Consider the following 113334-nt stretch of genomic DNA (forward strand, 5'->3'; position numbering starts at 1 on the left):
ATCGCTTTGCGCAAAGCCTCATAGACGATATCGGCGGCTGAGGCGGCTTGCCTGACATCGACGGCGTCGAGTTTCATCCTGTTCAAACCCTGCTGGCCAGGTCTTCGGGCCTGGTGGACTCGGTAACGCGCAAGCGCTGTTTTCTCAACGGTCATAGGTCCAATCAGGGTGTCGGGCAACAGCGTCTGTGTCTGAAGACGGCGCGCTCGGACGCGACCTCGCCCGAAGGGACGGTAAGTATTCGCTTCAAGGCGCTTGACCTTCGTCGCAGTGCCTATTCTTCTAGGCGCCTATCCCTAGGGTTGAAGCTTGCTTGGATGGTTTATGAGTGAGATCCAGAACAAGTCCGTGGCGCTTGTAACGCAGATTGAAGGCGCGCTTGCCGATGCGTCGCCGTCAGATCGGGCTCAGTCATTCCTCGAAAGATCGCTGGACCTCTATTTTGCGCTCGGTGGGTCCCCTGACGCGGCCGTCAAGCTGGTGACGCAGGCGCGCAGCGGCGCGCCGTTGCGGGTAGAATCGGCCGTGGCCAATGTGGTCATCGAACTCGCGGCTGCCAGCCATCTGAGCGACATCGACATGATCCAGGCGGCGTACAATCGTCTAGACGTTGAACTCAAGACGCAACGTTCAAAATAGGACACGCGGACCGGCTACCCTCGGTGTGGAGAACGATCCGGAGCGCTCCGTTTCCCTGATGTCCGAGGGTTTTCGTCGCGCCTGGCGCTCCGCGCGCGAATGCACGTCGACGGAACTTGCCCGCATGTGGATCGCAGTCGTGACGTCCGTGTGTGTAAGTTAGAATTCGACGGATCGCTCTCGGCGAGCGCCGACATCCTCATGCCGCGAGCGCCCTGCCAGGATGCGGTTGCAGCGCCGGCCGGCTTTCGAAGCCGAGCGCGGAATACAAAGTCGAACGCGCTTTAGGTGGGATAATCTCATGCAGGCGGCTCCGAAAGAATCTGGATTGTATATTGGATCCAATTTTTCTATGAGTCGGTTCAGCCGGGCTGGGCGCGATCGCGCTGCTGTCGCCGGCCAATATGGGAGCACCGCTGATGCACGACGCATCGGTGCCGCCCCGGTGGCGCCCGGCCACCACCATGGAAGGAGAAGGGCATGCGCAGCAACAAGGTCGTCCATATCGTTTCCTGTCACGCGGAGGGTGAAGTCGGCGATGTTATCGTCGGTGGCGTTGCGCCGCCGCCGGGCAACACACTCTGGGAACAGCGCCGCTTCATTGCCGAGGACCAGACGCTGCGCAACTTCGTGCTCAACGAGCCGCGCGGCGGCGTCTTCCGCCACATCAACTTGCTGGTGCCGCCGAAGGATCCGCGCGCGACGATGGGCTTCATCATCATGGAGCCCGAGGATACGCCGCCGATGTCCGGCTCGAACTCGATCTGCGTCTCGACAGTATTGCTCGACAGCGGCATCGTGCCGATGCAGGAGCCGGAAACACGCATGGTGCTGGAAGCGCCGGGCGGGCTGGTCAACGTCGTTGCCGAGTGCCGCAACGGCAAGGCCGAGCGCATCACAGTCACCAACGTGCCGTCCTTCGCCGACAAGCTCGATGCCAAGCTCGAGGTCGAAGGGCTGGGCACGCTGACCGTCGATACCGCCTATGGCGGCGACAGCTTCGTCATCATCGATGCCCGCGCCCTTGGTTTCTCGGTGACGCCGGACGAGGCGCGCGAGCTTGCCGAAACCGGCATCAAGATCACCCGCGCGGCCAACGAGCAGCTCGGTTTCACCCATCCGGAAAATCCGGAATGGGATCACATCTCCTTCTGCCAGTTGACGTTGCCGGTCGAGGAAAAGGACGGCGTTCTGCACGGCCGCAACACCGTCGTGATCCAGCCGGCCAAGCTCGATCGCTCGCCAACCGGGACCGGCTGCTCGGCGCGCATGGCGGTACTACATGCCCGCGGCGTGATGAAGGTCGGCCAGCGCTTCAGCGGTCATTCGATCATCGATTCGACGTTCGATTGCCGCATCGTCGGCGAAACGACGGTCGGCGGACGCCCGGCGATCGTGCCTGAGATTTCCGGCCGCGCCTGGATCACCGGTACGCACCAGGTGATGCTCGACCCGGCCGATCCGTGGCCGGCAGGCTATCGCCTTGCCGACACCTGGCCGCGCAAGCGGTAGAGTCCCTGCGTGCGGGCTGCATCTCGTGGCCCGCACGCCCCGCTCAGCGGTGCCGCTCAGTCTTCCTTGATAATGCGTGTGGTGCCGACCCAGAGCTCACGGGCCGGCCCCGCACCGACGTTCCGGGCGCGATGCGGCAGCGAGGCGGGGAAATGCAGCGTGTCGCCGGCCTTCAAGAGATATTCCTTGCCGTCGATCTCGTAGAGCATCTCGCCCTCGATCAGGTAGAGGAAGTCCTCGCCCTCGTGGCTCGTCAGTTCGGAGGCGTATCCCTCAGGCATATGGGTAATGCAGCCATTGAGTGCTGCGCCCGGAAAGCCGCGTTCGATCAGTTCGTAGACGCGCTCCTTGGTCTCGACGTTGTAGCCGGGGCGTTCGCCGGCATGGGAGACCATCGAATGGCCATGCTGCGGCGGCTGCGACAGGAAGGTATCGACGCTGGTGCCGAGCGCGTTGGCGACGTTGTAGAGCGAGATCAGCGAAGGCGTGGAAATCCCGCGTTCGATCTGGCTGATGAAGCCTTCCGTCAGCCCGGCCTCGCGTGCCACGTCCTTCATCGTCTTGCCGATTTCCTTGCGGCGGGCTCTCAGCATCTGCCCGAGCGAGGCGGGCGTCGAGGCTTCGGGGAGGGAGGCGCCTTCCTGTACTTCAGGCGCCTCTTCGATCTTCACGGGCATGATTTTCTTTCCGCTTGACTCACGTCTATCGATGTACTTTAGTCCAGCTAAAGTTGGTTCGGCAAGCCGATCAGATCGCATGCCAGCCAGCTTGAAAAGGGGAACTACAAGAACGTCTTCGCGGCAATCCGTCGGCGGCAAAAAACACGAAGAAAAATTGGATCCAATATCCAAAATGCGTGTTTGGTGCGCGATCGGTGACGGCTGCGGTCAAAAGGAGGAGTAAGATGAAACGTATATTGCCTATCATGCTCGGCGCGACGCTCGGGCTCCTGGCTGCCACCTCGGCATTCGCGATCGAGCGCGGCGGTGCGATGACATTTGCGCGCTATGACGACTCCACCGTCATCGATCCCGTCTACGCGGATCGCAACCCCGATCTCTGGATGGTGACCGGCCTTTACGAAACGCTGCTGCGCAACGGCCCCGATGGCTCGATCGTGCCGGGACTGGCGGAAGCCCATGAGGTTTCGGCCGATGGCAAGACCATCACGCTGACGCTGAGAGGCGGTCTCAAATTCTCCGACGGATCGGACCTCACCGGCGCCGACGTCGTCTTCTCGCTCGATCGCGCCCGCAACGCCGATCTCGGCCCATGGGCCGGCCTGCTCGGCGCCGTCGAGAAGGTTGCTGCCGACGGCAACAGAATCACCGTCTCGCTGAAGAACCCCGACCCTACCATCATCTCGATCCTTGCGACCTTCAATACCGGCATCATGCCGAAGGCGGCCTTCGAGAAAGCGGCCGGCGCGACGGACCAGGAAAAGGCGCGCGCCTTCTTTTCGGCAGGCCCGGTGACATCGGGCCCCTTCGTCATGAAGAGCCACGTGCAGGGCTCGAGCATGAGCTTCGAGCGCAATCCGAACTACTGGCGCCAGGGTGAAGACGGCAAGCCGCTGCCCTATCTCGACCGGGTTGAATTCCTCGTCATTCCCGATGACGCCACCCGTATCCTCAAGCTCCAGGCCGGCGAAGTCGACGCCGCCGAGTTCATTCCCTTCGCCCGCGTCGGCGAACTGGGCGCCGATCCGAACCTGAAGATGGAACTCTTCCCGTCGACCCGCATCGTCTACGCGCCGATCAACACGCGGGAGGCGAAGAAGGATGGCTCGAAGAACCCGCTTGCCGACGTCAAGGTTCGCCAGGCGCTGAACTATGCGACCGATAAGAGCGTGCTGATCAAGCTCGTGACCTTCGATACGGGCAAGCCGATGACCTCGCTGATGTCGGCGGCGACCCAGCTTCATTATGGTCCCGAGCCGCTCTACCCCTATGATCCGGAAAAGGCCAAGCAGCTGCTGTCGGAAGCCGGCCTCAGTGGCGGTTTCGAGGTGAAGCTCACCACGCTTGCTGGCAGCGCCGACGATGCGACGCTGTTTACCGCCCTTCAGCAGATGTGGGCGCCGCTCGGCGTCAACCTCAAGGTCGAGCAGGTCGACAACCCGACCCGTGGCGAGAAGAACCGCTCGGGCGATTTCGACATCCACAGCTATGGCTGGGCGAACGACGTCAACGATCCGGCGCAGGTGACCGGCTGGCTTGGCTACTACAAGCAGCGCCAGGCCGTCGGCACCGGCTGGAACAACCAGGAATTCAATACGCTGTTCGAGGCCTCCAACGTCGAGACCGATCCCGCCAAGCGCAAGGACGAATACAAGCGCATGCAGGAAATCTACGCGGCGGAAGCACCGCTGCTCTTCCTGTTCGAAACGCCGTTCGCGGTTGCCGTTTCGAAGTCGATCGAAGGCTACGTGCAGACGCCACTCGGCGCCAACGACTTCTCGGAAGCCTGGCGCGCCGACTGATAGCGGAACGATCTGAGAGAACCGGGCGGCAGGCCGTCCGGTTTTCCGTTGAAGGTTGGAATCATGCCCTCACTTTCCTATCTCGTGGCCCGGCTGTTGCAGATCATCCCGACGTTCCTGTTGGTGATGATCTTCATCTTCCTGCTCGTGCGCCTCCTGCCGGGCGATCCGGCGATCGCCATGGCCGAAGCCAAGGCGACCGATGCCCAGCTTGAACAGATCCGGCACAATCTCGGTCTCGACCAGCCGCTGCCGATGCAGTTCCTCGTCTTCGTCAAGAACACGCTGACGGGCGATCTCGGCCGTTCGATCATGCTGAAGGCGCCGGTGACGGAGGTCATTCTCAGTCGCCTGCCGACGACCATCTTCCTGGCGCTCTATTCGGTCTTGCTCGCGATCTTGCTCGCCGGGCCGCTTGCTTTCCTTGCGGCATCGCGCGTCAACAGCCCCGTCGATGTTGCCATCCGCGGTGTCTTTCAGGTCGGCCTCTCGATGCCCGTGTTCTATATCGGGTTGCTGCTCCTGACCGTACTTGCCGCGCAGCTGCGCTGGTTTCCGGTCGGCGGCTACGGCAAGAGCTTTCTCGCCAATCTCTACCACCTGATCCTGCCGGCCTTGAGCGTCGCGCTCTATACGTCGGCGATCATCCTGCGCAATCTGCGGGCGTCGCTCATTGAAGTGCTCGACGCCGACTACGTGCAGTTCGCCCGCGCCAAGGGCCTGTCGCCGCGCATCATCATGACCCGGCACGTGCTGCGCAATGCGCTCGTCTCGACGGTGACGCTGCTGGGCCTGTCGATCGGCAACCTGATGAGCGGCACGCTCGTCACCGAGACCGTCTTTGCCATTCCCGGCGTCGGCCGGCTGATGCTGGAGGCGATCTTTGCCCGCGATTATCCGCTGATCCAGGGGCTGACGCTCACCTTCGCCGTGCTCGTCTCCGTCGTCTTCCTCTTGACGGACGTCGTGCAATCCTGGCTCGATCCGAGGCTTCGCCAATCATGAACGCGATCACGCAATCTCATTCGCGGACGCGGGGACGGCTCGCCGCCTTTCTGGCGCGCGCCTTTGCTCGTCCGTCCTTCGTGATCGGCATCGCCATCCTCGGCCTGTCGCTGGCGTTCGCCCTCTTTCCTCAGCTCTTTGCGCCCTACGATCCGCTCGCCTTCGATCTCCAGGCGATTCAGCAGGGGCCGAGCCTGAAGCATCCCTTCGGCACCGACAATTTCGGCCGCGATGTGCTTTCGCGGGTGATCTGGGCCTATCGCGTCGACATGCAGATGGCCTTCTTCGCGACGATCTTCGCGCTCCTGATCGGGCTCACCGTCGGTGCCTTCGTCGGCTATTACGGCGGCATTGCCGACGTCATCTTCGGCCGCTGCGTCGATGCGATCATCACCTTTCCCTTCCTGGTGCTGGTGATTGCGATCGTCGCCGTGCTCGGCCCCGGCCTCGTCAACATGTATGTGGCGATCACCGCGGTGAACTGGGTCTATTACGCCCGGCTGACCCGGGCCGAAATCATGGCGCAGAAGGCCAACGACTATGCCGCCGCCGGCCGGGTGCTCGGTTACTCCGATCGCCGCATCATCTTCCGCCACCTGCTGCCGAATGCGATCTCGCCGATCCTCGTCTACTGGATGACCGACATGGCGCTCGCGATCCTGCTCGGCTCGTCGCTCGGTTATCTCGGCCTTGGCGCACAGCCGCCGGCTGCCGAATGGGGCGTTCTGATCGCCGAAGGCCGCAACTTCCTGATGACGGCCTGGTGGATGAGCCTGATGCCGGGCATCGCCATCGTCTTGACCGGGCTCGGCTTCAGCCTCGTCGGCGATGCGCTTGCCGACCTACTTCGACCGAAAGGGCGCTGAGATGGAAAGCACAGAAAAAGCGGTCGTGCTCGACGTCCGGCACCTTCGGACCGAGTTCGGCCCGCGCGAACGGCCGCTGGTCGCGGTCGACGACGTCTCGTTTCAGGTGGGGCAGGGTGAAATCCTTGGGCTCGTCGGCGAATCCGGCTCGGGCAAGAGCATCACGCTGCGTTCGATCCTCGGCATCATTAGGCCGCGCGGCCATGTCGCCGGCGAAATCCTCTGGAACGGCCAGGATCTCGTTTTGCTCGACGAGGCGCGGCTTCGCCGCATCCGCGGCCGCGAGATCGCGATGATCTTCCAGGAGCCGATGTCGTCGCTCAATCCGCTGCTCACGGTCGGCCTGCAAATCCAGGAAAATCTAGTGGCCCATACGGATCTCGATGCCAAAGCGCGGAAGGCTCGGGCAATCGAATTGCTCGATCTCGTCGGCATCCCCGGAGCGCGCAACCGTCTCGACGATTTCCCGCACGAGTTCTCCGGCGGTATGCGCCAGCGGGTGATGATCGCGATCGCGCTTGCGTCCAATCCGAAACTGCTTTTGGCGGACGAGCCGACGACCGCGCTCGACGTCACCATCCAGGACCAGATCCTCAGGCTCATCCAGGCGCTCAGCCGCGACCTCGGCATGGCGGTGATCCTCGTCACCCACGACATGGGCGTCGTTGCCGAAACCTGCGATCGCGTGGCCGTCATGTATGGTGGCAGGCTTTGCGAAGTCGGTACGACGACGGATGTGATCGCCGATGCGCGCCATCCCTATTCCCTGGGGTTGCTGCGCTCGATCCCGCGCGACGTCGCGCCGCGAACCCCGCTCTATTCGATCCCCGGCGCTCCGCCGGCGTTGAACGCGCTTCCGCCCGGCTGCGCCTTCAGCGCCCGCTGTCCGGTCGCAGGACGCGAATGTCCCGACGTGCGGCCTGCACTCGAAGCAATCGGTTCGTCGCGGCTGGTCGGCTGCCATCATCTTGAGGATGCCCTAGCGCATTTCGGACCGCGGGAGGCGGCGCAATGACCAGCACTCCGGTTCACGCAAGTACGACGCCCTTGCTCTCGCTGCGCGCCCTGTCGATCCAGTTCGAGAAGCGACGCTCGCTGTCCGACACGCTTGCGCGGCGCCCGCAACAGGTCGTCTCGGCGGTCAACGGCATCGACCTCGACGTGATGCCCGGCGAAACGCTCGGGATCGTCGGCGAATCCGGCTGCGGCAAGTCCACGCTCGCGCGCCTGATTGCCGGCCTGCACCGGCCGACATCAGGCGATATCCTCTTCGAGGGGGAAAGTGTCGTCGGTCTCAAGGGGGCGCGGCGACGGGCCTATAACCGGCGGGTCCAGATGATGTTCCAGGACCCCTATACCTCGCTCAATCCCCGCATGACCGTGCGCGATACCCTTCGGGAGGCGATCACGGTGCATCGCATGAGCGAGGGGGCTGAGGTCGACCGGAGGGTCGACGAGTTGCTGGATCTGGTGCGGTTGCCCGAAGGCGCCGCCGACAAGTATCCGCACGAATTCTCGGGCGGCCAGCGTCAGCGCATCGGCATTGCGCGGGCGCTGTCGCTGGAGCCGACCTGCCTCGTCGCCGACGAACTCGTCTCGGCGCTCGACGTTTCGGTCCAGGCCCAGGTCGTCAATCTCTTGATCGAGCTTCAGGACGAGCTGGGCCTGACGGTGCTGTTCGTCGCGCATGATCTTCGGCTCGTGCGCCACGTCTCACATCGCGTTGCGGTCATTTATCTCGGCGCCATTGTCGAGATCGGCCCGTCGGAGGCGCTGTTTTCAAAGCCGATGCATCCCTATTCCAAGGGCTTGTTGGCGGCAGCACCTTCGCTCGATCCGGGTGCCCGGCGTCGCGCCCCGGCGCTGTCGGGTGAACTGCCGAGCCCGCTCGCCATCCCGCCCGGCTGCCCCTTCCACGTGCGCTGCCCGCACGCGACCGAACGCTGCCGCCGCGAAAAGCCGGCGCTGCGCCCGGTCGGATCGGGCATGACCGCCTGCCATTTTGCCGAGACCATCGGCGACGCCTGAAACTCTACTCGATAGGAAAGACATCATGGATACGAGAGCAAGGCCGGACGTCTCCGGCCGCATCGGCGCGCTGCGGCGCAAGCTTGCGGAAACCGGGCTCGACGGCTACGTCGTGCCGCGCTTCGACGAACATCAGGGCGAGTATTGCGCGCCGCATGACCATCGCCTGGCTTTCGTCAGCGGGTTCACCGGCTCGGCCGGCGTGGCGATCGTCATGCGCGATCGTGCAGCGATCTTCGTTGATGGCCGCTACCAGGTGCAGGTGCGTGACGAAGTGGACCTTGGCACCTTCGCGATCGAACACTTCTATGATGCGCCGCTCAAGGATTGGCTGAAGAACAACCTGCGCAAGGGCGAACGTGTCGGTTTCAACGCCATGCTTTTGCCATCCACCTGGGATGCGGATTGCAGCCGTTCGGTCGAGCTGGCTGGCGGCCTCTGGTCGCCTGTCGACGAGGACCTCGTCGATGCGATCTGGACCGACCAGCCGGAAAAGCCGCTCGGCAAGATCATGGCCTTTCCGGTCGCCAATGCCGGCGAAAGCGTTGCCGAGAAGAAGCGTCGCATCGCCGCCATGCTGGCGGAGCAGGGGGCGGACCTGCTGATCGAGGCACAGCCGGACAACATCGCCTGGTTCCTCAATGTCCGGGGCCGTGACGTCGCCTTCAATCCGATGCCGCAATCCTTCCTGATCTTCGACCGCGCCGGGCAAACGGAATGGCTGGTCGATCATCGCAAGCTGCCGAACGACCTCTCCGACTTCGAACTGGACGATGTCACTATCGCCGAGCCCGGCCAGTTGCTCGACCGCGTCAAGGCGATGGCGGCGGGGCGCACGGCGCTGATCGATCCGGGCTTCGCCCCGTCGGCGACGGCCCATGCCACGCGGGCTGCCGCCGGTAGGGTGCAGCTTGCCAGAAGCCCGATTACTTTCGCCAAGATGCACAAGAACGAAACGGAGCTTGCCGGCTTCCGTGATTGCCATCGGCTCGATGGTGCGGCCTGGGTTCGCTTCTTCGCCTGGCTCGAACGGCACGCCGCCGAGCGGGACGCGAGCGGCAGACCCGTGACGGAACTGGAAGCGGAGGAGCGCATCCTCGGTTTCCGGCAGATGGCCGAGAGCTTCGTCGAGCCGAGCTTCCGTTCGATTTCGGCGGCCGACGGTCATGCCGCGATGTGCCACTATGCGGCCACCGAGGCGAGCAATGGGCTGATCCGTCACGGCGGCGTCTATCTGCTCGATTCCGGCGGGCAGTATCTGACCGGCACCACCGACGCGACGCGCACGACGGCGATCGGCCCGGTCAGCGAGGAGATCCGGCGCGCCTATACGGCAGTGCTCAAGGGGCTGATCTCCCTGGCGTCGCTGAAATTCCCGAGGGGAAGTTTCGGCCACCAGCTCGATGCCTTTGCCCGCCGCCCGCTCTGGGACCTCGGGCTGGATTACGACCACGGCACCGGCCACGGCGTTGGCCACTTCCTGTCGGTCCACGAACAGCCGCAGCGCTTCGATCGCCGCGTCAACGAGATCGAGCTGAAGCCGGGCATGGTGACGACGATCGAGCCGGGTTACTACAAGGCCGGCGCCTACGGCATCCGCATCGAGAACCAGGTGGAGGTGGTGGACGATGGCGACGGGTTCCTCAGCTTCCGCAGCCTGACCCTGGTGCCGATCGACTTGCGGCTGGCCGATCTCGATCTGCTGACGACCACGGAGCGGACATGGCTCGATGGCTACCATCGCCGCGTCGCGCAGGAGCTGGACGATCTGCTCGATGAGGAAGTCGTGGGTTGGTTGGCCGAGCGCACGGCGCCGATCGGAACCTGAGGTTCCCGGCAGCCCTTCTGCGCTTGTGAAGGACGGCAATGGAACGGCGGGCGATGGGTCCGCCGTTCTTCGTTCTGAGAATGCTGCGCGCCGGCAGTCGGCGTGCGCTGCCTTCTCATCCAATGTGACTCCTCTTGCTTGCACGATGCGGATTGTGATATTTCTCACAGAGATTGTTACGGGGGGCCTATGTGGCTCCGGAACGCTCCTGCACGGAAGAGACCATGGTCAGCCGCAAGACAGCCCGCATCATTCAACTGGCCGACGCGCTTTCCGGGCGCCGCGTCCTTCACCTGCGTGATGCCGCCGCCCTGCTTGGCGTTTCGGAAATGACGGTTCGGCGCGATGTCGCCGACAACCCCGGTCAGTTCGCCTTTCTCGGCGGACATATCGTGCCGGCCTCAGAGGTCGAAGGCGATGCGCCCTATGAGTTGGCACGCGAGGCCGACAGCCATGCGGCTGCCAAGCGCGACGCCTGCGTGCATGCGGCCCGCCACATTCGCCCGGACGAGACGATCTTCGTCGATTGCGGTACCACGCTCGAATATCTCGTCGATCTCATCCCAGAAAATTATTCAATAACGGCAGTCTGTTACTCGCTGAACGTGGCGCAGAAACTGACGCACAAGCCCAATGTCCGCATCGTCATGCTTGGCGGTGTCTATCATTCCTCATCGGCATCCTTTTCCGGCAATTCCGGCCTGGAGACGCTCGATTTGCTCGGCATCAATGTTGCTTTCCTGTCGGCCGCAGGCGTCGATCCGGCCCGTGGCGCAACCTGTGTCCATTTCCACGAAGTGTCGGTGAAGCAGAAGGTCATTTCGCTGGCGCGTGAGAGCCATCTGGTTGTCGATCTCAGCAAGATCGGCAAGCTGAAGCCGGCTTTTTTCGCGCCAATCGGCGTTTTTCGCTCTATCATTACCGAAGAGGGCGAAACACAGCTTCCCGGCCCGTGATGTCGGTCGTTGCGGACGTGTTAAGAAATCATCAAAAGCTGTAGGTCTTGCTTGACTCTGCTGATTGTTGATGGAATAGTCACAAAAATTCGATAGAAAAATAACAAAATGAAATCTCGGCGGCCAGCCCGAGTGAGGTTGGGTCGTGACGGGAGTTCAAGGAGTCATCGCTTGGAAGACCTTGCTGTGAAAACTGGCGCGCCGAAGGCCGCGCATTCGCCGCCGGCGGGCCACAACTGGCCGCGCAACAACGGCATCGATCTCGATCTCGGCTGGGTGCTGGATCAGCGCGTCAACCTGTCGGCCGCCGAGCGCCGCGTCGCGACGCTGCCGGGCCGCCGCACGGTGAAGAAGGACGCACAGGCGGCCTGGCTCTTGAAGGCCGTCACCTGCATCGACCTCACGACGCTCAATGGCGACGACACGACCGAGCGCGTCAAGCGCCTCTGCGCCAAGGCACGCCAACCGGTGCGCCAGGATATTCTCGATGCGCTCGGCATGGGCGGTCGCGGCATCACGACGGGTGCGGTCTGCGTCTATCATCGCTTCGTTTCGACCGCCGTCGAAGCCCTTGATGGCTCCGGCATCCCGGTTGCGGCCGTATCCACCGGATTTCCGGCCGGCCTCATTCCGCATGACGTCAAGCTGCGCGAGATCGAAGCTTCGGTCGCCGATGGCGCCAAGGAAATCGACATCGTCATCACCCGCGAGCATGTGCTCACCGGCAACTGGCAGGCGCTCTACGACGAGATGCGCGACTTCCGCGCGGCCTGCGGTGACGCCCATGTGAAGGCGATCCTGGCGACGGGCGACCTGAAGACGCTGCGCAATGTCGCGCGCGCCTCGCTCGTCTGCATGATGGCGGGTGCGGATTTCATCAAGACCTCGACCGGCAAGGAAGGCGTCAATGCCACCCTGCTGGTGACGCTCGTCATGCTGCGCATGATCCGCGCCTATCAGGAGCAAACCGGCCTCAAGGTCGGCTACAAGCCAGCCGGCGGTATCTCGGCGGCCAAGGACATCCTGAACTACCAGTTCCTGATGAAGGACGAGCTTGGTCGCGAATGGCTCGAACCGGATCTCTTCCGCATCGGCGCATCGAGCCTGCTCGCCGACATTGAGCGCCAGCTCGAGCATCACGTGACCGGCGCCTACTCGGCCCTCAACCGACACCCGATTGGATGATCCCGATGACTGTCGCAAGGTATTTTGACGAAATGTCCTATGGTCCAGCACCCGAAGCCGACACGGAAGCCCGCCAGTGGCTGGCCCGTCACAAGGGTGAATTCGGCCACTTCATCAACGGCGCCTTCGTTGCTTCCGCTTCGGGCAAGACCTTCGAGACGAACGAGCCGGCCACCGGCAAGCTGCTCGCAAAGGTCGCGCTCGGCGGCACCAAGGATGTCGACGATGCGGTGGCAGCCGCCCGCAAGGCGCAAGGCGCCTGGGCGAAGCTGCCGGGTCATGCGCGTGCGCGCCATCTCTATGCGCTCGCCCGTATGATCCAGCGCCATGCGCGCCTGATCGCCGTGGTCGAGGCGATCGACAACGGCAAGCCGATCCGCGAAACTCGCGACATCGACGTTCCGCTTGCCGCCCGCCATTTCTATCACCATGCCGGCTGGGCGCAGCTGCAGGAAGCCGAGTTTGCGGATCAGGTTCCGGTCGGTGTCGTCGGCCAGGTCATTCCCTGGAACTTCCCGTTCCTGATGCTTGCCTGGAAGGTGGCGCCCGCTCTGGCGCTCGGCAACACGGTCATCCTGAAGCCGGCCGAGTTCACGCCGCTGACGGCGCTGCTCTTTGCCGAGCTCGCGTCCGCCGCGGGGCTGCCTGCCGGCGTGCTCAACGTCGTGACCGGCGAAGGCGAGACCGGCGCGCTGATCGTCGAGCACGCGGATATCGACAAGATCGCCTTTACCGGCTCGACCGAAGTCGGGCGCCTGATCCGCGAGCGCACCGCCGGGACCGGCAAGTCGCTAACGCTGGAACTCGGCGGCAAGTCGCCCTTCATCGTCTTTGACGATGCCGACATCGACGGTGCCGTCGAAGGCGTGGTCGACGCGATCTGGTTCAATCAGGGCCAGGTCTGCTGCGCCGGCTCGCGCATCCTCGTGCAGGAAGGTGTTGCGCCGCTGTTCTACGAGCGGCTGAAGCGCCGCATGCAGACGCTGCGCGTCGGCCACCCGCTCGACAAGGCGATCGACATGGCGGCAATCGTCGCGCCGGTGCAGTTGCAGCGGATCGAAAACCTGGTCGCCAAGGGCGTTGCCGAAGGCGCGGCCCTGCATCAACCGCAGATCGAACTGCCGAAGGGCGGCAGCTTCTATCCGCCGACACTTTTGACCGGCGTGCAGCCGACCTCGATCGCCGCCACCGAGGAGATCTTCGGCCCGGTCGCCGTCTCGATGACCTTCCGCACCCCGGACGAGGCGATCCAGCTTGCCAATCACACGCGCTATGGCCTTGCCGCCAGCGTCTGGAGCGAGACGATCGGCCTGGCGTTGCATGTCGCGGCGAAGCTCGCCGCCGGCGTCGTCTGGGTCAATGCCACCAACCTCTTCGATGCGTCGGCCGGCTTCGGCGGCAAGCGCGAGTCCGGCTTCGGCCGCGAGGGCGGCCGCGAAGGCTGCTACGAATATCTGAAGCCGAAGGCTTGGCTCGGCCGCAAGCCGCGTCCCGCCGTTGCCGAGCCGGCACTGAAACCCGTTGCCGGCGATTTCGCCATGCCTGATGTCGACCGCACCGCCAAGCTGTTCATCGGCGGCAAGCAGGCGCGGCCGGACGGCAACTATAACCGCAACGTGCTTTCGCCCAAGGGCAAGGTGCTCGGCGAGGTCGGCGAGGGTAACCGCAAGGACATCCGCAACGCCGTCGTCGCGGCGCAAGCGGCCTCCGCCTGGTCTGCGGCAACGACCCATAACCGCGCGCAGATTCTCTACTACATCGCCGAGAACTTGAGCGGCCGCGCCGACGAGTTCGCCGATCGCATCGTCGACATGACGGGTGCGTCTGCGGCCACCGCCAAGGCCGAAGTGGAGGCTTCGATCGGGCGCCTCTTCACCTATGGCGCCTGGGTGGACAAGTACGAAGGCGCGATCCACCAGCCGCCGCTTCGCGGCGTCGCACTCGCGATACCCGAGGCGATCGGTGTCGTCGGCGTGGTCTGCCCGCCGGAAGCGCCGCTGCTCGGCATGATCAGCCTGGTCGCGCCGCTGATTGCCACCGGCAACCGCGTCGTCGTCGTGCCGAGCGAGCCGCATCCGCTGGCGGCGACGGATTTCTACACGGTGCTGGAAACGTCCGACGTTCCGGCCGGCGTCGTCAACATCGTCACCGGTTCGGCGATCGAACTGGCAAAGACGCTGGCAAGCCACAATGATGTTGACGCGCTCTGGGCATTCGGCTCGCCGGAGCTTTCGACCCTGGTCGAAAAACTCTCGGTCGGCAACCTGAAGCGCACTTTTGTCGATTATGGCAAGGCGACGAACTGGCTGGACCGCGAGGCGGCAGAGGGCCCCGCCTATCTGCGTCGCGCGACGGATGTCAAGAATATCTGGATCCCCTACGGCGAGTAGAGGATCCTCCTCGCGGGCCGGAGGGAGCCGGCTCGCGGGCACCTGTGCGGCGTGGGAAGGCGGCTTCCCCTTGCGCACGAGAGGAAGATTTGCGCCGGGCATGGCCGCCGGCGCCGGAGGAGGAATGCATGCTCAAGAATATCGATCCCGCCCTCAATGCCGACGTGCTGCATGCACTTCGCGCGATGGGGCATGGCGACACGCTGGCGATCGTCGATACGAACTTTCCAGCCGATGCCGTCGCGCGTAAATCCGTGATCGGCAAGCTGCTGCGGATCGACAATGTGTCCGCGGCTCGGGCGATGGAGGCGGTTCTCTCCGTTCTGCCGCTCGATACCCCGCTGCAGCCTTCGGTCGGCCGGATGGAAGTGATGGGCGCGCCGGATGAACTTCCGGTCGTCCAGCGCGAGGTTCAGGCAGTGGTGGACAGGGCCGAGGGCAAGTCGGCGCCGCTTTACGGCATCGAGCGTTTTGCCTTTTACGAGGAAGCGAAAAAGACCTACTGCGTCATCGTTACCGGCGAAACCCGGTTTTATGGCTGCTTCCTTCTCACCAAGGGTGTCATTCCACCCGCAGCGTGACGCCTTCGGCGCGGCCGCGCCGAGCCTCTTTTCAACCAACGACATTCGGTTGCGTCCGTTGCGCGGCCGCAGATATTTCTTGAGGAAGTGCAGACGATGAAGGCTGGCGTTTCGATACTTGGGATCTTCGTTGCGGATACGGCCTATCTGGCACGCCGGATGCCTGCGGTCGGTGAAACAATCATCGGCAGCGGGTTCTCCGTCGGCCCCGGTGGCAAGGGGTCGAACCAGGCGGTGGCTGTCGCGCGCGCCGGCAGTCCGGTGACCTTCATCTCACGGCTCGGGCGAGACACATTCGGCGACATGGCGCTGCGCACCTCCGAGGACGCCGGTGTCACGACGAAAATCGTGATGATGGACGACCTTCCGACCGGTGCCGCCTTCATCTATGTCAACGACCAGAACGGCGAGAACGCCATCATCGTTTATCCGGGTGCCGCCGGTGCGATCGACGTCGGCGATGTCGAGGCGGCGCGCGAAACCATCGAGACGTCGCGCGTGTTCGTCACTCAGTTGGAGCAGCCGGCGGCAGCCGCCCAGCGCGCGCTTGAAATCGCCCGTGCTGCCGGTGTCGTGACGGTCTTCAATCCGGCGCCTGCGGAGCCGTTTCCGGATGCGATCTATCCGCTCACAGACTATATCGTGCCGAACGAGACCGAGGCTGCGGCCATCGTCGGCTTTGCGCTCAATTCGATCGACGATGCACGACGTGCCGGGGATGCGCTTCTTGCCAAGGGTGCAGGCGCCGCGCTGATCACGCTCGGCGCGCGCGGCGTGCTCTATCACAATCATGATCAGTCGGTGCTGGTGCCAGCAATGGCGCCGGGACCGGTGATCGATACGACCGGAGCGGGGGACGCCTTCGTCGGTGGCTTCTCCGCAGCACTGGCGCGGGGTCTTGTGCCGGTCGAGGCGGTGCGGTTTGGCTGCGCGACGGCGGGCATTGCGGTCACGCGCCGCGGCACGGCGCCTGCCATGCCGACGCTTGCGGAGATCGAGGCGTTCCTGGCAAGGGGCGAGGCCGCCCGCTGATCGCGGACGGCCCTGGAGAGTTTGGCTTACTTCTTCTCGGCGCGCGCGGCGGCGAGGAAGGCGAGCTTTGCCGGCATTTCCAGGTGCTTGGAAAGCGCGACGCGCTCCGGCGTGTAGTGATGCTCGACGTCAAGGCAGTTGACCGTGCCGAGCAGTTCGCCGCCGACGACAACCGGAATGTTGGCGACCGAGCCACAGCCGAGCGACCAGATGGTTTCGTGATCGCCGAAGACCTTGGAAATGTCGACGATGGTGTTGGCGACGAAGGTCTGGTGCGCCTTGTGCACGATGTCGAACCAGCTGTCGTAGCGGATCGGCTTGGTGCCGGAAGTCGGGTATTCCTCGGGATGCGAGGTATAGGCCCGGCGGGCGACTTCGTTGACCATGTCGACCGTCATGATGGTGAAGAGCTTGGCGCCGATCACCTGGCGGCAAAGGGTCTGCAATGCGGTCCATACCGCATCGGCATCGGTGGTCTTGGCAATTGCCGCGTCGAATTCCGCCAGCGCGGCAGCGATCTGTTCACTGTTCATGCTATGTCCTTGGAGTTGCTCGATATTTAGAGCGGGACGCGGACGAAATGTCGCCCGCGTTTTCCTAGTCCCGTTCTAGTTGGCATGCGCGGCGCTGATCTGCATCAGCTCACGCGAATAGGGATCCTTGAGGTCACCGCGCTTGAGGTCGGCGACATCGGCAATCTCGACGATCCGGCCCTGGCGCATGACGGCAAGGCGATCGCAGAGGAAGGAGACGACCGCCAGGTTGTGGGTGACCATCAGGAAGGTGAGGTTCTGTTCGCGTCGGAGGCGCTTCAACAAGTTGAGGATTTCGGCCTGGACCGAAACGTCGAGCGCGGATGTCGGCTCGTCGAGCAGCAGCACCTTCGGCTTCAGCATCAGTGCACGGGCAATCGCCACGCGCTGGCGCTGGCCGCCCGAGAGCTGGTGCGGAAAGCGGAAGCGGAACTTGCGGTCGAGGCCGACCGAGGTCATGACCTCTTCGATCCGGGCGTTGCGGTCGCCGATGCCGTGGATCGTTAAGGCTTCGCCGAGCGTGGCGTCGACGGTCTTGCGCGGGTGCAGCGAGCCATAGGGGTCCTGGAACACCATCTGGCACTGGCGTGAGAAGGCGCGGTCGATGCCGTGGCCACGGGACGAGCCGAGCACGGTGATCTCGCCGGACCATTCCGGCGCGAGACCTGCGATCGCCTTCAAGACGGTCGATTTGCCCGAGCCGCTTTCGCCGACAAGCGCAAAGCTCTCGCCGTCGGCGATATCGAGATTGACGTCGTGGGTGATCTGCACGTCGCCATAGGAGATGTCGAGGTTTTTCAGAGAAAGCGCGGTCATGCCTTGGCCCATGCGCTGCGGTCGAGCACCGGCAGCTCGTCCCGTGTTTCATCGAGGCGCGGAATGGAGGCGATCAGCCCGCGCGTATAGGGGTGCTTGGCCGCCATCAGCTCGCCCGCCTTGCATTCCTCGACCACCTCGCCGGTGTTCATCACGAGAATGCGGTCGCAATAGCTGGAGACGAGGTTGAGGTCGTGGCTGATGAAGATCAGCCCCATGCCCTTGCGCTTGACCAGCTCATCGATGATGTCGAGCACCTGGGCCTGGACGGAAACGTCGAGCGCCGAGGTCGGCTCGTCGGCGATCAGAAGGTCCGGCTCGGGGATCAACATCATCGCGATCATCACGCGCTGGCCCATGCCACCGGAGACTTCGTGCGGGTAGAGCTTGGCGACGCGTTCCGGATCTGCAATGCGCACCGATTCCAGCATCGTAAGCACGCGAGCGTTGACCTCGCGGCGCGGCAGCTTCTGGTGCGTCAGCAGCGCTTCGGCGATCTGCTCGCCGATGGTCATGACCGGGTTCAGCGAGAACTTCGGGTCCTGCATCACCATGGAGATGCGGGCGCCGCGGATGGCGCGCATCTGCCGCTCGGACTGCTTCAGGAGGTCGACGCCGTCAAAGACGAGCTTGTCGGCGGTGACCCGGCCTGGAGCCCGGATGAGTTGCAGGATCGAGCGGCCGGTCATCGACTTGCCCGAGCCGCTTTCGCCGACGATGCCGAGGCGTTCGCGGCCAAGCGTGAAGGAGATGCCGCGCACGACTTCGAGATCACCGCGGGGCGTCGGGAAGGTGACGCGCAGGTTTTCGACTTCGAGAAGATTGCTCATCAGCGTTGCTCCCCGCTCTTCGGATCGAGCACGTCACGCAGGCCGTCGCCGAGGAAGCAGAAGCCGAGGCTGACGAGGATGATGGCAAAGCCGGGCATGGTCGCGACCCACCACTGGTCGAGAATGAACGAGCGGCCGCGCGAGATCATCGCGCCCCATTCGGGAAGCGGCGGCTGGGCGCCGAGACCGATGAAGCCGAGGCCGGCAGCCGTCAGGATGATGCCGGCCATGTCGAGCGTGACGCGGACGATCATCGAGGATGTGCAGAGCGGCAGCACATGGCCGAGATTGACCCGGAGGCTCGATGCGCCAAGCAGGCGGACTGCCGAAATGAACTCGGAGTTCTTGAAGGTCAGCGTCTCCGCACGAGCGACACGGGCATAGCCGGGCCAGGAGGTGATTGCGATGGCGATGATCGCGTTCTCGATGCCGGGACCAAGGGCTGCGACGAACGCAAGCGCCAGGATGAGCTTCGGCAGCGACAGGAAGATGTCGGTGATGCCCATCAGGATGCGATCGACCCAGCCGCCGAAGTAGCCGGCGGCAACGCCGATCACCAGGCCGGCAGGGGCTGCGAGCACGGCAACCAGCGTGACGATGGCAAGCGTGATGCGTGAGCCGTAGACGACGCGGGACCAGATGTCGCGACCAAGCTCGTCTGTTCCCATCCAGTGGGCGGCACTTGGCGGCAGCAACCGTTCGCTGAGCGACTGGCGCAGCGGATCATGGGTGGCGAGCCACGGTGCAAAGAGTGCGGTCAGCACCAGAACGAGGATGATGACGGCGCCGACAACGGCGAGCGGATTGCGCATCAGCGCACCGAAGATGCGATAGAAGCGGCCGAGGCGGGCCTGCATCGGCGAGGCGGGGCTGTCGTCGATCAGCCAGTCGCGAAATGTGGTCATGGTCGCTCCTCCCTTAGCGTGCACGCGGATCGAGCACGCGGTAGAGCACGTCCGAAATCTTGTTGATGCCGATGAAGACCGCGCCGATCACGAGGGTCGAGCCGAGCACGGCCGACATGTCGGCATTGAGCAGAGCGACGGTCAGGTAGTTGCCGATGCCGGGCCAGGAGAAGATCGTCTCGATCATCACGGAGCCTTCGAGCAGGCCGGCATAGGAAAGCCCGATGACGGTGATCAGCGGCACGCGGATCGGCCGGAAGGCGTGGCGCCAGATGACCAGGCGCTCCGGCACGCCTTTGACCCGGGCGGTCGTCACATATTCCTGGCTCAACTGGTCGAGCATGAAGGACCGCGTCATGCGGGCGATATAGGCGAGCGAGAAGAAGCCGAGGCAGGAGGCCGGCAGGATCAGGTGCCAGACGGCGTTGCCGAAGATCTCCCATTCGCCGGCGATGATGCTGTCGACGAGGATCAGGCCCGTGACCGGCGACACCATGCCGTCATAGAAGATATCGACGCGGCCGGGACCGCCGACCCATTTCAGCCGTGCGTAGAAGATAGCGAGGCCGACAAGGCCGAGCCAGAAGGCGGGCACCGAATAGCCGAGCAGGCCGATGACGCGGATGCCCTGGTCGAGCCAGGAGCCGCGGCGGGCGGCGGCAAAAACACCGAGCGGAACGCCGATCAGCACGCCCAGGATAATGCCGAGCGTCGCCATTTCGAGCGTCGCCGGAAAGACGCGGGCGAGGTCCTCGATAACAGGCTTTCCCGTCGAAACCGAGGTGCCGAAGTTGCCGGTGACAACGTCGCCGACATAGCTGACGAACTGGGTGATCAGCGGCTGGTCGAGCCCCATCTCCTGACGCACGCGCTCATAGACGGCGACCGGAGCGCGGTCGCCGACGACGGCCAGGACCGGGTCGATCGGTACGATGCGACCGATGAAGAAGGTGATGGCGAGCAGGCCTAGGAAGGTCACTGCAAGCGTGATCAGGAAGCCTGCCAAGGACGTGAGACGCTGCCTGTTTCGGCTTGGTCGGGCGGCGCGGCGCGTGGGCGCTGCTGCTGTCGTGCTGTCGTTTGCCACGTGGCGATTCCATCCCTTCTCGCTTGCGGTCTGAATTGTCGATAGCGCAAAAATTCGCTTGGAGTATATAAATAAGTTTGCTTAAATCAAAAAAATTTTACTGGGGCGGAAACGGGAGGAGCAACCGCAGTGAGCGATCCGTCGCAGGATACGGAAGCCGCTTCGGCTAAGTCCGGGGCAGGGCAGCCGAAGGTGGGCGCGCTGGTGCGTGCGCGTCGACGGCAGATGCATATGACGCTTCAGGCCTTGAGCGACGCGGCAGGCGTTTCGGTCGGCTACCTGAGCCAGATCGAGCGCGATCTCGCCATGCCGTCGCTCGGCACGCTGGCGCAGATCGCTCAAGGCTTGGGCGCCGAGCTCAATCATTTCATCCTGGCGCCGGCGATCGACACAGGGCTGTCGCGCGCCGAGGGGCGCATGGTGTTTTCCGTCGGCGGTTCGCCGGTTTCCTATGAGCGGATCGGCGCGGATTTTGCCGGCAACCAGCTGTCGAGCTTCGTCATTACCATTCCACCGGGGCATCGCTCCGAGGTCTTCAGCCACGAGGGCGAAGAGCTTGTCTATATGCTCGAGGGCGAGATCCTGTTCGGGCTCGATGGCGACGACACCATGCTTTCGCCCGGCGACGGCCTGCATTTTCGCGGTATCCAGCCGCACTACTGGTGGAACAAGACAGACAAAGCCGTCCGGCTGATCTGGACCGGCACGCTGCCGCTCTTCCGCCTGCGCGCTTCCCAATCCAACGAGACCGGCGCGCCACAGGCGCTCCCGAAGCCGGCACCGACAAAAACCAAGCCTCATCGAAAATAGGAGAATGATGATGAGAATGTTCAAGGCCGCGGTCTTCGCGGCGTCCCTGATGTTGAGCGTGGCGCCGGCCGCACTCGCCGAAACGCCGGCCGACGTGCTGGTCGTCGCCCAGAATATCGACGACATCGTCAGCATCGATCCGGCCGAGGCCTACGAGTTCTCCTCGGGGGAATACGTCACCCAGACCTACGACCGTCTGGTGCAGTACGATGCGCCCGACGTGAAGAAGCTGGCGCCCGGGCTTGCCTCCGAATGGACCGCCGACGATGCAGCAAAGACGATCACCTTCACGCTGCGCGATGGCGTCACCTTCTCCTCCGGCAATCCGCTGCGCGGCGAAGACGTCGTCTATTCCTTCAAGCGCGTCGTCGTTCTCAACAAGGCGCCCGCCTTCATCCTGACTCAGCTCGGTTGGACCCCTGAAAACATCGACAAGATGGTGACCGCCGACGGCAACAAGGTCACGATCAAGTATGAAGGCGATTTCTCGTCGGCCTTCGTTCTCAACGTTCTCGCCGCCCGCCCGGCGTCCGTTGTCGATGCAGAAACCGTCAAGGGCAACGAAGCCGACGGCGACTTCGGCAACGCCTGGCTGAAAGCCAACTCGGCCGGTACCGGTCCGTTCGTGCTCAAGGCCTTCCGCGCCGGCGAACTGCTCAACCTTGCGAGCAACCCGAACTACTTCGGCGGCGCTCCGGCCATCAAGGGCGTCATCATCCGCCACGTGGCCGAAGCCGCCACCCAGCAGCTGATGCTGCAGACCGGCGACGTCGACATGGCCAAGAACCTGACGCCTGACCAGGTTTCGGGTCTTGAAGGCAAGGACGGCGTGAAGGTCGAATCCTACCCGCAGGCAGCCGTTCACTTCCTGTCGTTCAACCAGAAGGACGCCGCCCTGCAGCCGCCGGCCGTGTGGGAAGCCGCCCGCTACCTCGTCGACTACAAGGGCATGACGGACAGCTTCCTCAAGGGCCAGATGGACGTGCACCAGGCCTTCTGGCCGAAGGGCTTCCCGGGCTCGCTCGACGAGACGCCCTACAGCTACGACGTCGAAAAGGCGAAGAAGATCCTCGCCGACGCCGGTATCAAGACGCCGATCAAGGTGACCCTCGACGTTATCAACTCGACGCCCTTCACCGACATGGCGCAGTCGCTGCAGGCGTCCTTCGCCGAAGCCGGCATCAACTTCGAGATCATCCCGGGGACCGGCAGCCAGGTCATCACCAAGTATCGTGCTCGCACCCACGAAGCCATGCTGCTCTACTGGGGCCCTGATTTCATGGACCCGCATTCGAACGCCAAGGCCTTTGCCTATAACGAGGACAACGCCGACGACAAGTATCAGTCGACGACCACCTGGCGTAACGGCTGGGCTGTTCCTGCGGAACTCAACGAAGCGACCAAGGCGGCCCTCAAGGAAGCCGACCCGGCCAAGCGCGACGCGCTCTACGTCGACCTGCAGCGCAAGGTGCAGGAAAAGTCGCCGATCGTGATCATGTTCCAGGCCGCGACCCAGGTCGCGATGAAGGACAAGGTCGAAGGCTACGTCAACGGCGCGACCTCCGACTTCGTCTTCTACCGCCAGGTGAAGAAGAACTGATCGACCGGCGATCACCCTTGCGCCGATGAAAAAAGGCGCACATATCAAACGCCCTGGGCCTTTGCGGCCCGGGGCGACGTGTTTCTACCTGTTTGTTTTGGAAGTTCCGGGAAGGTTTACGATATGGCGGATGTGAAGGTGAGAACGCGGGAAACCGGTGCGACGGCCGTCGTCGGCAGGACGGGCTTTCCGCACGTGACCTCGGTGACCGGCGGGGAGCTCGATATCGTCACCGGTCCGTCTCAGGCCGGCTACGGCCCGCTCGATCTGCTCTATGCGTCGCTCGCAAGCTGCCTGGTGCTCAGCGCCCGCATCGCCGCCAGTCGTTACGGTGTGCTCGATAAGCTGACGGAAGTGAGCGCCAAGGTGACCGGCGAGAAGGCCCATGACGAGCCGTCGCGCGTGGCCAAGTTCAACATCGTCTTCGACATCAAGGGCGATTTCGACGACGCCGTCCGCCATGCGATTGCGGAAGCGGCCGAAAACGAGATCTGCACCGTCAGCAATACGATCCGCGGCAATCCCGAATTCGTGACCGAGTTCGCTCACTGATTCTCGGTGGTCTCTGGGTCCAAGACAAAAGGGCGGGCTGCCATTGGCAGCCCGCCCTTTTCGATACAACGGTCGAGATCGGCTCAGGCCGGCTGCGGCGCCAGGGATTCCGGCTGGCGCCGACCGACGGTCAGCACCAAGAGGGCCGCGACGATGCAGAGCATGCCGGCGGCGATCAACGCGGGCGTATAGGTTTCGAGCGACGTCCGGCTTGCGCCGGCGAGGAAGGTCGCACTGGCGGCGCCCAGTTGATGCCCGGTGAAAACCCAGCCGAAGACCAGCGCTGCCCGTTCCGGACCGAAGCGTTCGGCCGAGAGCTTCACGGTCGGCGGTACCGTTGCGACCCAATCCAGGCCATAGAAGATCGCGAAGATCGACAGTGTGTAGATGTTGAAGCCGCTGAACGGCAGGAACATCAACGAGAGGCCACGCAGGCCATAGAACCAGAAGAGCAGCCAGCGATTGTCGTAGCGGTCCGACAGCCAGCCGGACCCCACCGTTCCGATGAGATCGAACACGCCGATCAGCGCCAACAGGCTGGCGGCAGCGACGGGGGCAATGCCCACGTCCCCGCAGATCGAAACCCAGTGGGTCTGGATCAGGCCGTTGGTACTGAAGCCGCAGACGAAGAAGGTGGCGAACAGCACCCAGAAGGTGTTGGTCCTGGCCGCATCCGAAAGTGCCCGGATCGGTGCCATCAACAGGGCGCCGAAGCTCTTTGCCTTCGGCGGTGCCGGGACCATCTGCTTCGAGCCGAAGGGCGCAAGCCCGAGGTCGCCAGGGCGATCCTGCATGAAGAGCAGGACCAGCGTGAAGGCTGCCAGGAGGATGACGATGATCAGCGTCAGCGCCGAGCGCCAGCCGATCGTTTCGGTGAGGGAGGCGAGCAGCGGCAGGAAGACCAGCTGGCCGGTGGCGTTGCTGGCGGTCATCAGCCCGACGACGAGCCCGCGCCGCTTGTCGAACCAGCGTGTCGCGACCGTGGCGCCGAGCACCAGCGCCGTCATGCCGGTGCCGACGCCGAGCACCACGCCCCAGATTGCGACGAGATGCCAGAGCTCGGTCATATAGAAGGAGGCGGCGATACCGGCGACGATCAGCACGAGCGCTGTCGAAACGACCTGGCGCACGCCGAAGTGGTTCATGAACGAAGCCGCAAACGGGCCAAGCAACCCGAAGAGGCAGAGCCGGATCGCCAGTGCAACGGAGATCTCGGCGTTCGACCAGCCGAATTCGGTTTCAAGCGGCTTGATCAGCACGCCGGCCGAGCCCATGGCCCCGGCGGTCGACAGCATGACCAGGAAAGTGACGGCGGCGACAGCCCAGCCGTAATGGATGTTGCGTCTGGCAAGGTAACGCGCAAGCGCCGGACCGAGCATCGTCGATTTCCTTTCGTCCATGTTTTGGGTGTGCGAAAGCGCCGCGCGGGCTTGCAGAGCGCGTCTCGCGAGTTCAGATCGTTTTTGACAGGTGTTTCCTGGCAAGCAGCTTTGCTTGGAGCATTCGGCTTTCAGGTGACCTTACTGGAGGCGGAGTGATGCTCCAGATTCAGTGCGCTAAAGCGCCAGCAGCAGATCCTCCAGTTGGGCGGTGGCGTCGGTCCCCAAGCGCGCCTCGATCTTGTCTTGTGCGCCCTGCCAAAGCGGGGCGCCGTCGATGAGAATCCGATGGCCGTTTTCCGTAAGCCCGACGATTGCCTCCCTCTGATCCTTACCGCCGCCGACTGCCGCCAGCCCCATTCCCTCCAGCACCTTGACGTTGCGGCTGACCGTCGAGCGCTCGAGTTCGATCTTGCGGGCAAGCTCGGTCATCGAGATCGGTTCATCGCGCGCGATGTGGCGAAGCAAACTGAACTGGGCAAGGTTGAGGCCAATCGGCTGCAGCGCGTCGTCGTAGACCGACGTCACTCTCCGGGTGGCTTTGCGTAAGAGGGCACAGTAACAACGAGACATTTTGTGTGTATATACACGCAATTGCCGGACGTCAAGACCGTGGCCGTGAACGGTCGCTTCAGGCGGCTACCGCGCCTGGTCGATCGCCGAGCGATCCAGGCGAAGCCGAAGGACGTGGTTCAGGTATGCCTGGTCGCCGATCCTGAAATGGGTTTGCCCGACCGTTTCAAAGCCGTTTGCAAGGTAGAAGGCCGTGGCCCTTTCGTTCTCGGCGTTCACTGCCAGCCATGTGCTCGTCCGGCCGGTATCCCGGCAGAATTGAAGACCGGTTTCAAGCAGCCTCTTGCCGACGCCGCGGCCATGGTGGTGCGGTTGGACATAGAGAGTGGCAATCTCCAGATCCGAAGAAGGATCGGTCGGGGCCGGCGAATTCGAGGACATCCGCAGAAAGCCATCGATGCCGACCTTGTTTTCGGAAACCCAGATGCTTTCGGTGTCCCGAGCCAGAATGTCCCTGAAGCGTGCGGCGGTGAACTCGGCCAGCGCATAGTCGGCAAAGAACGCATTGACGCCGTCGCGGATGTAAGTGTTGAGCCAGACTTCCAGGCTGATCGCGGCGAGGCTGGATACGTCGTCTGGCGTTGCGGGTCTGATCAAGATCTTATCTTTCAGGTCTCGTGTTTCTGCGAACGCCCGAAGAGGCGGCGACCCACGTCAGTCACTCAGTCGACATAGGCTTCGAGTTCCTTGTCGAACTCGACCTCGACGACGTTGTTGAAGAGGGCGGTCGCCACCATGATGCCGGCGAAGGCGACGAGGTCGACCAGCGCCTTGGCGTCGTAGCGCGCCTTCAGGCCGGTCCAGATCTCGCCCGGAACGGCATTGCTGTCGGCGACGATCGCGCGGCCGAAGGCGATCAGACGCTGTTCGTCTTCCGTGGGCGCGACGGTATGGAAATCGATGCCGGCGTTGGCAAAGGCGCGGCGGAAGAAGCCCATGGCGATCGGCGACCGCATGGCCTCGGAGATCGCGTGCGACAGGAACCAGATCTCCCGGTCGTTGAGTGCCGGGCGCAGCTCCTCACGCAGCGTGAACCATTCCGCGTAGATCCTGTGGGCAACCGGCGAATGCAGAAGCGTGCGCTTCATGTTGGTCATGCGTCCGCGCACGCGCACCTCCTCGTCGTGGGCGGCACGGACTTCTTCTGATGCGGTGGCGTAGTCGATCTGGGGAATGTGGCTCACGGTCTTGCCTGTCTTTGCATGGTGCGCGACTGGCGCGCTTGTGATGGTGGGAAATCAGACGGTGCTGAGCAGGATGCTCGTTTCGCTGTTCGACACGCCGTCGACGTCGCGCACTTCGCGCAGGATGCGGTCGAAATCGCTCAGGCTGTTGGCGCGGATTTCGGCAACCAGGTCCCAGCCGCCGTTTGTCGTGTGCAGCGCGTAAAGCTCGGGCAGGCCACGCAGGTATTTGATCACCTTGGTGGTGTTGCGGCCGCTGACCTCGATCATCATAATCGCACGGATGGCGCGATCGTCATAATCCTGCCGCACGCGCAGCGTGAAGCCGAGCACAGCACCGCTTTCGAGCAGCCGGTCGATGCGTGTCTGAACTGTAGCCCTCGATATGCCGAGCACCGCCGCGATCTTGGAGTAGGGCGCGCGGCCGTCTTCTCGCAGGAGCGAGATGAGTTGGTGATCGAGGTCATCGAAGATATGCATGAAAGGTGTATATTACGATTGTGCAAATTGCTCAATATGTCTCGCAATTTTGCGCAAGTTTAAAATTTCAACTCACTTCTTGCTTGCCTAGGCTGACTTCATCGAATTTCTCCGATGGAGTATTAAACGTGGTTCAGTATGTCGGTGTCGGCAACGTAATTGAGCTGGTCAAATCGATCGGCATTGAGACGTTCCTTGTGGGTCTTGCGGAATATATCGAAGACGATTTCCGCCGGTGGAACGCATTCGAGAAAACCCCGCGGCTTGCGAGCCACTCAAAGACCGGTGTCATCGAGCTGATGCCGACCTCCGACGGCGAGCATTACGGCTTCAAATACGTCAACGGTCATCCGAAGAACCCGAATGTCGGCCTGCAGACGGTGACCGCCTTCGGCGTGCTCTCCGATGTCAGCACGGGCTATCCGTGCCTGGTTTCGGAAATGACGATCATGACGGGTCTGCGCACGGCCGCCACCTCGGCGCTTGCGGCAAAGTACCTGGCCCGCCCTGACGCCCGCTCGATGGCGATCATCGGTCTCGGCGCCCAGTCGGAATTCCAGGCGCTCGCCTTCCGCGCCCTTCTCGGCGTCAAGCGCCTGCAGGTCTTCGATATCGACGCGGAAGCTGCCGACAAGTTCTGCAACAACCTCGCCGACATGGATTTCGAGATCGTCGTCGCCGCGACGGCCGAAGAGGCCGTAGCCGGCGCTGACATCATCACGACCGTCACGGCCGACAAGCGCAATGCCACGATCCTCTCCGACAACATGGTCGGCGCCGGCGTTCACATCAACGCCGTCGGCGGCGATTGCCCCGGCAAGACCGAGCTGCAGGGCGATATCCTGCGTCGCGCCGACGTCTTCGTCGAATATCCGGAGCAGACCCGTATCGAGGGCGAGATCCAGCAGATGGCGCCGGACTTCCCGGTGACCGAACTCTGGCAGGTCATCGCCGGCGAGGCCGAAGGCCGTCGCAGCAATGGCCAGATCACCATCTTCGATTCCGTCGGGTTTGCGACCGAGGACTTCTCGGCGCTGCGCTTCCTGCGCGACAAGATCCAGGGCACCGCCTTCTACACCGAGCTGGATCTTACGACGCAGCCGGAGCATCCGCGCGATCTCTACGGCCTGTTCCGGCAGCAGCCGACGAGCCCCGTCGAGCGGAGCGCTGCATAACATGAAGAGACTGTCCGTACAGGCGCCGAAGGGCGTCGTGATGATCCGCCCGCACCATTTCGGCCCGAACCCGATGACGGCCGAGGACAACGCCTTCCAGGCAACAGACGCCGCACGCCAGCCGTCGGCGATCGCAAGAGCCGCCTACGACGAGGTCAGCCGCATGGCGGATGGCTTGGCTGATGCCGGGGTTGCCGTCCATCTCTTCGAGGACGAGACGACGACCCGTCCGGACTCGGTCTTCCCGAACAACTGGTTCTCGACCCATTCGGGCGGCCATGTCGCGATCTATCCGATGTATTCGGAAAGCCGCCAGAGCGAGCGTCGCTCCGACATCATCGAGATGCTGAAGGCCGAGTACCGCGTCCAGGACGTGATCGACTATTCCGGCCTCGAAAAGGACGGCGTCTATCTCGAAGGCACCGGCGCCATGGTGCTCGACCATATCGGCCGCGTCGCCTATGCCGCGCGTTCCAACCGCACCAACGAAGTGGCGCTCGAACGGTTCTGCACCCACTTCAACTTCGAGCCGATGATCTTCGGCGCCGTCGATCGCCAGGGCAATTCGATTTATCACACCAACGTCCTGATGTGCATCGGCACTGAGTTTGCGCTGATCGGCACGAGCATGATCCCGGATGAAGCCCGTCGCCGCGAAATCTGCGCGCGGCTGGAGGAGACCGGTCGCCAGGTGGTTGATCTGACCCTCGACCAGATCGAAAATTTCGCCGGCAATGCCATCGAGCTCGATGGTGCCGACGGCCGTGTCGTGGTCATGTCGGCCCGTGCGCTCGCCTCGCTCCGCCTGGACCAGATCAAGGCGCTCGAAACCTCCGCCCGCGTCCTCGCCTTCGACGTTCCGACCATTGAGCTTGCCGGCGGTTCCGTGCGCTGCATGCTCGCCGGGGTTCACTTGTCCCGTCGGGAAAACGTGAACAAGCAACCGCTTTACGCCGCCATGTCCGATCGATAGAAGCACCTCATCCAAGCCAAAGGTACTACAAATGTCGCAGTCACGCCCCGTCTACCAGTTCAACAACATCATCGTCCGCACGCCGTCGCAGTCGGTCGTCAACGGCCTTCGCGCTGATGACCGCGGCAACCCCACCTTCGAAGGTGTGAAGGCCGAACACGATGCCTATATCGCGGCGATGAAGGACGCGGGCGTGAAGGTGACGGTGCTGCCGGCGCTCGAAGCCTTCCCGGATTCGATCTTCGTCGAAGATCCGGCGCTGGTCTTTACCGAAGGCGCAATCCTTCTGCGTCCGGGTGCAGAGACCCGCGTCAAGGAAACGCCTGAGATCGAGCCGACGCTGCGCGCTATGTTCGAAACCGTTCTCGATCTTCCGGGCACCGGCTTTGCCGATGGCGGCGACGTGCTGACCACCCGCGAAAGCGTGATGATCGGCCTTTCGGCACGCACCAACAAGGTCGGCGCAGAAGCCCTTCAGGCCTGCCTCACCAAGCTCGGCCGCAAGAGCGAGATCGTCGCGACGCCGGAAGGTGTTCTGCACTTCAAGACCGATTGCTCGCTGCTCGACGACGAGACCGTGCTTTCGACCGCACGCCTTGCCAAGTCCGGTGCTTTCGAGCGCTTCAAGCAGGTGATCATTCCCGAAGGTGAAGAGCCGGCGGCCAATGCGCTGCGCGTCAACGACGTCGTCATGGTCGGTTCCGACTTCCCGCGCACGATCGAGATGCTCGACAAGCTCGGCTACAAGGTCGTGCCGATGAAGACGACGGAGATCGGCAAGATCGACGCAGGCCTGTCCTGCATGTCGCTGCGCTGGTTCAGCAACACGCTCTGATCCGACGCAATCCCCGAGGAGGAAACATTATGAAGACGTTGAAGACCGCCCTGTTCGCAGGGATCGCCCTTTCCATGGCTGCTGGCAGCGTATTTGCCGAGGACATGCTGCGCCTCGGCATGACGCCGGAGCCCTACATGCCCTTCACCCAGGTGAACGCCGGCGGCGAATGGGAAGGCCTTGAAGCCGATCTCTCCCGCGCGCTCTGCGAAAAGATGGCCGTCAAGTGCGACATCAACCAGATGGCCTGGGACGGTCTGATCCCGTCGCTGAAGGAGAACAAGGTCGATTTCATTATCGGCGCCTTCTCGATCACCGACGAGCGTCGTCAGGTCGTCGACTTCTCGACGCCCTACTACACCGAAGGCACGTCCTTCGTCGGCTCCAAGGGTGACACGAGCGAGATCAAGACGGTCGATGCCGCGGACGGTTCCGGCACGATCATCGATCCGGCAAGCGTCGAGGGCAAGATCATCGGCGTCCAGACGTCCAGCGTGCAGTCGGCTTATGTCGCCAAGTATCTGACGGGCGCCGAAGCCAAGAGCTACGACACCGCCGACAACTCGGTCGCCGACCTCATCGCCGGCCGCGTCGACTATGTGCTGATCCCGGACCTCTACATCCAGACCTTCCTGAAGACACCTGAGGGTGCCGACTATGAGGTCAAGGTTGAAGTGCCGAAGAACGTCACGCTCGGCGAAGGCGTTGCCTATGCCGTGCGCAAGGGCGACGCGGCGACCCTTGAAAAGGTCAATGCCGGTCTTGCCGCCCTCGAAAAGGACGGCACGACGCAGAAGCTCGTCGACAAGTGGATCTTCGGCAAGAAGTAAACCGCTCTTGAAGGGCGGCGTCCGGCTCATTGGGTCGCCGCCGCCCTCGTTCGCCAAACCGGCCGCAGCGCCGGGGCACCTTTGCAGCATCCGTGAAAGTGATATGCCGGCCTGAGGGCTAGCGGCGCCGGGGCTGACGAGACAATCGGGAACAGGTAACGACGGATGGACTATTACTGGCAATTGCTTGCCTGGGGCGGCGAGGGCTGGGGCGACGATTTCGCCTGGGGCCTGCTGATGACCCTGCAGGTTTCCGTGGTCGCCTATGCGGTTGCGGTTCTCTTCGGTTTTCTCGGGGCTGCCGGCAAACTGTCGAAGCATCGGGTCCCGCGTTTCCTTGCCGATATCTACACGACGGTCGTGCGCTCGTTGCCTGAGCTGCTGGTCATCCTGCTTCTCTATTTCTCGGTTGCGAGCGGTGCCGAGCGACTGTTGAAGCACTTCGGCCTCGTCGCCGAGACCTTCCAGTTCAGCTCGTTCTGGGCGGCGATCATCGCGCTCGCCTTCGTCTCAGGCGCCTTCATGACCGAGGTTCTGCGCTCGGCTTTCCTCTCTGTGCCACCGGGCCAGATCGAGGCGGCAGTCTCGATCGGCATGAACCGGCAGAAGATTTTCACCCGCATCATCTTCCCGCAGATGATGCGCCACGCCGTGCCCGGCATGGGCAATCTCTGGCTGTCGATCACCAAGGAAAGCGCCATCATCAGCGTACTCGGCTCGTTCAGCGAGCTGCTTTACACGGGCTATCGGGCCGCAGCCGGCACCAAGCAATACATCTTCTTCTACGGGCTGACGGCCATCCTGTTCCTGGCGATCACGCTCGTTTCCGTCCTGGTGATCGCCCAGATCGAGCGCCGCCTCAATCGGGGGCACAACTGATGGAAACGATCTCCAACGTCGTCGGCTTCCTGCCGGCGCTGATCAAGGCGACACCGCTCACGCTGCTTCTGACCGCCGTCGCCGGCGTCTTCGGTCTCGTCATCGGCACGCTCGTGGCGCTCGCCCGGCTTTCCGGCCGGCGTATCCTCTCGGTTCCGGCCTACGTCTTCACCTTCGCCTTCCGCGGCACGCCGCTTCTGGTGCAGATCTACCTGATCTACTACGGCCTCGGGCAGATCCTGCCCGGCACCTGGGTGCGCCACAGCTTCCTCTGGCCCTATCTGCGCGATGGCCTCTGGTATGCGATCTTTGCGCTCAGCCTCAACCAGGCGTCCTACAATGCCGAGGTCATCCGCGGTGCGATCAAGGCGATCCCGCGCGGCCAGATCGAGGCGGCAAAGTCGATAGGCATGCGCTCGTCGATGATCCTTCGTCGCATCACCCTGCCGCAGGCGTTCCGCTCCTGCCTGCCGGTTTTGACCGGCGACCTGATCATCCTGTTGAAGACGACATCGCTCGCTTCGACGATCACGATCCTCGAGGTCATGGGCACCGCCCGCATGCTGCAGCGCCAATCGCTTCTGATCTTCGAACCGCTGATTGCCGCCGGCATCATCTATTTCACCGTCGTCTTCATCCTGACGCGCGTCATGGGCGTGGTGGAGAAGCGGCTCACCCGCTACCGCACGGCGAAGGCATAGGGAGGAGAAACGGACATGGCTGCAACAGCGCTTTCCGTGAACAACATTCACAAGAGCTTCGGATCCGTCGAGGTGCTGAAAGGCGTCTCGTTCGAGGCGAAGTCCGGCGACGTCATCTCGCTGATCGGCAGCAGCGGCTCCGGCAAGAGCACGTTGCTCCGCTGCATCAACTACCTGGAGACGCCCGACGAGGGCCAGATCTCTGTCTCTGGCGAGGTGATCCGCACCGTCAAGGGCAAGGACGGCAAGTTTCATGCCGCCGACAAGCGACAGCTCGAACATATCCGCACCCGCCTCGGCATGGTGTTCCAGAGCTTCAATCTCTGGTCCCACAAGACCATCCTCGAAAACATCATCGAGGGGCCGATCCACGTGCTCGGCATGACCCGCAAGGACGCGATCGGCGAGGCCGAACTGCTGATGGAAAAGGTCGGCATCACACCCAAGCGCGATCATTACCCCAACCAACTCTCGGGCGGCCAGCAGCAGCGCGCGGCGATCGCCCGGGCGCTGGCGATGAAGCCCGAAGTCATGCTCTTCGACGAGCCGACATCGGCGCTTGATCCGGAGCTCGTCAACGAGGTTCTGCTCGTCATCAAGAAGCTCGCCGAGGAGGGCCGCACCATGGTGATGGTCACCCACGAAATGTCACTCGCCCGTGATATCTCCAGCGAGGTGATCTTCCTGCACAAGGGTCTCGTCGAAGAGCGCGGCGCACCGAAACAGATGATGCGTGACCCGCAATCGGCGCGCCTGCGCCAGTTCCTGCAGATGGCTTGAGGAGGCCGAAATGCGCGACGCCAGTTTTTCCGATTTCTTGCCTGAACTCGTCGAGATCCGTCACACGCTGCACGCGATGCCCGAGATCGGCCTTTCCGAAGTAAAGACCTCGGACTATGTCGCGGGGCTGCTGCAGTCCTGGGGTTTCGAGGTCACGCGCGGCCTGGCGAAAACCGGCATCGTCGCGACGCTGAAGCGCGGCAACAGCAACCGCGCCATCGGCTTTCGCGCCGACATGGACGCGCTGCCGATGCAGGAGGAAACCGGTCTTGCCTATCAGAGCAAGCACCCGGGCGCGATGCATGCCTGCGGTCATGACGGCCACACCAGCATGCTGCTCGGTGCCGCCTGGGCGCTGTCGAAGGACGAGAGTTTCAACGGCACGGTGCATCTGATCTTCCAGCCGGCCGAGGAGAATTTTGGCGGCGGCCAGTTGATGATCGAGGACGGCCTGTTCGAGCGCTTCCCCTGCGAACGCGTCTATGCACTCCACAACTGGCCGGGCCTTCCGGTCGGCCAGTTCTCCAGCCGGGCCGGTGCCATGGCCGCCTCGATCGACGTTTTGACACTGACGATCCGGGGCAAGGGCGGGCATGGCGCCCAGCCGGAACTGACGGTCGATCCGGTGGTTGTCGGCTCAAGCGTGGTGATGGCGCTGCAGACGTTGGTGTCGCGCAACATTTCGCCGCACCAGCCGTCTGTTCTCACCGTCGGCGCGTTCCAGTCGGGCTCCGCCTCCAACATCATTCCCGATACGGCGGTTCTGGAAATCAGCATGCGCGCGATGGATCCGACCGTTCGCAGGCAGTTGCGGGACCGCGTCGAGCAGATCGCGCGCCTGCAGGCGGAAAGCTACAACGCCGAAGCCAGCTTCGACTGGCAGGTCGGCTATCCCGCGACGATCAACGATGCCGAGGCGGTCGAGGATGCGCGCGCGGTGATCGCCGAGACCTTCGGTGCCGACGCCTATGTCGAATTGCCCGAACCGCTGATGGGCAGCGAAGACTTTTCCTTCCTGCTGGAAAAAGTGCCGGGCGCCTATGTGCTGATCGGCAATGGCGACAGCAGCGGCCTGCACACCACCCGCTACGACTTCAACGACGACATCCTTGAGCGCGGCGCGACCTATTTCTACCAACTCGCACGCGCGGCGCTCGTTTAAGCACGCGGGATCAAACGCCCGGCCGCTCAGGTGGCCGGGTGAAGGTCGCCGAAGACCGTCGGGATCAGCTCGGCCACGGTCGGGTGGATATGAACCGCGTGGGTGATCGTCGTGTAAGGCCTGCCGGCATACATCACGTCGAGAATGCTCTGCACCGCCTCGTCGCCGCCGGTGCCGAGGATCGAGGCGCCGAGGATCTCCTTGCTGTCGGCGTCGACGATCACTTTCATGAAGCCCTCGGTTTCGCCTTTTTCGACGGCGCGCCCGACGCGGCTCATCGGTCTCGTACCAATCAGCAGCTTGCGCCCCGACTTGCGCGCCTCGGTTTCCGTCATGCCGGCGCGGCCGAGCGGGGGATCGATGAAGAGACCGTACGTCGAAATACGATCGCTCACCTTTCTGTTTCCACCATCGAGTAGGTTCGCCGCTATGATCTCGAAGTCGTTGTAGGCCGTGTGGGTGAAGGCGCCCCGGCCATTGCAATCGCCCATGGCGTAGATGTGCGACACGTTGGTCCTGAGCGTTTCATCGACTTCGACATAGCCGCGCGCATCAGTCGTCACGCCGGCGCGGCCGAGATCAAGGTCATCGGTGTTCGGCCGGCGGCCGGTTGCCAGCAGCAGGTGGGAGCCGACGATCTCGGGTGCGCCTGCCGTGCAGTCGACCCCGGCGACGACATCGTCGCCGCGCCTGGCGAAACGGATGCATTCGGCATTCAGCCGGAACTTTATGCCTTCCTTCTCCAGGATCGCGAGAATGGCGTCTGAAACGTCCGCATCCTCCCGGCCGATCAGCCGCGGGCCTTTCTCGATGACCGTCACCTCCGAGCCGAAGCGGCGGAACATCTGCGCGAATTCGAGCCCGATATAGCTGCCGCCGACGACGATCAGATGTCGGGGCAGGGTGTCGAGATCCATGATCGAGACATTGGTGAGATAGGGCACGTCTTCGACCCCAGGAAATTCCGGTGTCGCGGCACGTCCGCCGACATTCAGGAAAATCTGGTCGGTCGATAGCAGATGGTCGCCGACGCGGATCTCATGCGGGCTTTCGAAGCGCGCATGGCCCTCGAAAACCCTGCAATTCTTCATGCTCTTCAGCCAACTCTCGACATTTCCGCGCGATGTGAGCCGCACCGTGTCCTTGCGGGCCATGACGCGGGCGAAGTCGATGGTGACGGGGCCGGTCGTCACACCGTAGTCAGCACCTCGGCGCGCCAGATGCGCGGCATAGGCGCTTGCGACCATCGCCTTGGTCGGCATGCAGCCAGTGTTGACGCATGTGCCGCCGAAATGCTTGCGCTCGATGAGGGCGACGGTCTTTCCCGCCGCCGTCAGCCGGCCGGCAAGCGACGGGCCGGCCTGACCGGCCCCGATGATGATTGCGTCGAAATGTTCTTTCATGACACCGAGGACACCACCCAGAGTGCGAGGAGAACGGCAACCACGTCCTCGAGAAGCGCAATCGGCAGATCCTTTCCGCCGATGGCCGCGACGAGGCGTTTGCGCGCTTCATAGCCGCCAAGCGTGCCGATGACGGCGCCGATCACGCCGGCGATCAAACCGCCGAGCATAGCACCTCCGGCGGTCCCAAGCACGGCGCCGCAGAATCCGCCCGAAACGATGCGGGCGCCGAACTGCTGCGGCACCTTGCGGCTCGGCGTGCTCGGAAGCTGGTCGGTTACGAATTCGACCAGCGCCAGCAGGCCGAAGATGTAGGGCGTGAAGCGAAAGCCCATGAAGGCTGCCCAGGTGCCAGCCAGTGGCAGCCAGCCCGCAGCGGCGCCAATGCTGACGGCGGCAGGAGCGGTCATGGCCCGCAGGCCGGCAACCACTCCAATCAGAAGCGCAAGAACGTAGATCGACATGGTGTCCCCGAACATTTGCCGGGCGAACCCGCGCCGTCAGCCCCCAGACGGATCGGGTCGAGCGGCATCGCAACCAAGATGAAGACAGGTGTTTCTGGCGGGCCGCGCTCAGAGTGGCCGACAATGCCTGGGATTGCAACGCTCAATCCGCCAAGGTCCCGAACGGTAGTCTATGCTTTCTGTGGTGTTTATTGGCATAGGAAAATATTCGTCCGCGGTGGTCTCTGCATGCAACCCTATTTTTTGCCGGGGGCTGACATATATGGAATGGCTTGCCCCGACGGAGCGGACGTTCCGTGATCAAACTTGCGCATCGAAATCCGAGGAGAAACCCATGCGCCTGACCAGACTGCTTATCGGAACTGCCCTTGCCTTGACTTTGACTGCCGCGGCGGCGAGCGCCGATGTGGTCGTTTCCTCGAAGATCGACACGGAGGGCGGCGTGCTCGGCAACATCATCCTTGCCGTGCTCAACGCCAACAACATCAAGACGGTCGACCGCGTGCAGCTTGGGGCGACGCCGGTCGTGCGCAAGGCGATCACCGCCGGCGAAATCGACATCTATCCGGAATATACGGGCAACGCCGCCTTCTTCTTCGAAAAGGCTGACGATCCGGTCTGGAAGGATGCCGCCAAGGGCTTCGAGACCGCCAAGAAGCTAGACTACGACGCCAACAAGATTGTCTGGCTGACGCCGTCGCCGGCCAACAACACCTGGGCGATCGGCCTGCGCAAGGAAGTGGCCGACGAAAACAAGCTGAAGACGCTGAGCGACTTCGGCAAATACATCGCCGGCGGCGGCAAGGTCGTCCTGGCGGCCTCGTCGGAGTTCGTCAATTCGGCCGCGGCGCTCCCGGCTTTCCAGACCACCTACGGCTTCACCTTGAAGCAGGACCAGCTCATCACGCTTTCCGGCGGTGATACCGCGGCGACGATCGCGGCCGCGGCGAACCAGACGAACGGCGCGAACGCGGCCATGGTCTACGGCACCGACGGCGGCATCGCTCCGTCCGGCCTCGTGGTCTTGGAAGACGACAAGGCAGTCCAGCCCGTCTATCAGCCGGCCCCGATCATTCGCGAGGCGGCGCTCAAGGAAAACCCGCAGATCGAGGAACTCTTGAAGCCCGTGTTCGAGAAGCTGGACCTGGTGACGCTGCAGGAGCTGAACGGCCGCGTGCAGGTCGGCGGGGAACCGGCAAAGGCGGTTGCCGAGGATTTCCTGAAGAAGAACGGTTTTCTGAAATAGGTTGACGGACAACCGGGACGCTGGTCGGATGGCCGCGTTCCGGGGAGGTGCCTGCAGGTGCCGAAGTCGCGCCGGCACGGGCGGGGAGGAAATGTGACTTGAGAGAACTCCGCCTTGACAAGCTCGGAGCGATCATCGCGGCCCTCGCGCTCGGCGGCGCCTTCATTGCACCTTTTGCCACGTTTCGTGCCAACCGTATCGTCGCCGGTGAGGTGAAGTCGGTGCTCGACGCCCTGCCAGCGGGGTGGAGTGCTGTCCTGCTGGGGATCGTGGTCTGCGCGGTTGCTGTCGCAGCCGTCCGGTCGCCCGCTGTTCTGCGTCTCGTTGCGGCCTTCGTCGCGCTCGCCACGCTTGCGCTCGGCATCGGCGTTGCCGCCACGCATCTGACCCCTGAAGGCAATACCTATGCCCGCGTCTCGCCGGCCTCGGGCTTCTGGATCATGCTCTTTGCCTTCGGGCTGCTCGCTGCCGACGCCTTGACGAGATTGCGCCCGGCGCCCTTCGTGCGTGTCGTGGTGCTTGTCGCCGTGCTCGGCTTTATCGGGATCCTGTTGCTTTCCGGCAGCTGGGACGGTCTCTCCATCCTCAAGGAATACGCGAGCCGCGTCGACACGTTCTGGGCGGAAGCCCGCAAGCATGTGACGCTCGCGCTCGGCTCGCTCGTGGCTGCGACCACAGTCGGCATTCCGCTGGGTGTTCTGTGTCACCGTGTCACGCGTCTGCGCGACGGTTTGCTCGGCGTCTTGAACGCGATCCAGACGATCCCGTCGATTGCGCTCTTCGGCATTCTCATCGCGCCGCTCGGCTGGATCGCCGTGCATGTGCCGGGCGCCGCCGCGGTCGGTATCCGCGGCATCGGCGTCGCGCCGGCCTTCGTCGCACTCTTCCTCTACTCGCTGCTACCTGTCGTCGCCAACACCGTGGTCGGGCTGGCCGGGGTTCCGCGGGACGCCAACGATGCCGCGCGCGGCATCGGCATGACCGATTGGCAACGGCTGGTCGGGATTGAATTTCCGCTGGCCTTTCCGGTGATCCTCACCGGCATCCGCATCGTGCTCGTCCAGAACATCGGCCTTGCGACCATCGCTGCGCTGATCGGCGGCGGCGGTTTCGGCGTCTTCGTTTTTCAGGGCGTCGGCCAGACCGCGATGGACCTCGTGCTGCTCGGTGCGGTCCCGACCGTCGTGCTGGCGTTTGCCGCGGCGATCGTGCTCGATGCGGTGATCGAGATGGCCAGCCCCAACACCAGGCAGGCAGAGGCCGCATGATCGAGATCGAGAACATCACCAAGCGCTATGGCGAAAGCACCGTAGTCGACGACGTCAGCCTGACGATCGCGCCACGCACGGTCACCGTCGTCGTCGGCACCTCCGGCTCCGGCAAGACCACGCTGCTGCGCATGGTCAACCGGCTCGTCGAGCCGACGTCGGGCGCGATCCGTCTCGATGGCGAGGACAATCGCGCGCTGCCCGGCTATGAGCTGCGCCGGCGCATCGGCTACGCGATCCAGGGTCACGGGCTGTTTCCACATCGAACGGTTGCTGAGAACATCGCGACGGTCCCGACATTGCTCGGATGGGCGCGCGCGCGCATCGAGGCGAAAGTTGAGGAGCTTCTCAGCCTTTTCCAGCTCGATCCGGCTTCCTTCGGCCCGCGCTTTCCGCACGAGCTTTCCGGCGGCCAGCAGCAGCGCGTCGGTGTCGCACGGGCGCTTGCGGCCGAGCCGAAGGTACTGCTGATGGACGAGCCCTTCGGCGCACTGGATCCGATCATCCGCGCCAAGGCGCAGGACGACCTGCTTGCCATCCAGAAGCACTTCCAGACGACGATCATTCTCGTCACCCACGATATGGAAGAGGCCTTTCATCTCGCCGATCGCATCGCCGTCATGGACAAGGGCAAGGTGGTGCAATACGCCACTCCCGCCGAAATGCTGCTGAAGCCCGCCACCCCATTCGTCGAAAGCCTGATCGGGGCGGGTGAACGGCCCTACCGCCTGCTTGCGATCGCACCGGTTTCGAGCGCCGTCGAGCCCGGGGCCGCCGAAGGCGCTCCGATATCGAGCGCCGCCAGCCAAAGGGAAGCCTTGGCCGAACTCCTCTGGTCCGGGCGGGACGCCCTGCCGGTGGCCGGTCCCGATGGTGCGGTTATCGGCAAGGTCAGCCTCGAGGGGCTGGCGAAACGCGCGGCCGGCCCAGCCTGATGCCGAAGCTCGCCACCCTCATTCGCATCGCGGTTTTCCTGGCTCTGGTCGCGTTCCTGCTGCAGCCCCATTGGTTCGAGCCGCTGCTGCGGCCGCTGGTGCAGGACAATGCGCCTGTCATCTACAACCAGGGAAGCCTGCTGCAGCTGACGCTCCTGCATCTGCGCACCGTGGCGCTGGCCGTGGCTGCAGCGGCACTCGTTGCCCTTGCGCTTGCCATTCTCGTCACGCGTGCTTCCGGAGCGGAGTTCCTGCCGCTCTCGCGCAGCCTGGTCAATATCGGCCAGACCTTTCCGCCCGTTGCTGTCCTGGCGCTCGCGGTTCCGATCTTCGGCTTCGGCGAAAAGCCGACGCTGATTGCGCTCTTTCTCTATGGCCTGCTGCCGATTTTCGAGAATGCGCTGACGGGGCTGACGACCTTGCCTCCGTCCGTGATGGAGGCGGCACGCGGCGCCGGCATGACGAGCGGCCAGCGGCTCCTCAAGGTGGAGCTGCCGCTGGCGATGCCGGTGATCCTCGCTGGCATCCGGCTTTCGGTGGTCATCAGTCTCGCAACCGCCACGATCGGCTCGACGGTCGCGGCGAAAACGCTCGGCGAGGTCATCATTGCCGGCCTGCAATCGAACAATCTTGCCTTTGTCGTCCAGGGTGGCCTTATCGTGGCTATCCTAGCGGTGCTGCTGCACGATGCATTGCAGGCGGCCGAAAGACGCCTCGCCGCTCGAATGGGCCGCTAGGCAGGGAAACGCGACAGCTCGACAATCGGCGCGGCATGGCGCCAAACAGCGAAAAGGCATGCTAGAATGGGGCATGCTCTACCGCGGCGCCAAAAGCCCTGTTGTCAGGGATATGGGTGGGTTCAAGGTCAGGCTCAACATGCCCGGTTGGCTGTTGCCCAGGCACCGCGACCATGGCTACGGACCGCTTGCAATGGTGGCCGAGACGATCTTGGATCCGGGTCGGCTGGTTGCCATGCACGAGCACCGCAATGACGAAATCCTCTCATGGGTGCCCGATGGGGTCATGCGTCACGATGACCGAGCAAGCGGTAAACTGATCACCGATCGCGCGCACCTGATGGTGATGAATGCCGGGCAGAGTTTCTGGCATTCGGAAGAGACCCTGCCGAGCGATCCGCCACTCAGGATGCTTCAGATTCTTGTGCGCCCGCGCAGCCTCGACCTCCCTGCCAACATCCAGCATGGCCCGATCACACCTGTCCCCGCCAATCAATGGCGCCATCTGGTCGGTCCGGAGGACGGCGACGCGCCGTTTTTCCTGCGCAATGCCATCGATGTCTACGACCTAAGGGTCGAAGCGGGAGCGGCTGTGGCCTTTCCGAAGGCAAGGGGACGGCACCTCTATTTCTATCTTTTCTCCGGGGCGGCTAAGGTTGGAGGCGCCGGCTTTGCTGACGGAGATCAAGGGCTCCTTGCGTCTGACGACCAGCTCGAGCTTGTTGCAGTGCGTAACGCGCTTCTGATTGCATTTCTGATCGACCCGAACGCGCCGGTCGTGCGGCAGGGGACGATCGGCGACCACCCGAAGATACCGCCGGCCTATCTGGCCCGACCGCTGTTGCACGTTCTGCGCTGGCGCAATCGCCTGCTTGGAAAAGCCTGAGCGGCGCATAAAGACATTCGCGCAACGTGCAGTGGTCTGGACCGCTTTCTTCCTGCCGTAGAGTTGCGGACCGCGCACCTCTTTTGGTTGTCCGTGAAATGCACGATTTTCCGGCATCTGCCTGCGATATGAAAATGAATTTCACAATTTTACAAAATATGCGGATTTGAGTTGACGGCCCGAAAAAACTGTCCCAGTCTGCGAAAATAAATTACGCCAAAAGGCAGGGGAACAGGACGAGCATGAAAGTTGGCATCATCGGACTCGGATTCCGTTTGGGTTATCTGGGCTATGTCTTCAAGGCCATGGACGAGAGCTTCGAGATCGCCGGATACGTCGATCCGAACCCGGCCGGTCTGGCCACGCTCACCGAAAAAGGCATCTCTGCCGGCAAGGCCTATGCGACGCCGCAAGAGCTGATCGCCAACGAAAAGCTCGATCTGCTGATGATCGGCTCGCCCAACCACATGCATCTGGATCATATCCGGATCGGTCTTGAAGCAGGCCTCAAGGTCTTCAGCGAAAAGCCTATCGTCACGACCGTCCAGGAAAGCCTGGAGCTTGCTGGCCTGATGGCGAAATTCGGCCATGAGCGGCTGATGGTCGGTCTCGTGCTGCGCTACGCGCCGATGTACCGCGATCTTCGCCAGGCGCTTGCCGAAGGCAAGCTCGGCCAGGTGGTCTCGATCGAGGCGGCCGAGCATATCGAGCCCTATCACGGCGCCTTCTTCATGCGCGATTGGCGCCGTTACGAGCGTTACTCCGGCAGCTTCATGCTGGAAAAGTGCTGCCACGACCTCGATCTCTACAACGGCGTTGTCGGCGCCCGGCCGGAGCGGGTCGCAAGCTTCGGTGGCCGCAAGAGCTTCATTCCCGCCAACGATCCGGCGCGTGAGGGCATCAACGACCTCGAACTCTTCCACCGCAAGCCGAGTGGCTGGATGGGCTCCGACAAGGTGTTCGACAGCGACGGCGACATCATCGACTACCAGGTGGCGATCGTCGAATACGCCAATGGCGTCGGCATGAACTTCCACACCAATCTCAACGTGCCGGACCAGTTCCGCCGCTTCTGCATCATGGGCTCGCGCGGCATGGCCGAGGGCGATTTCATCCGCGGCTATTTCGACGTGCACGAGATGCTGACCGGCAAGAAGGTCATCGAAAACAAATACAAAGCCACGGAACTGTCGCAGCACTACGGTGCCGACGAGCAGATGGCGACCGACATCATCGGCCACGTCCGCGACGGCCGACCTCTGCCGGTTTCGACGCGCGATGCACTGGAAGCCGGCATTCTGGCGCTCTCCATGGACGAGGCTCGACGCAAGAAGAGCGTCATAGACCTCCGGCCCATATGGGACCGTTTCGACGAAGCCCTGCATTCCCGCGCGGCGTAAGGGGAGGCGACGGATGAGTGTTCAACGCAGCACAGTCATCTTCGCCTGGATCCTGCTTCTTCCTGCTGTTCTTTACGTCACGGTGATCGTCGCCTATCCGCTGGTCGACACCTTCATCCTGTCGTTTACGGACGCTTCGCTGAAGAAGACGACCAATTGGGTCGGCTGGACCAACTACGACAAGATATTCAACGAGACCTTCGCCGAGGTCATCTTCCGGACCTTCATCTGGACGTTCTTCTCGGTGTCGATCAAGATGATCATCGGCGTTTTCGGCGCGACGATGCTGAACGCGGCTGTGCCCGGCCGGGCGCTTTTCCGCCTGCTCACCATGCCGCCATGGATCGTTCCGATGGCCATCGGCATCTTCATGTGGGGCTGGATGTACAACGGCCAGTTCGGCATGATCTCCGGCGTACTGCAGAACATAGGGCTGTCGAACGGACCGATAGCCTTCCTGGCGCACGGCTCGACGGCATTCTGGGCGACGATCGTCACGGACGTATGGATCGGCGTGCCGCTGGTGACGCTCTATATGCTCGCCGCCATGCAGGCTATCCCGCAGGACCTCTATGAGGCCGCCTGGACCGATGGGGCAGGGCGTTTCTACCGCTTCCGCCGCATCACCCTGCCGCTGCTCGTGCCGTCGCTGATCACCATGTCGATGCTGTCGCTGATTGCGACCTTCAATTCCTTCGACATCATCTGGATCCTCACCCAGGGTGGTCCGAACGGCGAGACCACCACGATGATCATCGACACCTATCGCACCGCGATCGGGTCGAAGAAGTATGGCGAAGGGGCAGCCCGCGCGGTGCTGATCTGCATCTTCCTGTCGATCTTCTGCTTTGCCTATTTCCGGGTCACGAGCCGCCTTTCTCAGGGGGAACACAAATGAGCCAGCCGGCCTTGATCAATCGCTACCGCTGGTACGAGCTCGTCGGTATCTATGCCGGTATCTTCGTCTTCCTGTGCTTCATCCTGGCGCCGTTCGTCGAAGGGTTTCTAGTATCGCTGAAGCCGCTCGGCCTGCTGTTCTCGTCACCCTATCGCTTCTGGCCGGAAAACGGCTCGTTCGCCGCCTACTACACCATGTGGGAGAGCGTACCGGGCTTTGCCCGCTATATCTTCAATTCCTTCTTCATCTCCACCATCGTGACGGCCATCGTGCTCGTGCTCGTCATCCCAGCTGCCTACGCCTTTGCCCGCTTCAATTTCCGCGGCGCCGGCGTGCTGCTTGGTGCTTTCCTTGCCGTCAACATGTTCTCGGGCGCGGTGCTGCTCATTCCGCTGTTCCGGCTGATGCGCACCTTTGGCGTGCTCAACACTTACCTCGCAATGATCGTGCCGGGTGTCGCCTTCCTGATCCCGTCGGCGATCTGGCTGTTGCGCACCTACATGATGCGCATCCCGCGCGAACTGGATGAAGCCGCGTTCGTCGACGGCGCCAGCCATTTCTACACGCTGCGCCGGGTGATCCTGCCGATCGCCATGCCGGGCATCACCGTGGTTGCGATCACCACCTTCATCGGCGCCTATGCCCAGCAGTTCATCTACGCGCTGACCTTCAATTCCAAGAGTGAATACATGCCGCTACCGGTCGGTCTCTTTGCCTATTTCGGGCGCCAGGAGGTGGTCTGGAACGAGCTGATGGCCGCGAGCTTCGTCGGCATCGCGCCGGCCGTCGTCGTGATCTTCCTCTTGCAACGCTATCTCGTCAGCGGGCTGACCGCGGGCGCGGTGAAACAATAAGACTTAAGTCAACCACCAGAGAACGGGAGCTTAAAACGTGTCTATTCAATTCAAGACAGGGGTGCTCGCCCTTGCCCTGCTCGGCTCGACCGCGCTCGGCGCCGTGACCGCCAAGGCGGCCGACCAGGAGATCAGCTGGATCTACTGCGGCGACACCATGGATGCGGTGCACGAGAAGTACATCAAGCAGTGGGAAGAGAAGAACCCGGGCTGGAAGGTCACTCCTGAGGTCGTCGGCTGGGCCCAGTGCCAGGACAAGGCAACGACGCTTGCTGCCGCCGGCACGCCGGTCGCCATGGCCTATGTCGGCTCGCGCACGCTGAAGGAATTCGCCCAGAACGATCTCATCGTTCCCGTGCCGATGACGGAAGAGGAAAAGAAGACCTACTACCCCAACATCGTCGACACCGTCACCTTCGACGACAACCAGTGGGGCGTTCCGGTGGCGTTCTCGACCAAAGCGCTCTATTGGAACAAGGACCTGTTCAAGCAGGCTGGCCTCGATCCGGAGAAGCCGCCGAAGACCTGGGCTGAAGAAATCGAGTTTGCCAAGACGATCAAGGAAAAGACCGGCGTTGCAGGCTATGGCCTGCCGGCCAAGACCTTCGACAACACGATGCACCAGTTCATGCATTGGGTTTACACCAACAACGGCAAGGTGATCGACGGCGACAAGATCGTCATCGACAGCCCTGAAGTTCTGGCAGCGCTCCAGGCCTACAAGGATATCACACCCTACTCGGTCGAAGGCGCGACCGCCTACGAACAGAACGAGATGCGGGCCATCTTCCTCGACGGCAAGGTCGGCATGCTCCAGTCGGGCTCCGGTGCTGCCGTGCGCCTGAAGGATACCAAGGTCAACTGGGGCGTGGCACCTCTGCCCCTCGGCCCGTCGGCCAAGGGTGAGGGAACGCTGCTCATCACCGACAGCCTGGCGGTCTTCAAGGGGTCGGGCGTCGAGGAGAAGGCCATCGAATTCGCCAAGTTCATCACCTCTCCCGGCCCGCAAGGGGAGTATGAGCTGCAAGGTGCTGCCGGCCTGACGCCGCTGCGTCCGTCGCCGATGGTCGATGAATTCGTCAAGAAGGATCCCTACTGGAAGCCGTTCATCGACGGCATCGCCTTTGGTGGTCCGGAGCCTCTCTTTACCGATTACAAGGGCTTCCAGAACGTCATCATCGAGATGGTCCAGTCGGTTGTGACCGGCAAGGCCGAGCCTGCCGATGCGCTGAAGAAGGCGGCCGCAGACCTCGAAGAGTTCAAGTAAGCCATCGGGCCGCGATCCCCCAAGGGTTTCGCGGCCTTTGCCTCACTCTGCTATAAATGAGCCGCTTCTCGCCGGTGGCCGGAGACAGTTTCTTGGGACAGCTCAATCTCAATCGGGTTCAGAAATTCTACGGGACGTTCGAGGTGCTGAAAGGCATCGATCTCGAAGTCAGGAACGGTGAGTTCGTCGTTTTCGTCGGGCCCTCCGGTTGCGGCAAGTCGACCTTGCTCAGGATGATCGCTGGTCTCGACGAGACCAGCTCGGGGGACATCCTGATCGAGAACAAGCGCGTCAACGATCTGCCGCCGGTCAAGCGCGGGATCGCCATGGTCTTCCAGTCCTACGCGCTCTATCCGCACATGTCGGTCTTCGAGAACATCGCCTTTCCGCTTCGCGTGGAAAAGATGGCCGAGGAGAAATTGAAAGCCAAGGTGGAGCATGCGGCGCGCATCCTGCACCTGGACCAGCGGCTGCAGCAGAAGCCGGGCATGCTGTCCGGTGGCCAGCGTCAGCGTGTCGCGATCGGGCGGGCCATCGTGCGCGAGCCGAAGATTTTCCTCTTCGACGAGCCGCTCTCAAACCTCGATGCGGCCCTTCGGGCCGACATGCGCATCGAACTAGCAAAACTCCACCGGCAATTGAAGGCAACGATGATCTACGTCACGCACGACCAGGTCGAGGCGATGACGATGGCGGACCGGATCGTCGTTCTCAATGCCGGTGAGATTGCCCAGACGGGCGCGCCGCTGGAGCTCTACCATAAACCTGCCAACACCTTCGTTGCCGGCTTCATCGGCAATCCGAAGATGAACTTCCTGCCAGTCATCTGCAAAGGCGTCAGCGATGCCGGCGTCGAGGTCGATTACAAAGGGCAGACGGTGATTGTTCCGGTCGCGCCGCAAGCGGGCCTCGCCGGCCGGACGCTGACACTCGGGGTTCGTCCGGAACATATCGTGCTTGGCACGGGTGATCTGACACTCAAGGTGACGCCGTCGGTCATCGAACGTCTCGGCGCCCACACGGTCGCCTATGCGGCGGTTGGCGGTGAGGGCGAGAACTTCTGCGCCATGTTGCCGGGAACGGCAGCCATCCGGCCAGAAGAGACGGTTACTGCCGGGATCAAGGTTGCCGATTGCCACCTCTTCGACGAGGCGGGCATCGCGCTCGAACGCCGGGTCGAACTGACCGCCATCGACATGGGGGTACTCGATCCGGCGGCCGCCTGACGCGAAGGCAAGCCAGGTGGTCGCGGTCCATTGGCGGCAGGCCACCGCCGCCGCGTCGTGGCTGGATGCCCGGCGGATCCTTCGCTAAAGATCCATCCCGCGCCTTCGTCGGTTCCCGGTCATGTCGAGACGGCCAGGCCTGTTCGGATGAGGCATCATGACGCTCGGTCGCTACACGGAGCTTCCCCACCAGGCCGACGCAAAGGCCGGAATCGAAGCCGTTTGGGCATCCGTCAGCCCCGGCGAGGGCACCTATCGCGTCCTGCCGGACGGGCGATGTGACATCATTCTCAGATTTATCCTCAACGCCGCGCCAGTCGCCGAGTTGACGCCCATCGTCACCGGCCCAACGATCGGGTTTTACGATGTCCCCCTGGAACCCGGCTCGGGCTTCGTCGGCGTGCGCCTGAGGCCCGGCCATTTTCAGAGAATTCTGGGGCTGCAGCCGATCCACCTGAAGGGCGGCGCGCTGGTCGGCGAGGCGGCGCTCGACAAATGGCCCGACCTCGCGGCCCTCTGCGCGCCGGCGTCGGATCCGCAAGAACTTGCCGATCGCCTCGTGCGGTTCGTCCGCAGGCGTGGTGCCGATAGCGACGTCGAGATCGCAGCTTTGAGCCGGAACATCATAAGTGCGCTGCACGCCTCCGGCGGCCGATTGCGCATTGCGGAGCTTGCCAACATGCACGGTGTTTCCGAACGCACCGCCAGGCGTCTCCTCCTTCACGCAACGGGCCTGTCGCCTAAGGCTTTCGCCGCCATCATCCAGTTTCATCGTGCCTTGCGTCTGTTGCGCGATCATCATCTTAGTCCTGCCGATGCGGCGTTCGAGGCAGGCTTTGCCGATCAATCGCATATGACCCGGGTCTTCCGGCGGATGGGCGGCTTCTCGCCTGCGCGCTTGCCCGACGTGACACTGGTGACGATCTCCAGGTGATGTCCGAATTGTTCAAGACCGGAGCCCGGGCATGACCGATGATCGCCCGCAAGCGTGCAGCCACATGCCGTGGCGGCGAGCGATTTGGAGAAGCAAGGATGGGAGTGCGTTTCGGATACACGATCCTCTACGTTCCCGACGTGGTAGCAACGGTCTCCTTCTATGAGGCGGCGTTCGGGCTCAGGCGCAGATTTGTCCATGAGAGCGACCTCTATGCCGAGATGGAGACCGGCCAGACGGCTCTGGCCTTCGCAAGTGAAACCATGGCCGAGCTGAACGGCTTTGCCATTCGGGCGAACCGCAAGGGTGATCTTGCTGCCGGGTTTGAAATCGCGCTCGTCTGCTCCGCGCCGCACGAGGCTTATCACAAGGCCGTTGCGGCCGGCGCGGCGCCCGTGAAACCCCCGGAAGAAAAACCGTGGGGGCAGGTGGTGGGCTATGTTCGCGATCTCAACGGCTGCCTTGTGGAACTCTGCTCCGAGCTGCCCGCATAGCCCTGCCTTGGTGCAGCGCGATCGACGCCGCCGCGCGTTTTATCAGGTGCCCAACGGTCGCTGTAAAACTTGAATTCCTGCATGTTTTTGCCCTTGCTCGGCGACGAGCAAAGGAAACATGCAGCAGGAACGCCACAACTCAGGAGGATCCATCCGTGCGCCCGACCGCTGCCTCGCCCTGCATCACGACAAACCATATCGCCGCGTCGCGAGACTTCTACCGGACATATTTCGCTGCGCGGCTGAGCTTCGACTGCGGCTGGTACATCAACCTGGAATTCGGTGAGGGTCCGTCCCTTCAGTTCATGGAGCCGCGAGACGGGCAAGCCTTGTGCAACACCGAAGGCCTGACCTACAATTTTTGCGTTGCCGACGTGGATGGCGAGTATGCGCGGATCACGGCGGCAGGACTTGTCGCGGTTCTGCCGATCGAGGATCACCCGTGGGGTGACCGCGGTTTTGCGGTAAAGGATCCGAACGGCATCTTGCTCTACATCTACTCGAACCGCGAGCCTGCGCCGGAGTTCAAGCCGTTTGTTGTTACCGGTGCAGCATGAAGGATGACCGGATCCAGGCCCTTCTGCGGGAAATAGGACTTCATCGCGGCTACCAGCTTGCGATCGTCACCCGATTGCGGGACATCGCGCTCGCTTCCGGCCCGGCGATCGCCGAAGAGGTAAAATACGGTGGCATTCTGTTTTTGTCGAAGGACAGCTTTTGCGGCGTCTTCTCCTATGCCCAGCATGTGACGCTGGAGTTTAGCCGGGGCGCCAGCCTGGCCGATCCGCATTCCGTGCTGGAGGGGACAGGCAAGCTTCGCCGCCACATCAAGCTCCTGCAGGTGGCGGATATCGATGCGAAGCGTGTCGCGCACTATGTCGAAAGGGCTCGCCTGGCCGCCGACGAATGAGGTACGGGCGCTGCGCGCCTCAAGTCATGCAACCGCCGTCGAGGATGAGTGGACTTCCCAGGGCAAACGACGCTGCGTCCGAGCATAGCCAAAGGACGCCGTTGGCGACTTCGGACGCCGTGCCCAGCCTTCCGATCGGTTCCTGCGCGACGATGCTTTCGGCGAATTGACTGTCCCTTTTCATCCCGCCCTCAACCGGAGGCGTGCTGATCCAGCCTGGACAAATGGCGGAAATGCGCAGGCCGCTCTTGGCATATTCCAGCGCCGCGCTCCGCGTCAGGCCGAGAACCCCATGTTTTGCCGCAGCGTAGGCGGCGCCGCCGGGAAAGGGATAGCCGCGCAACCCGTCGACCGACGAGTTGTTGACGATCACGCCGCCGCCCTTGGCGAGCATGGCGGGGACTTCATGGCGCATGCAGAGAAATGCCGACGTGAGGTAGCCGTCGATCGTCTTTCGCCACGCGTCCTCGGACATGTTGCCAACCGGCCGGCCGGCGCCGCCGCTGCCGCCGTTGTTGAAGGCGTAGTCGAGCCCGCCATGCCGTTCGACAATCGAGGCGACGAGTTTTTCGACCTGTCTGCCGTTGGTCACATCGCAGGCGATCCAATCTGCCTGCCCGCAAATGAGCTTCAGCGCAGACTTTGCTCGCTTCTCGCTGCGGCTGGCGATAATGACGATCGCGCCTTCATGTGCGAAGGCCTGTGCCGTCGCAAGCCCGATCCCGCTCGTCCCTCCGGTGACGAGTGCGACCTTGCCGACCATTTCCGGATAACGCTTCGTCAGGGTTGCCTGCGACATCGGCAAGACTCTCCGAGGGATTGAACGTCCCGTGACCAAGCACGTCCACTGCGGTCCCGCAATAGCTGCGTGTCGGAGTTCTGCTCGCAAAGCGGGTGTCGCAGAAGCTCAGGCAGCGCCCTACTTGGGTCCGTGCGGGTTGTCGACCTTCGGCCAGATGTTCTTCGGCGCGCGTTTGTAGTCCGTCTTTGCCGGGTTGTTGGGGTAGGGGGTGCCCGCCGAGCAGTAGAGGATCTCGGACGCGATCTTCGAGAACGACGCATAGAAATGATTGGTCGACTTGATGACCAGGATCTTCTTTTCCGTCGGCTCGATGCCCATTACCGAAAACAGAGTGGGGTCGAAGCTTTGCGCGCGCGTCGAGTTGAGGATGATGTCGATGCCGCTGAAATGAATGTGGGCTGCATCACCGAACGGGGCAAAGCTCTCGCCGAAGCGCATCTCGGCGTCGCGCACCAGCTTGACCACCTTGACGGTGCCATCGACCGGATTGCCTGTTCCGGGGGCGGACTTGGCGCCGAAGCGCAAGGGGATTTCCGCACCTTCGCCCGCCGCCATGCAGATTTGCACGGCCATCGGATCCCAGATCGTACCGACGGCAACGTCGGTCGCGCCGCGTGCGAGCAGTTCTTCGAGCAGGACCGTCGCATCGCCGGCCGTGCCGCCGCCCGGATTGTCCCAGACATCGGCGATGACGACCGGCCCCCTTCGCGCGGCGAGCGCCTCGTCGACCGCCTGCTTCTCGTCGATCTGCGGCATGATGAAGGTGCCGCGGTGGGAGAAGAGTTCGAGACCCAGTTCCCGGGCGAGGTTCGCGCCCTTGTCCGGCTTGCCATTGGTCACGGCGAGCAGCTTCGTTCCCATTTCGGGAACGTCACCGGCCATGAAGCCGTGGATCACCGAGAGCGAAAGCACGTCCGCATCTTCCTTCTCGATGCGCATGAGCTTGTCGACGAAGGAGCGCATCGGATCGCGCGAGGTCGGATAGACGTCGATCATCCGGCAGTCGAAGATCGACATGACGGGCGTGACGCGCCCTTCGAGCGTGTCGACGGCGATGCGCCAGAGATCCTCGGCGCGATCGACGAAATCGGTGTGCGGGAACTCCTTGAAATAGACGAAGAAGTTCGATGCGGCGGCACGCTTGGCCGTCAGGTGGCTATGGGGGTCGAGCTCGGCGCAGACGAGGATGTCGGGGCCGACGATCTCGCGTACGCGCGTCAGCAGGTCGCCTTCGGGGTCTTCGTAGCCATCGGCGACCATGGCGCCGTGCAGGCCGAGCACCACGGCATCGACGGGCATTGCGGCGCGCAACTGCTCGAGGATCTCGTTTCGCAGTCCCTCATAGGTCTCGCGGTTGACGAGGCCTGCCGGGTCCGCCCAGGTCGCGGTTCCCTCGATCAGCTCCCAGCCTTTCTCAGCACAGACGCGCCGGCCGACCGTAATCGGGGCGGTGCACAGCGTCGGCGTCTCAGGATGCTCGCCTGGCGGAGCATAGAGCGATGCCTCGAAGGCGCGGCGATCGATGCAGATCGGGGAGAACGTATTGGTTTCGGTCGCGAGCGCCGCCGTGAAGATCCGCAATGCTGTTGCCTTTGTTCTGTGTCGCGTCGCGCTTAAGCCGCGCCCATCGGGTTTGGCAGGTAACCGGTGAAGCCGGCGATCTTCCAGCGACCTTCATGCAGACGGCAGTAGTAGACCGTCTGCCATTTCAGGGTGTCGACGCTGCCGTCCGACTTCTTCAGGCTGCCGTCGAACTTCTTGCGCGCCAGCGCCTGATCGCCGTTGATCTCGATGTCCTCGAGCGTCGTCGTCGTGAAGATCGCGGCGCGCGGGTCTTCGGCGAAACTCTGCGTCGCGAAGTCCTTCGCCTGGCGCAACCATTCGTCGCGATAGGCGGCGAGTGACGGGAAAGTCAGACGCCAGTTATCCGGGTTGGCTTCACGGCGACCGTCGATGCCGATGAAGCTGTCCTCGACGAAATCGTCTGCGACCATCGACCAGTCGGCTGCCAGGAAGGCAGTGATGTCGCGGGAGACCAGCATCTCCCAGATCGAGTGGCGTGCAGCATCGGAAGAGGGGAATGGATTGAGGAAAGGATCCCGCATATTCGCGCCCTGGATTGAAATTCTTTTCATGAATGGTGTTTTTCGCTAGCCAAATTCAGCTTTCTATGGTCACTTGTCAACGATCAAAGAAAATAATTTGCAAGAAGGCTCGAGATGACGATCAAGCGCTATGGTGCGGAACAGGTCGGCGCTGGCGGCAAACCTTTGCCCTTCGCGCGCGCTGTCGAGGCGGACGGCTGGCTCTATGTTTCCGGTCAGGTCGCCATGGAAAACGGCGAGATTATCGAGGGCGGGATCATCCCTCAGACGCACAAGACGATCGCCAACGTGCTGGCCATTCTTACGGAAGCCGGCTACGGTCCGGAGCATGTGGTTCGTTGCGGCGTCTGGCTCGACGATCCCCGGGATTTCTGGACTTTCAACAAGATCTACCAGGAGTATTTCGGTGCGCATCCGCCGGCGCGGGCCTGTGTCCAGTCGTCGATGATGGTCGATTGCAAGGTCGAGATCGACTGCGTCGCCTACAAGCCGAAGGAAGGCTGATCTCAGAGCGGATCCCCTTCGTGATCCGAAGCAAGGCTTAGCGGGCGATGGATATCTTCGCGACACTGCAGGAAGAAAAAGGGCGGCTCTCCCAGTCGGAAAATCGCATTGCCGACATTCTCCTGAACGACTTCGAATTCGCGGTAAACGCCTCCATCATCGAGCTCGCGAGCAAGGCGGACGTTTCGCCGCCGACCGTGACCCGCTTCTGTCGCCGGCTTGGCTGCGACAGCTTCTCCGATTTCAAGGTGCAGCTTGCCCGCACCGCCTATATCGGCATGCGCTATCTGAAGCCCGAACCGAAGAGCCGCGAGACCGGTGACGTCGCGCAGGACATCATCACCAAGTCGCAGAACGCGCTCTTCCTTCTGCATCGTTCACTCGACCTTGCGGCGATCGAACAGGCGGTCGAGCGGATTGCGACAGCGGAAATGATCTACGCCTTCGGTTCCGGCGGCAATTCGTCGATGATCGCAGGCGAACTTCAAAACCGGCTCTTTCGCTTCGGCCTGCGCATCACCTCGAGCTCGGATCACAGCATGCAGCTGATGATGACGGCGGCGGCCCGGCCAACCGACGTGCTGATCGGCTCCTCCTTTTCCGGCCGCAACGCCGAGCTGGTGCGCGCCTTCACGCTGGCACGCGAACTGAAAGTGCCGACCATCGCGCTGACCCAGAGCGGCAGCCCGGTTGCGGCTGCCGCCAGCATCACCGTTCCGGTCGATCTGCCCGAGGGTAACAACATCTACCGTCCCACCTCCACCCGCATCGCCTATCTGGCGCTGCTCGACATCCTCTCCAGCCTCGTCGCCTACCGCGTACAGCCGCAGGCGACGGCCACACTTCGGCGCATCAAACAGCAGCTGGTGACGCACCGCGACGGTGACGACCGCCAGTTGCTTGGAGACTGACGTGCCGCGAAAGGTCAACGCATGACGCAATCCCTCGCGATCGTCACCGGCGCGGCCGGCGATATCGGCCGGGCTATCGCCCGCAAGCTTTCCGATGACCACGATGTGGTCCTGCTCGTCGACATCGACGCGGACGCCGCCGAGCGCGCGGCGCGGGCGCTTGGTGATGCCAAACGCTTCGTCGCCGTCGCCTGCGACGTGACCGATGCGACAAGCGTTGCGGCGATGGCCGCGGCGGCAAGGGAACGAGGTGTGGTCCGCACGCTCGTCAACAATGCCGGCGCTGCCCGCGCCGTCAGCCTGCACGATACGACGCCTGAGATCTGGCGCATGGACAATGCGCTCAATCTCGAGGCAGCCTTCCTCACCTTTCGCGCCGTCGAGGACATGCTGAAGACAAGCCGCGGCTCGGTCGTCAACATTGCATCGGTCAATGGCATGAACGTCTTCGGCCACCCGGCCTATAGCGCCGCCAAGGCCGGGCTCCTGCATCTGACAAGGCTGATCGCTGTCGAATACGGCAAGTTCGGCATCCGCTCGAACGCGGTGTCACCCGGCACGGTGCGCACCCAGGCCTGGGAGGCGCGGGCGGAGGCAAATCCCGACGTGTTTGAGGAGGCGCGCCGCTGGTATCCGCTGCAGCGCATCGTCAATCCCGATGACGTCGCCAATGCGGTGCATTTTCTGGCAGGCCCGCTCGCGGCCGCCATTTCGGGCGTCTGCCTGCCTGTCGATTGCGGCCTGACCGCCGGACAGGCTGAGCTGGCCCGCACGTTCTCGCAATCAAGCCACTACTGACATAGAGCATTCTGGAGGATGAGCATGCACCCGGTTTCCTACCGTCTCGAGGCGTCCTGGCAGCCGGATGGCGGGCCGTTCGGGCGGTTTACCTTCACGCTGTTCAATTTCTCCGGCGCGCCGCTGTCCGGCTTCAGGATCGTTTATACGTCGCTCACCCGGGTGATCGATCCCAAGGCCTGCGACAACGCCGTGTTCCTGCGTCGCAACGCGAACTTTCACGAATTCGCGCCGCCCGAGGGCCTGACGATCGAAAACGGCGAGAGCTGGACCTTCACCGTCAGCGGCCTGCACCGCAACGCGCGCCATTGCACCGACGGTGCCAAGTCCGCCTATCTTACGCTCGCCGATGGCCGGCACGTGCCGGTCGCCGTCTCCGATCTGTTGCTTGAAAATGCTGTCAGTGAACCGCCGCCCGTGCGGCTGCCGGAAGGCAGGCTCGATCAGCCCTATGCGTTGCAGCCCTGGCCGGCGAAGCTCGAGCTTCGTGCTGGAGACGGCTTTCCAGTGGCGCTCTACCCGGCGGTCGGCTCGTCGGGCGAGGATGTCGCGGCCATCGATACGGTTCTGGCGATGTACCATCGCCTGTTCGCCGCGGGCCATGCCCCCTTCAGCCTGGCAACTTCGAAGCAGGGGCGGGCGATCGTCTTTGCCGCCGACTCTGGTCTTAAGGCAGAAGCCTATCGGCTCGACTTCTCCGAAACCGAAATCCGTCTCGGCTATGGCGGCAGTGCCGGCCGGCAATATGGGCTGACCAGTCTGGCCCAGCTTCTGGATGGCGCACGCAACCATCCGGAAAAGTTCCGCTTTCCGGCGAGCGGCACAATTTCGGATGCGCCGCGTTACAGCTGGCGCGGTTGCCATCTCGACGTCTCCCGCCAGTTCTACCCGACGGGGGATGTGGCGCGGCTGATCGACATTCTCGCCTGGTTCAAGCTCAACGTTTTCCACTGGCACCTGACCGACGACGAGGCCTGGCGCCTGGAGATCAAGGCCTATCCGCAGCTGACCACGCTTGGCGTCCTGCGCGGGCCGGATGAGCCGCTTCTGCCGCAACTCGGTAACGGCGCTGAGCCCGTCGGCGGCTTCTACAGCCAAGCGGACGTGAAGGCGATCGTCGCGCAGGCGACAGCACTGCATGTCGATGTCGTGCCGGAGATCGACATCCCCGGCCATAGCACGGCGACCCTGGCGGCGTTGCCGGATCTGACCGATGGCCAGGAGGCGCCGGAGAGCTACCATTCGGTTCAGGGCTATCCCAATAACGCGCTCAACCCGGCCGTTGCCTTTACCTACGAGTTCCTGGAGAAGGTCCTCGACGAGATGGTCGAGCTTTTCCCGAGCGCATACATCCATATCGGCGGCGACGAGGTGGCGAACGGTTCGTGGCTCGCATCGCCGCTGGCCAAGAAGCTGATGGAACAGGAGGGCATCTCCGGCACCTTCGCGCTGCAGTCCTATTTCCTGAAGCGGGTGAAGCAGATGCTGACGGCGCGTGGCCGCAAGCTTGCCGGCTGGAACGAGGTGGCGCATGGCGGCGGTGTCTCGACCGAAGATACGCTGCTGATGGCCTGGGAGCGGCCCGAGGTCGGGATCGAGCTGGCCCGCGAAGGCTACGACGTGGTGATGACCCCCGGTCAGGCCTACTACCTCGACATGGCGCAAGCCGACGCCTGGCAGGAGCCGGGTGCAAGCTGGGCCGGAACGGCGACGCCCGCCCACACCTATGCTTATGAGGCCGAGGGCGAGTTTCCGGACGAATTGAAGGCCCGTCTCAGAGGCGTGCAGGCCTGCATCTGGAGTGAGCACTACCTGTCGCGCGACTACTTCAACCATCTCGTCTTCCCGCGGCTTCCGGCGATCGCCGAAGCTGCATGGACACCGAAGTCGGCGAAGGACTGGCTGCGGTTTGCGGCCATCGCGCCGCTCAGCCCCAATCTCTAAGAGGAAAGCCCATGCGCATCGCCGTTGGTGGCATCCACACCGAGTGCAGCACCTACTCGCCCGTCCTGATGACGGAGGAGGATTTTCGCGTGCTGCGCGGACAAGCCTTGCTCGAAGCCGAGTACTTCGGCTTCATGAAAGCCGAGGGCGTCGAGCATCTGCCGCTTCTGCATGCCCGCGCCGTGCCCGGCGGCCCCGTATCGCGCCCGACCTATGAGGCCTTCAAGGCGGAGTTCCTCGAAAGGCTTGTTGCGAGCCTGCCGATCGACGGGCTCTATCTTGCCATGCATGGCGCCATCAAGGTCGACGGCATGGACGATGCAGAAGGCGACTGGATTTCGGCGGCCCGCGCTGTCGTCGGTCCCGACTGCCCGATCGCCGCCAGCTACGACCTGCACGGCAATGTCAGCCAGACGATCATCGACCAGCTCGATATCTTTGCCGCCTATCGCACCGCGCCGCATATCGATACGCCTGAAACGATGACCCGCGCCTGGTCGATGCTCGTCTCGGCGCTGAAAGACGGGACGCGCCCCGGCATCGCCTGGGCGCCGGTTCCCGTGCTTCTTCCGGGCGAGTGCACCTCGACCGAGGACGAACCGGCAAAGTCGCTTTACCTGCAACTGCCTGAGATTGACCAACGGCACGGCATTCTCGATGCCAACCTGATGGTCGGCTACGTCTGGGCCGATGAGCCGCGCGCGACCGCCTGCGCCGTCGTCACCGCCACGGACCGGGCCGCGGCCAAACAGGCGGCGGAGGAGATTGCCGCCGGCTATTGGGCCGCGCGTCGCAGCTTCCGCTTCGGTCCCGTCACCGGACCACTCGACGCGATGCTTGATATCGCCGAGCGGGCGACGACGACGCCGATCATCCTTGCAGACTCCGGTGATAACCCGACAGGCGGCGGCGTCGGCGACCGTGCCGATGTGCTGAAGGCCTTGCTCTCCCGCGGCTGGCGGGGTGCCTTGATCGCCGGCATCACCGACGGTCCGGCGGTTGAAGCCTGTTTTGCCGCCGGCGTCGGGCAAACGCTGATGCTGAAGATCGGCGGCAGTCTCGATCCGGCAAGCCCGTGTGCCGAGATGCTGGTCGATGTCGTCACGCTGGACGATCCGGGTTCCGAAAGAGAACGGCAGGCGGTGGTGCGCGTCGGCGCTATCGATATCGTCATTGCCGCGCGCCGCAGGCCCTATCACAACATCGAGGACTTCCGGCGTCTCGGCCTCGACCCCAAGGCCGTTCGGCTGCTCGTCGTCAAGTCGGGCTACTTGTCACCTGAGCTGGCGCCGATCGCCAATCCCAACCTGATGGCGCTGACCGAAGGCGTCGTCAATCAGGACATTCAGGGGCTCGCGAGCCTGCGCCGTCAGCGACCGGCCTACCCGTTCGATCAGGACTTTGCCTTCGAGCCCTCAGCCCGCTTCTCGGCCCGCTGGTCGAGCGAGGGCTGACCTCTTCCTCTTCCCGCTTTTCCTACCCGGACCCGGGTAGGGACTTCCTTGAAAGCATCACGCGCCTTTTCGAGGCGTCGTGGTTCCGGTAACGCCTTAGCCTTCCGCATGATTCCGTCCTGAAATCGATCTCGATTTACGCGATTGTGCGATATCCTCCACCCGCTTCGCGGACACGTTCTGGCATGACTTCCACCATTCTCAGCGCCATGCGCAACCCGGCCATGCGGATCAGCATGCTGGCGATCTTCCTGTTCGGTTTTGCGGGTGCTGCGACCTCGCCCTATCAATCCGTCGTCGGCATTAACGAGCTGGGTCTCAGCGACGCCGTCTACTCGCTGCTCATCCTTCTCGCCTCCACGGTCAATGTCGTCGTCAGCGTCTCGATCGGCATCCTGGCCGATCGCGTCGGCAACTACCGGGTGCTGATGTCGACGGCGATCCTGTTCGGTGTCGTCGGCTACGGCATCGTCTATGTCCTGCCGTACCAGGCGAGCTTCGTCATCAGCGTCCTGTTGCTGTTGCCGATCTACGGCGCGCTCTACACGCTGCTTTTTGCCAACGTGCGCAGCATTGCCCGCCGGATGAGCGGCCATGACGCGGCGTCGCTGACGACCGGCGCCCGCGCGGCCATATCGGTGTCCTGGGTTCTGGTGCCCGGACTGGTCGGCTTTGCACTGGCCGGCGGCGAAAGCATGCTGCCCGCCTATCTGCTCGCCTGCCTCGGCTGCCTCGCCAACCTGCTGATCGTCTATTTTCGATTGCCCAACGAAGGCGGGGCCGATGCATCGCTCGGCAAGCGGCTGTCCTATTGGACGTCGTTCCGGGAGATCCTGGCGCCGGGGATCTTCCTGCGCGTGATCGCCGTTGCGACCATCACGTCGTCGCTGCATGTCAATGCGGCGGTGCTGCCCTTGATCATGACCGATGAGATCGGTGGTAGCGTCACCGATATCGGCATCATCGTCGGCATCGTCGCCTTCCTCGAAGTCGTCTTCATCTTCGTCTGGGCGCGCATCCAGTTGAGCCTCGTTCCGTTCAAGGCGCTGGCGCTCGGATCAGCCGTCTATATCGGCTACATGGTGCTGCTCGGCTTTTCGACGGCGACCTGGCAGATCTATGCACTCACCTTGATCAGCGCTTTCGGGGCCGCGGCCCTGATCACGATCCCGATCAGCTATCTTCAGGACCTGATTGCCGACCGGCCGGGGCTCGGAAGCTCGCTGATCGCCGTGAACCTCTTCCTGAGCGGCGGCCTTTGCGCAGGCCTCTTCGCGCTTGGCACCCGGATCAGTGATTACTCGGGCACGGCATTGCTCGGCGGTCTGGGTGGCTTCGCTGGGCTGGTGCTGCTGCTCGCGCTCGACGGCGATAAAACAGGGAAGAAAACATTACGCCGCTCGTGAACTAATCCCAGGGCTCATCGACAAAACTGCAGGTGAACTTTGTCTGGTTGTCCTGGAGGCATCTCTTCTTTTGATCGGCGAGGATCATGATCCTCGCGAAGAAGCGCGAAAAGTCGGCCTTGCTGGCGGTAAACGTGGCTATCCCCAGAGCGTGCGCCTGGGCCTGCGCCACGCAGGTCGCCAATTCCTGATCGGGGACATCGCTGTTTGCAACGATGACAGCTCGGTCAAATCGCCCTTCGGCGGAATAGTTCACGGCGGAAGCGCAATTTGGCACGCCAGTTGCCGCAGTATCGTTCAGCAGCCGCTCGTAGTAGGGGTCGAAGCCGAAATCTTCGATTTTGCTGACGTCGACCCGGCCATTCTTGACGACGTCCTCTCTGAAGATCACGCCGATGGTGTTTCTTCCGAGGCCCGGTTGGGCCTTGGTCTCAATTCCGGCGGCCATGGCGATCATTTGAATTGTCGAGAAGACCACGTCCCTCTTCTTGGCTTCCCCTTGGCTCATTCCGACGCCGATAAATTCCGGGAAGGCGGTAAAATGCCGTTCTCCGTTGCGAACAGGGCCGAAGAAACTCACGTTTTGAGCGACCGCAGACGAGGCAACAAAGACGCTCGCAAGAAGCCCGGTGGCAAACATAAGATGTCTAATGGTTCTTCTCCCGTACTTGCCCCAGCGCATGAAGCCTTCTCATGAAAAACCAGCGCTCGCGTGAGCGAACAGAGATGTTCTGCAACGCGTCGCCAGCAATGCGATGGCATCTCGATTTTTCTAGCATTGCTATCAACAGCTGCAAGGCGGCGGAGCGAGGAAGACGCAGTCCTGACGCCAGTCTCATCAAAAAGTGATTGGGGCGCCTTTCGGCGCCCCAATCAGTGTGTCCTTGAGTATGTCGGTCAAGAGCGGATCAGTTGCCGAGAATGCCCGGCAGGCGCAGGCCTTTTTCCTTGGCGCACTCAAGCGCGATGTCGTAGCCCGCATCGGCATGGCGCATGACGCCGGTTGCCGGGTCGTTCCAGAGCACGCGTTCCAGGCGCTTGGCCGCATCATCGGTCCCGTCGGCGCAGATGACGACGCCCGAATGCTGCGAGAAGCCCATGCCGACGCCGCCGCCATGGTGCAGCGACACCCAGGTGGCGCCCGACGCCGTGTTGAGCAACGCGTTGAGCAGCGGCCAGTCGGAAACGGCGTCCGAGCCATCCTTCATCGCTTCGGTTTCGCGGTTCGGCGAGGCGACAGAGCCGGAGTCGAGGTGGTCGCGGCCGATGACGACAGGCGCCTTCAGCTCGCCGTTCCTGACCATCTCGTTGAAGGCGAGGCCGAGGCGGTGGCGGTCGCCGAGACCAACCCAGCAGATGCGCGCCGGCAGGCCCTGGAAGGCGATGCGCTCGCGGGCCATGTCCAGCCAGTTGTGCAGGTGCTTGTTGTCGGGCAGCAGTTCCTTGACCTTGGCGTCGGTCTTGTAGATGTCCTCCGGATCGCCGGACAGCGCCGCCCAGCGGAACGGACCGACGCCGCGGCAGAAGAGCGGACGGATATAGGCCGGAACGAAACCCGGGAAGGCGAAGGCGTTTTCAAGGCCCTCTTCCTTGGCCATCTGGCGGATGTTGTTGCCGTAGTCGAAGGTCGGGATGCCCATGTCCTGAAACGCGATCATCGCCTCGACGTGGTCGCGCATCGAGGCGCGAGCGGCCTTTTCTACCGCCTTCGGATCGCTGACGCGCTTTTCCTTCCACTGGCCCATGGTCCAGCCCTTCGGCAGGTAGCCGTTGACCGGGTCATGCGCCGATGTCTGGTCGGTGACCATGTCCGGGCGGATGCCGCGGCGGACCATCTCCGGCAGGATTTCGGCGGTGTTGCCGAGCAGGCCGACGGACTTGGCTTCGCCGTTCTTCGTCCAGCGGGCGATCATCTCCATCGCCTCGTCCAGCGTCTCGGCCTTCTCGTCGAGGTAGCGGGTGCGCAGGCGGAAATCGATCGAGTCCGGGTTGCACTCAACGGCAAGGCACGAGGCGCCGGCCATGACGGCTGCGAGCGGCTGGGCGCCACCCATGCCGCCGAGGCCGCCGGTCAGGACCCACTTGCCCGTGAGGTTGTCGCCATAGTGCTGGCGGCCGGCTTCCACGAAGGTTTCGTAGGTGCCCTGAACGATGCCCTGCGTGCCGATATAGATCCACGAGCCGGCGGTCATCTGGCCGTACATGGCGAGACCCTTCTTATCCAGCTCGTTGAAGTGGTCCCAGGTCGCCCAGTGCGGCACGAGGTTGGAGTTGGCGATGAGAACGCGCGGCGCGTCCTTGTGGGTGCGGAAGACGCCGACCGGCTTGCCGGACTGGACCATCAGCGTCTCGTCGTCGTTGAGGTCCTTGAGGGTCTCGACGATCTTGTCGAAATCGGCCCAGGTGCGTGCCGCGCGGCCGATGCCGCCATAGACGACCAGCTCGTGCGGGTTTTCCGCAACGTTCGGATCCAGATTGTTCATCAGCATGCGCAGCGGCGCTTCGGTCAGCCAGCTCTTGGCATTGAGTGTCGTGCCCTGGGGGGCGCGCACGTCGCGAATGTTGTGGCGCGGATTGTTGATAGTCATGCCTCGCTCCCTGTGAGTGTCTTGAGGTCAAATGCTGTTGTTTCGATGCGGTTCAGGATGGCTTTCAGCGGCTCCCGCAAAAGCGCGGACCGTGCGGCGTCGAGCGCGAAAGGCGGTTCCTCGGCGGCAAGATGGGTCGATTGCGCCAGTTCCATCTGGATCGCGTGAACGCCGGTTTCCGGACGACCATAGTGTCGCGTGGTCCATCCGCCCTTGAAGCGACCATTGAGAATGCTGGTGTAACCCTTTGCAGCAGCGGCGATATCGGCGGTCGCCCTTTCGATTTCCGGTGCGCAGGTCTTGCCCATGTCGGTGCCGATGTTGAGATCCGGCAGCTTGCCTTCGAACAGGAACGGGATGTGCGAGCGGATCGAATGGCAGTCGTAGAGCACGACGACGCCGTGGATCGCCTTGACCCGCTCGATCTCGGCGGCGAGCGCCGCATGATACGGCGCGTGGAATGCCTCGAGGCGTTCGGCGATATCGGCCTCGGTTGGCACCTCGCCATCCTTCCAGATCGGCTTGCCGTCGAAATCCGTTTCCGGGATCAGCCCGGTGGTGTTCTGGCCGGGATAGAGGCTGACGCCCGCGGGATCGCGGTTGGCGTCGATCACGTAGCGATGGAAGGTGGCGCGAACGACGGTGACCTCCGGCAGCAGGCCATCATAGAGCTGATGGATGTGCCAGTCGGTGTCGGCGAGAATCCGGCCGTTGTCGTTCAGCCGATCCCAGACCGTGGCCGGCACGTCGGTACCGGTATGCGGAAAGCCGAGGATGACCGGCGAGTTGCCTTGTCTGACTTCGAAGGCTGCCATCTCAGGCCTCCAGGCTTGGCAGGATGCCGGCGGAGACCGCGGCGTTCAGCCGGCCGGAGGCGATGAGGTCGCCGGCGGCCTTGAGGTCGTTGGCCATGTAGCGGTCCTCTTCGATCGTCGGCGAGACGGCGCGAAGGGCGGCAGCGGCCTTCTGCAGTTCGGGGCTCGTTGCGAGCGGCGCGCGGAATTCGACGCCCTGGACGGCGGTCAGCGCTTCGATGCCGACGATCGAGAACAGGTTTTCCGTCATCAAGAGCAGCCGGCGCGCGCCATGGCAGGCCATGGAAACGTGGTCTTCCTGGTTGGCCGAGGTCGGCGTCGAGTCGACCGAGGCCGGGTGCGAGAGCTGCTTGTTTTCCGACATCAGCGCAGCCGACGTGACTTCGGCGATCATCAGGCCGGAGTTGAGGCCGGGCTTCTTGGCAAGGAAGGCCGGCAGGCCGTAGGAAAGCGCCGGGTCGACGAGCAGTGCGATGCGGCGCTGCGAGATCGCGCCGATTTCGCAGACGGCAAGGGCAATCTGATCGGCGGCAAAGGCAACCGGCTCGGCGTGGAAGTTGCCGCCGGAAACGACGGAATTGTCCGAAAGCACGAGCGGGTTGTCGGTAACGGCGTTGGCTTCGGTCTCGAGCACGCGCGCGACCGAGCGCAGGAGATCGAGGCAGGCGCCATCCACCTGCGGCTGGCAGCGGATGCAATAGGGATCCTGCACGCGCTCGTCGCCTTCGATGTGGCTTTCGCGGATCGCCGAGCCGGCGAGCAGCGCGCGAAGGGCTGCGGCCGTATCGATCTGGCCGCGATGGCCGCGCAGCGTGTGGATGTCGGGGTGGAAGGGCGCGGACGAACCCATGGCCGCGTCGGTCGACATGGCGCCGGTGATGAGTGCCGCCTGTGCGGCGCGATGGGCACGGAAGAGGCCGGCGAGCGCTAGCGCCGTCGAGGTCTGGGTTCCGTTGATCAGCGCCAGGCCTTCCTTGGCTGCGAGCACCACCGGCGTCAGGCCGGCGGCGGCAAGTGCCTTGGCGCCCGACAAACGTTCGCCTTTGTAGAAGGCTTCGCCATGGCCCATCATGACAGCTGCCATATGGGCAAGCGGCGCGAGGTCGCCGGAGGCGCCGACCGAGCCCTTTTCGGGGATGACGGGGATGACGCCCTTTTCGAGCATGGCTTCGATGAGGCGAACGAGTTCGAGGCGCACGCCGGAAGCGCCACGGCCGAGGGAGACGAGCTTCAGCGACAGGATGAGGCGGACGACGTTTTCCGCGAGCGGTTCGCCGACGCCGCAGCAATGCGACAGGATCAGGTTTCGCTGCAGCGTTGCGACATCGGCGCTGTCGATCTTGATCGAAGCGAGTTTGCCGAAGCCGGTATTGATGCCGTAGACCGGCGCATTGCCGGCAACGATCTCGGCGATGCGTGCCGCCGCCTTGTTGATGCCAGCATCAAAGGACGGGTCGAGACGGGCGGGTTCGCCGGTCCAGTAGATGGTTTCGAGGTCGCGAAGGGGCACGGAGCCCGGGTGGAGAATGATGGTCATTGACCGATCCTTTGCCCTCTGAAGATGCGTTCATGAAGCGGGTTGAAGCCGATGCGGTAGACGAGCTCGGCCGGGTCTTCGATGTTCCAAAGCGCGAGATCAGCCGATTTGCCGGTCTCGATCGTGCCGGTTTCGGCGAGAAGGCCCAGCGCGCGGGCGGCTTCGCGGGTGGCGCCGGCGAGGCATTCGGCAACCGTCAGCCGGAAGAACGTCGCCGACATGTTCATGGTCAGAAGCAGCGAGGTCAGCGGCGAGGTGCCGGGATTGCAGTCGGTGGCGATCGCTATATGGGCGCCTGCGTCGCGCAACGCCTGAACCGGCGGCAGGCGTTCTTCGCGCAGCGCATAGAAGGCGCCGGGCAAGAGCACTGCAACGGTTCCGGCCTTGGCCAGCGCTGCGGCGCCTTCGGCGTCGAGATATTCGAGGTGGTCAGCCGAGAGCGCACCATAGGAGGCAGCGAGCTTGGCTCCGCCGAGATTGGAAAGCTGCTCGGCATGGAGCTTCAGCGGCAGGCCGAGGGCCTTGGCACGGTCGAAGACACGGGCAATTTCGGCAGTCGAGAACGCGATGCCTTCGCAGAAGCCGTCGACCGCATCGACCAGTCCCTCGGCATGGGCGGCATCGAGCCCGGGCAGAACGACATCGGTGATGTAGTCGCCGTTGCGGCCCTTGTAGTCCGCAGGCGTCGCGTGGGCGGCGAGATAGCTGGTGACGACGCGCACCGGGCGCAGCGTTTCGAGCTTGCGCGCGGCGCGCAGCATGTTGAGTTCGGCCGTGACGTTGAGGCCGTAGCCCGACTTGATTTCGACGGTCGAGACGCCTTCGGACAAAAGCGTCTCGAGACGCGGCAGGGCGCCTTCGACAAGCTGGTCAACCGTCAGCGCATTGGTCGCCTTCACCGAGGAGACGATGCCGCCGCCGGCCCGCGCGATCTCTTCATAAGTTGCGCCTTCGAGCCGCATCTGGAATTCGCGGGCGCGGTTGCCGCCGTGCACGAGATGGGTGTGGCAGTCGATCAGAGCCGGCGTCATGACGCGTCCCTGGCAATCGGTCGTTTCAAGGCCGCGTGCGAGTTCGGCGGGCAGGTCGCGCTCCGGTCCCGCATAGGCGATGCGTCCATCGACGACCCCAACAGCCGCATCCTCAAGGAGGCCAAGGCCGTCAACGGTTTCGCCGAGCGTCACGAGCCGGACGTTGCGCCAGATGCCGGATGCCTGATTGCGGGTCGAGAGTTCGTTCATTAGGTCGCCTCCACTGGATATAATGTATATACATATTAACCTGTTCCACAAGAGGAAATTTAAGGCGCCTGCGGAAAAGGAAAGGGCGGCGGGGCTGCCGGGACCGGAGCGCGCGTCTGAGGAGATGGCCGTAGAGCCCTGATTTCGCCGGAATTTTGCCACCGGTTCCCGTATTGCTCGCGCGCAAAAGAAAGGCTCCGAACCCTGAGGGTTCGAAGCCTTGCATGTATTGTTGGAAAGGAGATCGCTCCTCGGAGGTCCCGTCGCGTCGCGAAATCGGATCTCGCTAGGCCACGTGATCCGCCTTGACGCGCAGTCGCTCAACCACTTCGACGAAGCGATTTCCGGCAATTTCCAGCCGGCCGCTGTTGTCGATCAGGTTGACGTCGGGGCCGGCGGTGACATCCGGCGCCTGGCGGCTGAGGCGCCGCAGCACCTCTTCCTCGCTCTCGCGTCCACGCTCGGCAAGTCGCCTTGCAAGAACCGGCGTCTCGGCGGTGATGACGACGACGGCGATGTCGCCGAAGGCGTCCCGGAACGCCGGCAGGGCACCCCGACTGCCATTGACGATCGCCGTCATGCCGCTCCTGACATTCTGGAGCACCGCGGAGGGGATGCCGTATTTCAGGCCATGCGCATCCCAGGAGACGGCGAAGGCGCCGTCCTTTCGCATCTCGACGAACTCGTCCTCCGACACGCTTTCATGCACTTCACTGCCGGCATCTGACGGGCGGGTGATGACGCGGCGAACGAAATGCACGTCGTGATAGTCGGCAAAGTGCCGGGCGGCGAAGCCCATGACGCTGTCCTTGCCGGCGCCGCTCGGTCCGACGACGACGACGAGCGCGCCGCCCTGTTCGTTCGCGCTCATGCGACACGCCGTCCTTCGCGCCAGACGGAGCGAACGACCGGGATGCCTTGCCTGCGGTGGACGCGGGCGATGTCGGCGCGCAGGCCAACGGCAATGCGGCCGCGGTCATCAAGGCCGACGGTGCGTGCCGGCGTCGAGGTCACCATGGCGATCGCCCTTGGCAGGTCGATGGCGTCGAGTTCGTCGGAGAGCACGAAGGGCGCGTGGATCAGGCTGAAGGGCACATAGTCCGAGGACAGCACGTCGAGCACGCCGCGCTCTGCCAGGTCGCGGGCGGCGATGTTGCCCGAGTGCGACTTGCCGCGCACGATGTTCGGCGCGCCCATGAGCACGCTCAGGCCTGCCTTGTGCGAGGCTTCGGCGGCCTCGAAGCTCGTCGGGAACTCGGCAAGCTTGATGCCGAAGCCGATCGACTCCTCGACGTGATCGACGGTCGCATCGTCATGGCTGGCAATCGTGATGCCGCGGGCCGCACAGGCCTCGGCGAGTGCTGTGCGATGCGGGCCGGCATATTTCGCCGAAAGCGCCTGCTGGCGCTCGACGAAGCGGGCGAACTCGGCGTCCGAGAGGCCGCGCTTGGATTTGTAGTAGAGCGTATACTGGTCCATCGTCTGGAACTGACGCTGGCCCGGCGCATGGTCCATCAGCGACACCAGCTTGACCTGCGGGTCGTTGCGGAAGTCCTCGTAGTGGTCGAGCACGTCGGAGGTCGAAACTTCGCAGCGCAGGTGGATCAGGTGATCGGCGCGCAGGCGACCCTCTTCCTTGGCCTGTGCCAGCGCATCGGCCATGCTGCGCATCTCGCCCTTCTGAAAGCCACCATCTTCATCGGAGCCGAGCCGCAGGCAGTCGAAGACCGTGGTGATGCCTGATGTCACGACCTGTGCGTCGTGGGCCTGGATCGCCGCGATCTTCAGCCAGCGCACGCCCGGGCGCGGCGAGTAGTGGGCTTCGAGGTGATCGGTGTGCAGCTCGATGAGGCCGGGGATCAGATAGTCGCCTTCGAAGTCCTCGCCGCTCGCAACTATGCCCTCGGAAATATCGGCAATCTTGCCGTCGCGGATCAGCACCGAGCCATCGAGGATACTATCCTCGAGGACGATGCGGGCGTTGGTCAGAACCTGTTCTTTGCTCATCTCATGCAATCTTTCGTTGGGTGTCGCTGCCGAGCGGCAGCAGGGAGCGGACAGTAAAGGGGGCGCCGCGCTCAGGCTCGACGAAGAGCGCGACTGACGTGACGGGAAGCGGCTTGCCGATATGCTCGGCAAAGGTGGTTTCGAGCGCGGTACGCATGATGCCACTGGTTTCAGCGGGCACCGGGCCGGTCAAGGTCAGATGGAACTGAAACTCTTCGAAAACATAGGGATAGCCCCATTCCCTGAGATAACGCCTCTGGCGCTCCGGCAGAGCCTCCGGCTTGCGGCGGGCAAAATCCGCATCCGACAGCGGGGCGCGGAAGGGGTCGAAGCGATAAACCGCGTCTTCGGCGAGATCCTGCAACTCGTCGGAGGGGGCGGAGGGCACGAGCGCGAAGAACGGACCGAGCTGGTGCAGAATGATCTCAGGGATTTCGAACGGATCGAGGTCGGCAGCAAAACACTCGAAGATGTTGAGAAGTTCTTCCTCGCTCCGGCCCTCCGCCAGCTCGAACGGCGCCTTCAGCGTGCCGTGGAAGCCGTAGCGTCGTGGATCGGCCGTCAGTGCGTGCTGCAGCCCCGTGTCGAGACCTGCGATCTCAGGGGGACCGAAGTGCGCGCCGGTAAAGGCGTCACGGCCGAGCCAACGGGACGCGGTCTGCGACAGCCGGTCGTCCGCCGGCGGCGCGAAGTAGATTGCATAACGCACGGTCTTCACTTTCTTGTAGCGACCGGCCCGCCGGGGCGGCGGGTCGATTGTTTGCGGGATGCGATGCGCAGCTAGCCGATTTCCATGACAACATCATGATGGCGGGCGCGCTTTTGCAAGGTTGTCGTCAATGTGCCTTGCGACCCATCAGGCGCGAACGGCACGCGTTCGAGATGCTGTCGAAAATAAAGACAACCAGCAAGATCAGAAGCACCATGTAGGCGACATTTTCCCAATCGGAATTGGTGCGCATCGCCTCCCAGAGCTTCAGGCCGATGCCGCCTGCGCCGACGGCGCCGATGATCGTTGCCGAGCGGGTGTTCGATTCCCAGAAATAGAGCGCCTGGCTGGCAAAGACCGGCAGCACCTGAGGCAGTACGCCGAAGCGTTGCACGGCAAGCGGCGCAGCCCCCACCGACTTCACGCCCTCGCGCTGCTTGTCATCGATATTTTCCAACGCCTCGGAATAGAGTTTGCCCAGCGTACCGGTGTCGGTGAAGAAGATAGCCGAGATGCCGGCAAGCGGTCCGGGACCGAAGGCGCGGGTGAAGAACAGCGCCCAGATGAACATGTCCACCGATCTGAGGAAGTCGAAGAATCGCTTGACCAGCTGATTGGTCAGGAAGCTCGGGGTGATGTTGCGCGCCGCGAGGAAGCAGAGCGGGAAGGCGATCAGCGAGGCAAAGAGCGTACCGACGAAGGCCATGACCACGGTCTGCAGCAGCTTCGTCCAGACGTCCAGATGCTGCCACTCGGCATTGTAGAGAATGTTGTTCCAGGCGAGTGACAGGTTGGACCGCGCCGGATCGATGCGCTCACCGGATGTGATGAGCGAGGCGACTTCGCCATAGCTCATGCGGAAGAAGGGCGAGTTGGTGTCGAAGAGGAAATTCGCCCAGCCGAAGAAGCGGTTGCGAACGGAAACCTCGTCGCCTTCGACTTCGGCCCAGCCGGTGGCACCGAAGGCGAGCACGATCTTTTCGCCGGGGCGCTTCTGCGTCGCCCAATTGGGCAGTGCGCCCTGTGGCGTCACCGTGTCGGCGCCATCGACGGCCATGACAAGGGTCTCGCCGCCATGGGTCGCCTTCACCAGGCCATCGGCGACCTCGATCCGGGTCGAGCGGTCATAGGTGACGAGGACGCGCGTCAGGACTTCTTCCGTTCGGGTTTCGACACGGTTCTGCGCGTCGGCCGTTGCGGTAGCGCCACCGAGGGCGGAGCCGGGCGCCATGAAGCTGAAGGACGAGCTCGCCTTCGGCTTTGCTGCCTGGATTGCCGTGGCGGGAACCTCCACGCGGCGCGTTACCGTTTGCCTGTCGAGTTCCACCCAAGCCGGATTGGGGTTGGGTCCGAGCGGCGAATTGCGTTGGTAGTTGAGGCTCATCGTCCGGTCGGGCGCGACGTGGATTTCCGGGCGCACCTCATAGGAGACCCAGTCGGCGAGATAGGTGCCGGCAATGCCCCAGTTGGCATTGCCGAGCACCTGGCCGATCGAGAAGAACCACCAGCTGAAGATGAGATAGAAGACGACGCCGCCGGCGATCGCTGCGGTGCGCATGCGCTTGGACGCCGAGGATTTCAGGAGTTCGGGATGGCGGCTCGCGATCGCGTCCATTTCCATCGGGTTCAAACGTGTGGTCGTGGTCATGGCGCGCACCTACTGGGCAAGCTGGAAGGCCTGCTCGCCGACGAGGCGGCGGCGAAGCCAGGCGGAAAACTGGTCGACGGCGAAAATGGTCGCAAACAGCAGGATGACGATTGCAAGCGTCTTTGCCTGATGGCCCTGGCCGATCGACAGGCGCAGCAGTTCGCCGATGCCACCGCCACCGACGGCGCCGATGATGGTCGAGGCACGCACGTTGATCTCGAGGCGCAACAGGAAATAACTGGTGAAGTTGGGCAGCACCTGCGGCACCATGCCGAACCAGACGCGCTCGATCCAGTTGCCACCGGCGGCGCGCAGACCCTCGTCCGGCTTCATGTCGGCGTTTTCGACCACTTCGTAGAAGAGCTTGCCGAGCGCGCCGATCGTGTGGATCGAGACGGCGGCGATCGCCGGAATGGGGCCGAGCGAGAGGATGGCGAGGAAAAAGCCGGCGATCACCACTTCGGGAAAGGCGCGCAGGATCTCCATGACGCGGCGAACAGTACCGCGGATCCAGGGATTGGGCATCAGGTTGCGTGACGCGAGGAAGCAGAGCACGAAGCCGAAGGTGGTGCCTATGACGGTGGAGAAGATCGCGATGTTCACGGTCTCCAGCATCTTGTGCACGTATTCGGGGATGTAGAAGCTTTCGGTCAGATACAACCGGCCCTCGGGGTAGTTGTACTTGAAGCTGCCGTCGTCATAGGGCGAGGGCAGGTCGAACATGGCGCGGAAAATTTCCAGGCCGTCGCGCGGGGCGAGATCGCCGACGAAATCGAAGAAATGCGGCAAACGGTCGAAGAACTTGCCGGCGTTGGAATCGTTGGCGAACCACAGCGAGCCCGAGAGCGCCAGGAACAGAACGCCGAAGCCGAGCCAGGAGTAAAGCCGGCGGCGGGAACTGAGTTCCTGCCAGTGACGCTCGATGACGGCGCCGTTGTCGCTCAGATGCCGCGGGAGCAGGGAAGTTGCCATGACCGTTCCGGCTTTCGCCGGCCTCTTTAGCATTCCAGGAAAAGTGCGAAGCGGTTTTTCCGTCAGGAAATGCGTGAAAACAAATCAGCATTCCAGGAAAAGTGCGAAGCGGTTTTTCCGTCAGGAAATGCGGGAAATAAGCGATGGACATGCCCTGAAGCCGGGTCAGAGCAGGCTCTTCAAACAGGGAAACGCTGGCCGTTTGGGCGGCCAGCGTTCCCGGGGTATGCGCGCTATCAGCCGCCGATCGTTGCCTTGCGGGCGTCGATGATCGGCTTGTAGAAATCCGAGTTGACTTCGGTGAAGCCGGTGAAGTCACCGCCCTGGATGGCCGAGAAGCAGGCAGCATCGGTCTTCGGCAGGTCGAGCATGAACTGCTTGAACTTCGCCTTCATGTCGTCGTTCATCGAGGTGCGTACGACGATCGGGCCGTTCGGGATCAGCGGCGACTTCCAGAGTTCGACCAGGTCGTTCATGTCGAGGATGCCCTTGTCGACCATCTTCTTGAGATTGCCCGAGGTGTAGCCGTCCTTGAATTCGCCGACGCCCGAGCCGAAGGTCGTGCCGGCATCAAACGTGCCCTTGACGACTTCGAGAACGAGGTTTTCGTGACCGCCGCCGAAGCCGGTTTCACCGAAGAATTCCTTGACCGGGGCGCCGATCGCTTCCGGCAGGGTGACGAGCGGGACGAGGTAGCCTGAGGTCGAGTCCGGATCGGCGAAGCCGAGCTTCTTGCCCTTCAGGTCTTCGATCTTGGTGATGCCGCTATCCTTGCGGGCAACCATGATCGAGTGGTAGCCGGTCGAGCCGTCGGTCTGGACGGTCGTCAGGATCGGCTCGACGGCGTCAGCCTTGGCGAGGTAGATCTTGGCGTAGCCGGAAGCGCCGAGCTCGGCATAGTCGAGCGTGCCGCCGAGCAGGCCCTGGATAACGCCGTCATAGTCGGCGGCCGGGAACAGCGAAACCTTTTCGACGCCGATGGCGGCCGGCAGCTTGTCGACGAGGCACTGGAAGTTGCGCAGGCGGTCGGCTTCGTTTTCGCCGCCGAGGATGCCGATGCGGAATTCCTTCAGGTCTTCCGCCTGGGCGTGGCCGACGAGGGCGAGGAGCGCGACGGCGCCCAGAAGAGCTTTCTTCAGCATAAGGTTCTCCCGTGTCCGGCTCGGCCGGATCTATTCGGTTTCAAAGAGGTGCCCTTGACGCGGGCTTTCGATCGTGGCGAGCGTCAGATGCCGGCCAGTGCCAGCGGCTTGAGGCCGGCCGATGCCGTTTCTTCCTGCGGTGCTGCCGCCGGAATGTTGATGCTGGTGGAGGTCATCGATTCCTCGATGCCCGTATCGGCGCCGTAGATCTCGGCAACCGCTGCCGCCGTCAGATCCCTCGGCTGGCCGTCGAAGACGACGCGGCCATGCGCCATGCCGATGATGCGTTCGCAATAATTGCGCGCGGTATCGAGCGTGTGGAGATTGGTAATAACGGTGATGCCGTCGCGCTCGTTGATGTCGCGAAGCGCATCCATGACGATCTTGGCGTTCAGCGGATCGAGCGAGGCGATCGGCTCGTCGGCAAGCAGAACTTTCGGCTGCTGCATCAGTGCGCGGGCGATGGCGACGCGCTGCTGCTGGCCGCCGGAAAGCGTGCCGGCCGCTTGAAGGGCGGTCTGTTCGATACCGAGGCGCTCGAGCGCGCCGATCGCCATGATGCGCTCTTCGCGGGTGAACATGTTGAGGATGCTCAAGACGGTCGAGCGGTGGTTGAGGCGGCCGAGAAGCACGTTGGTGAGCACGTCGAGACGCGGCACCAGGTTGAACTGCTGGAAGATCATGGCGCAGTCGCGCTGCCAGGTGCGAAGTGCCGCACCCCGAAGCGAGGAAACTTCCGCGCCGTCGAAGTCGATCGAGCCGGAGGACAGGTCGACGAGGCGGTTGATCATGCGCAGCAGCGTCGACTTGCCCGCGCCCGAACGGCCGATCACGCCGACCATCTGCCCTTGCGGGATGTCGAAGGTAACCGAACTCACGGCTGTCTTCTTGCCGAACTGGCGGGTTACGTTCTTCAACTGAAACATGTCTAGCAGGTCCTCTTTCGGGGAGACCGGTCATCGGTATGACACCTGCCATATCGGCGCTTCATGAAAGCGGAATGTCAGTTTGTTGTAAGTTCTGTTACAGTTCACAGCTCGACGGACCGCTGACGGAAATAGCGGCAAGTAGCTGGCATGTTGTTCCCCGGGGCTGGTCGCAGAGGATCCCACAGCATGAGGATTGGAGTTCTGGGGGCGGGCGCGATCGGCGGCTTTGTCGGCGGTTGCCTGTTGGCGGCCGAGGCGGAGGTCACCTTCGTTGGCCGCGCAGCACGCGGGGCGGTCTGGCTCAAGGATGGATTGCGGCTGACCGATCTTGACGGCCGCGACGACTTCGTCGAGCCCGGGCGAATTGTCTATTCCGATGCCATCTCGTCGCTCAGGTCATGCGATGTCATCCTCTTGACCGTCAAGTCCGGCCAGACGGCTGAGGCTGCCAGCCAGCTTTCCTCGGAGCTTCGTCCCGGTACGCCGGTTCTCAGCCTGCAGAACGGCATCAGAAACGCTGCAACGCTGCAACTTCTGCTGCCGCCGGCCAAAGTCCTGCGTGGCATGGTGCCGTTCAACGTCACGGCGCCCGGGCCTGCGCATCTGCATCGCGCGACGGAAGGAGACATCGCCGTCGACGACGATCCGTCGATGGCTTTGGTCGCGCCGTTCTTCAGTGCCGCCGGCCTGCCGCTGCAGCTTCGCCGTGACATGGAGGCGGTGCAGTGGGCCAAGCTGCTGATGAACCTCAACAATGCGATCAATGCGCTCTCGGGGCTGCCGCTGCGCCAACAGCTCGGCATGCGCGGCTTTCGTCGATGTCTGGCGCTCGGCCAGCGGGAAGCGCTCTCGTTGCTGGAAGTGGAGGGCCGCATTCGGCCCGCGCGCCTGACGCCGCTTCCGCCAGGCTGGCTGCCGGCCGTGCTCGATCTGCCGGACGGCCTGTTCCGGTTGCTCGCAAGCCGCATGCTGAAGATCGATGCGACGGCGCGTTCCTCGATGGCGGACGATCTTGCCGCCGGCCGGTTCCCCGAAGTGGACTGGATCAACGGCGAGGTCGTCGCGCTGGCGACGAAACTTGGACGACGGGCGCCCGTGAACGCGCGGCTTTGCGCGCTGGTCAAGGAGGCTGCGGCGTCCGGGCTGAAGGCGTGGCAGCCCGAGGCGCTGCTTGATGATCTTGAACGCGCCGCGCGGCCAGCCGCGCCGGCGACAGACGCTGACGCGCCCGAGGCTCAGGCGGATGGCCGTGGATCCTAGCATGGTGCCGGGCCAAGGGCCGCCGGTATTGCGTGTTCGCTAGCCCTGGGAACCCGGCAAGCCTGCCCCCGGTATATAAAGTGCGATCGGCCTTATTTCGTAGATTGCCGTCGGATTGCTGCGGCGCAGTTCGCGCGCCGCCTCGATTGCCGCCTCGATCGTCGGGAAGTCCACGACATAGAGCCCCAGCAATTCCTCCTTGGTTTCGGCAAAGGGGCCGTCGATGACGATGCCAGCGCCCGGGCCGCGGAGCGTGACGGCGCCTTCGGCGGGACCAAGCCGCGCGGCCGGACCAAATGCCTTCTGCGCAACGAAACGGTGATGCACCTCGAGCAGGTCGGACATCAGCGCCGCGTCCTCCTCCTCGCTCCAGGATTCGACCACCCCTGCCGTGTGATAAGCCAAGATCGCATAATACATGAACCGTCCTCCCTGATGTATTCGTGTCAGGTTTTGCCGGTGGGTTCAATCTCGCGGACCATGTGTCAGCGGCGTGTATACCGGGCCGGCGTTTGCGCGCTGACGCTTACGGCAGCGATTGCGTCGCCTTCGCTTGCCGTCGACCCGCTGCGGTTTCGGATCTCTCAGGCCTCCAGTCGCTCCGGGCTGAACGTGGAGGGATCGAGGCCAGCCGATCCAAAACCCTTCGGCACGGGCGCGCCGACGAGGAGGTTTGCGGCGAACGCGCCGAGCGCGGGCGAGGTGAGAATGCCGTAGCCGCCCTGGCCGGCGAGCCAGAAGAAATCCGGACGTTCGCGCGCAAAGCCGATCACCGGCAGCTTGTCCGGCGAGAAACTGCGCATGCCGGCCCAGCTCTTGAAGATGCGGCGAACCGGCACGGTCGTTGCCTCCTCGATATAGTGCGCCGCCCAGGCGACGTCGATTTCCTCGGGCTGGACGTCGGCGGGTTCGCACGGCGTGGCGTCGGCGGGCGAGGAAAGCAGCCGTCCGCCCTCGGGCTTCATGTAGAAGTCTTCGTCGATTTCGTTGATCTCAGGCAGGGTCAGCGCATCGATGCCTTCGGGAAGATCGACGGTGATTGCCGTGCGACGGTGCGGCACGATGCCGACGGGGGCGACACCGAAGATCTCGGCAACCGGATCGGCCCAGCCGCCGGCAGCATTGACGATCGTCTTGGCGCGGACTTCGCCGGCGCTCGTCGACAGAACCCAGCGGTCGCCGTCCCGGCGCGGGGCCAGCACGTCCGAGCGCTCGATGATCGCCGCGCCGTGGCGGCGCGCACCGCGGACGTAACCTTGCAGCAGGTTCTCGACTTCGATGTCCCAGAACTGCGGATCGTAATAGGCCGCGGCCACGTAGTCGCGGCGCAGGATCGGTACGCAGGCAATCGCCTCGTCGATGGTCAGCCGCCTAAGGTCGGGATTGGCGCGGCTCTCCTCGGCGAACACCTCCTCGAACCGGGCAATCTTCTCGGCCTTGGCGATCATCACGCCGCCGCGCTGCTTGAGCAGCGCCACCTCGGAGAAGCCTTCGGGTGGACTGTCGAAGAAGCTCTTGGAGATCGCCGCCAGCGCACAGACCTCCGGCGCATTGTAGCGCAGCACGAATTCCGCGGCCGAACGGCCGGTGCTGTGATAGCCGAGCCCTTCCTCCCGTTCGATCACCGCCACGGAACGGTGCGGCGCCAGGAAATAGGCGAGCGACAGTCCGGCAATCCCGCCGCCAATGATTGCCACATCGTAGTCCTGCATGCCTGCCTCCGTTGCTTGTCGGCCGGACCATAGGCAAGCTGTCATCCGCGTTCAAATTTATAACCGGAAAGGTGGCTATCAATCTTGATGATGGTCAGGCGCTCTCATCGAGGCAGTGATCCAGCGGCTCGGTATCGGCGACATGGGCCAGGAAGGCGGCCTCCGCCGGATTGAGGATCGCGTTCGGATTGGAGATCCGGAAGACGTCCGTGGTCGGGAGATCGGAGTAGGGCGGCAGCTGCCAGATCTGGCCATCGGCGACGGCGGGTGCCGCGAGATGATCGGGCAGCATGCCGATGCCGACATTGGAAGCGATCAGCCTCATGACCTCCTCGACATTGCAGGAGACGGCACGCACCTGCTGGCCGAAGGAGCCGATGGCCCGCACCGCCGTTACCGAGTTCATGTGCTGTCCGCCCAGCACGTCGGCGATGAAGGCGATATAGGGATTGCCCCTGAGATCGTTGAAGTCGACGCCTTCGACCCCGAACAGCGGGTGGCTTCGGCCGCAGTAAAGCGCATAGCGCTCGCGCACGTGGAAGCGCTTGTTGAGCCAATCGGGGATGTTGCCGTCGCAAAGCCCCATGGTCGCGACATTGCGCTCGACGGCGCTCAGGATGTCCACCGTCGTTGCCACGGTGATCGATATCGTCACCTTCGGGTGCAGGCGGAAGAAACTTTCGAGCTTGCGATCCCAGGCGGGATTGTGCGCGTGGCTGACGGAGTGGATGTTGAGGTGGCCGGTGACCTCTTCGCCGGCGGTCTCCAGAACATTGGGCAACCGGATCACGGCTGCGAAGATGTCGCGGCACTGGGCATGCAGCCGGGCGCCGGCGTCTGTGAGGTTGAAGCGGCCGGGGCGCCGGTCGATGAGCTTCTGGCCGAAGGTCTGCTCCAGCCGTTTTAGCGCCATGCTGACGGCCGGCTGCTGCAGGAGCAGCCGGTTGGCGGCGGCCGTGATGCTGCCTTCCTCGACGAGCACGACGAAGGTGCGCAGCAGATTCCAGTCGAGATTGTGGGCGAAGCGTTCGAGGCGGTCGTTGGCCATGGGTGCTGCTTACATATCTCTTCGGCTATCCGGGCCGCATTCGCGCGGGATGATCGAAACCTGCGAAGTTTGTGGCGATATTTCAGCGATTTGCAACATGGGGCGCGGCAGCGCGATCCGTGGTCCATTCCCTCAGCGCATGAGGCGGTGCCTCAATTTCGTTTGAAACGGTATGCACCCCTTGCGATAACGTGAGCCGAATAATCCGATGGGAGAGAAACATGGCCGGCAAGACGCAATTTCAATGGGATGATCCGTTCCTCCTCGAAGATCAGCTGACCGAGGATGAGCGCATGATCCGCGACACCGCGCGAGCCTATGCGCAGGACCGGCTGCAGCCGCGCGTCATCGACGCCTACCGCGAAGAATCGACCGATCCTGAGATCTTCCGGGAAATGGGCGAGCTCGGCCTGCTCGGCGTGACCGTTTCTGACGCCTATGGCGGCGTCGGCGCTTCCTACGTCGCCTACGGCCTCGTCGCCCGTGAAGTCGAGCGCGTCGATTCGGGTTACCGCTCGATGATGAGCGTGCAGTCCTCGCTGGTGATCTATCCGATCTATGCCTACGGTTCCGAAGAGCAGAAGCAGAAGTACCTGCCGAAGCTGATCAGCGGCGAGTGGATCGGCTGCTTTGGCCTGACCGAGCCCGACGCCGGTTCTGACCCCGCCGGCATGAAGACCCGTGCCATCAAGACAGAGAGCGGCTACCGCCTCGTCGGCTCGAAGATGTGGATCTCCAACGCGCCGCTCGCCGACGTCTTCGTTGTCTGGGCGAAGTCGGAAGCCCATGGCGGCGCCATCCGCGGCTTCGTACTCGAAAAGGGCATGAAGGGCCTTTCCGCTCCGAAGATTGCCGGCAAGCTGTCGCTGCGCGCCTCGATCACCGGTGAGATCGTCATGGACAATGTGGAGGTCGGCGAGGAGGCGCTGCTGCCGAATGTTGAAGGCCTCAAGGGTCCGTTCGGCTGCCTCAACCGCGCGCGCTACGGCATTTCCTGGGGCGCGCTCGGTGCTGCCGAATTCTGCTGGCATGCGGCGCGCCAGTACGGTCTCGACCGCAAGCAGTTCAACCGCCCGCTCGCCCAGACGCAGCTCTTCCAGAAGAAGCTTGCCGACATGCAGACGGAGATCACGCTCGGCCTGCAGGGCTCACTGCGCGTTGGCCGCCTGATGGACGAAGGCCGCGTGGCGCCGGAAATGATCTCGATCGTCAAGCGCAACAATTGCGGCAAGGCCCTCGACATCGCCCGCATGGCCCGCGACATGCATGGCGGCAACGGCATTTCCGAGGAATACCAGGTGATGCGCCACATGGTGAACCTCGAGACGGTCAACACCTATGAAGGCACGCATGACGTTCACGCGCTGATCCTCGGCCGCGCCCAGACCGGCCTGCAGGCCTTCTTCTGATCGGTGCCGCCATGGAAGCGCCGCTGAAGGGCATACGTGTCCTGGAACTGGCCCGCATCCTCGCGGGCCCTTGGATCGGCCAGACGCTGGCCGATCTCGGTGCCGACGTCATCAAGGTGGAAAGCCCGGCCGGCGACGACACCCGCACCTGGGGCCCGCCTTTCGTTGCGGGTGAGGACGGCGAGAAACTCGACGCCGCCTATTTCCACGCCTGCAACCGCGGCAAGCGCTCGGTCGTACTCGACTTCACGACGGAGGAGGGCCAGGAGGCGGTGCGCCGCCTTGCCGCCCAGTCGGATGTCCTGCTCGAGAACTTCAAGGTCGGCGGGCTTGTGAAATACGGGCTCGACTACGAGAGCCTGAGGAAGATCAATCCACGGCTGATCTATTGCTCGGTCACCGGCTTCGGCCAGGATGGGCCCTATGCCCATCGTGCCGGCTACGACTACATCGTCCAGGGCATGAGCGGCATCATGGATCTGACCGGCGAGCCCGATCGCGAGCCACAGAAGATCGGTGTCGCCTTCGCCGACATCTTCACCGGCCTTTATGGCGTGATCGCTGTGCAGGCAGCCCTTGCCCAGCGCGAGCGTACCGGCGCGGGGCAGCAGATCGACATGGCGCTGCTCGACTGCATGACCGGGGTGCTCGCCAACCAGGCGCTGAACTTCCTGGTTTCCGGCAAGGCGCCGCGCCGGCTCGGCAATGCCCATCCGAACATCGCGCCCTATCAGGTCTTCCCGACCTCTGACGGTCATCTGATCGTCGCTGTTGGCAACGACCGGCAGTTCGTGAAGTTCTGCACCTTGCTCGGGCGTTCGGATCTTGCGACCGACGAGCGTTATCTCACCAATGCGCTTCGGGTGCAGAACCGGGACACGCTGACGCCGGAACTCGCCGCTGAAACCGCGAAGATCGAGCGCGACACGTTGTTGAAGCTGCTCGAAGATGCCGGTGTGCCCGGCGGGCCAATCAACACCGTTGCCGACGTTTTTGCCGATCCGCAGATCGAGCATCGGCAGATGCGGGTGGATACGCCGCATTCGGGGGCCGCTGCCGGCACCTCTCCGGGGGTGAGGACGCCGATCCGGTTTTCGGCCGCCGAGCTTGCGCTTGAGCGTGGCGTGCCGCGGCTTGGAGAGCATACGGCCGAGGTGTTGGCGGAAATCGGGATGGACGCCTCGAAGCGCGACTAGCGCCACGTGAGGTGCAAGCCTTTCGTTAAGGCGCAACCTGAAGAAAACAGCGAAAGCCCTGGAAATCGGAGAGATTTCCAGGGCTTCTTTGTTAGGCCTTGAGGGCGCGATCAAACACGCGCGACAGCCGCTCGGCGAAGCCGCGCGGGTCCTGTGGCTTGTCGCCATCAAGCACGCGCGCCTGGTCGAGCAGGAGTTGAACGGCGTCCGTGCGGAATGCCGTGTCGCCGGCGGGGCTCGCGGCCATGGCTGTGATCAGTGCGTGGCTAGGGTTGATTTCGAGGATTGGCTTGGGGGCGTCGTCGAGACGCCCGGCGCCCTGCAGCATCTTTTCAAGCTGGCGGTCGGGGCCGTGTTCGGGTGCCACCAGGCAGACAGCGCTTTCCGTCAGACGGTCGGAGGTGCGCACGTCCGAGACGGCCGCGCCGAGGGTTTCCTTGGCAAAGGCGACGAAGTCGATGACCAGCTGGCTCGCCTGCGGCGCCTCTTCCTTGCCGCCCTCGGGCTTGGCGATGGCGCTGAGATCGGCAGCACCCTGCGTGATCGATTTCCAGGGCTTGCCGTCGAAGTCGGGGGCAGACGTCACCCAGAAGCTGTCGACCGGATCGGTCAGAAGCAGCACCTCGATGCCGCGGGCGCGGAAACCTTCGAGCTGCGGCGAGGCCTTGAGCTGGCCGACATTGTCGCCGGTCAAGTAATAGATCGCCGACTGGCCGTCCTTCATGTCCTTGACGTAATCCGCAAGGCTGCGCTGGCCCTCATCCGAGGTGGTGGTGCGGAAGCGCGACAGCGCCACCAGCTGCTCACGGCGCTCGTAGTCTTCGTAGATGCCTTCCTTCAGCACGCTGCCGAAGTTCTCCCAGAGCTTGTCGAAGGTCTCGGTCTCGTTTTCCGCAAGCTTCTCGATCGCCGTCAGCACGCGATTGGTGACGCCCTTGCGGATACTGGCAAGCAGCGGGCTTTCCTGGATCATCTCGCGCGAAACGTTGAGCGGCAGGTCCGACGTGTCGACGAGGCCGCGCACGAAACGCAGGTAGCGCGGCAGCAATTCGGCTTCGTCGGTGATGAAGACGCGCTTGACGTAGAGCTTCATCCGGCCCTTGCGGTCCGGGTCGAACAGATCGAACGGCTTGGAGCCGGGCACGAAGGCAAGAGCCGTATACTCGTGGCGGCCTTCGGCGCGGAAATGCACCGTCAGCGCCGGGTCGTCATACTGGCCGGCGACGCCGCGGTAGAAATCGGCGTAGTCTTCCTTGCTGATCTCGCTCTTCTGCTTGGTCCAGAGTGCTGTGCCATCGCCGACCTGAACCGGCTCGGCGCCGGGCTTTTCCAGGATCGAGATCGGTACCGGCACGTGGCCGGACTGATCCTTGACGATGCGCTCGACCGTCCAGCGCGACGTATAGGTCTTGGCATCCTCCATCAGATGGAGGGTAATGCGGGTGCCGCGCGCCGGGGCGTCGGCGAGTTCGGCGGCCGAAACCGTGTAGCTGCCCTTGCCGTCGGAGGACCACAGGAAGGCGTGTTCCGAGCCGGCGCGGCGCGAGACGACGTCGACCTTGTCGGCGACCATGAAGGCGGAATAGAAGCCGACGCCGAACTGGCCGATGAGCTGCGCGCCCTCCTTGCCCTGCGCCGCCTCGATGCGCTCCATGAAGGCGCGCGTACCGGAGCGAGCGATCGTTCCGAGCGCCTCGACCAACTCGTCGCGGCTCATGCCGATGCCGTTGTCCTCGACGACGAGCCGGCTGTTTTCCTCGTCGAGCGTCAGCGTGATACGCGGGGTCGGGTCGCCGGCCAGAAGTTCCGGCGAGACGATCGCCTCATAGCGCAGTTTCTCGCAGGCATCCGCGGCGTTCGAAATCAGTTCGCGGAGGAAGACGTTCTTGTCGGAATAGACCGAATGCACCATCAAATGGAGCAGTCGCGCCACATCGGCTTCGAAGACATGTTTCTCTACGGACATTTCGGTTTCGCTCATTGCCTGGCAACTCCTTTGGGTTTCGCCCCAATTGGCAAGCGGTGTCCGGAATTTCAAGTCTCGTCTTGCGGCGGGCGTGTTTATGTATGATGCTGCAGTGCGAAAAGACGTGAACATCGGTGGGACGTGGGCGCATTGGCCAGCGGGCGGGAAGACAAGTCGAAACGCTGACAAATCGCGGCAACACGCCACTGCTATGCTCCCGCGCCCTGGCGTTTCTAGTCGTCATGCCGAATTAGGGTCGCGGGGCGCCCGCATGCCTCTTTTGACGTAAGTCAACGCCTGATCACGCGCACTGCCCTATAGCCTTCGGGGACAGGCCCGACCTCAATCGCACCGAGGAGTGGACGTTATGCCCAAGCAATCCACGATTTCGACGATGCCGACTTTCGCTGACGCCTACGCCTATTCGCTCGACGCCTGGCAGCGTTCGGTCCTCTTTCTCGACGTCATGCGCCAGCGCGGCGCGCAATACGAGGAACACAGGACGCAGACCGCGCCGAACGTGCTGGAGTTCGAGGCCCGGCTCGTCGTCGATGGGCGCGCGCTCGCGCGACCGGTGAACTATGCGCTGGTCAGCATCGTTCCGCCTGAGGGCGTGATCGTCGATCCGTGCAAGCGCCCCTTCGTCGTCGTCGATCCCCGGGCCGGCCACGGCCCCGGCATTGGTGGCTTCAAGGCCGACAGCGAAATCGGAGTGGCGCTGAAGGCGGGCCATCCCTGCTATTTCATCGGCTTCCTTCCTGATCCGGTTCCCGGCCAGACGATCGAGGACATCGCGTTTGCCGAGGCCGGCTTTCTCGAAACCGTCATCGCCCGCCATCCGCAGGCGGACGGCAAGCCCTGTGTGATCGGCAATTGCCAGGCCGGCTGGGCCGTGATGATCGTCGCGGCGCTCAGGCCGGAACTCTTCGGCCCGATCATCATCGCCGGTGCGCCGCTGTCCTACTGGGCCGGTGTGCACGGGCAGAACCCGATGCGCTACTCCGGCGGACTTCTCGGCGGCAGCTGGCTGACGGCGCTCACCGGCGACCTTGGCGGTGGCATATTCGACGGTGCGTGGCTGGTTCAGAACTTCGAGAACCAGAATCCGGCCAATACGCTCTGGACCAAGCAATACAATCTCTATTCGAAGATCGACACGGAAGCCGCGCGCTATCTCGGTTTCGAGCGCTGGTGGGGCGGCCACGTCACGCTCAATGCCGAGGAGATGCAGTTCATCGTCGACGAACTCTTCGTCGGCAACAAGCTCGCCGCCGGCGAAATCCGCACGTCGGACGGCACGGCGATCGACCTTCGCAACATCCGCGCGCCGATCGTCGTCTTCTGCTCCAAGGGCGACAACATCACCCCGCCGCAACAGGCGCTCGACTGGATCCTCGACCTCTATGACAGCGTCGACGAAATCCGCGCCTACGGCCAGACGATCGTCTACACGGTGCACGAGACCGTCGGACATCTCGGCATCTTCGTCTCCGCCGGCATCGCCCGGAAGGAACATGACGAGTTCGCGTCCAACATCGAGCTGATCGACGTGCTGCCGCCAGGCCTCTACGAGGCGGTGCTGACACCGGCGAGCGAGGCTGTCGAGGGCAGGGAACTCGTCTCCGGCGAGTGGCTGATGCGGTGCGAGCCACGCACGCTTGAGGATATCCGCGCACTCGGCGGCAACGACATCGAGGATGACAGGCGCTTCGCCACGGCGGCGAAGCTCTCGGAGATCAATCTGGCGCTCTATCGCACCTACCTGCAGCCGCTGGTCAAGGCGGCCGCGACGCCGCCTGTGGCGGAGGCGATGAGGAACATGCACCCGCTGCGCCTGCAATATGCGCTGTTTGGGCCGGATAATCCCTTCATGGCCTGGACGTCGGCGCTCGCCGAACATGTCCGTGAAAACCGCGAGCCTGCTGCGGCAGGCAACCCGTTCATTGCCTGGCAGGAGGCCCTGTCGCAGCAGATCGTGGACGGCCTGGACGCCTGGCGACGGACGGCCGAGTATCTTTCGGAGCAGAGCTTCCACGCCATCTATGGCGCGCCGAACCTGCAGGCCGCACTCGGTATCGATACGAACTCCAACCAGCCGCCGCGCAAGGCCGAGAAGAGCCTGCTTCACCAGGAGCTCGTCAAGGCACGGATCGCAGAACTCAAGGCCAGAATGGCAGAGGGCGGGACCTGTGAAGGGCTTGCCAGGGCCCTGACCTTCGTCGGCATGGCGCGCGGTGGCGCCGATGAACGCGGCTTCGAAGCGGTTCGCCGCCTCAGGCTTTCGCATCCGGAAGCACAGCGGCTGAGCCTGGCGGAGTTCAAGACCGTGATGCGGGAACAGTATTTCATGCTGCTGATCGACGAGGCGGCGGCCCTTGCCGCGCTTCCGAAGCTGCTTCCGCAAGCGGTCGAGGAGCGTCGCGCCGCCTTTGCGGCCCTGCGCGCGGTGCTGGAGGCATCCGGAGCCGTGACGGGCGTGGCTGCCGAGCGGTTGCAGCAGGTTGCGGCCCTCTTCCGCCTTGACAGCGAGCCGGCGGTTCCGATCCCGGCGGCCAAGATCGTTCGCAATCGCACAGCATCCTGAGGAGTATCGACGTGACCGAGACAGCCGCCCTGCCGATCGAGCAGTCCAAATACGATCTCCTGATTGCAACCGCGCGAGACGAAACGCCGGCGGTCACCATCGTCGCGCACCCGTGTGACGAGACCTCGTTGCGTGGCGCGCTCGAGGCGGCCCAATCCAGTCTGATCACGCCCATTCTCGTCGGGCCGGAAACGAAGATTCGCAGCGTTGCCGCCGACCATGGCCTCGACCTCGGCAGCTACGAGATTGTCGATGCGCCGCACAGCCATGCGGCGGCGGCCAAAGCGGTGGCGATGATCCGCGAGGGCCGCGGCGAACTGCTGATGAAGGGTAGCCTGCATACGGACGAGTTGATGAAGGAGGTCGCAGCGTCGGCGACCGGGCTTCGGACCGACCGGAGGATCAGCCACGTCTTCATCATGGACGTGCCCGGGCATGCCGAGACGCTGTTCATCACCGATGCCGCGATCAACATCTTTCCCGACCTCGAAGCCAAGCGCGACATCGTGCAGAACGCCATCGACCTCTGGGTGACGATCGGTCTCGGCGAGCCGCGCGTCGCCATTCTTTCTGCGGTTGAAACGGTGACGACGAAGATCCCCTCGACGATCGAGGCGGCAGCACTCTGCAAGATGGCCGAACGCGGCCAGATTACCGGCGGCCTCATCGACGGCCCGCTCGCCTTCGACAATGCGATCGACCCGGAGGCAGCGCGCATCAAGGGCATCACGTCGCCTGTGGCCGGCCGCGGACAGATCCTGGTGGTACCCGATCTGGAGGCGGGCAACATGCTGGCCAAGAACCTCACCTTCCTCTCCCACGCTGACGCCGCCGGCATCGTGCTGGGCGCGCGGGTTCCAATCGTGCTGACGTCGCGGGCGGACTCGGTGCGCACGCGCCTTGCCTCCTGCGCCGTCGCCTCGCTCTATGCGGCGCGGCGGCGCGCCATGCAGATCCCGGCGGTGTGACCATGGAGGCGCTTCTCGTCGTCAATGCCGGCTCGTCGAGCCTGAAGTTCCAGGTGTTCGGGATCACCGATCAGGGGCTCGAACGCCAGGTCAAGGGGCAGATCGGCGGTATCGGCACACGTCCGCGGCTACAGGCGAAGGGCGCCGACGGCGCCGTGCTGATCGACAAGAGCTATGATGCCGACGCCGTCGGCGATCTGCCGGCCGCGATCGCGGCGGCGCGCGACTGGCTGCTGACGCTGGAGGGCTTCACCTTGCGGGCCGTCGGCCACCGGGTGGTGCATGGCGGCCCCGATTTTGCTGCGCCGGTGCTGATCGATGCCGGCGTGCTCGATCGCCTCGCGAGCTACCAGGATCTCGCCCCGCTTCACCAGCCCAACAATCTTGCGCCGATCCGTCAGGCGATGGCGATCAATCCTGATGTGCCGCAGGTCGCCTGTTTCGATACCGCCTTCCATCATGGTCACCCGGAAGAGGTGAACTGCTACGCCATGCCGCGCAGCTTCTATGACGATGGCGTGCGGCGTTACGGCTTCCACGGCCTTTCCTATGAATATATCTCGGAGCGCCTGAGGGATGTGGCGCCCGAGGTCGCGGGTGGCCGCGTCATCGTTGCGCATCTCGGCAGCGGCGCCTCGATGTGCGCGCTCAGCAATGGCCACAGTGTCGAGAGCACCATGGGTTTCACGGCGCTCGACGGTCTGCCGATGGGAACGCGGCCTGGCCAGCTCGATCCGGGCGTCGTCCTCTATCTGATCCTGCAGCGCGGCATGAGCGCCCAGGCCGTTTCGGACCTGCTTTATCATGACGCCGGCCTCAAGGGGCTCTCCGGTGTGTCGAACGACATGCGCGACCTTCTTGCCAGCACGGATCCCCATGCCAGGCTCGCCATCGATCACTTCGTCTATCGCAGTGGGCTCAATGTCGGGATGCTTGCGGCCGCGCTTCGCGGCATCGACGCTTTCGTCTTCACGGCGGGCGTCGGCGAGAACTCGGCGCCGATCCGCGCCCGCATTGCAGAGAACATCGCCTGGCTCGGCGCCGAACTCGACCCGGCCGCCAACGAGGCGGGAGCGACGCTCATTTCTACGCCATCAAGCCGCGTTGCGCTCTATGTCATTCCAACCGACGAGGAGCTGATGATCGCGCGCCACACGCTCGCACTGCTTAAAACCCGCGCAGCCTGACCCATCGGAGACGTTTGATGTCCATTCCTGTCGCAAAGGCCAAACTTCTCGATGGCCGCAAGGGCCTGATCGTCGGCATTGCCAATGATCGCTCGATCGCCTGGGGCTGCGCCCGTGCCTTCCACGCCTTCGGGGCGGAGGTGGCTGTCACCTATCTGAACGACAAGGCAAAACCCTATGTGGAGCCCTTGGCGCGTGAGATCGAGGCGCCGATCTTCCTGCCGCTCGACGTCGCCGTTCCCGGCCAGATGGAGGCTGTGTTCGAGGAGATCGAGAAGACCTGGGGCGAGCTCGATTTCGTCGTCCATTCGATCGCCTTTTCGCCGAAGGACACGCTCGGCGGACGCGTGGTCGACGTCCCGCGCGAGGGGTTCCTCAAGACCATGGACATCTCTTGCTGGTCCTTCATCCGTATGGCGCATCTTGCCGAGCCGTTGATGAAGAACGGCGGCACGCTTTTCACCATGACCTATCACGGCTCGCAGGTGGTGGTCGAAAACTACAACATCATGGGCGTCGCCAAGGCGGCGCTGGAAAGTGCCGTGCGCTACCTGGCCGCCGAGCTCGGTCCCAAGGGCATCCGCGTCCACGCCATTTCACCCGGCGCCCTTGCCACCCGTGCCGCCTCCGGCATTCCGGAGTTCGACGCCCTGCTTGAAAAGACCAAGGTCAAGTCGCCGAGCCGCGAGCTGATCGATATCGACGATGTCGGTGCGGCGACTGCCTTCCTCGCGCACGATGCCGCGCGGCTGATCACCGGCCAGGTGCTCTATGTCGACGGCGGCTACCACATCATCGACTAGCCGCCGTGCTTGCGTCGGTCAGATGTTGCCCATGCAGAGATATTTCATCTCTAGATAGTCCTCGAGCCCGTGGCGCGAGCCTTCGCGGCCGATGCCCGATTGCTTGATGCCGCCGAAGGGGGCAGCTTCCGAAGACATGCGGCCGGTGTTGATGCCGACCATGCCGTATTCCAGCGCTTCCGCCACATGCCAGACGCGCTTCAGGTTCTCGGCGTAGAAATAGGCGGCAAGGCCGTAGATCGTGTCGTTGGCCTCGGCGATGACCTGCTCGGCGGTTTCGAAGCGGATGATCGGCGCGATCGGGCCGAAAGTTTCTTCCTGGGCGACCCGCATGTCAGTTGAAATGCCTGTTAACACCGTCGGCTCGAAGAAGGTGCCGGACGCGCCGATCCTTTTACCGCCGGCGCGCACCCTGGCGCCCTTGGAAACGGCGTCGGCGACATGGGCCTCGATCTTTTCGATCGCGTGCCTGTCGATCATCGGGCCGATGGTGATGCCGGAGGTAAAGCCGTCACCGACTGTCAGCTCGGCGACGCGCTTCACGAATTTCTCGGCAAAGGCATCGTGCACGCCCGCTTGCACATAGATCCGGTTGGCCGAGACGCAGGTCTGGCCGGCATTGCGGAACTTGGCCTGAATGGCGCCATCCACCGCCTCGTCGATGTCTGCGTCGTCGAAGACGATGAAGGGGGCGTTGCCTCCAAGTTCGAGGCTGACCTTCTTGATCTGGTCGGAGCACTGCCGCATCAACAGCCGCCCGACTTCGGTCGAGCCGGTGAAGCTGATCTTGCGCACCTTCGGATTGCTGCAGAGTTCACGGCCGATGGCGGCACCTTCAGACGCGTAGAGCAGGTTGAGGACACCCTCGGGAAAGCCTGCCTTTTCGGCGAGCACGAACATCGCGCCGGCAACGAGCGGCGTCTGCTCGGCGGGCTTCAAGACGATGGCGCAGCCGGCAGCCAAGGCCGGCGATATCTTGCGGGCGACCATCGAAGCCGGAAAGTTCCAGGGCGTGATGGTGCCGACGACGCCAACCGGCTGCTTGATGACGAGCATGCGCCGGTCGTTGGCAGGTGCGGGGAAGGTCTCGCCATAGATGCGTTTTGCTTCCTCGGCATACCACTCGACATAGGCCGCCGCATGCAGCACCTCGCCCTTCGATTCAGAAATCGGCTTGCCCATCTCGGCCGTCAGGATCGCGGCGAGATCGTCGGCATGCGCGACGATCAGATCGTGCCAGCGGCGAAGCACGGCGCTCCTGTCCTTGGCGGGCTTTGCAGCCCACAGAACCTGCGCTCTTGCCGCAGCCTCGATCGCCGCGTGGGCCTCGCCGATGCCCATGTCCGGAAGGGTCGCCAGCTTTTCGCCCGTCGACGGGTTGAAGACGTCGAAGGTTGCGCCCGTCCAGTTCGCAGCGACATGCGCGATGGTGTACAGCGGCGCGAACAGGTCGGCGGCGCGCAGGTGCTTGGTCAAGGCTGGGGTCAAGGTCATTGCGGGCATCCTCCGGCGATGGCCTGCCACGAGACGGCAGGCCCGCTTTTGCTTGTTCTTGCGGCTGCCGGTCGAGGCCGGCACCCGAGCTTTGCGCGTCTGAATTGGCGCGCAGCCTCAACAGCGCCGCGCGCTCTTCAGATCGCGCTAAGGCCGCCGTAGCACTTTGAATTGCTGCATAAATTTTCCCTCAAGTCGATCCCGATTTCAGGAATTATGCAAAGCGGGCGACCGCGTGTGCGCCCGCCCGCCCGGGCATCAGCCACGCGCCGCGAGGATCGACGCCTCCAGAATATCGAGCGCTTCGGCGAAGACCTCGTCCTGGATGGTGATCGGTGCGAGGAAGCGGATGACGTTGCCGTGCACGCCGCAGGTGAGGAGGATCAAGCCTTTTTCGAGTGCGATCAGCCGCACCTTGTTGGCGAAGTCGGCACTCGGCAGGTTGGTCTTCACGTCGTTGAACTCGACGGCGTTCATGAAGCCCGGGCCGCGGATGTCGGCGATTTCGGGCACCTGCTCGCGGATTGCGGCAAGGCGCTGCTTCAGCCGGCCGCCGAGCTGTTCGGCGCGTTCGCAGAGCTTCTCTTCGGCGATCACGTCAAGCACCGCGTGGGCGGCGGCGATACCGAGCGGGTTGCCGCCATAGGTACCGCCAAGGCCGCCCGGGGCCGGCGCGTCCATGACTTCGGCGCGGCCGGTGACGGCGGCGAGCGGGAAGCCGCCGGCAAGGCTCTTGGCCATGGTGGTGATGTCGGGTGCGACATCATGATGGTCCATGGCAAACATCTTGCCGGTGCGGGCAAAGCCGGTCTGGACTTCGTCGGCGATCAGGAGAATGCCGTGCTGGTCGCAGATTTCGCGCAGCGCCTTCATGAAGGCGGCAGGCGCCGGATAGAAGCCACCTTCGCCCTGCACCGGCTCGAGAATGATCGCCGCGACCCGGCCCGGATCGACGTCGGCGGCAAAGAGCTTCTTGAGGGCTGCGAGCGACTGTTCGGTGGTAATCCCGTGCAGTTCGATCGGGAAGGGGGCGTGGAAGACGTCGCCCGGCATCGCACCGAAGCCGACCTTGTAGGGAACGACCTTGCCGGTCAGCGCCATGCCCATGAAGGTGCGGCCGTGGAAGCCGCCCGAGAAGGCGATGACCGCCTGGCGGCCAGTCGCGGCGCGGGCAATCTTGACAGCGTTTTCGACAGCTTCGGCGCCGGTCGTCACGAAAATCGTCTTCTTGGCGAAGTCGCCGGGCGTCAGCGCGTTCAGCCTTTCGGCGAGATGCACATAGGATTCGTAGGGAACGACCTGGTGGCAGGTGTGGGTGAAGCGATCGATCTGCGCCTTGACCGCTTCGATGACCTTCGGGTGACGATGGCCCGTGTTGACGACCGCAATGCCCGAGGCGAAATCGATGTAGCGATTGCCTTCCTTGTCCCAGATCTCCGAGTTTTCAGCGCGATCGGCGTAGATCTGAGTGGTCATGCCGACGCCGCGCGAGATGGCGGCGTTCTTGCGATCGGTGAGGGTGGTCATGGCGCGTTCCTGTCGTCTGGAGTTAATATATTGCATTTTTTCTGCAAGTTTATTCTGGAAGTGGTACACCTTTCACAGTCGATTGCAAATCAAATTTGGTGATCGAGACACCACGGCTGCTGATGCGCCGTTCTTGTCAGATCTCGATCCCCACGGCTAAGGTTGCGGACACGCCGGAATTGTACGGATTCGGGCAGCGCCGTTGGGCGGTAAAGGGAAATTGGAATGGGCGCAGTGCGCTACAAGGTCGCCGAGGCGGCGCGATTGGCGGGGGTTTCCGCCTCGACGCTGAGGCTATGGGAGACGCAAGGGCTGGTCGTGCCCGAACGCTCGCCGACGGGACACCGGCAATATACCGAGACCGATCTCGCACGGCTGAAGCGCATCTCCTGGTTCCGGGCCGAGCGCGGCCTCAATCCGGCTGCGATCCGAGAGGCGCTGGAGGCGGAAGCTGCTGCGGACGACCAGAGCCCTTCGGCTACGAGCGACAGCGCCGACAATCAGGTCGGGCGCAAGCTCAGGAGCCTGAGGCACGCGGCCGGCAAGACGCTGGAGCAGGTGGCCGGAGATATCGGCATCGCCGCTTCCGTGCTGTCGACGCTGGAGCGCACGTCGCAGGGCGTCTCGGTCGCCGTGCTGCACAATATCGCGGAATTCTTCGGCACGACGGTGTCGAGCCTTTCCGGCGAGGAGGAGGCGGATGCGCGCGCGGTCGTCAGGGCCGGCGAATGGCGGACATGGCCGCGCACGACGCCCGGCGTCACCGTGCAACTGCTTGCCGACGGCCGCAACCAGATGGATTGTCACCGCTTCGTGCTGGAGCCGGGCGCGTCGAGCGAAGGCGCCTACCGGCATGAGGGCGAGGAATTCGTCTATGTGCTCTCGGGCCGCGTCGAGTTCATTCTCGACAGCGACCAGTTTTATGACCTCGGCGTCGGCGACTCGCTCTATTTTGAAAGCAAGCGGCGTCATGCCTGGACGAACCGGCATGACGGCGAGACCGTGCTGCTGTGGGTCAACACGCCGCCGACGTTCTGATCGTCGGCCGCTCACACGGCATTACCCACTTGAAACGAGATCGGCGCGCGGTCCGAATTGAACCGCGCGCCGATTGGTGTTGCGAGCTTAGGCAAGCCGTCTGCTCCCCGATCCGGTGATCCGGAGCAGGGAGGGTTGTCGGCTCAGCCGGCGGCGTAGCGCTTTGCCATTTCCGGCAGGCGCAGCGTGCGGATCTTCGATGCCTTGCCGGCGGTGCGGAAGGCTTCGAAGCGCTCCCTGCAGACTTCGGTCATCAGCGCGGTTGCCGGCTTCAGGTAGGTGCGCGGATCGAAGTTTTCCGGGTTCTCGGCGAAGTTCTTGCGGATCGTGCCGGTCATGGCGAGACGCAGGTCGGTGTCGATGTTGACCTTGCGCACGCCGAGCGGGATCGCCTTCTGGATTTCCGAGACCGGTACACCCCAGGTCGGCTTCATCTTGCCGCCATAGGTGTTGAAGAGGTCCTGCAGATCCTTCGGCACCGACGACGAGCCGTGCATGACGAGGTGGGTGTTCGGCAGCTTCTTGTTGATCTTGGCGATCGTTTCGATCGACAGGATGTCGCCATCGGGCTCGCGGGTGAACTTGTAGGCGCCATGGCTGGTGCCGATCGCGACGGCGAGAGCATCGACACCCGTCTTGGTGACGAAGTCGAGCGCCTGGTCCGGATCGGTCAGCAGTTCTTCGCGCGACAGCTTGCCTTCGAAGCCGTGGCCGTCTTCCTTGTCGCCGGCGCCAGTTTCAAGGTTGCCGAGGCAGCCGAGTTCGCCTTCGACCGAAACGCCGGCCGCATGCGCGATCTTCACGACTTCGGCGGTGACGGCGACATTGTATTCATAGCTGGCAACGGTCTTGCCGTCCTTTTCCAGCGAGCCGTCCATCATGACGGAGGTGAAGCCGTTGGTGATGGCCGAGATGCAGGTCGACGGCTGGTCGCCGTGGTCGAGATGCAAACAGACCGGGATATGCGGGTATTCTTCCGCCGCACCCAGGATCAGATGACGCAGGAACGCATCGCCCGCATAGGAGCGGGCGCCACGGCTGGCCTGAAGGATGACCGGACTGTCGGTGGCATCGGCGGCACGCATAACGGCCTGAATATATTCCAGATTGTTCACATTGAACGCCGGCAGCGCGTAGTCGTTCTCCGCCGCATGGTCGAGCAGTTGCCGCAATGTGATCAATGCCATTCGCTATCTCCCTTTGGGTACTCGGTGCAACCTGCGCGGCGCACCACAAAAACAATCCGGCCGATGAACCGCACGAAATGCATCGATGGCAAAGTCGATGGCCGGCTTTTTCGTGCGGCGTGACGGCGCGCGCGAATTGGTCGCGCCCACCGAAGTCAGGCGCACAATAGTTCATCGAAGTGGTTTGACAACCGGGCAAAAGGCAGGTTGCCAGAGGTCGAAACCCGCTTCAATCGATTTTACTGTGGACTGGATGCAACACCTTCAGTGTGAACCGTTTTCACTTTCTGGTGGTGCCTGGGAGGAGGGGGAGCCGAGGGTCTCGAATGCAACCATTGGGCGCCGGTTTCGTCCTCTACACCATGGCGATGGATGCCCTGTGGGAAACAGTCTGTCGACAGGGGGTGAACGGCTCGCAAGAAGATTGCGACAATGCCGCTCTTTCTTTACGCACATTACGTAAACTGCCGCTAAAATTCACAAACTTTGCATCGCGGATGATTCGAGGCTGATTTCGATTGAGAAAAGGCACGGACCTAAAACGTTGCAGTAGATTTCGCAAAAATGCCCTGTTCACGTCATATGCGCGTCGCAAAGGCGACGAAAAGAATCGCAAACAAAATACAACCTATGGGATAGGTCGATTCCCCTCCTATAGATAAAGATGCAGACAGTCGCAGAATCCGCCTTGCGTTCGCGAACGATTTGCACTTCTCTCCTGCGATCACAAACCCAAAAAAGGGGAAGGAGAGAAACAAAATGGCTTCACTTAAACTCAACCTCCGCGCTGCCGCGCTGATCGGCTCGCTGCTCATCGGAGCAAGCCCGGCACTCGCCGAAGCTGTCCTGCATCGCGGCAACGCAGGTGAGCCGCAGACGCTCGACCAGCACCACACCTCGATCAACATCGAAGCGTTCATCCTCAAGGACCTCTACGAAGGCCTGACGATCTATGACGCCTCTGCAAAGATCGTCCCGGGTGTTGCCGAAACGTGGGAACTCTCCGACGACGGTACGGTCTACACCTTCAAGCTGCGCGCCGATGCAAAGTGGTCGGACGGTTCGCCGGTAACGGCAGAAGACTTTGTCTTCTCCTTCCGTCGCGTCGAAGACCCGAAGACGGCTGCCGGTTACGCCAACATTCTCTTCCCCATCAAGAACGCCGAAAAGGTCAACAAGGGCGAACTGCCGACCGACCAGCTGGGCATAAAGGCGATCGACGAAAAGACCGTCGAGATCACGCTTGAGCGTCCGACCCCATTCTTCCTCGAACTCCTGGCGCACCAGACCGCACTTCCGGTCAGCAAGGCAAGCGTCGAAAAGAACGGCGCAGACTTCGTCAAGCCGGGCGTCATGGTCTCGAACGGCGCGTTTTCTCTCCAGGCCCACGTTCCTAACGACAGCCTGACCGTCGTCAAGAACGCCAACTACTGGGATGCGGCCAACGTCAAGCTCGACAAGGTCATCTTCTACCCGATCGACGACCAGGCCGCGTCTGTTCGTCGCTTCGAAGCCAAGGAAATGGACCTCGTCTATAACTTCTCGGCCGACCAGATCGACCGCCTGCGCACGTCCTACGGCGAGCAGGTCCATGTATCGCCGTCGCTTGCGACCTACTACTACGCCTTCGACACCCGCCAGGAGCCCTATAGCGACGTCCGCGTCCGCCAGGCGCTTTCCATGGCTGTCGACCGCGACTTCCTTGCCAAGGAAATCTACGCGGGCTCGCAGCTGCCGGCCTATTCGATGGTCCCCCCGGGCATCGAAAGCTACGGTGAGCCGTCCAAGGCCGAGTTCGGCACGCTGTCGCAGCTCGACCGCGAAGACAAGGCCATTGCCCTGATGAAGGAAGCGGGCTACGGCGAAGGTGGCAAGCCGCTCGATATCGAGCTGCGCTACAACACCAACCCGAACCACGAGCGCGTCGCAACGGCTGTTGCCGACATGTGGAAGAACACCTTCGGCGCCAAGGTGTCGCTGGTGAACCTCGACGTGTCCTCGCACTACGCGTACCTGCAGGAAGGCGGCAAGTTCAACGTTGCCCGCGCCGGCTGGCAGGCTGACTACGCGGACGCCGAGAACTTCCTGGCGCTCAGCGTCGGCTCCAACAAGACCTTCAACTACGGCCACTTCGAAAACGCTGAATTCGACGGCCTGATGAAGAAGTCCTACGACGAGCAGGATCCGGCCGCTCGCTCGAAGCTGATGCATGACGCCGAAGCGCTGCTGATGAAGGAACAGCCGATCGCTCCGCTTCTGACCCAGGCCGACCTGTGGCTCGTCGCCAGCCGCGTCAAGGGCTGGGCGGACAATGCTCCGAACGAGCACCTCAGCAAGTTCCTGAGCATCGCCGAATAACGAGAAGAGACGACGCGCGGCCAAAAGGTCGCGCGTCGCCTCCGGAGTACGACCATGATTTCCTTCATCCTTCGCCGATTGGCGAGTGCGGTGCCGACGTTGTTTATCGTCGTCACCATTTCGTTTTTCCTGATGCGGTTCGCCCCCGGTGGCCCCTTCAACCTCGAGCGTCCTCTTCCGCCACAAACGATGGCGAACCTGATGAAGACGTATCAGCTCGACCAGCCCCTTTGGCGCCAATACACGCACTATCTCAGCAATGCGGTGACCGGCGACTTCGGCCCGAGCTATGTCTATAAGGACAACAACGTCGCTGAACTGATCGGCAAGGGTCTGCCCTATTCGATGGAGCTCGGCTTCTACGCTCTGCTCGTCGCGCTGATCGGCGGTGTTACCGCCGGGACGATCGCCGCGCTCCGGCAGAACAGCGCGCTTGATTTCGCCATCATGTCGTTCTCGACGATCGGCGTCACGGTCCCCAACTTCGTGGTGGGACCGGTGCTCACGCTCGTCTTTGCGATCGTGCTTGCCTGGCTGCCGGCCGGCGGCTGGGGCGACGGGTCCCTGCGCTTCCTGATCCTGCCGATGATCGCACTGGCATTGCCGCAGCTTGCGGTCTTTGCCCGGCTCACGCGCGGCTCGATGATCGAGGCGCTTCATACCGACCATATCCGAACGGCGAAGGCCTATGGCCTGCCATCGCGAACGGTGGTGGTCACCCATGCGATGCGTGGCGCCATGCTGCCGGTCGTCTCCTATCTGGCGCCCTGTGCTGCGGCACTTCTGACCGGCTCGGCCGTTGTCGAGACGATCTTCACCATTCCGGGCGTCGGCCGCTACTTCGTTCTCGGAGCGATCAACCGCGATTACACGCTGGTGATGGGCACGGTCATTCTCGTCGCCATCTTCGTCATCATCTTCAATCTCCTGGTCGACATTCTCTACGGCCTGCTCGATCCGAGGGTTCGCCATGACTGATATCGCCCAGACCCCGGCGGTCACGCCGGAAACGAAGGGGCGAAGCCTCTTCCAGCTCGCGGCCATGCGCTTCAAGCGCAACCGCGCCGCCATGGCCAGCTGCTTCATGCTGGCCCTGATCGCACTGTTCTCGTTCCTCGGTCCGTTTTTCGTTCCGCACACTTACGACCAGGTGTTCCCGTCCTACGTGAACACCAGCCCAAGCCTCGAACCGCGCCCCGATACGTCCACGCTGCAAGGCGTCGTGGAAGGGGTCGCGTCCCGCGCCCGCGTCACCCTCAAGGAGTTCAATCTCGAGGGCGAGACCTTCACCGCGACGATCACCTCGGAACAACCGATCGATGCCCGCGCGACGCGCTACTTCGACCGTGCCAACGAGTTCCGTGACACGCAGGTCGTGGCAACGGAAGACAACGGCAAGACGCTGAAAGTGACCGGCCAGGTCAACCGGGAATACTTCCCCTTCGGTACCGATTCCAACGGCCGCGACCTGCTCGTTCGCGTCATGCTTGGCGGCCAGATCTCGATCGCCGTCGGTCTGCTTGCAAGTCTCGTCTCGCTCGGCATCGGCGTCGTCTATGGCGCCACCTCGGGCTATATCGGCGGCCGCGTCGACAACGTCATGATGCGCCTCGTCGAGATCCTCTATTCTCTGCCCTTCGTGTTCCTCGTCGTCGTGCTCGTGGTGTTCTTCGGCCGCTCGTTCATCCTGATCTTCCTGGTGATCGGCGCGGTGGAATGGCTCGACATGGCCCGTATCGTGCGCGGACAGACACTGGCGCTGAAACGTCGAGAATTTGTCGGCGCCGCGCAGGCGCTCGGCCTGACCGACTGGCAGATCATCCGCCGGCACATCATCCCCAACACGATTGGTCCGGTCATCGTCTTCGTGACCGTCGTCGTGCCGAAGGTGATCCTGCTCGAGAGCTTCCTCTCCTTCCTCGGTCTTGGCGTCCAGGCGCCGCTGACGAGCTGGGGGGCGCTGATCTCGGAAGGCGCAAACAACATCCAGTCGGCGCCGTGGCTGCTTATCTTCCCAGCCATCTTCTTCGTCCTGACGCTGTTCTCGCTGAATTTCATTGGCGACGGCCTGCGCGACGCGCTCGACCCGAAGGATCGCTGACATGGCAGATACCAAGGAAACCATCCTGGCCGTGCGCGGCCTCAAGGTGAACTTCTCGACGCCCGATGGCACCGTCGAAGCCGTCAAGGGCATCGATCTCGATGTCCGCACCGGCGAAACGCTCGCGGTCGTCGGCGAGTCCGGCTCCGGCAAGAGCCAGACGATGATGGGCATCATGGGGCTGCTCGCCAAGAACGGCACCGTGACCGGCTCGGCGAGCTATCGCGGGCAGGAACTGGTCGGCCTGCCGCCCAAGGCCCTCAACCAGGTGCGCGGCGCGAAGGTCACGATGATCTTCCAGGAGCCGATGACCTCGCTCGACCCGCTCTATCCGGTCGGCCGCCAGATCGCCGAACCGATCGTTCATCACCGCGGTGGTACGTTCAAACAGGCGCGGGCGCGCGTGCTTGAACTGCTCGAACTCGTCGGCATTCCGGAACCGGCACGCCGCATAGACAGCTATCCGCACGAGCTTTCGGGCGGCCAGCGTCAGCGCGTGATGATCGCCATGGCGCTTGCCAACGACCCGGATCTGCTGATTGCGGACGAACCGACGACCGCACTCGACGTCACGATCCAGGCGCAGATCCTCGATCTCCTGAAGTCGCTGCAGAAGCGCTTCGGCATGGCGATCGTGCTGATCACCCACGATCTCGGCATCGTCAAGCATTTCGCCGACCGCGTGGCCGTGATGCGTCGCGGAGAAGTGGTGGAAAAGGGCACGACGGCTGATATCTTCGAGCGGCCGCAGGCCGACTACACGAAGATGTTGCTTGCTGCCGAGCCGAGTGGCCGCAAGGCGTCTCCGCCTGACAGCGCGCCGATCATCCTTGAAGGTCGTGATGTCTGTGTCGACTACCAGATCGGCGGCGGTCTCTTCAGGGGCGGCAAGTCGGTCTTCCGCGCCGTGGACAGCGTCAACCTGCGCCTGAAGGAAGGGCAGACGATCGGCGTCGTCGGCGAGTCCGGCTCCGGCAAGTCGACGCTCGGTCGCGCGCTTTTGAGGCTCCTGCCGAGCAGTGGCCACTATCGCTTCGGAACGACGGATATTTCCGGCTTCGACCGCGGACAGATGCGGCCGTTGCGCCGCACGCTGCAGCTCGTCTTCCAGGATCCCTACGGCTCGCTTTCGCCAAGACGTACCGTCGGCGAAATCATCACCGAAGGCCTGCACGTGCACGAGCCAGAACTCAGCCGTGCCGACCGCGACCGCCGGGCGTCGGAAGCGTTGAAGGAAGTGGGGCTAGATCCCGCCTCCCGCAACCGCTACCCGCACGAGTTCTCGGGCGGCCAGCGCCAGCGCATCGCCATTGCCCGCGCGATGATCCTGAAGCCGAAGGTCGTCATTCTCGACGAGCCGACCTCGGCGCTCGACCGCTCGGTGCAGGGGCAGGTGATCGAGCTCCTGCGCGACCTGCAGCGCTCGCACGGGCTCTCCTACATCTTCATCAGCCACGACCTTTCGGTGGTAAAGGCGATGTCGGACTACGTGATCGTCATGAAGAACGGCAAGATCGTCGAGGAAGGCGAGACCGATGCGATCTTCGAGGCGCCGAAGCAGCCCTATACCAAGACGCTGATTGGTGCTGCCTTCAACGTCTGAACAAACCTGCCTTGAAAGTTTGACGGGGACGCGAGCGATCGCGTCCCCGTTTTCGTTGCCGCGTTGGCGGGCATTTATGGATCCGTCACATGTGTGTGGCTTTCTTTGAGCCTGGCTTTTGCGACCGTCCGTATGGTTCATTGTCGGCGGTCGCTTCCAAGGCAGCCACGTGGCTGAGCGGTGGCCGTGAAGGAGCGGATCAGCGGTTTAACGAGAGACGGGCCAATGCTCCATCATATCGAGATCTATGTTTCGAACCTTGATAGCTCCCATGCATTCTGGACGTCCCTGCTCGCGCAGGTCGGATACGAAGAAAGCGGTCGTTGGAGTGACGGTTTCTCGCTCGCCCATGGCGACGATGCCTACCTGACATTCGTCGAGGTCAGCGAGAAGCATGCCTCCCGCGACTACCACCGCTGCGGGGTCGGTCTCAATCACCTGGCGTTTCGTGTGAAGGACCGCGAGACGGTCGACCGGCTGCGGGCCTACTGCCGGGAGAACCGCATCTCTTGCCTCTACGAGGATCGATACCCATTCGCAAACGGCGGAAGCGACTACTACGCGCTGTTCGTCGAAGATCCGGATCGCATCAAGGTCGAATTCGTTGCCCCTCCGACCGCCGGGTAGGGCGGGGCCGGAACCCGCTCGGCCGCGCTTCAGCGCATTGAAGGCGGCGCGGCAGTTTGCACCGGAAAAGCCGGTCCGCGGCCCTAGGTGGCCACCAACCGGGTGGGTCAGGGCTCGCCGTCGGCGGAAAAATCCGCGGCGACAAGCTTCTTGTCGAGCCCGAACTTCTGCATCTTTTCGTAGAGTGTCTTGCGCGAGATGCCGAGCGACTCATAGACCGGTTTCAGCGCCCCGCCATGCGCGGCGATGGCGCTGGCGATGAGACCTTTTTCATAGGCAGCCACCCTGTCGGCGAGGCGGTTGCCGTTCTCCAATCTCGCGGTATCGTCGGGAGCGGCGTCGAGCCCCAGCACCAGGCGCTCGGCGGCATTGCGCAGTTCGCGTACATTGCCCGGCCAGTCGCGCTCGGCGATATCCGCCAGCATGGATTGGGAAACCTCCACCTCATCCCGGCCGTAGCGGGCAGCCGATTCCCTGATCAGTTGCAGGAAGAGTAGCGGAATGTCGGTTCGGCGTTGCGCAAGCGAGGGAACCCTCAGCGTCGCGACGTTGAGGCGGTAGAGGAGGTCGGCGCGGAAACGCCCGGCCGCCACTTCCTTTTCGAGATCGACCTTGCTGGTGGCGATGAAGCGAACGTCGAGCGGCACCTGCTCGTTCGATCCGAGCCGGGTGATCACACGCTCCTGCAGCACGCGCAGAAACTTTGCCTGCAGGTCGAAGGGCATCGAACCGATCTCGTCGAGCAGGATCGTGCCGCCGCGGCCATGCTCGAACTTGCCGTAGCGCGGGCGGATGGCGCCGGGAAAGGCGCCTGGCTCATGGCCGAAGAGCTCGCTTTCGATCAGGTTCTCCGGCAGTGCGGCGCAGTTGATGGCGATGAAGGGGCTGTTGGCGCGGGCGCTGAGATCATGCAGCGTGCGGGCCAGAACCTCCTTGCCGACACCCGTGTCGCCGATGATCAGCGTATCGGCGTCGGCCGCGCCGAGGGCGCGGATGCGGTAGCGCAGGTCGACCATGACCTGGCTTCGGCCAGGGAGCCGCTGCTCGATGTCGTCGCGCTTGCCCGCGACGGCTTTCAGCCGACGGTTCTCGAGCACGAGCGCGCGCCAGTCCAGCGCCCGGCGGATCGTGCCGGCGAGCATCTGCGCCGCAAACGGCTTCTCGACGAAGTCATAGGCGCCTTCGCGCATGGCACGAACGGCGAGCTGCACGTCGCCATGGCCGGTGATGAGGATGACCGGAACCTCCGCGTCGATCTCGCGGATCCGCTGCAAGAGGGTCATGCCGTCCATGCCGGGCATGCGGATATCGCTGATCACGACGCCGGCAAAACTGTAGCTGATGAATTCGAGCGCGTGTTCGGCGGCCGAAAAGGCATCGACACGGAAACCGGCGAGCTCCAGCGCCTGTGCGCTCGAATGGCGCACATCCTCTTCGTCGTCGACGAGCAGGATCCGGCTCTCGATCATTCGGCAGCCTCCCGGGCATCGCTGTTGTCGGCGGCGAGTTCGATGCGGAACTCGGCACCTCCTTCCGCAAGGTTAGTGGCGACAAGGCTTCCACCGAAATCCTTGATAATGTTATAGGAAATCGAGAGCCCAAGGCCCAGCCCCTTGCCGACGCCCTTTGTGGAAAAGAACGGGTCGAAGATACGTTCGGCAATCGCCGGCGCAATGCCCGGGCCGCGGTCGCTGACGGTCAGAACCACCTTGTGGTCTTCCTGTCGCGCGCGAAGGCGAATGGTGCGATCGTCGAGGCCTTCGACGGCATCGGCGGCATTGGAGATGATGTTGACGAGCACTTGCTGCAGGCGGACCGAGCCGGCGCGCACGACGAGTGGCGTGTCGCCGAGATCGATGTCGATGATCGCCTGAGCCGCCTTCAGCCGAACCGATACGATCTCCATCGTATCGCGCACCACCTCTTCGACTGGAACCGGGCCGAGTTTCTCGTTCGGTTTGCGCGCGAAGTTGCGCAGGTGCTTGCTGATCGCCGCCATGCGGTCGACAAGGCCGGAGATGCGGCGGATATTGTCGGTCGCCTCGTCCGACCGACCGCGCTCGATCAGCAGTGCCGCGCTGTCCGCATAGGTCTTGGCGGCGGCAAGCGGCTGGTTGAATTCGTGCGAGAGGGCTGCGGACATCTGCCCAAGCCCTGCCAGCTTCCCGGCCTGGATCAGGTCGGCCTGTGTCCGGCGAAGCTGCTTTTCCGTCAGCCGCCGCTCGGCGATCTCTTCCTCGATCTGGGCGTTGACGCGCGCGAGGTCGGCGGTGCGTTCGTCGACCCGGCGTTCCAACTCGGCCTGCGCCTCCGCCTGCATCGACAGGCGCTCGTTGAGCCGTGCCCGCCGCTGGAGAATGATGGCGACGCCCAGGCCGGCAAGGCACAGCAGGAGCAGGGCGGCGATAACAGTCGTCAGGGCCTGTGTTCGCACCGACGCCGTATCGACAAGGACGTTCACCGTCCAGTCGGCATCCGGCATCTGCCGCGAAAGCATCAGATACTCGCGGCTCGAGTTCCCGGTCGTCACGGCGAGGAAATGGTGGTCGGACGAGAAGCGCTCCGACACGGGAAGGGCGCGCACGGTCGCGTCGGCGTAGCGCCTGGAGGCTTCGGTTCGCGCCAGCCGTTCCGATGTCAGCGGCAGGATCGAAGCGTAGAGCCACGCCGGATCGCCGGACATGAAGATGATTCCCTCCGGGTCGGAGACGAAGATCTTGTACTCGCCGCCCTGCCAGGAGGCTTCGATGCGCTCGACATCGACCTTGAACACCATGACGCCGCGGATCTCGTTTCCAACCCGGATCGGCGAACCAAAAAAATAGCCGCGTTTCAGCGAGGTGGTTCCAAGCGCATAGAACCGCGACTGCTGCCCGCGAAGCGCTTCCTGGAAATAGGGCCTGTAACTGAAGTTCTGCCCGATGAAACTGGTCGGCCCGTCATAGTTGCTGGCCGCGATAGTATTGCCATCCGGCATGATCACGTAGATGTCCGAGGACTGCAGAAGACCGTTGATGTCCTTGAGGTAGGTGTTGACGGCCTCGCGCAGCCGCCGGTCCCGCGGGCGGGTGACGAGTTCGCGGACATCCTCGTGATCGGCGATCAGCGCCGGCAGCGCCTGGTAGCGGTTGAGATGGCCGTCGAGCGCGTTGACGGCGAGGCGCAATGCCGTGGTCGCCTGAGATCCTGCCTCACGCAAGTAGCTGTCGGTCGTGACCGCATAGCCTTTCCATGCCAGCATAGCTGCAAGTAGTGGCAACAGCAGGAATGCAAGGACCAGGCGATGTTTCACAGATATCCGCGCCCCTCCTCGCGTCGTTGCACAAAATGCAGCCGGCCAATCTTAAGCATCGGTGCGAGGGGTCACAAGCCGTCGCCGAAGTCCATGTCTGTTGACGAATATCTGGTGTTGTCAATGAAATGTTGACAATGCGTTTGGTCGCGGCCGTCTTCCGCTGGCGAACGGATAGGCGCATCTAAGACCCAACGGAGCGCCCGGTGGCGCCGGAGAGAAAGGATCATGGCAATGCTCAACCAGATCAAGGGTCTGCATCACGTCACCTCGATGGCGGACGATGCGCGCGAGAACAACCGGTTCTTCACCAAGTCGCTCGGCCTGCGCCGGGTCAAGAAGACGGTCAACTTCGATTCGCCGGACGTTTATCACCTCTATTATGGCGACGAAGCCGGGACGCCGGGCACGGTCATGACCTATTTCCCATTCCCGCAGATGCCGCGTGGCCGCGCCGGCACCGGCGAAGTCGGGACCACGGTCTTCTCCGTACCTCAGGGCTCGCTCGGTTTTTGGAAGGAAAGGCTGGCCACGCTCGGGGTCACCGGTCTCAAGGACGAAGAGACATTCGGCGAAAAGCGCCTGAACTTTGCCGGTCCTGATGGCGACGGCTTTGCGCTTGTCGAAGTCAAGGATGATCGGCGCACGCCCTGGACGGAAGGCGGCATTTCGGAGGACCACGCGATCCGCGGCTTCCATTCCGCGGCGCTCCGTCTGCGTGACGAAGGTGCTACCGCCGAGCTTCTGAAGTTCATGGGCTACGAAGAGATCGACCGCAAGGACGGCGTCACCCGTCTGATCGTACCCGGCGGCAACGATGCCAGCGTCATCGACCTCGAGACGATGCCGAACATCGGCCGGGCGTCCCAGGGCGCCGGCTCGGTGCACCACATCGCCTTCGCCGTCGAGAATCGCGAAAAGCAGCTCGAAGTGCGCAAGGCGCTGATGGACACGGGCTATCAGGTGACGCCGGTCATCGACCGCGACTACTTCTGGGCGATCTATTTCCGCACGCCGGGCGGCGTGCTGTTCGAGATTGCCACCAACGAGCCGGGTTTCGACCGGGACGAGGATCTCGCCCATCTCGGCGAGGCGCTGAAGCTGCCGCAGCAGCACAAGCACCTGCGCCCGATTCTGGAGAGCCACCTGCAGAAGATCGACGATTAATGCCGCGAAAGTCAGCGGCCCGTATGGTTGCGGGCTTCTGCAACCCGGCGGTCCCCTCGGTTGAGAGGACGGCTTCAACGCTTTGAAATCAGGCAATTCCAGGCTTCTTCGAATTGCACCAGGAGATTGAAATGGTAGATCATGGCTATGTTCACAAGCTGAAGGCCGGAAAGCCCGGCCAGCCGATTTTCTTCGTGTTCCACGGGACCGGCGGCGACGAGAACCAGTTTTTCACCTTCGCATCCGAGCTTCTGCCCGATGCGACGATCGTCTCGCCGCGTGGCGACGTCTCCGAGTATGGGGCAGCGCGCTTCTTCAAGCGCACCGGCGAGGGCGTCTACGACATGGCCGACCTTGCCCGCGCCACCGAGAAGATGGCGGCCTTCGTCAAGGCGGTGGCCGCAGAGCATCAGGCGTCGCAGGTGATCGGCCTTGGTTACTCCAACGGCGCGAACATTCTTGCCAACGTGCTGATCGAAGACGGCGTGTTCGACAAGGCCGCCCTGATGCACCCCCTGATCCCGTTCCGCCCGAAGGACAATGCGGGGCTGAAGGGGCGTCGCGTCCTGATCACCGCCGGCGAGCGCGACCCCATCTGCCCGGCACCGCTGACCCAGGCCCTTGCCGACTATTTTCAGGGGCAGGGCGCAGCGATCGAGACCGAGTGGCATTCGGGCGGCCATGACATTCGCCAGAACGAGATCGCGGCGATCGCGCGGTTCCTGAACGGCTGATTATTCCAGCCGGCGGCGAAACAGCCAGGAGGCGGCCGAGAGGGTGACGATGGCGATCACAAGTAAAGGGATCGTCTGTCGCGCCACCTCGACCGCCGGAATGTCCTTGAGGAACACGCCCTTCACGATCACGAGGAAGTAGCGCAGTGGATTGACGTAGGTGATCGGCTGCAGCCAGGACGGCATGTTCTCGATCGGCGTGGCAAAGCCAGAAAGCAGCATTGCCGGCACCATGAACAGGAAAGCGCCGAGGATCGCCTGCTGCTGCGTCATCGACAGGGCGGAAATGAACAGGCCGAGGCCGACAACCGACGCAAGATAGAAGACCGCACTGCCGTAGAGCAGGAGCAGCGAGCCGCGCAGCGGCACGCCGAAGATGAAGACGGCCGCCAGGATATAGATGGTGATGTGGAAGAGGCCGATCATCATCGGTGGGATCAGCTTGCCGATCAGGATCTCATGGGTCCGGAGCGGCGAGACCATGAGCTGGTCGAAGGTGCCGAGCTCGCGCTCGCGCGCGATCGACAGGGCGGTCACGATCAGGCCGATCAACAGCGCGATGCTGGCGACGAGGTTCGGCACCATGAACCACTGATAGGTGAGGTTCGGATTGAACCAGTTGCGGGCGACAACGGTGACGGCGTCGGCCGCCATCCGCTTGCCCGCCGGCGTCTCGGCGGCGAGCGCGCCGACGATACGGCCGAGATAACCTGAGACGATTTGCGACGCGTTGGAGCGGCGGCCGTCGAGGATGACCTGCACCTCCGCCGGGAGGCCGGCCTCGATGTCGCGCGAGAAGGTAGGGCCGATTTCGATCGCTGCAATGACCTTCTGAGTATCGATCGACAGACGCACCTCGTCAGGACTGTTGGTGAAGCGAACGCTGCGGAAGGTCGGCGAGCCCTGGATCTCCTGGACGAGATCCTGGCTCCAGTGGCCGTTGTCACGGTTCAGCACCAGCACATCGACATTCGTGACCTCGAGCGTGGCGGCGTAGGAAAACACCAGGAGCTGCAGGATCGGCGGGACGATCAGCACGGTGCGGCCCTTGGGGTCGCGCAGCACCGCCAGCAATTCCTTGACGATCAGCGCTCTAAGCCTTGTCCACCACATCTCAGCCGATCCTCTTGCGGGTGCTGCGGGCGGCGAGCGCAAAGAACACGCTGCCGATCAGGAGCATGGCAGCTATGGCCTTGCCGAACATCGGCCAGATATCGCCGGCCAGAAACACGGTCTGCAGGCTCGGGATCAGATAGCGCGCCGGCACGATGAAGGTGATCCACTGGATGACAGTTGGCATCGAGTTGATCTCGAAGAGAAAACCCGAGAGCAGAAAGGCCGGAAGAAACGCCGAAATCAACGCGAGTTGCGAGGCGAGGAACTGGTTCTTCGTCGCCGCCGAGATCAACAGGCCCTGGCCGAGCGCCGGCATGAGGAAGGTCGCCGACAGTGCGTAGAGTGCCGCGACCGAACCGCGGAAGGGAACGCCGAAAAGGAAGACGGCGAGCAGCACGCAGAGCGTCATCGAGGTCAGCCCGAGGATGAAATAGGGCAGCAGCTTGCCGGCCAAGAGTTCCGCGGCCGAGACGGGGGTCGCCATCATCGCCTCCATGGTGCCGCGCTCCCATTCGCGGGCAACGACGAGCGAGGTGAGCAGCGTGCCGACCAGCGTCATGACGATGGCGATCGATCCGGGCACCAGGAAGTTTCGACTGGTCAGCTCCGGGTTGAACCAGAAGCGCTGCTCGGCCGAAATCGCCGGCGGCCGGCCGCCGCCGTCGTTGAGGCGCTGGCGTTCCCAATTGGCAACGGTCGCCTGTGCGTAGTTTTGAACGAAGTTTGCCGTGTTGGGATCGGAGCCATCGACGAGCACCTGCAAGGCGGGGTGCCGCCCGGCCGCATAGTCTGCCATGAAGCTCTTGGGGATGACGACGATGCCGCGCACCCGGCCAAGCACCAGGTCTTCCTCGAACTCGCGGCGGTCGCGACCGACGGCCACCGTGAAGTAACGCGAGGCCTGAAATCCCGCGGCAAGATCGCGCGTCAGCGGCGCCTCTTCTTCGATGACGAGGCCGATACGGGTTTGCGTGGTATCGAGCGAAACGCCGTAGCCGAAGAGAAACAGAAGGATCAGCGGCAGCACGAAGGCGATCAGGATGCTGCTCGGATCGCGAACGATCTGGTAGCTTTCCTTGCGCACCAGCGCTGCAAAGCGTCTGGCTCGGGACGCCCGGTTTTCGAGACTGGACGATTGCGCGCTCATGCCGCCTCCTTCGCTTCCGATCCCTCGACGAGGGCGATGAAGGCGTCTTCCATCGTCGGGTCCGGAAGCTTGTCGCTGGCGACCTGCGCCTTCAATTCGTCTGGCGAGCCCAGTGCAATCGAACGGCCGCGGTAGATGAGCGAGATGCGGTCGCAGTATTCGGCCTCGTCCATGAAATGGGTGGTGACGAGCACCGTCACGCCCTTCTCGACAAGGCCGTTGATGTGGGTCCAGAACTCGCGCCGGGTGATCGGGTCGACGCCGGAGGTCGGCTCGTCCAGAAACAGCGCTTCCGGTTCGTGCAGCACCGCGCAGGCGAGCGCCAGCCGCTGCTTGAGGCCGAGCGGCAGATCCTTCGCCGACATGTCGAGCAGGCGGGCGAAGCCGAAGATTTCCGTCATCAATTGGATGCGGTCGCGCTTGCGCGTGCCGGAAAGGCCGTAGACGCCGGCAAAGAAGCTGAGGTTCTGGGCGACGCTCAAGTCGCCGTAGAGCGAGAACTTCTGTGCCATGTAACCGAGCCGGTTGCGCGCCTCGGCGGCATCGCGGCGCAGGTCGAAACCGGCGACGCGACCTTCGCCGGCCGTGGGCTTCAACAAGCCGCACAGCATCTTGAAGGTCGTGGACTTGCCGGCGCCGTTCGGGCCCAAGAGGCCGAAGATCTGGCCGCGCGGTATGTCGAAGGTGATTGTGTCGGCGGCGGTGAAATCGCCGAAGCGTTTCGTCAGGCCATGCGCCTCGATGACGGGCTTGGCATTCTCGACGGCAAAGGGCGTCTGGGTTTCTGCGAGCTTCGAGCGGCCGCCGGGTCCGCCGCCGAGCATGTCGATGAAGGCATCCTCGAAACGCGGCGTGGTGGTTGCCATCTTGGGTGTAACCGAGCCGTCGTCAGGGCCTCCTGGCATGGTTTGCGGCTTCATCACAAGGCGGATCGCTTCGCCCTGGATGACGCCGTCGACGACGTTTTCGTCGTCGAGATAGCGGGCAAGCGCCTGACGGCGCCCTTGCGTAATACCGGAAACCTTGAAGACGCGGTCCGCGACCCTTTCGGTCAATTCAATGGGACTGCCGGTAAACAACAGCTTGCCTTCGTTCAGAAGCAGAACGCTGTCACAGGCCTCGGCCTCGTCGAGATAGGCCGTGGACCAGACGACGCCGATGCCTTCCTTCGTCAGGTTCTCGACCATCTTCCAGAGATCGCGGCGCGAGATCGGGTCGACGCCGACGCCCGGTTCGTCCAGAAGCAGCAGCCTCGGCTTGCGCAGAAGTGCACAGGCTAGGCCGAGCTTCTGCTTCATGCCGCCCGAAAGCTTGCCGGCCAGCCTCGTGGTGAAGCGCTTGAGATCGGTGAATTCGAGCAGTTCGTCAAAGGTTGCGGTGCGTTCGCCAAGTGGCAGACCGCGCAGATCGGCGTAGAGATTGAGGTTCTCCTGAACGGAAAGATCCTCGTAGAGGCCGAAACGCTGCGGCATGTAGCCGATCGCGGCCTGGATGTCGGCGGCGCTCGTCACCGTATCGAAACCGAGAACCTCGACCTTGCCTTCGCCCGGCACCATCAGTCCCGTCATCAGCCGGATCAGCGTGGTCTTGCCCGCGCCGTCAGGGCCGACGAGTCCGGTGATGCGCCCGCCGAGGATCTCGCCGCTGATGTGGTCGAGCGCCGGCGGCGCGTCGCCGAAACGCTTGACCACATCCGCGATGCGAACGAACGGTGCGTTGTCGCTCATTGCCCGGCCCCGGACTTTTCCGGCAAGCGCACCGTCACCGGCATGCCCTGGCGGAGATCGGGGCCAGGCTTGTCGACCACGATGCGCAGGCGATAGACGAGATCGGTGCGCAGCTCCGGCGTTTCCACCGATTTAGGCGTGAATTCGGCGACCGGCGATATGAAGCCGATCGTTGCCTTGTAGGGACGGTCCGGAGCGCCATCGGACGTGACCTCGACGGCCATGCCGGGATGCACGCGGCCAAGGTCGGGTTCTGCCACATAGGCCCGGACCCACACAGGCTCGTTCAGCGAGATCACGTAGACCGTGTCGGAGGGCGCGACGATGGCACCGCTCTCGCGCACGCGCGACAGGACCGTACCGGCGCTTGGGGCAACCAGCCGGGTATCGGCGAGCGCCGTCCGGGCGCTCTCGAGCTTGGCTTCGGCTGCAAGCACCTGCGCCTGAGCCGCCTCGATGTCCTCGATCCGACTTCCTTCCTCAAGCAGTGCCAGCGCTTCGCGGGCAGACGTGGCGCGGGCAGCGGCGGCTGCCCTGTTGGCGTTCGCTTCGTCGAGGTTGGCCTGGGAAATGGTGCCGTTCGGGCGCAATTGCCGTGCCCGCTCAAAGGCGAGGTTGGCGTTTTCGAGATCGGCGAGGCGTTCTTCATGGGTCGCGCGTGCCTGGGCGATTTCGGTCGGGCGTGCGCCGGCCTTCAGCTTTGCAAGGTTGGCCTTGAGCGCGCCGAGATCGGCCTGCGCGGCGGCTGCCGCCTGCTCGAATGGGACCGCGTCCAGCGTCGCCAGAACGTCGCCGGGCTTGACCATGTCGCCTTCATCGACAGCAAGGCTTGCGATGCGGCCATTGACGCGAAAGCCGAGCGAAACCTGACGGATGTCGACATTGCCGTAGAGGACCGAGGTCTGCTCCGTACCGACCCACCCGAGCCGGCGAGGGACGTCGAACCACCAGGCACCGGCCGCGGCGCCGGCGATCAGGATCAGCGCGATTGCTGGCTTGTTCATGACCGGCCTTCCTTCCGGCTGCCGAGCGTCGCGACCAGTTCGGCCGCGTGACGTCGCAAGATGTCGAGTTCGTCGGCACCGACGGCCCGCCAGTTCATTTGCCGAAGCATGGCCGCATGCGCCATGCGGAAGACGAGAATGCTTCCGACGAAGGAGAGCGTCCGCAGCCGTACATGTTCCGATGCCGGAGGCTCGCCGAGAATAGTGGCGACCAGCCGGCCCGCCATGCCGATCATCGGGCCCATGACGTTGGCGTAGACCCGTTCGAAGGCCTCCGTCGGCTCCATCTGTTCGCGGATGATGAAACGCGCCCAGCTCTCGGACTGCCGGCTGACGAAGAGAGCGATCATGCGCTGGACGACCCGGGTCAGGAGATCTCGCGCTTCCTCCGACGTCATCGGCTCGCCCGCGCTATCGAGACGTGCAAGGCGTTCGAGGATCGTCGTTCTCAGTTCGCCGACATGCCCAATGATAATCGACGAAAGGTGCTCTGCGGCGGCTATGTAAAGACCCTCCTTGCCGCCGAAATAGTAGGGGATTGCCTGGAGGTTCACGCCTGCCGTTTCGGCGAGCATGCGGGTGGTGGCGCCGTCAAAGCCGTAGCGGCCGAAGACGTCGATGGAGCTGGTCAGCAGCTTCTCGCGGGTGACATCTCCGCGATCCTGCTTTGTCGGGCGAGGCGAGGTTTGTTTTTTCATCATATGCTGAAATTACATCATTCCATTGATTAAGTCAATCGAATGAATTTTTATTGTATGCGATGCGCGCCGGGCAATCGCCCGTGCTGTGTTTGGCGCCGGGCGCGCGGGTTTGGCGCAGCCGCCCGCTTTCGTGGTGGAGAATTCAGGTGAGCCTTTCGGCCTATGCGACGTCGCGTTCTTCGCCCCGTTCGAGACGGCGCTGGAAGAGTGCGGCGATGAGGTCGGATTGGGTAACGACACCGAGCAGACGGTTGTCCGGATCGACCACCGGCATATGGTGTAGCCCCATGTCCGACATCGGCGGCACGAGTTTGGCGATCAAGGTTTCCGGCAGGGCCGACTGCACCTTGCGCGTCATGATGTCCGAGACGAGCCGCGGCATCTTCGGCCCGAGGCCGATGACGTTTCCGAGCCGCTGGCGGATGCCGCCCTGCGGCGTGAGCATCGCGTGTTTCATGAAATCGGTCTGCGTGACGATGCCGACGAGGCCATCCTTTTCGGTCACCACGGGCAGCGCCTTGATGTGGTGCCTGATCAGGGTCTGCCAGGCTTGGCGCAGGGACGTTTCCGGCGTGGCCGTGGCGACGTCGCGCGACATGATCTCGGCGCAGGTGATTTCGCCGGAGCGGCGGTTGAAGGCGCGGATCTGTGCCTGATGGATCAGCGCGTCGAGCTCTGCGGGACTGACGTCGACCACTTCTCCATATTGCGCGAGCACCGCCTGCAGGTCTTCGGGAACGATGCCGAGCCGGTGCGTCGGCGCGGGGTCGCTGGTACCGTGCAGCGTCGGTGCCTGCGCAAGATGCGGGTAGCGCCGGCCGGTCGCGTTGTTGAACACCAGTGCAATCACGAGGATGACGACCGAGTTGATGGCGACCGGAGACAGGGCGAACCAGTAACCAGCCTCATGGATCGCCGGGCCGCCGAGGACTGCGGTCAGAGCAACTGCCCCGCTCGGCGGATGAAGGCAGCCAAGCAGCAGCATGACCGCGATGGCGAGCCCGACGGCGACTGCGGCAGCAATGACCGGGTCGGGGATCAGCAGCGCCGCGGTAACGCCGATCAGGGAAGAGACGGTGTTGCCTCCGACGATCGACCATGGCTGGGCGAGTGGGCTTGCCGGGGCGGCAAAGAGAAGGACGGCGGAGGCGCCCATCGGCGCGATCAACAGCGGCAGGCTGGCGTCGGCGCCAAGCGCGTAGCTGCTGATGAAGCCGGTGAGCAGGATGCCGAGAAGCGCGCCGAGCGACGAACGCAGGCGTTCCAGATGGCCGACCGGAACAAGCGAGGGAATGAAACGCCTGATGTATGCGCGTGCCTTCGACATAGGGCCTCTGCGGAGGGAAGGTAGGATTTGCACAGGCCATTAGCACATGGCGCGGAAATGGGCATGAAATCCACATCCAAAAACCGCCGTCGGATTAAAATATATGCATCGCGCCTAAAAAGAGCGCGTTGCCGCAAGGTCTCGGGACCGGCGACCTCTTCGTGCCGATTGCTAGCTCGATACGGCTGCGGAAAAATCGATCGAGATCCGCGTGCCGCGGTCGGGCGCCGTATCGACGGCAAGGGTGGCCCGGTGCAACTCGCTGATGCGCCGCACGATTTTCAGGCCAAGGCCGAGCTGGCCGGAACTCTTCACGTAGCCGAGGTCTTCGTTGTGTTCCGGAAGGTCGATGAGGCCCTTGCCATTGTCCTCGACCGAAACGAACGGGCCGGGGCCGCAGGCAAGGACGATCCGGGTGCCCGGCGGGTTGTGCTTGACGGCGTTCTCGATGAGGTTGCGCAGCATGTTTTCGACGAGTGCCGGGATGGCGGTTACCGGCGGCGTGCCTTCGTCGACGAATTCGAGGGACTTGTCGTGGTCGAAGACGAAGGGTGCGATCGCCTCCGCGACGGCCGCGCCGATGTGCGACAGGCTGGTGCGCTGGTAGGCGGAGGGATCGACGGCATCGGCGCGCGCAAGCGAGGTCAATTGCTCCAGAATATGGGTCAGTGCGTCGAGATCGCGCTCCGCATTGCGTGCTCTCGGGTCGTCGATGCGGCTCAGCTCCATCTTGGCAATCGACACCGGCGTGCGGATTTCGTGGGCGATCGAAGACGAAAACAGCTTCTGCGACTGGATGAGATCGGCGACGCGCGTCAGCATCCGGTTGACGGCAATGACGAGGCGGGCGATTTCCTGCGGCATTCTCGTCAGCGGCAGGCGCGCATTGCTGTCGCGGGGATCGAGTGCATCGGCTGCGTGGGCCGCCCTGGCGACCGGCCTCAAGGCGCTGCGGATCGACCAGATCGTCGCCCCGATCACCAGGCAGAACATCAGCGTCATCGGCACGATCATCGAGTCGAACATCTCGTGAAGGAGTGCGCCGTACATGAAGCCGTTCGGATCGTTGAGGATCGCGAGCTCGACCAGCACGGTCGTACCGCCCCGTTCGAAGGTCTGGCCGCCGGCCACGCTGAACGGTTTTCCCGGGGCAATCAGGCGTTTCCAGAATTGGGGGGCGTCGACATTGAGCGGCAGGAAATGTTGGGAACACTCGGCCGTGCAGTTCGAATGGATCATCTCTCCGGAAGCGGTGCGGATGCGCAGGAAGATCGCACCGTTGTCGTCCGGCCGGTCGACGTATCGTTCACGCAGGTCGCGATCCGGCTCGTAACGCGCCACGCCGTCGCGCACCTGGACATAGCCGATTAGGTTTTCGGTTTCCTGCTGCAGCATGAGCACGCTCAGCTTGTCGTCGTCGAACCAGTAGTCGGCGAAGACGACACCGATCTGGATCGCCATCGCCAGCAGTGAAAAGGCGACGATGCGGCGCGCGACGATACCGATCAAGGAAGGGTTCCGGATCCTCATGGCGCCCGCCGGAGGAGATAGCCGATGCCGCGCACCGTCTCGATCTGCACGCCGGTGTCGAGAGGTTGCAGGCGCTTGCGCACCCTTGAGACAGCCAGCTCGAGCGCGTTGGGCGTGACTTCCTGGCCATATTCGGAAAGGGCGGTTTCAAGCTTGCGCTTCGGCACGACGCGGCCGACCTCGCGCATGAGGATCTCGATCAGGGACCGCTCACGCGGCGGCAACGGCACCACGGTGCCGTCGCAGGTGAGGTCGGCGGTCGCCGGGTCGTAGCGCAAGCTGCCTGCCTCCAGCACCGGCTGCACCGCCTGGGGGTTGCGCCTGAGCATCGCGCGGCAGCGCGAGAGCAGTTCGCGATGATGGAAGGGCTTCACGAGATAGTCGTCGGCTCCGGCATCGAGCCCGGCGATGCGTTCGTCGACGGAACCCTTGGCCGTGATGATGAGCACCGGCAGCCCCGGATACTCCTGGCGCACGCGGCGAAGCAGTGACAGGCCGT

The 113334-nt window shown here is 63.3% G+C and carries 105 protein-coding genes (2 of these 105 running past the window's edge); 59 read left to right on the forward strand and 46 right to left on the reverse strand.

The window, feature by feature from the left end; translation table 11 throughout:
• Positions 1-77, reverse strand: partial view of a GntR family transcriptional regulator gene (locus C1A35_RS15630; RefSeq protein WP_104665208.1) — the start only. 589 nt of this gene lie to the left of the window's left edge; 77 of the gene's 666 nt are visible here — the first part of the coding sequence; its start codon is at positions 75-77; its stop codon lies beyond the left edge, outside the window.
• A 247-nt stretch (positions 78-324) separates the two neighbouring features.
• Here C1A35_RS15630 and C1A35_RS15635 point away from each other — a divergent pair, with 247 nt between their 5' ends.
• Both C1A35_RS15635 and C1A35_RS15640 read left to right on the forward strand, forming a co-directional pair.
• Entirely contained in the window at positions 325-639 is a 315-nt protein-coding gene (locus tag C1A35_RS15635; protein ID WP_104665209.1) for a hypothetical protein, read from the forward strand.
• A gap of 480 nt (positions 640-1119) precedes the next feature.
• On the forward strand, positions 1120-2151 hold the full coding sequence (locus tag C1A35_RS15640; RefSeq protein WP_104665210.1) for a trans-3-hydroxy-L-proline dehydratase: 1032 nt from the start codon (positions 1120-1122) through the stop codon (positions 2149-2151).
• 56 nt (positions 2152-2207) lie between these two features.
• Here the strand turns inward: C1A35_RS15640 and C1A35_RS15645 are convergent, their stop codons facing one another.
• Positions 2208-2828: a helix-turn-helix domain-containing protein gene (locus C1A35_RS15645; protein ID WP_158665084.1), complete on the reverse strand. Its 621-nt coding sequence runs from the start codon at positions 2826-2828 to the stop codon at positions 2208-2210.
• 227 nt (positions 2829-3055) lie between these two features.
• On the opposite strand from C1A35_RS15645, the gene C1A35_RS15650 reads away from it, so the two are divergent.
• From C1A35_RS15650 to C1A35_RS15700, 11 genes are all read left to right on the forward strand, one after another.
• A complete protein-coding gene (locus tag C1A35_RS15650; protein ID WP_104665212.1) occupies positions 3056-4633 on the forward strand; it encodes an ABC transporter substrate-binding protein in 1578 nt (525 codons plus the stop codon).
• A gap of 63 nt (positions 4634-4696) precedes the next feature.
• The gene (locus tag C1A35_RS15655) at positions 4697-5638 is read left to right on the forward strand and encodes an ABC transporter permease (protein WP_104665213.1); all 942 of its coding nucleotides are present in this window, start codon (positions 4697-4699) and stop codon (positions 5636-5638) included.
• Positions 5635-6504: an ABC transporter permease gene (locus C1A35_RS15660; RefSeq protein ID WP_104665214.1), complete on the forward strand. Its 870-nt coding sequence runs from the start codon at positions 5635-5637 to the stop codon at positions 6502-6504. Before C1A35_RS15655 ends, C1A35_RS15660 begins: the two co-directional genes overlap by 4 nt.
• Position 6505: 1 nt before the next feature.
• Positions 6506-7519, forward strand: a complete 1014-nt coding sequence (locus C1A35_RS15665; RefSeq protein ID WP_234822878.1) for an ABC transporter ATP-binding protein — start codon at positions 6506-6508, stop codon at positions 7517-7519.
• On the forward strand, positions 7516-8532 hold the full coding sequence (locus tag C1A35_RS15670; RefSeq protein ID WP_104665216.1) for an ABC transporter ATP-binding protein: 1017 nt from the start codon (positions 7516-7518) through the stop codon (positions 8530-8532). Before C1A35_RS15665 ends, C1A35_RS15670 begins: the two co-directional genes overlap by 4 nt.
• A 25-nt stretch (positions 8533-8557) precedes the next feature.
• Positions 8558-10360 carry an aminopeptidase P family protein gene (locus C1A35_RS15675; RefSeq protein WP_104665217.1) on the forward strand — a complete coding sequence of 601 codons (1803 nt, stop codon included), beginning with the start codon at positions 8558-8560 and terminating at the stop codon, positions 10358-10360.
• Between the two features lie 224 nt (positions 10361-10584).
• On the forward strand, positions 10585-11316 hold the full coding sequence (locus C1A35_RS15680; protein ID WP_104665218.1) for a DeoR family transcriptional regulator: 732 nt from the start codon (positions 10585-10587) through the stop codon (positions 11314-11316).
• A 171-nt stretch (positions 11317-11487) separates the two neighbouring features.
• On the forward strand, positions 11488-12501 hold the full coding sequence (gene deoC, locus C1A35_RS15685; protein ID WP_104665219.1) for a deoxyribose-phosphate aldolase: 1014 nt from the start codon (positions 11488-11490) through the stop codon (positions 12499-12501).
• 5 nt (positions 12502-12506) lie between these two features.
• The gene (locus tag C1A35_RS15690) at positions 12507-14891 is read left to right on the forward strand and encodes an aldehyde dehydrogenase family protein (RefSeq protein WP_104665220.1); all 2385 of its coding nucleotides are present in this window, start codon (positions 12507-12509) and stop codon (positions 14889-14891) included.
• Between the two features lie 128 nt (positions 14892-15019).
• Positions 15020-15472, forward strand: coding sequence for an RbsD/FucU family protein (locus C1A35_RS15695; protein WP_104665221.1), 453 nt, complete (start codon positions 15020-15022; stop codon positions 15470-15472).
• A 96-nt stretch (positions 15473-15568) separates the two neighbouring features.
• The gene (locus C1A35_RS15700) at positions 15569-16504 is read left to right on the forward strand and encodes a ribokinase (RefSeq protein ID WP_104665222.1); all 936 of its coding nucleotides are present in this window, start codon (positions 15569-15571) and stop codon (positions 16502-16504) included.
• Between the two features lie 26 nt (positions 16505-16530).
• Here the strand turns inward: C1A35_RS15700 and C1A35_RS15705 are convergent, their stop codons facing one another.
• The 5 genes from C1A35_RS15705 to C1A35_RS15725 all read right to left on the reverse strand — a co-directional run bounded on the left by C1A35_RS15705 (position 16531) and on the right by C1A35_RS15725 (position 20594).
• On the reverse strand, positions 16531-17037 hold the full coding sequence (locus C1A35_RS15705; protein WP_104665223.1) for a GAF domain-containing protein: 507 nt from the start codon (positions 17035-17037) through the stop codon (positions 16531-16533).
• A gap of 75 nt (positions 17038-17112) precedes the next feature.
• Positions 17113-17853 (reverse strand): ABC transporter ATP-binding protein, encoded by a 741-nt coding sequence (locus tag C1A35_RS15710; protein ID WP_104665373.1) that lies wholly within the window; start codon positions 17851-17853, stop codon positions 17113-17115.
• Positions 17850-18683 carry an ABC transporter ATP-binding protein gene (locus C1A35_RS15715; RefSeq protein ID WP_034799458.1) on the reverse strand — a complete coding sequence of 278 codons (834 nt, stop codon included), beginning with the start codon at positions 18681-18683 and terminating at the stop codon, positions 17850-17852. The genes C1A35_RS15710 and C1A35_RS15715 overlap by 4 nt, the downstream gene beginning before the upstream one ends.
• Positions 18683-19588 carry an ABC transporter permease gene (locus C1A35_RS15720; RefSeq protein ID WP_104665224.1) on the reverse strand — a complete coding sequence of 302 codons (906 nt, stop codon included), beginning with the start codon at positions 19586-19588 and terminating at the stop codon, positions 18683-18685. The genes C1A35_RS15715 and C1A35_RS15720 overlap by 1 nt, the downstream gene beginning before the upstream one ends.
• Positions 19589-19601: 13 nt before the next feature.
• A complete protein-coding gene (locus C1A35_RS15725) occupies positions 19602-20594 on the reverse strand; it encodes an ABC transporter permease (RefSeq protein WP_234822893.1) in 993 nt (330 codons plus the stop codon).
• Between the two features lie 210 nt (positions 20595-20804).
• Here C1A35_RS15725 and C1A35_RS15730 point away from each other — a divergent pair, with 210 nt between their 5' ends.
• The 3 genes from C1A35_RS15730 to C1A35_RS15740 all read left to right on the forward strand — a co-directional run bounded on the left by C1A35_RS15730 (position 20805) and on the right by C1A35_RS15740 (position 23637).
• Positions 20805-21485: a helix-turn-helix domain-containing protein gene (locus tag C1A35_RS15730; protein WP_234822879.1), complete on the forward strand. Its 681-nt coding sequence runs from the start codon at positions 20805-20807 to the stop codon at positions 21483-21485.
• A 10-nt stretch (positions 21486-21495) separates the two neighbouring features.
• Positions 21496-23085: an ABC transporter substrate-binding protein gene (locus C1A35_RS15735; protein WP_104665375.1), complete on the forward strand. Its 1590-nt coding sequence runs from the start codon at positions 21496-21498 to the stop codon at positions 23083-23085.
• A 123-nt stretch (positions 23086-23208) separates the two neighbouring features.
• The gene (locus tag C1A35_RS15740) at positions 23209-23637 is read left to right on the forward strand and encodes an OsmC family protein (RefSeq protein WP_104665226.1); all 429 of its coding nucleotides are present in this window, start codon (positions 23209-23211) and stop codon (positions 23635-23637) included.
• An 83-nt stretch (positions 23638-23720) separates the two neighbouring features.
• On the opposite strand, the gene C1A35_RS15745 is transcribed toward C1A35_RS15740, so the two are convergent.
• The 5 genes from C1A35_RS15745 to C1A35_RS15765 form a co-directional block, all read right to left on the reverse strand.
• Positions 23721-25016 carry an MFS transporter gene (locus C1A35_RS15745; RefSeq protein WP_104665227.1) on the reverse strand — a complete coding sequence of 432 codons (1296 nt, stop codon included), beginning with the start codon at positions 25014-25016 and terminating at the stop codon, positions 23721-23723.
• A 177-nt stretch (positions 25017-25193) separates the two neighbouring features.
• Positions 25194-25589, reverse strand: a complete 396-nt coding sequence (locus C1A35_RS15750; RefSeq protein WP_104665228.1) for a MarR family winged helix-turn-helix transcriptional regulator — start codon at positions 25587-25589, stop codon at positions 25194-25196.
• A gap of 66 nt (positions 25590-25655) precedes the next feature.
• On the reverse strand, positions 25656-26186 hold the full coding sequence (locus tag C1A35_RS15755; RefSeq protein ID WP_104665229.1) for a GNAT family N-acetyltransferase: 531 nt from the start codon (positions 26184-26186) through the stop codon (positions 25656-25658).
• Positions 26187-26251: 65 nt separating this feature from the next.
• Positions 26252-26773 (reverse strand): hypothetical protein, encoded by a 522-nt coding sequence (locus tag C1A35_RS15760; protein WP_104665230.1) that lies wholly within the window; start codon positions 26771-26773, stop codon positions 26252-26254.
• Between the two features lie 54 nt (positions 26774-26827).
• Entirely contained in the window at positions 26828-27253 is a 426-nt protein-coding gene (locus tag C1A35_RS15765; RefSeq protein ID WP_043613515.1) for an Lrp/AsnC family transcriptional regulator, read from the reverse strand.
• Between the two features lie 92 nt (positions 27254-27345).
• Here C1A35_RS15765 and C1A35_RS15770 point away from each other — a divergent pair, with 92 nt between their 5' ends.
• From C1A35_RS15770 to C1A35_RS15805, 8 genes are all read left to right on the forward strand, one after another.
• Entirely contained in the window at positions 27346-28428 is a 1083-nt protein-coding gene (locus C1A35_RS15770; protein WP_199772955.1) for an ornithine cyclodeaminase, read from the forward strand.
• 1 nt (position 28429) lies between these two features.
• The gene (gene ctlX, locus C1A35_RS15775; protein ID WP_104665232.1) at positions 28430-29401 is read left to right on the forward strand and encodes a citrulline utilization hydrolase CtlX; all 972 of its coding nucleotides are present in this window, start codon (positions 28430-28432) and stop codon (positions 29399-29401) included.
• 31 nt (positions 29402-29432) lie between these two features.
• The gene (locus C1A35_RS15780; protein ID WP_104665233.1) at positions 29433-30236 is read left to right on the forward strand and encodes a dimethylarginine dimethylaminohydrolase family protein; all 804 of its coding nucleotides are present in this window, start codon (positions 29433-29435) and stop codon (positions 30234-30236) included.
• Between the two features lie 29 nt (positions 30237-30265).
• Positions 30266-31066 carry a transporter substrate-binding domain-containing protein gene (locus tag C1A35_RS15785; RefSeq protein ID WP_104665234.1) on the forward strand — a complete coding sequence of 267 codons (801 nt, stop codon included), beginning with the start codon at positions 30266-30268 and terminating at the stop codon, positions 31064-31066.
• Between the two features lie 165 nt (positions 31067-31231).
• Complete coding sequence (locus C1A35_RS15790; RefSeq protein WP_104665235.1) at positions 31232-31945, forward strand: ABC transporter permease; 714 nt, start codon at positions 31232-31234, stop codon at positions 31943-31945.
• Entirely contained in the window at positions 31945-32646 is a 702-nt protein-coding gene (locus C1A35_RS15795) for an ABC transporter permease (RefSeq protein ID WP_104665236.1), read from the forward strand. Before C1A35_RS15790 ends, C1A35_RS15795 begins: the two co-directional genes overlap by 1 nt.
• Before the next feature lie 15 nt (positions 32647-32661).
• Complete coding sequence (locus C1A35_RS15800; RefSeq protein WP_104665237.1) at positions 32662-33426, forward strand: ABC transporter ATP-binding protein; 765 nt, start codon at positions 32662-32664, stop codon at positions 33424-33426.
• A gap of 10 nt (positions 33427-33436) precedes the next feature.
• A complete protein-coding gene (locus C1A35_RS15805; protein ID WP_104665238.1) occupies positions 33437-34588 on the forward strand; it encodes a M20 aminoacylase family protein in 1152 nt (383 codons plus the stop codon).
• Positions 34589-34614: 26 nt separating this feature from the next.
• On the opposite strand, the gene C1A35_RS15810 is transcribed toward C1A35_RS15805, so the two are convergent.
• On the reverse strand, positions 34615-35991 hold the full coding sequence (locus C1A35_RS15810; RefSeq protein ID WP_104665239.1) for an FAD-containing oxidoreductase: 1377 nt from the start codon (positions 35989-35991) through the stop codon (positions 34615-34617).
• Complete coding sequence (locus tag C1A35_RS15815) at positions 35988-36455, reverse strand: DUF4126 domain-containing protein (RefSeq protein WP_104665240.1); 468 nt, start codon at positions 36453-36455, stop codon at positions 35988-35990. The genes C1A35_RS15810 and C1A35_RS15815 overlap by 4 nt, the downstream gene beginning before the upstream one ends.
• Before the next feature lie 334 nt (positions 36456-36789).
• On the opposite strand from C1A35_RS15815, the gene osmF reads away from it, so the two are divergent.
• The 14 genes from osmF (at position 36790) to C1A35_RS15885 (ending at position 49510) form a co-directional block, all read left to right on the forward strand.
• Entirely contained in the window at positions 36790-37701 is a 912-nt protein-coding gene (gene osmF, locus C1A35_RS15820) for a glycine betaine ABC transporter substrate-binding protein OsmF (protein ID WP_104665241.1), read from the forward strand.
• A gap of 98 nt (positions 37702-37799) precedes the next feature.
• Entirely contained in the window at positions 37800-38969 is a 1170-nt protein-coding gene (locus C1A35_RS15825) for an ABC transporter permease (protein ID WP_104665242.1), read from the forward strand.
• Positions 38966-39904 carry an ABC transporter ATP-binding protein gene (locus tag C1A35_RS15830; RefSeq protein ID WP_104665243.1) on the forward strand — a complete coding sequence of 313 codons (939 nt, stop codon included), beginning with the start codon at positions 38966-38968 and terminating at the stop codon, positions 39902-39904. Before C1A35_RS15825 ends, C1A35_RS15830 begins: the two co-directional genes overlap by 4 nt.
• Positions 39904-40641: an ABC transporter permease gene (locus C1A35_RS15835; RefSeq protein ID WP_104665244.1), complete on the forward strand. Its 738-nt coding sequence runs from the start codon at positions 39904-39906 to the stop codon at positions 40639-40641. The genes C1A35_RS15830 and C1A35_RS15835 overlap by 1 nt, the downstream gene beginning before the upstream one ends.
• Positions 40642-40714: 73 nt before the next feature.
• A complete protein-coding gene (locus tag C1A35_RS15840; protein WP_104665245.1) occupies positions 40715-41527 on the forward strand; it encodes a pirin family protein in 813 nt (270 codons plus the stop codon).
• 242 nt (positions 41528-41769) lie between these two features.
• Complete coding sequence (locus C1A35_RS15845; protein WP_104665246.1) at positions 41770-42927, forward strand: Gfo/Idh/MocA family protein; 1158 nt, start codon at positions 41770-41772, stop codon at positions 42925-42927.
• A 13-nt stretch (positions 42928-42940) separates the two neighbouring features.
• Positions 42941-43825 (forward strand): carbohydrate ABC transporter permease, encoded by an 885-nt coding sequence (locus C1A35_RS15850; RefSeq protein WP_104665247.1) that lies wholly within the window; start codon positions 42941-42943, stop codon positions 43823-43825.
• Positions 43822-44679, forward strand: a complete 858-nt coding sequence (locus C1A35_RS15855) for a carbohydrate ABC transporter permease (RefSeq protein ID WP_104665248.1) — start codon at positions 43822-43824, stop codon at positions 44677-44679. The genes C1A35_RS15850 and C1A35_RS15855 overlap by 4 nt, the downstream gene beginning before the upstream one ends.
• Before the next feature lie 37 nt (positions 44680-44716).
• On the forward strand, positions 44717-45946 hold the full coding sequence (locus C1A35_RS15860; protein ID WP_104665249.1) for an ABC transporter substrate-binding protein: 1230 nt from the start codon (positions 44717-44719) through the stop codon (positions 45944-45946).
• 92 nt (positions 45947-46038) lie between these two features.
• The gene (locus C1A35_RS15865) at positions 46039-47172 is read left to right on the forward strand and encodes an ABC transporter ATP-binding protein (RefSeq protein ID WP_104665250.1); all 1134 of its coding nucleotides are present in this window, start codon (positions 46039-46041) and stop codon (positions 47170-47172) included.
• Positions 47173-47329: 157 nt separating this feature from the next.
• A complete protein-coding gene (locus C1A35_RS15870; RefSeq protein ID WP_104665251.1) occupies positions 47330-48106 on the forward strand; it encodes a helix-turn-helix transcriptional regulator in 777 nt (258 codons plus the stop codon).
• 98 nt (positions 48107-48204) lie between these two features.
• Positions 48205-48600 (forward strand): VOC family protein, encoded by a 396-nt coding sequence (locus tag C1A35_RS15875; protein ID WP_199772948.1) that lies wholly within the window; start codon positions 48205-48207, stop codon positions 48598-48600.
• 155 nt (positions 48601-48755) lie between these two features.
• Complete coding sequence (locus tag C1A35_RS15880; protein ID WP_104665252.1) at positions 48756-49157, forward strand: VOC family protein; 402 nt, start codon at positions 48756-48758, stop codon at positions 49155-49157.
• On the forward strand, positions 49154-49510 hold the full coding sequence (locus tag C1A35_RS15885; RefSeq protein ID WP_104665253.1) for a DUF1801 domain-containing protein: 357 nt from the start codon (positions 49154-49156) through the stop codon (positions 49508-49510). The genes C1A35_RS15880 and C1A35_RS15885 overlap by 4 nt, the downstream gene beginning before the upstream one ends.
• A 19-nt stretch (positions 49511-49529) precedes the next feature.
• On the opposite strand, the gene C1A35_RS15890 is transcribed toward C1A35_RS15885, so the two are convergent.
• The 3 genes from C1A35_RS15890 to C1A35_RS15900 form a co-directional block, all read right to left on the reverse strand.
• Positions 49530-50309: an SDR family oxidoreductase gene (locus C1A35_RS15890; RefSeq protein WP_199772949.1), complete on the reverse strand. Its 780-nt coding sequence runs from the start codon at positions 50307-50309 to the stop codon at positions 49530-49532.
• Between the two features lie 120 nt (positions 50310-50429).
• Complete coding sequence (locus tag C1A35_RS15895; protein ID WP_104665254.1) at positions 50430-51893, reverse strand: M81 family metallopeptidase; 1464 nt, start codon at positions 51891-51893, stop codon at positions 50430-50432.
• 32 nt (positions 51894-51925) lie between these two features.
• Positions 51926-52417 carry a hypothetical protein gene (locus tag C1A35_RS15900; protein WP_104665255.1) on the reverse strand — a complete coding sequence of 164 codons (492 nt, stop codon included), beginning with the start codon at positions 52415-52417 and terminating at the stop codon, positions 51926-51928.
• A 114-nt stretch (positions 52418-52531) separates the two neighbouring features.
• Here C1A35_RS15900 and C1A35_RS15905 point away from each other — a divergent pair, with 114 nt between their 5' ends.
• From C1A35_RS15905 to C1A35_RS15930, 6 genes are all read left to right on the forward strand, one after another.
• A complete protein-coding gene (locus C1A35_RS15905) occupies positions 52532-52921 on the forward strand; it encodes a RidA family protein (protein ID WP_104665256.1) in 390 nt (129 codons plus the stop codon).
• A 47-nt stretch (positions 52922-52968) separates the two neighbouring features.
• Complete coding sequence (locus C1A35_RS15910) at positions 52969-53832, forward strand: MurR/RpiR family transcriptional regulator (protein ID WP_104665257.1); 864 nt, start codon at positions 52969-52971, stop codon at positions 53830-53832.
• 21 nt (positions 53833-53853) lie between these two features.
• Positions 53854-54630: an SDR family oxidoreductase gene (locus C1A35_RS15915; protein ID WP_104665258.1), complete on the forward strand. Its 777-nt coding sequence runs from the start codon at positions 53854-53856 to the stop codon at positions 54628-54630.
• Between the two features lie 24 nt (positions 54631-54654).
• A complete protein-coding gene (locus C1A35_RS15920; protein ID WP_104665259.1) occupies positions 54655-56574 on the forward strand; it encodes a beta-N-acetylhexosaminidase in 1920 nt (639 codons plus the stop codon).
• 11 nt (positions 56575-56585) lie between these two features.
• Positions 56586-58028 carry a M81 family metallopeptidase gene (locus C1A35_RS15925; protein ID WP_104665260.1) on the forward strand — a complete coding sequence of 481 codons (1443 nt, stop codon included), beginning with the start codon at positions 56586-56588 and terminating at the stop codon, positions 58026-58028.
• A gap of 185 nt (positions 58029-58213) precedes the next feature.
• Complete coding sequence (locus C1A35_RS15930) at positions 58214-59434, forward strand: MFS transporter (protein ID WP_104665261.1); 1221 nt, start codon at positions 58214-58216, stop codon at positions 59432-59434.
• Position 59435: 1 nt separating this feature from the next.
• On the opposite strand, the gene C1A35_RS15935 is transcribed toward C1A35_RS15930, so the two are convergent.
• The 12 genes from C1A35_RS15935 to phnC form a co-directional block, all read right to left on the reverse strand.
• Positions 59436-60116 (reverse strand): hypothetical protein, encoded by a 681-nt coding sequence (locus C1A35_RS15935; RefSeq protein WP_158665085.1) that lies wholly within the window; start codon positions 60114-60116, stop codon positions 59436-59438.
• Between the two features lie 226 nt (positions 60117-60342).
• A complete protein-coding gene (gene hutU, locus C1A35_RS15940) occupies positions 60343-62016 on the reverse strand; it encodes a urocanate hydratase (protein ID WP_199772957.1) in 1674 nt (557 codons plus the stop codon).
• Positions 62017-62018: 2 nt separating this feature from the next.
• Positions 62019-62837: an N-formylglutamate deformylase gene (hutG, locus tag C1A35_RS15945; RefSeq protein WP_104665264.1), complete on the reverse strand. Its 819-nt coding sequence runs from the start codon at positions 62835-62837 to the stop codon at positions 62019-62021.
• A 1-nt stretch (position 62838) separates the two neighbouring features.
• A complete protein-coding gene (gene hutH, locus C1A35_RS15950; RefSeq protein ID WP_104665265.1) occupies positions 62839-64374 on the reverse strand; it encodes a histidine ammonia-lyase in 1536 nt (511 codons plus the stop codon).
• Positions 64371-65615, reverse strand: coding sequence for an imidazolonepropionase (gene hutI / locus C1A35_RS15955; RefSeq protein WP_104665266.1), 1245 nt, complete (start codon positions 65613-65615; stop codon positions 64371-64373). The genes hutH and hutI overlap by 4 nt, the downstream gene beginning before the upstream one ends.
• Positions 65616-65901: 286 nt before the next feature.
• Positions 65902-66486, reverse strand: a complete 585-nt coding sequence (gene phnN / locus C1A35_RS15960; RefSeq protein ID WP_104665267.1) for a phosphonate metabolism protein/1,5-bisphosphokinase (PRPP-forming) PhnN — start codon at positions 66484-66486, stop codon at positions 65902-65904.
• Complete coding sequence (locus tag C1A35_RS15965) at positions 66483-67622, reverse strand: alpha-D-ribose 1-methylphosphonate 5-triphosphate diphosphatase (RefSeq protein WP_104665268.1); 1140 nt, start codon at positions 67620-67622, stop codon at positions 66483-66485. Before C1A35_RS15965 ends, phnN begins: the two co-directional genes overlap by 4 nt.
• 1 nt (position 67623) lies before the next feature.
• Positions 67624-68331, reverse strand: a complete 708-nt coding sequence (locus C1A35_RS15970; protein WP_104665269.1) for a DUF1045 domain-containing protein — start codon at positions 68329-68331, stop codon at positions 67624-67626.
• Positions 68332-68458: 127 nt separating this feature from the next.
• Entirely contained in the window at positions 68459-69979 is a 1521-nt protein-coding gene (phnE, locus tag C1A35_RS15975) for a phosphonate ABC transporter, permease protein PhnE (protein ID WP_104665270.1), read from the reverse strand.
• Positions 69980-69988: 9 nt separating this feature from the next.
• The gene (gene phnE, locus C1A35_RS15980; protein WP_104665378.1) at positions 69989-70951 is read right to left on the reverse strand and encodes a phosphonate ABC transporter, permease protein PhnE; all 963 of its coding nucleotides are present in this window, start codon (positions 70949-70951) and stop codon (positions 69989-69991) included.
• A gap of 236 nt (positions 70952-71187) precedes the next feature.
• Entirely contained in the window at positions 71188-72093 is a 906-nt protein-coding gene (gene phnD, locus C1A35_RS15985; protein ID WP_104665271.1) for a phosphonate ABC transporter substrate-binding protein, read from the reverse strand.
• 83 nt (positions 72094-72176) lie between these two features.
• Complete coding sequence (phnC, locus tag C1A35_RS15990) at positions 72177-73019, reverse strand: phosphonate ABC transporter ATP-binding protein (protein ID WP_104665272.1); 843 nt, start codon at positions 73017-73019, stop codon at positions 72177-72179.
• Positions 73020-73208: 189 nt separating this feature from the next.
• Between phnC and C1A35_RS15995 the strand changes: the two genes are divergently transcribed.
• Positions 73209-74282 (forward strand): 2-dehydropantoate 2-reductase, encoded by a 1074-nt coding sequence (locus tag C1A35_RS15995; protein WP_104665273.1) that lies wholly within the window; start codon positions 73209-73211, stop codon positions 74280-74282.
• A 39-nt stretch (positions 74283-74321) separates the two neighbouring features.
• Here the strand turns inward: C1A35_RS15995 and C1A35_RS16000 are convergent, their stop codons facing one another.
• The 3 genes from C1A35_RS16000 to C1A35_RS16010 form a co-directional block, all read right to left on the reverse strand.
• Positions 74322-74702, reverse strand: a complete 381-nt coding sequence (locus C1A35_RS16000; RefSeq protein ID WP_104665274.1) for a YciI family protein — start codon at positions 74700-74702, stop codon at positions 74322-74324.
• 164 nt (positions 74703-74866) lie between these two features.
• Positions 74867-75994, reverse strand: coding sequence for an NAD(P)/FAD-dependent oxidoreductase (locus C1A35_RS16005; protein ID WP_104665275.1), 1128 nt, complete (start codon positions 75992-75994; stop codon positions 74867-74869).
• Between the two features lie 94 nt (positions 75995-76088).
• Positions 76089-77042 (reverse strand): LysR family transcriptional regulator, encoded by a 954-nt coding sequence (locus C1A35_RS16010; protein WP_104665276.1) that lies wholly within the window; start codon positions 77040-77042, stop codon positions 76089-76091.
• A 221-nt stretch (positions 77043-77263) separates the two neighbouring features.
• Here C1A35_RS16010 and C1A35_RS16015 point away from each other — a divergent pair, with 221 nt between their 5' ends.
• Both C1A35_RS16015 and C1A35_RS16020 read left to right on the forward strand, forming a co-directional pair.
• The gene (locus tag C1A35_RS16015; protein WP_104665277.1) at positions 77264-78451 is read left to right on the forward strand and encodes an acyl-CoA dehydrogenase; all 1188 of its coding nucleotides are present in this window, start codon (positions 77264-77266) and stop codon (positions 78449-78451) included.
• A gap of 11 nt (positions 78452-78462) precedes the next feature.
• On the forward strand, positions 78463-79647 hold the full coding sequence (locus C1A35_RS16020; RefSeq protein ID WP_104665278.1) for a CaiB/BaiF CoA transferase family protein: 1185 nt from the start codon (positions 78463-78465) through the stop codon (positions 79645-79647).
• A gap of 91 nt (positions 79648-79738) precedes the next feature.
• On the opposite strand, the gene htpG is transcribed toward C1A35_RS16020, so the two are convergent.
• Positions 79739-81628: a molecular chaperone HtpG gene (gene htpG, locus C1A35_RS16025; protein ID WP_104665279.1), complete on the reverse strand. Its 1890-nt coding sequence runs from the start codon at positions 81626-81628 to the stop codon at positions 79739-79741.
• Positions 81629-81980: 352 nt separating this feature from the next.
• On the opposite strand from htpG, the gene C1A35_RS16030 reads away from it, so the two are divergent.
• Genes C1A35_RS16030 through fabI form a run of 4 tightly spaced genes read left to right on the forward strand, consistent with a single transcriptional unit; the run spans position 81981 to position 87155 of the window.
• A complete protein-coding gene (locus tag C1A35_RS16030; RefSeq protein WP_104665280.1) occupies positions 81981-84197 on the forward strand; it encodes a DUF3141 domain-containing protein in 2217 nt (738 codons plus the stop codon).
• Positions 84198-84202: 5 nt separating this feature from the next.
• Entirely contained in the window at positions 84203-85165 is a 963-nt protein-coding gene (locus tag C1A35_RS16035; RefSeq protein WP_440271535.1) for a phosphate acetyltransferase, read from the forward strand.
• 2 nt (positions 85166-85167) lie between these two features.
• Positions 85168-86352, forward strand: coding sequence for an acetate/propionate family kinase (locus tag C1A35_RS16040; protein WP_104665282.1), 1185 nt, complete (start codon positions 85168-85170; stop codon positions 86350-86352).
• Between the two features lie 17 nt (positions 86353-86369).
• Positions 86370-87155, forward strand: coding sequence for an enoyl-ACP reductase FabI (gene fabI, locus C1A35_RS16045; protein ID WP_104665283.1), 786 nt, complete (start codon positions 86370-86372; stop codon positions 87153-87155).
• Between the two features lie 18 nt (positions 87156-87173).
• On the opposite strand, the gene C1A35_RS16050 is transcribed toward fabI, so the two are convergent.
• Complete coding sequence (locus C1A35_RS16050) at positions 87174-88649, reverse strand: NAD-dependent succinate-semialdehyde dehydrogenase (RefSeq protein ID WP_104665284.1); 1476 nt, start codon at positions 88647-88649, stop codon at positions 87174-87176.
• Between the two features lie 258 nt (positions 88650-88907).
• The gene (locus C1A35_RS16055; protein ID WP_104665285.1) at positions 88908-90176 is read right to left on the reverse strand and encodes a 4-aminobutyrate--2-oxoglutarate transaminase; all 1269 of its coding nucleotides are present in this window, start codon (positions 90174-90176) and stop codon (positions 88908-88910) included.
• A gap of 225 nt (positions 90177-90401) precedes the next feature.
• Between C1A35_RS16055 and C1A35_RS16060 the strand changes: the two genes are divergently transcribed.
• Positions 90402-91214, forward strand: coding sequence for a MerR family transcriptional regulator (locus tag C1A35_RS16060; protein WP_104665286.1), 813 nt, complete (start codon positions 90402-90404; stop codon positions 91212-91214).
• A 143-nt stretch (positions 91215-91357) separates the two neighbouring features.
• Here the strand turns inward: C1A35_RS16060 and fba are convergent, their stop codons facing one another.
• Entirely contained in the window at positions 91358-92401 is a 1044-nt protein-coding gene (gene fba / locus C1A35_RS16065; protein WP_104665287.1) for a class II fructose-bisphosphate aldolase, read from the reverse strand.
• Positions 92402-93160: 759 nt separating this feature from the next.
• Between fba and C1A35_RS16070 the strand changes: the two genes are divergently transcribed.
• The 5 genes from C1A35_RS16070 to C1A35_RS16090 all read left to right on the forward strand — a co-directional run bounded on the left by C1A35_RS16070 (position 93161) and on the right by C1A35_RS16090 (position 99090).
• Positions 93161-94759, forward strand: coding sequence for a peptide ABC transporter substrate-binding protein (locus C1A35_RS16070; RefSeq protein WP_104665288.1), 1599 nt, complete (start codon positions 93161-93163; stop codon positions 94757-94759).
• 54 nt (positions 94760-94813) lie between these two features.
• A complete protein-coding gene (gene oppB / locus C1A35_RS16075) occupies positions 94814-95737 on the forward strand; it encodes an oligopeptide ABC transporter permease OppB (RefSeq protein WP_104665289.1) in 924 nt (307 codons plus the stop codon).
• Positions 95730-96860 (forward strand): ABC transporter permease, encoded by a 1131-nt coding sequence (locus C1A35_RS16080; protein WP_104665290.1) that lies wholly within the window; start codon positions 95730-95732, stop codon positions 96858-96860. The genes oppB and C1A35_RS16080 overlap by 8 nt, the downstream gene beginning before the upstream one ends.
• A gap of 1 nt (position 96861) precedes the next feature.
• Positions 96862-98463, forward strand: coding sequence for an ABC transporter ATP-binding protein (locus tag C1A35_RS16085; RefSeq protein ID WP_104665291.1), 1602 nt, complete (start codon positions 96862-96864; stop codon positions 98461-98463).
• A gap of 225 nt (positions 98464-98688) precedes the next feature.
• Positions 98689-99090 (forward strand): VOC family protein, encoded by a 402-nt coding sequence (locus C1A35_RS16090; RefSeq protein WP_104665292.1) that lies wholly within the window; start codon positions 98689-98691, stop codon positions 99088-99090.
• A gap of 107 nt (positions 99091-99197) precedes the next feature.
• On the opposite strand, the gene C1A35_RS16095 is transcribed toward C1A35_RS16090, so the two are convergent.
• Both C1A35_RS16095 and C1A35_RS16100 read right to left on the reverse strand, forming a co-directional pair.
• Complete coding sequence (locus C1A35_RS16095; RefSeq protein WP_104665293.1) at positions 99198-100559, reverse strand: sigma-54-dependent transcriptional regulator; 1362 nt, start codon at positions 100557-100559, stop codon at positions 99198-99200.
• On the reverse strand, positions 100556-102382 hold the full coding sequence (locus tag C1A35_RS16100; RefSeq protein WP_104665294.1) for a sensor histidine kinase: 1827 nt from the start codon (positions 102380-102382) through the stop codon (positions 100556-100558). The genes C1A35_RS16095 and C1A35_RS16100 overlap by 4 nt, the downstream gene beginning before the upstream one ends.
• Before the next feature lie 234 nt (positions 102383-102616).
• Between C1A35_RS16100 and C1A35_RS16105 the strand changes: the two genes are divergently transcribed.
• Both C1A35_RS16105 and C1A35_RS16110 read left to right on the forward strand, forming a co-directional pair.
• Positions 102617-103549 carry a VOC family protein gene (locus C1A35_RS16105; protein ID WP_104665379.1) on the forward strand — a complete coding sequence of 311 codons (933 nt, stop codon included), beginning with the start codon at positions 102617-102619 and terminating at the stop codon, positions 103547-103549.
• A 131-nt stretch (positions 103550-103680) separates the two neighbouring features.
• Positions 103681-104283: an alpha/beta hydrolase gene (locus C1A35_RS16110; RefSeq protein ID WP_104665295.1), complete on the forward strand. Its 603-nt coding sequence runs from the start codon at positions 103681-103683 to the stop codon at positions 104281-104283.
• On the opposite strand, the gene C1A35_RS16115 is transcribed toward C1A35_RS16110, so the two are convergent.
• The 8 genes from C1A35_RS16115 to C1A35_RS16150 form a co-directional block, all read right to left on the reverse strand.
• Positions 104284-105396: an ABC transporter permease gene (locus C1A35_RS16115; RefSeq protein WP_104665296.1), complete on the reverse strand. Its 1113-nt coding sequence runs from the start codon at positions 105394-105396 to the stop codon at positions 104284-104286.
• Position 105397: 1 nt separating this feature from the next.
• Complete coding sequence (locus C1A35_RS16120) at positions 105398-106546, reverse strand: ABC transporter permease (protein ID WP_104665297.1); 1149 nt, start codon at positions 106544-106546, stop codon at positions 105398-105400.
• On the reverse strand, positions 106543-108273 hold the full coding sequence (locus C1A35_RS16125) for an ATP-binding cassette domain-containing protein (protein WP_104665298.1): 1731 nt from the start codon (positions 108271-108273) through the stop codon (positions 106543-106545). The genes C1A35_RS16120 and C1A35_RS16125 overlap by 4 nt, the downstream gene beginning before the upstream one ends.
• On the reverse strand, positions 108270-109277 hold the full coding sequence (gene hlyD, locus C1A35_RS16130) for a secretion protein HlyD (RefSeq protein WP_104665299.1): 1008 nt from the start codon (positions 109275-109277) through the stop codon (positions 108270-108272). Before hlyD ends, C1A35_RS16125 begins: the two co-directional genes overlap by 4 nt.
• Positions 109274-109978 carry a CerR family C-terminal domain-containing protein gene (locus C1A35_RS16135; RefSeq protein ID WP_440271532.1) on the reverse strand — a complete coding sequence of 235 codons (705 nt, stop codon included), beginning with the start codon at positions 109976-109978 and terminating at the stop codon, positions 109274-109276. The genes hlyD and C1A35_RS16135 overlap by 4 nt, the downstream gene beginning before the upstream one ends.
• Positions 109979-110138: 160 nt before the next feature.
• Complete coding sequence (locus C1A35_RS16140) at positions 110139-111305, reverse strand: HPP family protein (RefSeq protein WP_104665300.1); 1167 nt, start codon at positions 111303-111305, stop codon at positions 110139-110141.
• A gap of 171 nt (positions 111306-111476) precedes the next feature.
• Positions 111477-112835 (reverse strand): sensor histidine kinase, encoded by a 1359-nt coding sequence (locus C1A35_RS16145; protein WP_104665301.1) that lies wholly within the window; start codon positions 112833-112835, stop codon positions 111477-111479.
• On the reverse strand, positions 112832-113334 hold the 3' portion of the coding sequence (locus C1A35_RS16150) for a response regulator transcription factor (protein ID WP_104665302.1). The gene runs 172 nt beyond the window's last position; the window shows 503 of its 675 coding nt (coding positions 173-675); its start codon lies beyond the right edge, outside the window; the stop codon is at positions 112832-112834. The genes C1A35_RS16145 and C1A35_RS16150 overlap by 4 nt, the downstream gene beginning before the upstream one ends.

Source organism: Ensifer adhaerens (genome assembly GCF_002940685.1).
GTDB classification, from domain to species: domain Bacteria; phylum Pseudomonadota; class Alphaproteobacteria; order Rhizobiales; family Rhizobiaceae; genus Ensifer; species Ensifer adhaerens_E.

What these genes read in the sequence shown, in the direction of transcription:
- C1A35_RS15635 (WP_104665209.1), top strand. Translation starts at nt 325, where the DNA reads ATGAGTGAGATCCAGAACAAGTCCGTGGCGCTTGTAACGCAGATTGAA.
- C1A35_RS15640 (WP_104665210.1), top strand. Translation starts at nt 1,120, where the DNA reads ATGCGCAGCAACAAGGTCGTCCATATCGTTTCCTGTCACGCGGAGGGT.
- C1A35_RS15645 (WP_158665084.1), bottom strand. Translation starts at nt 2,828, where the DNA reads ATGCCCGTGAAGATCGAAGAGGCGCCTGAAGTACAGGAAGGCGCCTCC.
- C1A35_RS15650 (WP_104665212.1), top strand. Translation starts at nt 3,056, where the DNA reads ATGAAACGTATATTGCCTATCATGCTCGGCGCGACGCTCGGGCTCCTG.
- C1A35_RS15655 (WP_104665213.1), top strand. Translation starts at nt 4,697, where the DNA reads ATGCCCTCACTTTCCTATCTCGTGGCCCGGCTGTTGCAGATCATCCCG.
- C1A35_RS15660 (WP_104665214.1), top strand. Translation starts at nt 5,635, where the DNA reads ATGAACGCGATCACGCAATCTCATTCGCGGACGCGGGGACGGCTCGCC.
- C1A35_RS15665 (WP_234822878.1), top strand. Translation starts at nt 6,506, where the DNA reads ATGGAAAGCACAGAAAAAGCGGTCGTGCTCGACGTCCGGCACCTTCGG.
- C1A35_RS15670 (WP_104665216.1), top strand. Translation starts at nt 7,516, where the DNA reads ATGACCAGCACTCCGGTTCACGCAAGTACGACGCCCTTGCTCTCGCTG.
- C1A35_RS15675 (WP_104665217.1), top strand. Translation starts at nt 8,558, where the DNA reads ATGGATACGAGAGCAAGGCCGGACGTCTCCGGCCGCATCGGCGCGCTG.
- C1A35_RS15680 (WP_104665218.1), top strand. Translation starts at nt 10,585, where the DNA reads ATGGTCAGCCGCAAGACAGCCCGCATCATTCAACTGGCCGACGCGCTT.
- C1A35_RS15690 (WP_104665220.1), top strand. Translation starts at nt 12,507, where the DNA reads ATGACTGTCGCAAGGTATTTTGACGAAATGTCCTATGGTCCAGCACCC.
- C1A35_RS15695 (WP_104665221.1), top strand. Translation starts at nt 15,020, where the DNA reads ATGCTCAAGAATATCGATCCCGCCCTCAATGCCGACGTGCTGCATGCA.
- C1A35_RS15700 (WP_104665222.1), top strand. Translation starts at nt 15,569, where the DNA reads ATGAAGGCTGGCGTTTCGATACTTGGGATCTTCGTTGCGGATACGGCC.
- C1A35_RS15705 (WP_104665223.1), bottom strand. Translation starts at nt 17,037, where the DNA reads ATGAACAGTGAACAGATCGCTGCCGCGCTGGCGGAATTCGACGCGGCA.
- C1A35_RS15710 (WP_104665373.1), bottom strand. Translation starts at nt 17,853, where the DNA reads ATGACCGCGCTTTCTCTGAAAAACCTCGACATCTCCTATGGCGACGTG.
- C1A35_RS15715 (WP_034799458.1), bottom strand. Translation starts at nt 18,683, where the DNA reads ATGAGCAATCTTCTCGAAGTCGAAAACCTGCGCGTCACCTTCCCGACG.
- C1A35_RS15720 (WP_104665224.1), bottom strand. Translation starts at nt 19,588, where the DNA reads ATGACCACATTTCGCGACTGGCTGATCGACGACAGCCCCGCCTCGCCG.
- C1A35_RS15735 (WP_104665375.1), top strand. Translation starts at nt 21,496, where the DNA reads ATGAGAATGTTCAAGGCCGCGGTCTTCGCGGCGTCCCTGATGTTGAGC.
- C1A35_RS15740 (WP_104665226.1), top strand. Translation starts at nt 23,209, where the DNA reads ATGGCGGATGTGAAGGTGAGAACGCGGGAAACCGGTGCGACGGCCGTC.
- C1A35_RS15745 (WP_104665227.1), bottom strand. Translation starts at nt 25,016, where the DNA reads ATGCTCGGTCCGGCGCTTGCGCGTTACCTTGCCAGACGCAACATCCAT.
- C1A35_RS15750 (WP_104665228.1), bottom strand. Translation starts at nt 25,589, where the DNA reads ATGTCTCGTTGTTACTGTGCCCTCTTACGCAAAGCCACCCGGAGAGTG.
- C1A35_RS15765 (WP_043613515.1), bottom strand. Translation starts at nt 27,253, where the DNA reads ATGCATATCTTCGATGACCTCGATCACCAACTCATCTCGCTCCTGCGA.
- ctlX (WP_104665232.1), top strand. Translation starts at nt 28,430, where the DNA reads ATGAAGAGACTGTCCGTACAGGCGCCGAAGGGCGTCGTGATGATCCGC.
- C1A35_RS15780 (WP_104665233.1), top strand. Translation starts at nt 29,433, where the DNA reads ATGTCGCAGTCACGCCCCGTCTACCAGTTCAACAACATCATCGTCCGC.
- C1A35_RS15785 (WP_104665234.1), top strand. Translation starts at nt 30,266, where the DNA reads ATGAAGACGTTGAAGACCGCCCTGTTCGCAGGGATCGCCCTTTCCATG.
- C1A35_RS15790 (WP_104665235.1), top strand. Translation starts at nt 31,232, where the DNA reads ATGGACTATTACTGGCAATTGCTTGCCTGGGGCGGCGAGGGCTGGGGC.
- C1A35_RS15795 (WP_104665236.1), top strand. Translation starts at nt 31,945, where the DNA reads ATGGAAACGATCTCCAACGTCGTCGGCTTCCTGCCGGCGCTGATCAAG.
- C1A35_RS15800 (WP_104665237.1), top strand. Translation starts at nt 32,662, where the DNA reads ATGGCTGCAACAGCGCTTTCCGTGAACAACATTCACAAGAGCTTCGGA.
- C1A35_RS15805 (WP_104665238.1), top strand. Translation starts at nt 33,437, where the DNA reads ATGCGCGACGCCAGTTTTTCCGATTTCTTGCCTGAACTCGTCGAGATC.
- C1A35_RS15810 (WP_104665239.1), bottom strand. Translation starts at nt 35,991, where the DNA reads ATGAAAGAACATTTCGACGCAATCATCATCGGGGCCGGTCAGGCCGGC.
- C1A35_RS15815 (WP_104665240.1), bottom strand. Translation starts at nt 36,455, where the DNA reads ATGTCGATCTACGTTCTTGCGCTTCTGATTGGAGTGGTTGCCGGCCTG.
- osmF (WP_104665241.1), top strand. Translation starts at nt 36,790, where the DNA reads ATGCGCCTGACCAGACTGCTTATCGGAACTGCCCTTGCCTTGACTTTG.
- C1A35_RS15830 (WP_104665243.1), top strand. Translation starts at nt 38,966, where the DNA reads ATGATCGAGATCGAGAACATCACCAAGCGCTATGGCGAAAGCACCGTA.
- C1A35_RS15835 (WP_104665244.1), top strand. Translation starts at nt 39,904, where the DNA reads ATGCCGAAGCTCGCCACCCTCATTCGCATCGCGGTTTTCCTGGCTCTG.
- C1A35_RS15840 (WP_104665245.1), top strand. Translation starts at nt 40,715, where the DNA reads ATGCTCTACCGCGGCGCCAAAAGCCCTGTTGTCAGGGATATGGGTGGG.
- C1A35_RS15845 (WP_104665246.1), top strand. Translation starts at nt 41,770, where the DNA reads ATGAAAGTTGGCATCATCGGACTCGGATTCCGTTTGGGTTATCTGGGC.
- C1A35_RS15850 (WP_104665247.1), top strand. Translation starts at nt 42,941, where the DNA reads ATGAGTGTTCAACGCAGCACAGTCATCTTCGCCTGGATCCTGCTTCTT.
- C1A35_RS15855 (WP_104665248.1), top strand. Translation starts at nt 43,822, where the DNA reads ATGAGCCAGCCGGCCTTGATCAATCGCTACCGCTGGTACGAGCTCGTC.
- C1A35_RS15870 (WP_104665251.1), top strand. Translation starts at nt 47,330, where the DNA reads ATGACGCTCGGTCGCTACACGGAGCTTCCCCACCAGGCCGACGCAAAG.
- C1A35_RS15875 (WP_199772948.1), top strand. Translation starts at nt 48,205, where the DNA reads ATGGGAGTGCGTTTCGGATACACGATCCTCTACGTTCCCGACGTGGTA.
- C1A35_RS15885 (WP_104665253.1), top strand. Translation starts at nt 49,154, where the DNA reads ATGAAGGATGACCGGATCCAGGCCCTTCTGCGGGAAATAGGACTTCAT.
- C1A35_RS15890 (WP_199772949.1), bottom strand. Translation starts at nt 50,309, where the DNA reads ATGTCGCAGGCAACCCTGACGAAGCGTTATCCGGAAATGGTCGGCAAG.
- C1A35_RS15900 (WP_104665255.1), bottom strand. Translation starts at nt 52,417, where the DNA reads ATGCGGGATCCTTTCCTCAATCCATTCCCCTCTTCCGATGCTGCACGC.
- C1A35_RS15905 (WP_104665256.1), top strand. Translation starts at nt 52,532, where the DNA reads ATGACGATCAAGCGCTATGGTGCGGAACAGGTCGGCGCTGGCGGCAAA.
- C1A35_RS15910 (WP_104665257.1), top strand. Translation starts at nt 52,969, where the DNA reads ATGGATATCTTCGCGACACTGCAGGAAGAAAAAGGGCGGCTCTCCCAG.
- C1A35_RS15915 (WP_104665258.1), top strand. Translation starts at nt 53,854, where the DNA reads ATGACGCAATCCCTCGCGATCGTCACCGGCGCGGCCGGCGATATCGGC.
- C1A35_RS15920 (WP_104665259.1), top strand. Translation starts at nt 54,655, where the DNA reads ATGCACCCGGTTTCCTACCGTCTCGAGGCGTCCTGGCAGCCGGATGGC.
- C1A35_RS15925 (WP_104665260.1), top strand. Translation starts at nt 56,586, where the DNA reads ATGCGCATCGCCGTTGGTGGCATCCACACCGAGTGCAGCACCTACTCG.
- C1A35_RS15930 (WP_104665261.1), top strand. Translation starts at nt 58,214, where the DNA reads ATGACTTCCACCATTCTCAGCGCCATGCGCAACCCGGCCATGCGGATC.
- C1A35_RS15935 (WP_158665085.1), bottom strand. Translation starts at nt 60,116, where the DNA reads ATGCGCTGGGGCAAGTACGGGAGAAGAACCATTAGACATCTTATGTTT.
- hutG (WP_104665264.1), bottom strand. Translation starts at nt 62,837, where the DNA reads ATGGCAGCCTTCGAAGTCAGACAAGGCAACTCGCCGGTCATCCTCGGC.
- hutH (WP_104665265.1), bottom strand. Translation starts at nt 64,374, where the DNA reads ATGACCATCATTCTCCACCCGGGCTCCGTGCCCCTTCGCGACCTCGAA.
- hutI (WP_104665266.1), bottom strand. Translation starts at nt 65,615, where the DNA reads ATGAACGAACTCTCGACCCGCAATCAGGCATCCGGCATCTGGCGCAAC.
- phnN (WP_104665267.1), bottom strand. Translation starts at nt 66,486, where the DNA reads ATGAGCGCGAACGAACAGGGCGGCGCGCTCGTCGTCGTCGTCGGACCG.
- C1A35_RS15965 (WP_104665268.1), bottom strand. Translation starts at nt 67,622, where the DNA reads ATGAGCAAAGAACAGGTTCTGACCAACGCCCGCATCGTCCTCGAGGAT.
- phnE (WP_104665270.1), bottom strand. Translation starts at nt 69,979, where the DNA reads ATGACCACGACCACACGTTTGAACCCGATGGAAATGGACGCGATCGCG.
- phnE (WP_104665378.1), bottom strand. Translation starts at nt 70,951, where the DNA reads ATGGCAACTTCCCTGCTCCCGCGGCATCTGAGCGACAACGGCGCCGTC.
- phnD (WP_104665271.1), bottom strand. Translation starts at nt 72,093, where the DNA reads ATGCTGAAGAAAGCTCTTCTGGGCGCCGTCGCGCTCCTCGCCCTCGTC.
- phnC (WP_104665272.1), bottom strand. Translation starts at nt 73,019, where the DNA reads ATGTTTCAGTTGAAGAACGTAACCCGCCAGTTCGGCAAGAAGACAGCC.
- C1A35_RS15995 (WP_104665273.1), top strand. Translation starts at nt 73,209, where the DNA reads ATGAGGATTGGAGTTCTGGGGGCGGGCGCGATCGGCGGCTTTGTCGGC.
- C1A35_RS16000 (WP_104665274.1), bottom strand. Translation starts at nt 74,702, where the DNA reads ATGTATTATGCGATCTTGGCTTATCACACGGCAGGGGTGGTCGAATCC.
- C1A35_RS16005 (WP_104665275.1), bottom strand. Translation starts at nt 75,994, where the DNA reads ATGCAGGACTACGATGTGGCAATCATTGGCGGCGGGATTGCCGGACTG.
- C1A35_RS16010 (WP_104665276.1), bottom strand. Translation starts at nt 77,042, where the DNA reads ATGGCCAACGACCGCCTCGAACGCTTCGCCCACAATCTCGACTGGAAT.
- C1A35_RS16015 (WP_104665277.1), top strand. Translation starts at nt 77,264, where the DNA reads ATGGCCGGCAAGACGCAATTTCAATGGGATGATCCGTTCCTCCTCGAA.
- C1A35_RS16020 (WP_104665278.1), top strand. Translation starts at nt 78,463, where the DNA reads ATGGAAGCGCCGCTGAAGGGCATACGTGTCCTGGAACTGGCCCGCATC.
- htpG (WP_104665279.1), bottom strand. Translation starts at nt 81,628, where the DNA reads ATGAGCGAAACCGAAATGTCCGTAGAGAAACATGTCTTCGAAGCCGAT.
- C1A35_RS16030 (WP_104665280.1), top strand. Translation starts at nt 81,981, where the DNA reads ATGCCCAAGCAATCCACGATTTCGACGATGCCGACTTTCGCTGACGCC.
- C1A35_RS16040 (WP_104665282.1), top strand. Translation starts at nt 85,168, where the DNA reads ATGGAGGCGCTTCTCGTCGTCAATGCCGGCTCGTCGAGCCTGAAGTTC.
- fabI (WP_104665283.1), top strand. Translation starts at nt 86,370, where the DNA reads ATGTCCATTCCTGTCGCAAAGGCCAAACTTCTCGATGGCCGCAAGGGC.
- C1A35_RS16050 (WP_104665284.1), bottom strand. Translation starts at nt 88,649, where the DNA reads ATGACCTTGACCCCAGCCTTGACCAAGCACCTGCGCGCCGCCGACCTG.
- C1A35_RS16055 (WP_104665285.1), bottom strand. Translation starts at nt 90,176, where the DNA reads ATGACCACCCTCACCGATCGCAAGAACGCCGCCATCTCGCGCGGCGTC.
- C1A35_RS16060 (WP_104665286.1), top strand. Translation starts at nt 90,402, where the DNA reads ATGGGCGCAGTGCGCTACAAGGTCGCCGAGGCGGCGCGATTGGCGGGG.
- fba (WP_104665287.1), bottom strand. Translation starts at nt 92,401, where the DNA reads ATGGCATTGATCACATTGCGGCAACTGCTCGACCATGCGGCGGAGAAC.
- C1A35_RS16070 (WP_104665288.1), top strand. Translation starts at nt 93,161, where the DNA reads ATGGCTTCACTTAAACTCAACCTCCGCGCTGCCGCGCTGATCGGCTCG.
- oppB (WP_104665289.1), top strand. Translation starts at nt 94,814, where the DNA reads ATGATTTCCTTCATCCTTCGCCGATTGGCGAGTGCGGTGCCGACGTTG.
- C1A35_RS16080 (WP_104665290.1), top strand. Translation starts at nt 95,730, where the DNA reads ATGACTGATATCGCCCAGACCCCGGCGGTCACGCCGGAAACGAAGGGG.
- C1A35_RS16085 (WP_104665291.1), top strand. Translation starts at nt 96,862, where the DNA reads ATGGCAGATACCAAGGAAACCATCCTGGCCGTGCGCGGCCTCAAGGTG.
- C1A35_RS16090 (WP_104665292.1), top strand. Translation starts at nt 98,689, where the DNA reads ATGCTCCATCATATCGAGATCTATGTTTCGAACCTTGATAGCTCCCAT.
- C1A35_RS16095 (WP_104665293.1), bottom strand. Translation starts at nt 100,559, where the DNA reads ATGATCGAGAGCCGGATCCTGCTCGTCGACGACGAAGAGGATGTGCGC.
- C1A35_RS16105 (WP_104665379.1), top strand. Translation starts at nt 102,617, where the DNA reads ATGCTCAACCAGATCAAGGGTCTGCATCACGTCACCTCGATGGCGGAC.
- C1A35_RS16110 (WP_104665295.1), top strand. Translation starts at nt 103,681, where the DNA reads ATGGTAGATCATGGCTATGTTCACAAGCTGAAGGCCGGAAAGCCCGGC.
- C1A35_RS16115 (WP_104665296.1), bottom strand. Translation starts at nt 105,396, where the DNA reads ATGTGGTGGACAAGGCTTAGAGCGCTGATCGTCAAGGAATTGCTGGCG.
- C1A35_RS16120 (WP_104665297.1), bottom strand. Translation starts at nt 106,546, where the DNA reads ATGAGCGCGCAATCGTCCAGTCTCGAAAACCGGGCGTCCCGAGCCAGA.
- C1A35_RS16125 (WP_104665298.1), bottom strand. Translation starts at nt 108,273, where the DNA reads ATGAGCGACAACGCACCGTTCGTTCGCATCGCGGATGTGGTCAAGCGT.
- hlyD (WP_104665299.1), bottom strand. Translation starts at nt 109,277, where the DNA reads ATGAACAAGCCAGCAATCGCGCTGATCCTGATCGCCGGCGCCGCGGCC.
- C1A35_RS16135 (WP_440271532.1), bottom strand. Translation starts at nt 109,978, where the DNA reads ATGATGAAAAAACAAACCTCGCCTCGCCCGACAAAGCAGGATCGCGGA.
- C1A35_RS16140 (WP_104665300.1), bottom strand. Translation starts at nt 111,305, where the DNA reads ATGTCGAAGGCACGCGCATACATCAGGCGTTTCATTCCCTCGCTTGTT.
- C1A35_RS16145 (WP_104665301.1), bottom strand. Translation starts at nt 112,835, where the DNA reads ATGAGGATCCGGAACCCTTCCTTGATCGGTATCGTCGCGCGCCGCATC.